Here is a 115343-nt window from a genome sequence, read left to right as displayed (position 1 = left end):
AATATGCCATAAAAGCATTTCGCTATAGCGCTATAAATTACCTCTTAAAACCTATAACAGAAAGAAGTATTGTAAAAGCATTATCTGGTTGGGAAAGCCGTCGAAAAAAAACATCTACCAAACAGTGGCAGATACTCAATGATTATATGCAAGATCCTAAAAAGGATATTTCTCAAATAGCATTGCCAACAGGAGTAGGATATAAAATTGTAGAAATTCAAAATATAGTGCGGTGTCAATCGGATAGTAATTACACCAATATATTTTGTAAAGATCAACACAAGATTTTAATAAGTCGAACATTAAAAGAAATAGAGGAGCTATTATATGAAAAGGGTTTTATTAGAGTGCATCAATCTCATTTAATCAACCCTCAGTATGTAAAGGGAATATTAAAACACGACGGAGGGAGTTTAATTATGCACGATGATGTTGAAATTCCAGTATCGCGACAAAAAGCAAAACAAATTAATGAAATTTTAGAGACTATGCTCCGCTTTAAATAAAAAGTAAAATAATGGTTTACTAACGTGTTTTGAATTGAGTTTTTTTATACCCAGTTATTTAAATGACTGGGTTTTTTTATTCGTCTAATTATATAAAAAGTATTTTTTCCAAATTCTAAATCATAACCTCCAAATTCTAATTAGGGGTTGTAATACTCTAATATCATCGATAGGTTTGTTTGTGGAATTCTTTATAAAAGAATAAAAAATAATATCATGAAAAAGATTTATACAGCTATAGTGACAACTTTAATGTTGTTAGCTTTTATGGCGCCAGTGCAAGGACAACGAGGTTTTATTAAAAGAAAAATTCAACAGAAAGTTGAAAAAGACATGCGCGAGAAGCATGCAGAGCCACAAAGGGAGAAAGGTCGTAAGGCGATAGAAGATATTACTTATGAAAATGATACGCGCTATCCAGTTCCAGAAAACCCTGTACAAGCAACTTTAGTGATGAAAATGCAATCGTTTAAAAAGAACGGAAAATTAGACGACACTAATACCGCTAAAATGGTTTTTGGTGAAACTGGCGAATGTATGATAATGAATGAAGGTGATAAAAATGAAAGCCGAATGTTATTTGATTATAAAGGCGCTGCCACGTATATGGTGAATCATAAAGAAAAAACAGCGATGAAAATGCCAATGATAAATTTTCAGAAAATGGCTGAGAAAATGGCAGGAGATCAAGCTGATTTAGAAGATAGTAATGGTGAATGGAAGCGAACTGATGAGGTAAAAGAAGTAAACGGGTATAAGGCCCGAAAATACGTCTATACCAATCCAAAAGAAGATATTAAAATGGATGCTTGGGTTACCAAAGATATTAGTATTGACTTAAGTGGAAACCATCTTTTTGGCGGACAGATTAAAGATTTTTCAAAAGCTTCAACTATTAAAATAGACGAGAACTACCCACAAGGAATGATGGTTAGAAGTATTTATTATGATAAAAAAAGTGATAACCCTAGTTCAATAATGGATATTACTTCTTTTAAAAAATCATCAGACCCTAAATATTTCGACCTAAGTGGTTACACTATAAATGATATTTTGGGGAAACTTTAGGTATACAATTAGAATTATTAATAAATATCATAACTATAAACAATAAAAATTCAGAAATGAAAAAGTTTCAATTTAAATTTCAAAACCTTTTATACATACCATTAGCTTTTATTGCTTTAACAAGTTGTAGTAGCGATGACGATGTTAGTGAACCAGACCCAGTAGTAGAGCCTTTAGTGTTAGATTGTTCTACAATTACTGAAGCAATGGTGCTAGAAGATAGAGGTTCTGGAATTGATTATATATGGCCATGTGCCGTTAAAGTAAGAGCTCCGTTAACAATAGAGCCAGGTGTTACAATCGCATTTGAACAAGGAGGAGGATTAATTATCGACGATTACGACACTAGAACAGGTGCGTTAATAGCCAATGGTACAGAAGATAAACCAATAGTATTTACAGGTACAAGTCAAACTCCAGGGGCATGGAATCGAATTTATATGGATTCGGGAGATTTAAATAATATATTAAATCACACTATAATAGAATACGCTGGAGGAACTGATGGAAGCTTACCTGCTTTGACAAATGTAAACGGAAGTAAAGTCGAAGTTAAAAATACTATTATCCGTAATAATAAAGGAAATGGAGTTTTTGTTAGTACCTCTGCTAATATAGATGGGTGGGAAGCTAATACTGTAATTGGAAATCAAAGTTATCCAATGCAAATTGCAGCAAGAAAAATTAAGTTTCTAGACGGAACTGCAAGTCTTTATGCCGATAATGGAATGAATCAAATTTATGTAAATTCAGAATCTATATATAATCGTGGATTTATTGAGGATGAGGTAAATGGTCCTGTGCACACATGGTTAAATCCTGGTGTACCATTCTTTATAGAAGAGAATATTTTTGTTAGACAAGATAGAGAAAATGAAAGACCAGGCCATTTAAAGATTACCGAAGGATGTAATATTGTTTTTGCAGAAAATTATGGTATCCAAGTGTATCATGGTAATACTGTATTAGAAGTATTAGGATCAGCAGAAAATCCAGTAAACTTCTCTGGGCAATACGGACAAGGTAGTTGGAAAGGAATAAATATTATTCAAAGTATAAGCAACTTAAATAAAATTGAGAATGCAGTGATAGCCGATGCAGGACAATCTACTTGGGATTGGTTTAATCAACCAGGGGGTCTTTCTTTAGGAGGGCAAACTAGTCATACTGTAAACTTAACCTTAGACAGCGTTCATATTACTAGCAGTGGTGGATGCGGAATTGTTGAAAGAAAGATGGCTAGTAACGCTAGTTTGGTATATAATGACCTCACTTTTGCTAACAATGCTGGTGACGATATCTGTGAGGAAATATAAATTTAAAAATATATAAACGTAACGAAAGTACTAGTGATTCTGAGCCTTTATCACAATCATATAAGCAACTTTTAAAATCACATCTAAATATTTAAATTTTAAAAACCCGAAAAAATGAAAAGATTACAGCAAAAATTCAGAATCCTGTTGGCTTTACTAATTCTTAGTTTTGCCTACACAAGTTGTAGTAGTGATGATGATAATACATCAGATGACCTTGGTCCTATAGAAGAAAGCTTATTTAAAAATAATGCTGAAGGATGGAAAATAGTTGGTGACGCTCAGGGAGGTTATGTAGAGCCTACATATTCGCCAGATGGTGGCGTGATAGGAGGATACATTTATGCAGATGATGATGTAGCAGGTGGAGTTTGGTATTTTGCAGCACCTAGCGCCTATCAGGGAAATAAATCAGAATATTATGGAGCAACTTTAAGTTTTAATTTATTCCAAGACTCAAATATGTCTAATCAATTCGAAAATGCAGACGTTATATTTAGAAATGGTGATAAGCAAATAACATATAACCATAATCCTTCCAATTATCCAGGCTCTGATTGGACTTCATACTCTATGAAGATTAGTAAAAATCAAGGTTGGGTTAAAGGAGACTATGACAGTGGAGTTACTGCTACCGAAGCTGATATAAAAGAAGTATTGTCAAATGTTACTGCATTCTGGATTCGCGGAGAATTTGAATCTGGACCTGATTCTGGAGGATTAGATAAAGTGGTAATTGATTAATTATTAGCTGTACAACTTATTTAAATAAATCCTTAAAACATCAATTATGAATGAAAATTTAGGTACCCAAGAAAATATAAATCCTTCTTCAAATACTATTGAAGAAGGAAAGACTATTGCAATTATAGCTTACATCACCATTTTTGGCTTGTTGATAGCTTTTCTGATGAACAATGATAAAAAGAATTCATTTGCCTCCTATCACTTACGTCAATCTCTTGGATTAGGGCTTACGAGTTTGGCATTATCAGTTATAAATATCATTCCAATTTTGGGGTGGATAGTGTCTATATTGGGAGGTGTTTTCATAATTGTACTATGGGTTATTGGACTAATGGGAGCATTGAACGGAAAAGAAAAACCAGTGCCTTTTTTAGGTAAGAATTACCAAGAATGGTTTAAAAGTCTATAATAATGTGTAAAATAAAACCTTTATTGTTTGTTTTAGGGATTTTCTGTCTTGTTTTGATAGGTTGTAAGAACAATTCAAACAATGAAAATGAGGCAAATAATAAAGCCTCTTCGAAAGTAGAGAGCAACGATGATATCTATGTTGAAATTCAACTAGAAGATGGGAAAAGCATCAAATTAAATTCTCCTAAACAAAGAGGGAATTTATCTGCTCCTAGTAGCCTTTCTGTTAATATGGATAAGGATGGGATAGTTATAATGCTGAAATTGAATAAGTATAAAACACCTTTAGAAAACAAAGTTTATGACGATCCACTTGATGCGCAAATTACGCTTACAAGTATATCACACGATGGCCCGCTAGGAAAGGAAACTTACCGCTCTTTTAATGAAAACGAGAACGGAGAAGAAGGTAAGGTGAAAGTTAACTTAATTTCGCATAGTGAAAATCATTCTGAAGGAACCTTTGAGGGTACACTTTATTCACAAAATAAAAAAGAGGCGACTATTAAGGGAAATTTTAAAACAAGAAAGAAAAAGTAGTTAGTGTTAATTGCTCAAAGTAATATTCTGAATATAGAATGATTAGTTAAACAAAAAAGCGAGAAATTTCTCGCTTTTTTGTTTTATGTAATAAGATGTTTAAGTTTTATTTTACAACTTCTGCATACAAATCAAAGTCTTCAGCAGCGGTAATTTTTACGTTAAAAAACTCTCCAGTTCTTAAATAATCATCTTCAGCATTAATTAATACTTCGTTGTCAACATCAGGACTGTCAAATTCAGTTCTTCCTACAAAGTATCCACCTTCTTTTCTGTCGATTACCACACGGAATTCCTTACCTATTTTTTGCTGATTTAATTCCCAAGATATTTGAGATTGAATTTCCATAATTTGGTTAGCGCGATCCATTTTTACATCTTCCGGAACATCGTCTTCCAGATTGTAAGCGTGAGTATTTTCTTCGTGAGAATATGTAAAACAACCTAAACGCTCAAAACGCATTTCTTTTACCCATTCTTTTAAAGTTTGGAAATCTTCTTCAGTTTCACCAGGGTAACCAACAATTAAAGTAGTTCTAATCGCCATTTCAGGAACGGCAGCTCTAAAGTCTTCCAATAATTTGGTTGTCTTCGCCTTTGTAGTTCCACGACGCATCGATTTCAAAATAGAATCTGAAATATGCTGTAGAGGAATATCTATATAATTACATATCTTAGGTTCATTGCGCATCACCTCCAACACATCCATTGGGAACCCTGTAGGGAAGGCATAATGCAAACGAATCCATTCAATTCCTTCAACTTTTGCAAGCTTTTGAAGTAGCTCTGCAAGATTTCTTTTTTTGTATAAATCTAAACCGTAATAAGTTAAATCCTGTGCTATTAAAATAAGTTCTTTAACTCCTTTCGCTGCTAGTTTTTCAGCTTCAACAACCAATTCCTCCATTGGAGTACTTCTGTGTTTTCCACGCATAATTGGAATAGCACAAAAAGAACATGGGCGGTCGCAACCTTCAGCAATTTTAAAATACGCATAGTTTTTTGGTGTAGTTGTAATTCTTTCACCAATCAATTCGTGCTTGTAGTCTGCGCCTAAAGCTTTTAATAAACCTGGAAGTTCGGTTGTACCAAAATATTCATCCACATTTGGAATTTCTTTTTGAAGGTCTGGTTTATACCTTTCAGATAAACATCCTGTAACAAAAACCTTTTCTACAATTCCTTCTTCTTTTTTCTGAACGTATTCAAGAATAGTGTTAATGCTTTCCTCCTTGGCATTATTAATAAAGCCGCAGGTATTAATTACCACAATGTTTCCTTCTTCTTCGTGTACTACTTCTTTATTACTAGCACGCAGTTGGCCCATAAGTACCTCACTGTCATATACATTTTTAGAGCAACCTAGTGTTACTACATTAATTTTATTTTTCTTTAGGGATTTCGTGCGCATTTCTGTTATTTCTTAATTTAAAAAGTGTGCAAAGATACCACGAAAAATTAGAACATTCATTACTATATATATCTAGTGCAACCCACATAGTTTTTTTAAGTAACTTTGCATTTTTAAAAACTTTTGAAATGAAAAAAATAACGTTCCTGCTAGCATTTCTTACTGCTGGCATCATGTTCGCTCAAAAAACGATGACGCCTGAGCTATTATGGCAAGTAAAAAAAGTAAGTCCAATTGGAATTTCTGACAATGGAGAAGTGCTTTTTTATAAAGTTACAACTCCTAATATGGAAGAAAATAGCTTCGATTCAAAATTCTACGCTATGAAAGTAACGGGTGGCAATTTTGCAGAAGTTACTAAAGAGGAAGTTAAAGTAGCAGATAAAAATCTATCGGCAGACGGGAAATACCTATTAATGCACAAACCAGTTCACGTTAATGACATTACTGGAAAAGATATTTATAACGACTTACCAAAAAGTGATGCTTATGTGTATACGGCATTAGATTACCGTCATTGGGATAAATTCAACGATGGAAGTTTTAATCACGTTTTTTATAAAGATGTAAAAACTGGTGCAGAAACTGATATCACACCAGGGCAGCCATATTACACACCACAAGCTCCTTTTGGAGGGGATGAAGATTATGTTTGGGACCCAAAAGGTGAAAATATCTATTATGTAAGTAAAAAGGTTGCAGGTACAGAATATGCAGTAAGTACTAATACAGATATCTACAAGTACAACCTAGCAAGTAAAAAAACTGAAAATATTACTGAAGAAAATAAAGGGTACGATACAAATCCTGCATTTTCGAAAGATGGTGCTTTAGCTTGGTTACAAATGAAGACTCCAGGTTATGAAGCCGATAAAAATGATATTATAGTGCTAAAAGATGGTGTGAAACAAAACCTAACAGCACAATGGGATGGAACTGTTGCTAACTTTATATGGGCAAACAATAATAAAGACATTTATTTTACAGCTCCTGTAAATGGAACAAGACAACTTTTTAAAGTTGATCATCCGGGAAGATCTAGAAAAATGCCTGTAGTAGAGCAGCTTTCACAAGGTCAATTTGATGTAACAGGTATAGTAGCAGAAAACAATGGTCATTTAATCGTTACACGTACCGATATGAACCACGCTACAGAGATTTTTTCTTTCGATTTAAAGAAAAAAACTTTCAAGCAACTTACACAAGTTAATACAGAGTTTTACGGAAAAATGGATTTACCATCCGTTGAAAAGAGAATGGTAACTACTAAAGATGGTAAACAAATGTTAGTATGGGTGGTTTTACCTCCAAACTTCGATAAAACAAAAAAATATCCAACCTTGCTTTATGCTCAGGGTGGACCACAGTCTCCTTTATCTCAATTTTACTCATTCCGTTGGAATTTCCAATTAATGGCATCGCAAGGTTATATTGTTGTAGCTCCTAATAGAAGAGGAATGCCAGGTCACGGTGTAGAATGGAATGAAGCAATTAGCGGCGACTGGGGTGGTGGTGCAATGCAAGATTACCTAGATGCTATTGATGCTATTGCTAAAGAGCCTTATGTAGATAATGATAGACTTGGTGCTGTTGGTGCAAGTTTTGGTGGCTATTCAGTTTTCTGGCTTGCTGGAAATCACGACGGTCGTTTCAAATCTTTTATCGCTCATGACGGTGTTTTCGACAACCGATCAATGTATGGTACCACTGAAGAGTTGTTCTTCGTAAACCACGATATGGGTGGTGCTTATTGGGAGAAAGAAAATGAAGTAGCACAGAAAACATACAATGAGTTTAACCCAATTAACTATGTTGATAAATGGGATACTCCAATTTTAATTGTACAAGGTGGTAAAGACTACCGTGTGCCTATTGAGCAAGGATTACAAGCGTTCCAAGCAGCGCAATTACAAAATATTAAAAGTAAGCTTCTTTATTTCCCAGAAGAGAACCATTGGGTGCTTCAACCACAAAATGCGTTGGTATGGCAAAGAGAGTTCTTTAGCTGGTTAAAAGAAACACTTTAATTTATGCTAAATGAAGAATCACGAATGCACGAAGGATTATAAAAACTCGTGTGTTCGTGATTTTTTTAATGAAATTAAAAGAATAGCAAATCAACAATTTTACTTTTGTTGAAAATACATTGAAAAATTACTCACAACAGTTTAACCAAATTAACAATTTACAGTATTTTTGCCTATGCAAAATAATGTCCTCATTTTAGATTTTGGATCGCAATACACTCAATTAATCGCTAGACGCGTTAGAGAGTTGAATATTTACTGCGAAATCCACCCTTACAATAAAGTTCCAGAAAGCCTAGATCCTTATAAGGCTGTAATTCTTTCTGGAAGTCCATTTTCTGTTCGTGCTGAAGATGCTCCACATCCAGACCTTTCAAAAATAAAAGGTCATAAACCACTTTTAGCGGTTTGTTATGGTGCACAGTATTTAGCACATTTTAATGGCGGAAGTGTAGAACCATCAAACTTACGTGAATACGGAAGAGCGAAGTTATCTATGATTAAAAATGACGAAGTTTTCTTTAAAGACATTCCAGAAAATACTAATGTTTGGATGAGTCATAGCGATACAATCGCGAAACTTCCTGAAAATGGAGTACGTTTAGCAAGTACTGTAGATGTTTTAAACGCTGCCTATAGAATTGAAGGCGAAGAAACCTACGCAATTCAATTTCATCCTGAAGTGTACCATTCAACGCACGGAAAGCAATTGTTAGAAAACTTTTTAGTGAATATTGCTGAAGTACCTCAAACTTGGACACCAGCCGCTTTTGTTGAAACTACTGTTGCATCTTTAAAAGAGCAAATAGGAGATGGAAAAGTTGTGTTAGGATTAAGTGGTGGAGTAGATTCTACTGTTGCTGCTATTCTTCTTAATAAAGCAATTGGCAAAAACTTATACTGTATATTCGTAAATAACGGGTTGCTTCGTAAAAACGAATTTGAAAGCGTTCTAGACCAATATAAAGATATGGGGCTAAACGTAAAAGGTGTTGATGCATCGGAGCGATTTTTGAAAGCTTTGAAAGATGTAAGCGATCCTGAAAAGAAACGTAAAGCTATTGGTAATGCCTTTATTGAAGTATTTGATGATGAGGCACATCAATTAACTGGTGTGGATTGGTTAGGTCAAGGAACTATCTACCCAGATGTTATTGAAAGTGTTTCTGTAAACGGACCTTCAGTAACCATTAAAAGTCATCACAACGTAGGTGGTTTACCAGATTTTATGAAATTGAAAATCGTAGAGCCGCTACGTATGCTTTTTAAAGATGAGGTTAGACGTGTAGGAAAAGAAATGGGAATCGACCCTGAGTTATTAGGAAGACATCCTTTCCCTGGACCAGGTTTAGCAATTCGAATATTAGGAGATATTACAGCAGAAAAAGTTCGTATATTACAAGAGGTTGATGCTATCTTTATAAATGGATTGAAAAAGTGGGACTTATACGATAAGGTATGGCAAGCTGGAGCAATTCTATTACCTGTAAATAGTGTAGGGGTAATGGGAGACGAGAGAACCTATGAGAAAGTAGTTGCCCTTAGAGCGGTAGAGTCTACCGATGGGATGACTGCAGATTGGGTAAATTTACCTTATGAATTTTTACAAGAAGTAAGTAATCATATAATAAATCGCGTTAAAGGCGTTAATAGAGTAGTCTATGATATCAGCTCTAAACCGCCTGCAACGATAGAGTGGGAATAAGATTTCTGTAATGTTTCTTTTTTGCTGAAATTGATTTAACCCCTAGATCATGTTTAATTTTAACTGAAATTGAGACTATGTTTGACAAACTTAAAAATTCGATTATCCCTATGTTGAAGTGTTTAATATACGTTTCAGTTACGTTGTTATTTATGGTTAGTTGTGGATCTGCAGCTCAACAACAATACAAGAGTCACGCTGTTAAAAAAGGTGAAACTGTATCGAGTATTGCAGATGCCTATAATATATCTGAAGAAACAATTTACAATTTGAACCCTGAATCTAGAAATGGATTAAAGGCAAATAGTATCTTGATTATTCCTTCTAATAACATTATTAGTTCGGGAACAGAAAAAAACAACTACCGCGAGCATAGAGTTAAAAGAAAAGAAACTTTATACGGCATAGCTCAAGAATACAATGTTAGTGTTGATGATATAAAGAGGTTAAATAAGGAGTTATACTCAAGAGGCTTAAGAAACGGTGAAAGAATATTAATTCCAGCGTCTTCAAAAAGTACTGAGGTAACTACCAAAGAATCTGATGATAAATTACCATCTGGCACCCAAGAGTATAAAGTTCAAGCTAAGGAAACTAAGTTTGGAATTGCGAGAAAATTCGGGATTAGTATTGCGGAATTAGATGCGCTAAATCCAGAGTTAGGCGATGGTTTAAAGAAAGGTTCAATAATTATTGTGCCTGAAGATACTGTAATGGAAGATGCTGAAATCGACGAAGATAAATTTCAGTATTACGAGGTATTACCAAAAGAAGGTTTTTATAGATTGAAAGTGAAATTTGGTCTTTCACAAGATGAAATTATTGCTTTAAATCCGTATGCAAAAGATGGATTAAAAGAAGGAATGATTCTTAAACTACCTAAAGAATCAGATTACTCTTCTTCCGATGTTTATACCGATATCAATCTTGAAGACCGAATAGACAACAAGAGAATGAAAACGGTAGCGCTTATGTTGCCATTTCGTTTACCAGGAAGTTCAGACGACTCAACTGAAGGCGATAGCGATCTAATTAAAAGAGATCCTACGCTTCGTGTATCTTTAGACTTTTATAGCGGAGCTTTAATGGCTGCTGAGTTTGCAAAGGATAAAGGCATTCCTGTTACTCTTAATGTTTACGATACAGAAAGAAGTGAAAGTAAGGTTGCATCTATTATTTCAAATGGAAACTTTAAAGATGTAGATGCCGTAATAGGTCCTTTATTACAGAAGAATGTTGAAAAAGCTTCAGATATGCTTAAGGGAGATAAAATTCCAGTATTTTCTCCTTTAAGTAATAGAGATATGGCTATGAATAAGAATCTTTTTCAAACCATACCTACCAATTCAATTCTTGAAAAAACAATGATTCAATATTTGGTGAAGCATTCATCAGGTAGAAATATTATTATAATTTCAGATTCAAAAAGAGCTAAACAGAAAGAAATGCTACTATCGGCAATTCCAACTGCAAAAACAGTAGTGCCAAGAGGTGGAGGATATGTAGGTTCTAGTGATATTTCTGCTGTAGTAAATAGCGGAATGGAAAACTGGGTTGTTCTTGAGTCGGAAAATCCTGTGCTAATTAGTAGTGCTGTAAACGTATTGGCTGGAATGTCTCCAAGTTATAAGCTTCGCTTATTTACTTTCGATAAAAACGACGCTTACGAATGGCACGAAGTATCGAGTAGACGTTTAGCAAAATTAGATTTTACATTTCCTTCTGTAAACAGAAAAATAGATGAAGACGAACGCAATTCTTTTTTAGTAAGCTATAAAAATAAATACGGTGTGTTACCGAATAGATATGCTATTAGAGGTTTTGATGTAACTTACGATGTACTGTTGCGTATGGCTTCAGAAAAAGATATTTACGATGCTGTACTACCTGAAAATCAAACAGTGTATATTGAAAATAAATTTCGATATAAAAAGTCGGATACTGAAGGGTATTGCAATGAAGCGGCTTATATTCTAAAATACAATAACGAACTTAAATTTGAAGTAGTAGAATGAGTACTTCTAAAGTAACATATTTAGGAAATCTTCGTACAGAGAACGAACACCTACAATCTAAAAATACCTATATCACAGACGCTCCAACCGATAATAACGGAAAAGGAGAAGCATTTTCACCTACAGATACTGTGGCTACAGGACTCGCTAATTGTATGATAACTGTAATGGGGATTAAGGCGAGAGATATGAATGTAAATATGGATGGAACAACAGCAATGGTAACAAAAACCATGGCTGCAAACCCTCGTCGAATTTCAAAAATTGAAATAGTCCTAAACTTTCCTGCTGGTATTGACGAAAAATCGAGAAAAATATTAGAAAATACAGGGAGAACTTGCCCTGTTATACAGAGTCTTCACCCGGATATTGAAAAAGTAATTGAGTTTAATTGGGACTAAGAAAGCAATTAGCTTTCTTTTTCAGTTGAGAGTCAATTATTTTAATTTCGACGATGTTATTGGCTTCAACTTATTATGAAACTTTTTTTTGCATTATTAATTTTCTTGCTAACACTCCCTCAGAACAATTCTGAAAAAATTACGTGGAGTGAAAGTTATAAGCTTAGTTGGAAGGATTTTCGCGGAAAACCTATACGTAGTGCAAGTTTTGTTGCAACAACCAATTCGGGAATAAGCTTTCAGTATTCATATTCAATCAAGAATAATAAGGTTAGTGTTGACTATTCGGTATCAAGTTTTTTTGAGCCGAGTAATTCTTGGTATATTCCTGAAAAAGTAAATGATCATATTCTGAAACACGAACAGCTTCATTTTGACATATCAGAATTACATGCTCGAATGCTTAAAAAGAATTTAGAAGGAAAGCAATTCTCAAAGAGGGTGCAATCCGAAATTGAAAAAATTTACAAAGAAGTTGAACAGAAAAGAAGGGCAATGCAAACGAGATTTGATGCCGAAACGGATCACTCTCGAAACGAAAAACAAGAATTATACTGGCGAAAATTTATCGCCCAACAGCTCGCCGAATATGAACATTGGAAATAGCCCAGACCCTAATCACTTAATTGAACTTGCTAACTATAAAATGCCTTTCGGAAAATATGAGGGTTATTATTTGGTGAATGTTCCTGAGTATTACTTCGTATGGTTTAAGCAAAAGGGGTTCCCAGAGGGGAAGCTTGGTAGGATGATGGCCGAAATGTACGAGCTTAAACTCAATGGGCTAGAAGGCTTAGTGAAAAAGCTTATCAAAAAGTAAAACTTTATATCTTTTGGTAAAGGATAAAGCAGCAATAATTAAAATGTATAATGAAAAAAATTTTAAGCTACATCTGGCCAGTTACAAGAAAATTTCCTTCTGAATTTAATGGTACTTTAGAAATCTCCTATGTTAATGGTAAGAAGGTTTTAGATACAAAAAACGCAAATTATTCCTACGGGTCACTTCAGAAAATATTAGAAATAGGTTTGACTAAAGTAAATCTAAAGTCGGTTGAAAACTTATTGCTTTTAGGTTTAGGCGGTGGAAGTATTATCCAGTCTCTTCGTGAAACTTTTGAATATCAAAAAAATATTATTGCTGTAGAAATCGATCCTGAAATCATAAAGTTGGCCAAGGATGAATTCGGTATTTCTCCTTCAAACACATTGCAAATTGTCCAAGCTGATGCTTTCGATTATGTGAAAACTTCTAAAGAAAAGTTTCAGCTAATCATAATAGATCTTTTTATAGACACTACTGTGCCTTCAAAATTTTTCAAAAAGGAATTTTGTGACAATGTTTCAAGATTACTTCAGAAAAATGGGTTTATAATATTTAATGCGGGCGTAAACTTGAAAAATAATTCTGATAAAATAGAAAAAATCATCTCTAATTTCGGGAGTGATTTTAAATTCGAAGCATTTTTAAAAGTAAATGGCACCAATACTTTACTGGTTGGAGAGAAATTAACCTAATCAAGAAATATATTGCTTTTCCTTTTTCAGCTACCATTAAAAGAGATCAATTTCTTTGTTCACTCATTTTTATCCTAAAATTATTCTACTCTAAAAATTTCTGGTATTAGCATTACTTCTTTCAACCTTCTATCTTTTGGATTTCTACGCTCAACTAATATTTTTCCTTTAGGAATATGTAGTATAGCACTTAATTTAAAAAGGAGGTTTGCCAAAGTAACCTCTCTTCTTTTACTAATTGCGTTAAAACTCTCGTCTTTTTCATTTTGTAAAATTTCATTTAGATCATTTAATGGAGTAAATTTATTCTGGTGAAGAAAAAGATGTTTTAACAAGCGAGTTTCATTTTCATTAAGGTTCGACAATGCTTTCTTTTTATAGTAAAACGTCTCCTCTTTTTCATTATAGGTCAATCTACTTCTATTACTTACCTTTCTTCTCCGCTTATAAACTATTGTAGAGCCTGCCAGGACAATTAGCAACACAGATAATCCTAAAAAAATGGGACGTGTTCTGTTGTCAAAAAAAGATATTTCACTTTTTTCTTTCCCCAAAAATGAATCTAGTGATTCAGATATAATACTGTAGTTATCTGTAATAGTATTTCTATAGGTATAAATTACTTTTTCAGTCTTGGGGTCGTAAATAATTTGTTCAATCCCTTTCCATTCGTTGAACCCATAAGTTTTCAAAATGTTATTGTCAATATCTATCTCGTAGATGCTTTCATAAAGTATATAGAGTTTATCATTAGCTTGAAATGATTTATACGGATTGGAACCAAAAAGTTTGGCATTATATTCTCCTGCTTTCTTCCAATTCATTGTTGGCAGATGAAGTTGCCAGACAATACCGTCATCCACTTTTACTTGTTCCTGCACCCTATTCGGATTCTGGGTGAATCCACCAAAAACATACAAATAATCACCTTGAGTATAGTGAAATGCCTTAAATCTTGGGGTCGGCAAATCGTTTCCCTTTGTTTGCACTTGTGTCCATTCGCCTATTGCTTTATTGTATTTGGTAATTATGTTTTTATGGGAAAATAGTCCATAGCCGCCAAAAAGGTAGATTTCATCATTAAATGCAAATGGAACAGCATAATGCTGATTTCTATGGGCAAAGGACTTGTCAATCCTCGCAAAGTCAAAATTGTTATAGAGATAAACTGGTCCACATCCATTTGACACCATATAAGTGTCCTCTTCAAGTACAAAACAATAGGGAATATCCATACCAAGGTTTCCCTTGTTAAGCCCACTGGTAGCAGTTTTAACTTCAAAGTTATTGCCGTGATATAAAATAGAATCATTAATAATCAAAACAGGTTCTTCCTTCTGGGCATCAAAAAAAAGGAGATGGTTTTTGCCAAAAACAAGATCAGATTGGGAAATACTGCTACAAAAAGAGGCTACAAAGAAAAATAGGGCAAGATAAAACTTCACTTTGGTTTAAATATAATTGGTTGTTATGTTGATGAAAATACTAAAAATAATTTAGTTGTCGCATTTTAGGTCTTATTGTATTTTTTTAAGTGAATTAAATACCCGAAAGTATAGTTTCGGATAATTTTTTGAGATGGGATGTGGTTGTTTTATAGTTTCGGGAAGCACAATTAGATGTTTAATATACAATTATGAAAAACCTAAATTCAATATTTATTTTAATAGTATTCGTAGGTTTTGTTGGTTGTAATAATGGAGATAAACCTGAAAATCTTAATCAATTTCCAGAGTCGAAGATTAATTCAAAGAAAAAACCTGAACTTAAGCCCAAATTTATTGTTTACCAAGGTGATGTTACTGTACCATACTACCCTGATCTCCCAGAAATGGGAGGGATTACAGAAAACCTCACATTAAGAGTCAGTACAAATTTTGATGAAGCGTCTTTAAATGGACCAATGACAAAAATTAAAGAAACCCGTAAGGATGTTTACACTTTTATTGATGGTGCTATATTAGGAATGAGTATTTATCTAAAAGAAGATTTCGCGATTGTTTATGGAATTGAAGGGGAGCAGTTTGCAACGATTTATAAAACAAAATTTGAATATTAGAAACCGGCTAATCTCGATCTTAAAAATTCAAAATGATCTCTATTCAAAAACCAAGATTTTTAAATAGAATATAATATCCGAAAGTATGGTTTCGGATGATATTTGTGGATTGGAATGGGGTTGTTTTTTAGTTTGCATCAAATAACTAATTAATTATAAATGATTTTATGGAAATATTTAAAAAAATTTGTTGGATAGCTACTATCGTTGGAGGGATGATTGGAAGCTTGATTTTTATTTATGCAATGAGCGCTTCTGAAAGTGACATGCAAATGGGGTCTCTATCTGCTTTTGCAATTGGATTTGTCGTATTGCCTTATTGCATTGCACGGGCAGTATCTGAACTGAAATAAATTTTCTGTATGAATACGACAACATTAACTGTACAGTCCTGTGGTAATGGAAAATTTAGATTAGGTGTTAACACCAATGATTCATCTACAATTTTTCAAAAACGATATAGAAAAGTAGTTCTCAAGATAGAGAAAAATCGAGTAATTGATACTGAAACTACTTGTGGACCTCCCAACGATAAAGAAGTTCTCAAAAATAAAAAGTGTAAAAAAGGATATGATCTCTACGCTAAGAAAATTGATCAGTGGATTAAATCCAATCATTTTCACTGTTATCGAGAACGACAACCAACAAAAATCGAATTTCAGATAATAAAATCAAACTCTACAATCATCCTGAAGTTTACAGGCAATACAAGAAATAATAGATGTAAATGCTATAATTAAAATTTTGAAAAATAATGAAAACAACAAAAACTTCGACTTTTATCGTTATTCTTCTTATATTATTAGGTAGTGCAAATAGCTGCCAAAATAAAAGTCCATCAATTTTTGGGGTATATGATTCATATTCAGGAGAAAGATTTTATCTATATCCTGATTCAACATTTTTAGAGTTACGTGTAAAAACTAGAACTTATCATACTGAGTCTGATGGTCCAAAAGTAATTAATGAATATACCACAAAGGATCCTTATGGCTATGGAACATTTACCATTCTCAAAGAAGAAAATCAAAATATTCTGAAGATTTCATATAAAAAACAAGGGCCTATTAATTTTGGAGGCGGGAGATTTAAACTTGTGAATGATAATAAAACTTTCTATTACACTAATTTGATGTGGGAGAAAAGAACTTTTAATAAAATTGGTGGTGAGTCTATGTTATTAGAAAAGTAATTATCCCTCCTCTATAAATAAATGTCTTATAAGCTCATAAAGCTTCAACTTTATTTATTCCTTATGCAAATATCTTACATTAAAATATATAAGTATCTAAGTTCAAGTAATAAGTGCAAAATTAATATTTAAAACTCTTGGGGCTAGCCCCAAGAGTTTTAGGACCAATTGTTATATTAATCTTGCATGAAAAAATACAAACAATTGACCATCCACCAAGGGTATCCAATTGAAGTCCTAAAGAACAAATGTTTTGCACTTATGGGTTGAACTCAGCGTATTTAAAAAAATGTATTAAATCAGAACAAAACAAACAAAAAAGACATCAGTATTATTTATTTCTTGCCTGTCGATTGTCACTTATGTCTGAGTGAGGACAAAAAAGGGTTCGACTGAGAGGCAGAGTTCAAATAGACATACTACTGATAGCCATACTACTGACTCTTTAGCTCAAGATGAATTAAGAGCTGATTCTGGCAATTATATAGGAACAGGCGAAAACAATAAGTCAATTATTTCCGATGTGACGCCAAACACTCAAAATGGAGTTAATCAAAAATGGATATGCAAAATTAACGGAGTCACAAGGATCTAGTTATCCAATTTTCTTGAGAGATGATAAATTTAACTAATCAAAAATTGATGATGTTGTTATTAAAATAAATAATATACATGGACCTGTTGAGTATAACGGTGGTTATCGGTTTACAAGGTTTAATGGTGAATTTGAAATACCTTATTTATCAAAAGACACAATCAAAGAGTTAAAGAATGGACACGTGTTCAGTAAACAACTGTTTTTAATATTATGAGACCGTATGAAATGTTTAAGTATACTCCCAAAGGATTCTCCGTACCATCAATTACCGATTTCCATACCTTGTTTTTCAACCTCGGAGGGATAGATAAAGCCCAAGAGGTTTTAACCAACTATGTTGGGTATACTCCAAATGAAGATTACCTCGAAGTAGGATTGATAGACGATCTGGTAGAGGGTAATAATAGTATAGGGTTTAATGCTAATCCTGGAGGATCCGCATATAGTTCCAGTTATCCAGAAGAAGGATTATTTAATGCATGGTGGACCAATTCTAAAATAGCAGAAGATTAATTTATAACAGTAAATATGGGGTATTCCGGAGGTGATCATGCAGGCGGCTCACTTTCGGCTGGGAACGCAATTAGAGCAATAAAAAATAAAAATAACTAAAAACAAATAACCAATAACCTTTTCCCGTTTCCACAATAAAAATGTACCTTTGCATCCCGTATAATCATTTCAGCAGAGGTATCCATGAGCACTACAAAATACATCTTCGTTACGGGCGGGGTTTCATCATCATTAGGAAAAGGAATTATCGCAGCATCGCTAGCTAAGCTATTACAAGCTAGAGGCTACCGTGTAACTATTCAAAAACTAGATCCTTACATTAACGTAGATCCAGGAACTTTAAATCCATACGAGCATGGCGAATGTTATGTTACAGATGATGGTGCTGAAACCGATTTAGATTTAGGGCATTATGAGCGTTTCTTAAACGTATCAACTTCTCAAGCAAATAATGTTACAACAGGTCGTATTTACCAAAGTGTAATCCAAAAGGAGCGTCGTGGTGAATTCCTAGGAAAAACTGTTCAGGTAATTCCACATATCACAAACGAAATTAAAGAGCGTATCCAACTTTTAGGTAAAACAGGCGATTACGATATCGTTATTACTGAAATTGGTGGAACTGTGGGAGATATTGAGTCTTTACCATACATAGAAGCTGTTCGTCAGATGAAATGGGAAATGGGGGATGATAACGCTCTAGTTATACATTTAACACTTGTTCCTTTTCTTGCTGCTGCAGGTGAATTGAAAACCAAGCCAACCCAACATTCGGTTAAAACTTTAATGGAAAGTGGTATCCGTGCAGATATTTTAGTTTGTAGAACAGAACACGAACTTTCTTTTGATTTAAGAAGAAAGCTTGCTCTTTTCTGCAATGTAAAACAAGAAGCTGTAATTCAATCTATAGATGCTTCTACAATTTATGATGTTCCAAACTTAATGTTTGAAGAAGGCTTAGATAAGGTTACTCTTAAAAAATTAAACTTAGTAGATTCAAAGGAACCAGACTTAAAGCATTGGAATGACTTTTTGAAAAGACATAAAAATCCGAAAGCTGAGGTTAGAGTTGGTTTAATTGGAAAGTACGTTGAATTACAAGATAGCTACAAATCTATTTTAGAAGCTTTTATTCACGCAGGTGCTGAAAATGAAGTTAAAGTAAATGTAGACTTTATACATTCAGAGCATATCAATGCAAAAACAATTGGAAACAAACTTTCTAAACTTGATGGAATTCTTGTTGCTCCAGGATTTGGAGAACGAGGAATTGAAGGAAAGGTTGCTGCTGTTCAATACGCACGTGAAAACAACTTACCGTTCTTGGGTATTTGTTTAGGAATGCAAATGGCGGTTATTGAGTTTGCTAGAAATGTGTTGAAGTTAAAAGATGCAAATAGTACCGAAATGAATCCGAAAGCTCAAGACCCTGTAATTAGTATTATGGAGGATCAGAAGAACCTTGAGGATATGGGAGGAACTATGCGTTTAGGTTCATGGAAATGTGATTTAAAAGAAGGTAGCTTAGCTAGTAAGATATATAGTTCGAACTCTATTGAAGAGCGTCACCGCCATAGATATGAGTTTAATAGTAAATACAGAGATGAATTAGAAGCTGCAGGTATGATTGCTACAGGTAGTAATCCAAACACCAATTTGGTAGAGATTGTAGAAATTCCAAGTCACCCTTGGTTTGTTGGAGTTCAATACCATCCTGAATATAAAAGTACGGTTGCCAATCCGCATCCGCTTTTTGTGGCTTTTGTAAAAGCAATGCACGAGCATTCAGAAAAAAATAACTAAGACAATTTGGCGTAAGGTCAATTAAAGGCGGGATTATTGTTTACCTAGCTGTCTTATAAGTTTAAATCTAAGTTAATAACTAAGATTACAACGAAACAAAACGATTAAATTAAACTAAAACTTTCGAATTCTAAATTCGGAATACATTAAAACGATTGCGGTACAAGTCCGCGACTTAGTATGGAAGAAAAGAAATTTGACGTTAACTCACTCGTAGGTTTTTTATTGATTGGTGGTATCCTTATTTGGATGCTTTATATGAATAAACCTACCGAGGAAGAATTACAAGCTGAAAAAGCAAAAACTGAAGCTGCAGCAAGTGAGGCTATTTCATCAGAAAAAGGACCACTAGACACAACATTAGCTGGAGCTATTTCAGATTCATTGAAGCTAGGTTCTGCAAGTGATTCATTAGCTTATGAGCAATTGAAAAACCAATTAGGTTCTTTTGCTTATTCTAGCACATTGCCTTCTGCAACCGATGAAAGTACAGTGTTTGAAAATGATGTTCTTTACCTAAAAGTAAGTAACAAAGGAGGATATATTTCTGAAGCTAGATTAAAGAATTTTACAAAATTTGATTCTGTTCCAATCTATCTTATTAAAGATGGCAACGCTTCATTAAACCTTCAGTTTACAGCTGAAAATAGAAATTTAAACACAGCAGATTTATACTTCGAGCCTACGTTAAGTAAAAACGGTGAAGATAAAGTGCTTTCTATGAAGCTAAAAACTTCACAAAATGGATTCTTGGAATATCGCTATACCTTGAAGCCTGGTGAGTATATGCTTGACTTCAGTATTAATAGTCAAGGTTTAGATGGTGTATTAAATACATCTCAGCCTATGTATTTAGACTGGAGATTAAAAGGATATCGTCACGCAAAAAGTATTTCGTATGAAAACAGATATTCTCGTTTAACCTACGAATACGACGGCGAAAAGCACTCAAAATTATCTCCATCTGGTGATGACGACGAATTAGAAAAAGATGTTACCTGGATGAATTTCCGTCAGCATTTCTTTAGTTCGATGCTACTTACGGATACTCCATTTAAAGAGGTAAAACTTACATCTGTAGATTTAGTAAAAGATGAAGAAATAGATACTGTATATACAAAACAGTACGGAGCTAAAATGCTTATAGAACCTAAAGGTGGAAAGTTGGCCCATACTATGAATATGTATTACGGTCCTTCAGATTATAAAATCTTTAAAGAATACGGCCGTAACTTAGATGAGGCTATGCCGCTAGGTTGGGGAATATTCGGGTTTATTAATAAGTATGTTATTATTCCATTGTTCGGGTTGTTATCAGACTTCTTACCTGCAGGGATCGCAATTATTGTACTTACAATTTTAATTAAATTATTGCTTTCTCCTGTTCAGTACAAGCAATATCTTGCTCAGGCTAAAATGAAGGTTTTAAAACCTGAAATGGATGCAATTAAAGAAAAGTATAAGGACAATAAGCTTAAAATTCAACAGGAAACTATGAAGTTGCAAACTTCCGCAGGTGCCAGTCCGCTGAAGGGTTGTTTACCAGCTTTATTGCAAATTCCTGTGTTCTATGCTTTATTTACCTTTTTCCCATCGGCATTCGATTTAAGACAGAAGAGTTTCTTATGGGCAGAAGACCTTTCAAGCTATGATACAATTTTAGAGTTGCCATTTCATATCCCATTTTATGGTGATCACGTGAGTTTATTCCCAATTTTAGCTTCTATTGCTATCTTCATTTATATGATGATGACAACAGGACAGACAATGCAGCAACAGCAGCAACCGGGAATGCCTAATATGAAATTCATAATGTATCTATCACCATTGTTTATGTTGATTTTCTTCAACAACTACGCAAGTGGTTTATCGCTGTACTATTTTGTTTCAAACCTTATTACTATCGGGATTATGCTTGTAATCAAAAACTTCATTATTGATGAAGAAAAGATTCACGCTAAAATTCAGGTGAAAAAAGCGCAACCAAAAAAGCAAAATAAATTTCAGCGTAAAATGGCTGAAATGATGGAGCAGGCTGAGGAACAAAAGCGAGCTGGAAAACGATAATATTTTCTAAACTTAATAAAGAAGGGTTTCTTTATAGGCTGATATTTCAGCATATTTAGAAACCCTTCTTCAATTCACAAATAATAGTAAAATAGAATTAAAGCTTCTTCGTTATCTTTATTGAAATATTACAAACACTATGAAAATACTTAATGTCTTACTTTTCTTAGGAATTTTTATCTCGTCTATAGCAGGTTTTTCTCAGAATGATATAAACCAAATGGATGCAGATGGTAAACGTCACGGAATTTGGAAAAAGATATATCCTGGAACGGAACAATTGCGATATGAAGGTAAGTTTGAACACGGAAAAGAAGTTGGAGAATTCAAATTTTATTGTGAAGACTGTAAAAATCAGCCTACGATAATTAAAACATTTAACAAGAGTGATAATATTGCTGATGTCAAGTATTTCACTAAAAAAGGAAAACTTGTAAGTGAAGGTAAAATGCAAGGTAAACAGCGAATAGGTGAATGGGTTTACTATCACGAAAAATCTAAGGTAGTTATGTCTCGAGAAAACTATCTTAACGATGAACTTCACGGAAAAGTTATTACCTATTATCCAAATGGAAAAATAACCCAGGAAACCGATTACAAGCACGGGAAAAAGGACGGAGAAGACAATTATTACTCAGTTGAGGGGGTGCTTCTTAAAAAACTTCCACATTCTAATGACCAAATTCACGGACAGGTTTTTTACTACGATGCTTATGGAAATGTTGTAATTGAAGGCCACTACAAACACGGTAAAAAGCATGGACTTTGGAAATATTACAAAGACGGACAAGTTGCTTTAGAGGAAACTTTTCCAAAGAAAAATAGAGAGTAAATTAAAGTTAACCTTGTTTTTATTAAGTTGTTACAAACAAACCCATCTCATTCATTTACCTTTAATTAATTAGTTATCAATTATTGATGCTTACTGCTAATTTAATTTTAGCTATTAATAGGGTTAAGCCTTGTCTTTGCTCTAAATTCAATAGCATTATTTCAAATTGTTTCTTTAGCTTTATCATTTATTTTAAACACTTTCAGAATGAATCGTTTTCTCACTATTTTATTTTTAATTTTTCCTGTTTTTATTTTCGCGCAGTTAAAATCACCTGCCGAATTTTTGGGTTATGAAATAGGTACTCATTTTTCAAGACACGCCGATGTAGTTGCATATTTTGAACACGTTGCTGAAAACAGTGCGCTTGTTCAATATTCCGATTATGGAATTACAAACGAACGTAGAAGATTGACCTATGCAATTATTTCTTCTGAAGAGAATCTTAAAAACATTGAAAAGATTCGTACTGACAATTTAAAAAATGCTGGAATTATTTCAGGAAATGCAAACCCTGAGAAAGCTATTGTTTGGTTAAGCTACAATGTACACGGAAATGAAGCGAGTAGTAGTGAAGCGGCAATGAATACAATCTATAAGTTACTGACAGAACACCAAGATTATCTTCAAAATACTGTTATAATTATGGATCCTGGTGTTAATCCAGATGGGCGAGATAGATATGTGAATTGGTACAATCAAGTGCAAGCTAGGCCTTATAACACCTCACAAGACGCTACAGAGCATAAAGAGCCTTGGCCAAGTGGACGACCAAACCATTATTTGTTCGATTTAAATCGCGATTGGATGTGGGCAAGTCAGGTAGAAACGCAACAACGTTTAAAACTTTACAATCAGTGGATGCCGCATCTACACGTAGATTTTCACGAACAGTTTATAAATAACCCATATTATTTTGCGCCAGGAGCAGAGCCATATCACGAAATAATTACTCCTTGGCAACGCGATTTTCAACATCAAATAGGAAAGAATAACGCCAAGTATTTTGATGAAAATGGATGGTTATACTTCACCCGTGAGAGTTTTGACTTATTGTACCCAAGTTATGGAGATACTTACCCGATGTATATGGGAGCCATTGGGATGACTTATGAGCAAGCTGGGCACGGTATGGCTGGATTAGGTATTATGAATGATGAAGATATTGAACTTACGCTTGTAGACCGTGTTGCTCATCATACCACAACAGGATTATCAACTATTGAAGTTGCTTCAAAACAAGCGAAAACTCTGAATTCAGAATTCAGAACATTCTTTCAAAATGACAATTTAAAATTCAAGAGTTTTGTGTTAAAAGGAAATGCAGATAAAATCAGAAGTCTAACCGAAATGTTAGATCGTCACGATATTAAATACGGATTTGCAGATGGCGGTAAAGTGAAAGGTTTTAGCTATTCAACATCAAAAAATGCAACAATAGACGCTAAAGATGCTTTAGTGGTTAGTACAAATCAACCTAAAGGGAAGATGGTACAAGTGCTTTTTGAACCTACAACATCACTGTCAACCCCAATTACTTACGATATTACAGCATGGAGCTTGCCTTATGCTTTTGGGTTGGATGGCATTGCGAGTACTAGTTTGGTTGCTACTAATAGCACATTGAAGAAATCAGCAGTTTCGAATATTGCTTCTCCTAATGCCGCTGGTTATATCGCTAAGTGGAATAGCTTACAAGACGCTACATTCCTTTCTGAATTATTAAAGAATAACATTAAAGTACGTTTTTCAGAAAAAGAACTTGGCTTTAATGGAAATAGCTTTGGTCGAGGGAGTTTAATTATTACAAGAAGCGACAATAAAAAGAATTCAGAATTTGATACAAAACTTATCGAAATAGCCAATAAAATGGAGCGAGAGCTTTATGCTTCTCCAACTAGCTATGCTGATGAGTTGACAGATTTTGGATCACAGTACGTGCATTTAATTAAAAATAAAAAAGTTGCAATGCTTCAGGGTGCAGGGACCTCTTCATTAAATTATGGAGCCCTTTGGCACTTTTTTGAAACACAATTAAAATATCCTATCACTTCAATAAATACAGAAAGTGTAGGAAGGGTTAAGTGGAGTGAGTACGATGTTTTAATATTACCAGAAGGAAATTACAATTCAATTTTATACGATGACAACTTTAAAATACTTGAAGATTGGGTTAGCCAAGGCGGTAATTTAATAGCTATAGGAAATGCTGTAGCTATTTTTGAAGATAAAAAAGGTTTTGATTTAACCAAAAATGCTTCTGAAAACGAAGATGAAAACGAAGATGAAATTTCAGATAAAAACTTAATACCTTATGCTGAACGTGAGATGGAAAGTACTAAGGATATGATTACTGGAAGTATTTTTAAAGTGAAGCTAGATAACACTCACCCCTTGGCTTTTGGTTATGACGATACTTATTACAGTATGAAATTGGGTAATAAGTCTTACAAGTTTTTAGAGGATGGCTATAATGTTGGGTATATTGAAGGAGACGCTGTAAGTGTTTCAGGATTTACTGGTGAACGTGCAAAAGCTTCACTTAAAAACTCTATTGTTTTTGCTCAGGCAAAGAAGGGTAGAGGTAGTGTAGTTTATATGGTTGACGATGTTTCATTCCGTTCGTTTTGGCAGAATGGAAAACTGTTTCTAGCCAATGCAGTATTCTTTGTGAAATAAAACTCTGGATTAGTATATATAAAACTCGGTCTTTAATTTTAAAGACCGAGTTTTTTATTCTATAATATCGACTGAAATATCTTCTGTAATTATTTCTGAAAGCAACTCTAATTTTCCTTCAGTAAAGAGCTCATCTAGAGATTTCATATCTACATTTTCCCAAGGTTCGGCTTTGTAGTTTTTGTAATCAACAAAACGTATTCCATTTACAACAATAGGGTTAAAAGCTTCTCTAAAACGAATGCCACCTTTTCCAGTGTAGAATTTATAAGCGAAATAGTCAGTAGTAAAATCATCTTTATTTATCCAATACATATAAATATCTTCGTGATCATCTCCGCCGCCTTCTTGCGTGAACGTTACTTCAATTTCGTAGTATTTTTTGCCTTTAATCTCAGTCTCTCCAACTAATTTTTTATTTACGGCTTCATCATTCAAACCGTAAGGTAGTTGCACAAAATAATGTACAGAATTTACCGAATTGGAATACAGATTCGAGAGTGAGTCGGACAAGCTTACTTTTACACCATTAACTTGTCTTTCAAAACTACTATTTGTAAGCACATCAAAAGTTTCTCCTAAAGAATCGTTTATTGTTCGGGTTAATTTATAAAGACCGTTTTTTCTTTCGCTAGTGTATTTATTTTTACGAAAAGTGAATTCAATTTTGGCCTTGTCGTATTTATCTCCTCCAGCATTTTCAATTGTTTTGTCAATAATCTGTTGTGCTGTAAGTTGTTTTTCTTCTTGCTTGCAGGAAATAAAAAGGAAAAGAAATCCAATTATTGGAAGGAGTCTCATAGGTTTATGTTTTTTCCTCAAAGATACAAATGAATTATTCTAATCAATAAAATCATTTATACGTAAGTGTTGTAGTTGATAAACTTTAAAAATTAATCTACAATAGTTCTAAACGTCAGATTGATTCTTGCTGAATTTATTTTTTTAGTTGGGGGTAATCGATGTAACCAATAGGTTTGAGTTTCACCTTTCATTACTAATAAGCTACCGTGTTCTAAGTTTACAGAAATCGTTTCTTTGGTTTCTTTGTGCTTAAAAGCGAATTTACGCTCTGCACCAAAACTAACAGAGGCAATGGCTCCATTCTTTTTTAAATCTTTTTCATCATCACTATGCCAAGCCATTCCTTCTGCACCAGTGTGGTATAAGTTAAGTAAGCAGCTGTTATAAGTTTCAACACTTTTCTTTTCAATATACCTTTTAAGCTCAAGTAATTCTGGTGTCCATGGAAGAGCTTTCTTTGTTGTTTTTGAATAGGTGTATTTAAATTCCTTATCACCGTACCAAGCTACTTTTCGTTTTGTAATAATTTTTTTTCCAAAGATGAATGCTTCATCATTTTTCCAAGAAATAGAATTTAGAAGAATTTCGAAATAACGATTTGCCACTTCTTCAGAAAATATTTTTCCGAAATAATTAACCTCGCCATCTCTTGGAAGTAAGTTCTTTTCTGGATCTGCTTTTAGGGAAAATAAATTTAATTGTTGCAAGTGAAATCTTTTCTAAGGAATGATAAAAGTAACAACTACAAACGAATCGAGTTTATTTAAAACATACTATTTAGTTATTAAAAAAAATGTATGAAAGTATTTAAATTGAATTCATTACTTTTATTAGTCAATTGATTATCAAATCAAAACCTAAACAATTATGAATATTATGCTTTTTATTTTCGGAGTTATAGTAGTGATTGCGATTTTGCTTGTTATTGTTTTTAATCGCTTTGTAAAGAACAAAAACTTAGTGAAAGATGCTTGGAGTAATATTGATGTTGCTTTAAAACGTCGATACGATTTAATTCCAAACCTTATTGAAACTGTAAAAGGATATGCAGCCCACGAAAAAACCACATTAGAAAGTCTGATTAATGCGCGTAATGCTGCTATGTCGGTTCCTTCCGACGATATAAATGGCCAGATAAAAGCAGAAAGTCAATTACAACAATCGTTACGCAGTATTTTCGCATTAGGTGAAGCTTATCCAGATTTAAAAGCTAATCAAAGCTTTTTGGACCTGCAGCAGAAGTTAAATGAAATTGAAGTAAATCTTGAACGCAGTAGAAGGTATTACAATGGTACGGTGCGTGAAAATAATACCTATGGCGAAAGTATGCCTGGTGTTTTATTTGCTGGAATGTTTGGGTATAAGCATTTCGATTACTTTGAAGCTGATGAAGCCGAACGCAAAAATGTAAAAGTGAGTTTCGATTAAATTTTATTAAAACATATGCAATTAAGATGCTTTTCAATTATTTCATAAAACTAAAGTTCAATTGCCAGTTCAATAAAAAACTGGTTCTACTAGTTTTTGGAATATTCTTTTTCCTAAAAGCTTCTTCTCAGGATTTTACTGTTGATTATGCAAAGGTTGATATTTATATAAGTGAAGAGGGGTATTTTGATGTTGTAGAAAATTACGACATTACTTTCACAGCTCCCAAACACTGGATATATCGTACCATACAAACTCAATACGATATTAAAACGGAAGATGGAACGGATGAAAAGCGCAAAATTGAGATTGAAAATATTGATGTTTCAAAGCATAAGTATTCAACAACGCCATTTTTTGCACGAAAAGTAAGCAATGATTTTGAAATTAAAATTGGGGATAAGGATAAAACTATAATCGGTCCGGAGCACTACGAAATTAAATACAGGGTTTACAATGCCTTTCTCTATGGAGAAGAAAACACTCATTTCTATTGGAATATTAAACCAGATAATTGGTTGGCACCCTTTAAAAAATTAGATTTTACTATTCATATTCCTGAAAGCATTGATTTGGATTTAGACAATATCTATGTGTATTCGGGTGAGCGAGGGCAATCTGCAGTTTCACCTTATTTTGAGGTTAGTTATGACGATGGAGTATTTCTAGTTAAAAGTACTAGCGACTTTAATTCTGCAACCGGAGAGAGTGTAACCGCACTTGTAAAACTACCATTAGATTCTATAAAAGAAATAAAACCCTTTTGGCCATTTTGGACTGACTATGGTTGGACTATTATTTTGGGAGCTTTAGTCTTTGTTTTTTATTTAGTTTGGAATAAATACGGGAAGGATGATAAGGTAATAGCGACTACAAGTTATTTTCCTCCAAGTGGCATAGACCCAGCTATGGCAGGGTATCTAATAAATGATAAAGGAGATACAGAAGATCTTATTGCTTTATTACCGTATTGGGGAGAACGTGGTATTATAGCCATAGAGGAGATTCCAAAAGAAAATTGGTTTGGTAAGAGTGATACTAAAATTACACGTTTAAGACCTTTACCAGAAGGTGCTTCACCCTATGAGATAGAGCTTTTTAATGGAATTTTTGGCAGTAGATATAATTCTGGTGAAAAAAGTGTTTTAATAAGTAGTTTGAAAAATTCATTTTACACAAAAATGGATAAAGCAAAAAAATTATTAAAAAAACAAGCCCAAGTATATTATGATCCTAAAGCTAATAAAGTTCAAATTGGAGCAATAGTAGGTCTATTAATTATAGATCTTATTCTACTTTTTGTCTTTTTGGTATTTTGGGGTCCAATCGCGGTAATTGCACTTGTTCCAGTTTTCGCAATTTTACTTTATATGACAGTGCATTTGGTAAAGAAAAACGCTAAAGGAACTCAAGTTTTATCTGAATTAAAAGGGTTTAAACAGTTTATAAAAATAGCAGAAGAGAATAAACTAAAAATGCTATTAAAAGATAGCCCTAACTACTTTGAATCTACGATGAGCTATGCGCTAGCTTTTGGATTACTTAGCAATTGGGTTAAGAAATTTGAAGCACTCGATATACAACCTCCTACTTGGTATTCTTCATCAACAGGAGTGATGACAATGAATAATTTCTCCAGATCATTTACCAATACTATAACGACTACCAAATCTACTATGGTTAGTTCACCATCAAGCAGTTCATCTGGAGGTGGATCTTCAGGAGGCGGTTTTGGTGGTGGTGGCGGCGGAAGTTGGTAAGATTTTTTTTATTTATGCAGAAGTAAATTAACTTTCATCTAGCATCTAGCATCTAGCATCTAGCATCTCAAATCTCACTTCTCGTACCCCCAAGGTGCTGCTGGAGTTTCAACTTCTTTAGTTAAATCGAATTTTACAGTAAATACTCTGTCGCTCCCAATTCTACGTAAATTATAGGTCATAGAAGTATCATCAAGTGTAAACCACCAAACATTTGTAGAAGCTAAAGGAAGCATATTGCTTGTATGTTGGTCTGCAGGAAAAAACTGAATATTAGGTAAACCAGTATTAGAGCTTAACCCTCCGTATTGAGTAACATCTTCTTCAGTTCCATCTTCGTGACGATGATCGTGCTTTAGAAGGATGCGATTGTCATCTTGTAAGGTTAATACCCAAGTTCTTGATCTGTTTTCACCTACAAAAAACGGAACACGGATGATATTTTCTTCACAACTTCTTACATGCATAACAAGTTTTTCTCCCATAAAACCATCACCTTCCTTGCCACCAGCTGTAATTACTCCCTCATAAGCTTTACCGCAATGTGATTTTAAATTATTCCAAAATTGCTCAGAAGAAGGAGCTTCTTGAGCAAAAAGATGTAAAGGTAATAGCAACAATAAGAAGAATATTTTTTTCATTTTATCAGATTTTAAAAGAAATGCCAAGATATCAACTTTTATGTAATTTGTAAATTAATATTGAAACAAAGTATGCCGTTAAGCTATGTCAAATGATTATTTGTGAGTTTATAAGTTATAAATCTCTTTTCTTTAGGATTGTATAAGACCAATAGACGAATAAAAACGTCCATACAATTACAATTAGGATATTTAACCAACCAACTGCATAATCCTTTGTGAAATTTTCGCCTAATTGGTTTGCAGCGGTTTGAATAACTCCTAAGCGGCTAAACGGTTCTTTTATTAGGTTTGCCATTGCATTTAAGGGAAAAAACAAAGCTACTTTGTCTGCAATTTCGGTATCTCTAAAGAACTGCCATTTCATTAAACCGTATAATAACCATTCAATTACTTGCCAAACAATTAAGAACCCAAGCGCAAAGGCAGAACGCTTAACCAATACCCCTAGGAATAAACAAAAAGAGAAAAAGGCAACGAGTTTTATAAAATACGCTGCTATATATTCCAAATCGCTAAAAATTATTCCTATTTCATTATAATCGGAAAAACTTAAACCTAGGATTAATGTTACTATAAATATGAATATGGTAGAAATGCTTGCAAACAAAAGCACGGTAAGAAACTTAGAAAGCACAAACTCCTTTTTGCTAAGGCCATCAATAAGGTTTTGCTTTAGTGTGCGATAACTATATTCATTACTCATCAAGGAAACAATAACAATGGCTAAGAATAGCTTTAGAATAGCTGCCATATAAGTATTAAAGTGCCAAATAAAAGGAAAGTTGAAAATTCCTTGATCTGCAACTCTAAAGTGAATATTTCCAAAATTGAATTCTATAGAAGCAATAAGGGCAATAAAAGTGATAAGTATAAAATAAATACTCGAAATAACTTTTACAGATCGGCTATGTTTCAGTTTAAAAAGTTCTATTTTTAATAATCGTAGCATCTGCAATTAGTTTTGTTTGGTTAGTTCAAGGAATTGTTCTTCAAGGCTTTCTTTTCGTTTTACAAGATGTGAAAGCGTAACACCTTTTTCAAAAAGCAATTTATTTACCTCAGTTGCATCCATAGGTTGGTTTAGGTAAACTATTAAATATTCTCCTTCACGTTTAACAGTTCCAAAAGCAGAATTGCCTTTTAAAGCTTGTTCCAATAGCTCCATATTATTACTTTGAAGGGTTAAAAAGCCGTGGCTTGCATTCATAGCATCCACACTACCTGAATACAGACTAACTCCTTTTCTAAGAATAACCACGTGAGTACACACTTTTTCTACTTCATCTAGCAAATGCGAAGCGAGTAATATCGTGGTGCCTAAGGAAGCAATTTTCTTAATAATCTCTCTAATTTGATGAATTCCCTGCGGGTCAAGACCGTTTGTAGGTTCGTCTAGAATTAATATTTCAGGGTCATTTAATAAGGCTGAAGCAATGGCTAATCGTTGTTTCATCCCTAGTGAAAAGGTGCTAAACTTGCTATCCTTTCTATCGGATAAACCAACTAATTCTAGCTTTTCTAAAATTTTAGCTTCAGAAACCTCTTTGATTTTACAAACCAATTTAAGGTTTTGTACTGCCGTCATATACGGGTAAAAGTTAGGTCGCTCAATAATAGCTCCTACTTTTTTTAAAGCATCATGAGTAGAAATATCTCCGTTAAACCATTGAAAGTCGCCTGATGTTTTGTTTACTACATTAAGCACAATGCCTAGTGTTGTACTTTTACCGCTTCCATTTGGACCAAGTATCCCGTAAACATTGCCTTTCTCGATGGTAAAAGATAGGTTGTTTACAGCAGTAAGTGAACCGAATTTTTTAGTAAGATTGTTTATTGTGAGAATGTTTTCCACAGAAAAGTTTTTGGTGGTTATTGTTTGTATGACGAATTACAAAGGCTTTTGTTACATTTTCAATTCTGAACATTGAATTCTATATTCAGAATTAAGTACCTTTGCACATCTTTTAAAATATAAATATAATGCAAGACGGAATCTACGCAAAAATAACAACAGAAAAAGGAGAAATCCTTATTAAACTTACACACGATAAAACTCCAGGAACAGTTGGAAATTTTGTGTCTTTAGCAGAAGGGAATTTAGAAAATTCAGCAATTCCACAAGGGAAACCTTATTACGACGGATTAAAATTCCACCGTGTAATCCCAGATTTTATGATTCAAGGAGGTGATCCAAAAGGAACAGGTTCAGGAGGTCCAGGATATAATTTTGATGACGAATTTCACCCAGACCTTCGCCACGACACTCCAGGTGTAATCTCTATGGCTAATGCTGGTCCAGCAACTAACGGAAGTCAGTTTTTTATTACTCATGTGGCAACGCCTTGGTTAGATAATAAACACACTGTATTTGGAAATGTAGTAGAAGGACAAGATGTTGTTGATAGTGTTGCTCAAGGTGATACTATGCAAAAAGTTGAGATTATTCGCGTAGGAGAAGAAGCTGAAAAGTGGAATTCAGTAGAAGCTTTTAGAAGTTTTACTGGTGAAAGAGAAGCGCGAATTGCAAAAATGAAAGAACAACAAGAAGCTGAACTTAAGAAAGTAGCTGAAGGTTTTGAAAAAACAGATAGCGGACTTCATTATAAAATCATCATTAAAGGTGATGGTAAGAAAGCTGAAAAAGGAAAGACAGTTTCTGTACATTACAAAGGAATGCTAACTGACGGAACCGAATTCGATTCTTCATACAAGAGAAGACAACCAATAGACTTTCCATTAGGAAAAGGTCACGTAATTGAAGGTTGGGATGAAGGTATTGCCTTATTACAAGTTGGTGATAAAGCTAGATTTGTAATTCCTTCTAACCTTGCTTATGGTGAGCGCGGAGCTGGTGGAGTAATTCCTCCAAATGCAAATTTAATTTTCGACGTTGAATTAATGGACGTAAAATAAGTTTACGTATTTATATTATTATCTTAAGAAATCTTCATTATTCCATTTTTGGTGTAATGAAGATTTCTTTTTTTTAGAACTATTATTTCCTTCCAACGAAATGTTCCATTGTTTTGTAAATACCGAGCACCTTACCAGCAAACCAATCGAAAGCATTAATAGAAAGTAATGCTTGTCCTAATCGAGTGAAGCGGTATATGTACCCCGGAATAGTTACCATCTTTTTATCTTTCTCAATAGCTTTTACAATAGTAAGCGCCGCTGCTTCAGGTTCGAGAATTGGAATCTTAGATTGAACCCCATCAAACATTCCTGTATTGATGTAATAAGGCATGATGGTAGTAACCTTAATGGCTTTATTTTTTTGCATCATTTCTAATCGAAGACTATCAGACCATCCAATCATTGCCCATTTGCTAGAGGCATAAACCGACATTTTTGGATTGGAAATTAGTCCTCCGGAAGACGCGATATTGCAAATATGCCCTGAATTTTGATTTAACATGCCATCAAGAAATTCCTTAGTAACATACATCGGTCCAATGGCATTAATCTCCATAGTTTTAGCAATGTCTGCATTTGTGTGTTCGTCGAAATATTTCCCCACAACAATTCCAGCGTTGTTGATTAGTACGTCAACAATTCCTATATCTTGCTTTACTTGATTAGCTGTTTCTTTAATTTCTTCAGGATTAGAAACATCTATTTTAAATCCAAAAAGATTTTTGTTATTGGGAAACTCAGCTAACGTTTGGTTGATATTTTCTTGACTAATATCCCAAATAATCACTTTTGCTTTACGCTCAAGCATTAATCGAACCATTATCTTTCCAATACCAGACGCTCCGCCTGTGATTAAAACGGTTTTATTATTTAATTGACTCATAGATTAATTTGATTGTTGGAATTTATTTCTTCCATTTGATATTACATCCAATACTTGGTTTTTGATCCTTTCGCTGCGGATTATTATTTAAGATGTTATCCATAGCTTCGCGTAGATCACGGCCATTTACAGGAATTCTATTTCCTGGTCGGCTGTTGTCTAATTGTCCGCGGTAAACCAGTTTAAGTTCATCATCAAAAAGATAAAAATCTGGCGTGCAAGCTGCATCATAAGCTTTCGCTATTTCTTGAGTTTCATCGAATAAATAAGGGAAAGGATAGCCTTCTTTCTGGGCAGTTCGCCACATTTCCGCAGGGGAATCTGCTGGATACTTAATGATGTCGTTGCTGTTGATTGCAACAAAACCAAAACCAATCACCCTGTAATCGTTGCAAATGCGAACTAATTCCTCATTTACGTGTCTTACGAAAGGGCAGTGGTTACAAATAAACATAACTACAGTACCCTTTTCACCACGAATATCTTTTAGCGCAACAAGTTTGTCTGTTATTGCATCTGTAAGTACAAAGTCTGGGGCTTTGGTGCCTAGGGGTAGCATATTTGATTCAGTGTCTGCCATATTGTTTTTAAAATAAATGTAATGTGTTCAGGTCTAAATATACAATTTTTAAGGGGTTAATTAACTAACGACAGTGGGCTAATACTTACAATCTGCGTAATAATATTATTAAAGAATTTATAATTCTTTGCCGATGTTTAATTTCTCAGTTAACTTTAAAGATTAAATTAAAATATTATGAAAAAATCATATTCATCACTATCTGTAGCTATTCAAGATTTACAAAAGGAAGGATATACTGAAGACTTTAATCTTGTAGAGGAAGGAATAGAATCTAAAAACCTTAAAAAGAAGTGGAAAGCTGGAGAGCTGGATGTTGTAAAATATTACCGATTTGAAGGTATGACCGATCCGGGAGATAATACTATTCTTTATTTAATTGAAACCAAAGGAGGGATTAAAGGCCTGCTTGTAGATGCGTATGGTGCCGACCAAAGTGTGGTTTCTTCAGAAATGATTCAGAAACTTAGAATTACCCATGACGAATAATCTTTCTTGGACCGATTTCGAAAAGGTGGAAATGAGGGTTGGAACTATCTTAGAAGCCAATGATTTTCCTGAAGCGAGAAACCCTTCATATCAGCTTATAATAGATTTTGGAGAAGAAATAGGACAAAGAAAAACTTCAGCTCAAATAACAAAACGCTATCACAAAGATGAATTGATAGGGAAACAAGTAGTGGCAGTTGTAAATTTTCCAAAGAAACAAATTGCAAATTTTATGAGTGAATGTCTGGTTTTGGGAGCTGTAGATGGCAAAAATGTCACCTTATTGCGAACAGATAAACCTGTTGAAAACGGATTGCGAATTTTATAAATTTTATGCCACGGCTAAATAACAAACCAACAAATGAAAAAGTACTTATTTCTAATATTCCTTTCAGTATTAATTATTTCATGTAAAAACAATACTCAGGCAGAGCAGATACAAAAAGAGGTTGTTGTAAAAAATTACGATAAAATAAATCAACTAAATTGGTTGATAGGAACTTGGACAAACGAGACTGATGGTGAATATTCCCAAGAAACATGGTCTAAAGAAAATGATAGTACATATACAGGGTTTAGCTTTGTTGAGGTTAATGGTAAACCTGAACAAGCACTAACAATGGCCTTAGAGGAGAAAGAAAACAACTTGCTTTTGTCCTTTCTAAAAGTTGATGAAAAAAATCCTAAACCTTACACCTTAACACTTATTTCATCAGAAGAAGGCAAATTTGTTTTCGATAATCAAAATATAGACTTTCCTGAAAAGGTAATCTATACCAACCCTGCCAAAGACTCTTTACACACTTGGATTGAAGTAGAGATAGAGGGTGAGCCAACTAAAACAGATTTTTACTTCACCAGAAAATAAATCTAATTAAGCTTCGGCATCTAAGGTATCGGTAACTACATAATAGCGCGGATCCTCAACAGAGCTTTTTATTATTGTTTCGAATTCTGGATTCCACTTTAGTAGCAACGCTTTACAATCTGGACTAAGGTGCGTTAGTTTAATTTGCTTTCCGTTATCAAGGTATTTATTAGCAATATTACGAACAGCTTCAACACCAGAATGATCTGATATTTTAGATTCTATAAAGTCTATTTCTACCGAATCTGGATCGCTTGAAACATCAAACTTACTATTAAATGCTGTAGTCGACCCGAAGAACAAAGGTCCCCAGATTTCATAAACTTTGGTTCCGTCTTCTTTAATTCTCTTTCTAGCTCTAATTCTTGTAGCACTTTTCCAAGCAAAAACTAAGGCGCTCATAACAACCCCTATAAATACTGCTATTGCAAGATCTAACCAAACTGTTACCGCTGATACTGTAATAAGCACTATAGCATCCGAAACAGGAATTTTATGCAGAATTCTGAAACTACTCCAAGCAAAAGTTCCAATTACAACCATAAACATAACTCCAACTAATGCAGCAATAGGAATTTGTTCAATAAGTGGAGCACCAAATAGCACAAAACACAGTAAAGCTATTGCGGCTGTAGCTCCGGAAAGTCTTCCGCGTCCACCAGAACTTACGTTAATGATAGATTGCCCAATCATTGCACAGCCACCCATTCCACCGAAAAGACCGTTAAGAATGTTAGCTCCACCTTGAGCTACACATTCTCGGTTTCCACTACCACGAGTTTCGGTCATTTCATCTATAAGATTCAATGTCATTAACGACTCAATTAAACCTACAGCAGCCAATATAAAAGCAGTAGAAAATATCAATCCCCAATGTCCATCTAAAGTTTCAATAAATCCAAAAATCTGAGTTTGGAACATCGGCAATGAACCTTTTAAACCAGATCCGCCACCATCTCGAATAAACGAGCCAACAGTACTCACATCAAGACCTCCGAATATTGTAATTGCTGCAACTACTATTATTGCAATAAGAGCAGCAGGAAGTTTTTTAGTGATTTTCGGTAAACCGAACATAATACCCATGGTCAACCCAACTAGCGCTAGCATTACCCAAAGGTCCAAACCGGAAATCCATTGAGGTACTGTTCCGCGAGTTTCTTTAAATAGACCTAGTTGAGAAAGAAAAATTACAATTGCTAAACCATTTACAAATCCCATCATTACAGGGTGGGGGATAAGTCGTACAAATTTCCCTAACTTAAAAACACCAGCCATTATTTGAATAGCTCCAACAAATAATAGCGTTATAAATAGCCATTGAAGTCCAAGGTTTTGAACGGGTTCGGCTAATGTAAGTCCAACCTCATTTCCTTTTTGGATTAGGTGTACCATAACAACCGCCATAGCACCGGTTGCCCCAGAAATCATACCAGGACGACCACCAAAAAGAGCTGTTACAAGTCCCATTATAAAAGCACCATAAAGTCCCACTAAAGGATCTACACCAGCTACAAATGAAAAAGCTACCGCTTCTGGAACCAATGCAAGAGCAACAGTAAGTCCTGATAGAATATCGTTTTTTGGATTCTGAGTGAAGTTTTGAAGTGTTTTTGCGAACATAATGTTTTTTATAAAGGGCGGCAAAGATAACCTTTTTGAAATAAAATTAAAGGATTGAGTGTTTCAATGCATTTTAAGTTGTAAATCTATTTAAAACATTGATTTTTAAGAAATAAAAAAACCGGCTACGAAATTATTCGTGCCGGTTTTACATTTTTGTTTTTCAACTACTAAATATCGTCGAAACTGATGTCTGTAAAAGTACTAGTATCAGTAGTAGCAGTTTGTTCAACTGTTTCTTCAACAGGATTAGACGGATTGTCTGTTTCCTTTTTGTAATCTTTTTGATGACGTTCGCTTATAACTTCTTCGCCTTTCTCATCTATAATGTAATTTATCATTTCTTCAAGAGTGTCTTTAAACTCAGTAAAGTCTTCTTTGTATAGATAAATTTTGTGTTTTTTGTAGTGGAAAGACCCATCATCGTTTGTAAATTTCTTACTCTCGGTAATAGTAAGGTAAAAATCTCCTGCTTTTGTAGACCTTACATCAAAAAAGTAGGTGCGTCTTCCTGCACGCATTACTTTTGAAAAAATTTCTTCTTGCTCCATCGTATAGTGCTCACTCATAATTTCTATTATTTTTTACTAGGTGTCGCCAAAAATCTAAAAAAAAACCAAACCAGCCAAAGTAAATTACATTTCTTTTTCTAAAAGCTGTTTTGAATACAGTTCCTTATAATAACCCTCGATGTTAACTAACTCCTCGTGGGACCCTTTTTGGATAATTTTTCCTTCATCTAAAACAATAATCTTATTTGCATTTTTAACTGAAGAAATTCTATGGCTTACAATGATAGTGGTTTTATCTTTAGAAATCTTAAATAGGTTTTGAAGAATCTCTTCTTCAGTTTCTGTATCTACAGCCGAAAGACAATCGTCAAATAATAAGATTTGTGGATCTTTAATAATTGCTCTTGCAATAGAAACTCTTTGCTTTTGTCCACCACTCAATGTAAGCCCACGTTCTCCTAAAATAGTTTCATATCCTTTTTTGAATCCAATAATGTTTTTGTGAACCGCAGCGTTTTTGGCAGCATTAACAACTTCTTCTTCAGTTGCTTCTTCCTTACCAAAACGAATGTTGTTTTTTATCGAATCGCTAAACAAAAATGCATCTTGTGGTACATACCCAATGCTGTTGCGTAAATTATCGAGGTTGAGGTTTCGGATTGAAGTTTGGTCAATCTTAAGCATTCCTTCTTCAACATCATATAATCTACCTATCAACTCTAAAATAGTTGATTTTCCAGATCCTGTATTTCCTACTATTGCAAGTGTTTCTCCAGGCTTTACTGAGAAAGATACATTTTTTAAGGCCGTAATTCCTGTGTCGGGATAAGTGAAAGTTAAATTGTTGAATTCTATATCTCCATCAATAGGTGTACTTTCAGTAACAAGGTTTTTAATGGCAGGTTCTGTTTTTAGAAACTCATTTATACGTTCTTGTGAAGCTTCAGCTCTTTGCACCATAGAAGTCACCCAGCCTACAACTGCTACAGGCCAGGTAAGCATATTTACATAAATTAAAAACTCGACTATAGTTCCAAATTCGGTAATTTGACCGTTAATATATCTACTTCCCCCAATGTAAATAACTAGAATATTACTTACGCCAATAAGTAACATCATTAAGGGAAAAAATAGGGCTTGTACCTTTGCAAGGTCTATGTTTTTTACTTTACTCCCTTCGGCTAACTCTTCAAAATTAGCATTAATGCTTTCCTCGGTTCCGTAGGCTTTAATAACGGCAATTCCACTAAAACTCTCTTGAGTAAAAGTTGTTAGTTTCGATAAATATTGTTGAACTATAGTACTGCGTTGATTGATAATCACACTTAGTTTATAAATAGCAATCGATAGAATTGGGAGTGGAGCAATAGCATACCAAGTTAGAATAGGTGCGGTGTAAAACATATAACTTATTACTACAATAAAAAGTGTAATTGTAGTAATGCTATACATTAGCGCGGGCCCAACATACATTCTTACTTTAGAAACATCTTCACTTATTCTGTTCATTAAATCGCCAGTTCGATTTTGTTTGTAAAAACCTAAAGAAAGTTTTTCGTAATGTTGAAAAATCTCGTTTTTTAAGTCGTATTCCACATATCTAGAAACCACAATAAATGTTTGTCTCATCATAAATGTGAAAAAAGCAGAAAGCAATGCAGCGCCTAGTAAAAGTAAAATATTGATTAGAAGCTCGTGTTTAACATAAGCTAAATCGGTTACTTCTCCATTTAAGTATTGTTTTACGACAGTTACAGAATCTCCCACTTTCATAGGAACGGCTAGTTTAAATACCGTTGCAACTATGGTAATAAACACTCCCAACAGAAGTCGCCACCTGTATTTTAAAAAGTATTTGTTTAGATATTTTAATTCTTTCATTAGAAATAAATTGAATGTTTTTTTAAAGTTCTTAAATTAACACCCTTTGCTTTGTGGAATTAACAAGTAAAAGTTACTTTTGCACTGCCTTTTTAAAGGATAAACAAAAATTAAAATAGTTATGAAAACTGAGGTAATCAATACAAACGAACTACATAAAATAGACCCTGTATTTGGGCAAATGTCTTTTGATGATCACGAGCAAATCGTTTTTTGCAACGACAAAGATACTGGATTGAAAGCAATAATTGGTATCCACAACACTGTTTTAGGACCAGCTTTAGGTGGTACTAGAATGTGGAACTATGCAAATGAGTGGGAAGCATTGAATGACGTATTGCGTCTTTCTCGTGGTATGACTTATAAAAGTGCAATTACAGGTTTAAATCTTGGTGGAGGTAAAGCAGTTTTAATTGGTGATGCTAAAACTCAAAAAACCCCAGAATACATGTTGAAGTTCGGTGAGTTTGTACATTCATTAAGCGGAAAATATATTACTGCAGAAGATGTAGGAATGACAACTGCTGATATGGATTTAGTACGCACAGTTACACCTCACGTAACTGGTGTTTCTGAAGCAAACGGTGGTTCAGGAAACCCTTCTCCAATTACAGCTTACGGTGTTTTTATGGGACTAAAAGCTGCCACTAACTATAAATTTGGTTCAGATAATTTAGATGGGAAAGTAGTTTACGTTCAAGGAATTGGTAACGTTGGTGAAAACCTTGTTAAGCATTTAAGTGAAGAAGGTGCTAAAGTTTATATTTCAGATATCAACCAAGAGCGCTTAGAAGAAGTTCGCGATAAATACAATGTGAACATTTACACAGGTAGCAATCTGTATGCAGAAGAAATGGATATTTATGCTCCTTGTGCATTAGGTGCTACAATTAACGATCAAACTATTAGCCAGTTCAACACAAAGATTATTGCTGGTGCGGCTAACAACCAACTTGCCGATGAGCAAAAGCACGGTAAAATGTTACGTGAAAGAGGTATAGTTTATGCTCCAGATTTCTTAATTAACGCTGGAGGGATTATAAATGTATATGCTGAACTTGAGAATTATGGCCGTAAGGAGATAATGAGCAAGACAGAAAACATTTACAATACTACTCTTGAGATCTTGAAAACAGCTGAAAGTGATAAAATTACAACACATCAAGCAGCCTTCAATATTGCACAAGCTAGAATAGACGCAAGAAAAAACGAAAAATAGTACAAACCTTTTTAGTACTACAACACCACTATTTCTTATATTTGCAGCGCACAAGATGTTCTTGTGCGTTGCTATTTTAAAAACAAGTTCTTTTAAAAAATAATATGCTTACTAGAAGACATATCCGAGTAAAAGTTTTGCAGACTGTTTATGCTTACAATCACAGTGTAAACCCGAACATCGATGTACAAGAAAAGTTTCTTCATCACAGTATTGGTCAAATGCAAGATTTGTATTTACTAATGTTAGAGTTGTTAGTTGCGGTAAAAGATCAGGCAGAAGATTTTCTCGCTAAGTCACAAAATAAATATCTTGCTACCGATTCTGAAAAAAATCCTAGTCGTACTTTTGTAGATAACAAAGTATTAGATATTATAGCCAACAATGCTGTTTTTTCTGAAATAATTGATAAGAAAAAACTTAACTATTGGGCATTAGACAACGAATATGTAAGTATTGTTTTTAAAGAACTACGCGAAAAAGATTGGTATCAAACTTATTTAGATAGAAAAGATACTACTCTTAAAGAGGATCAAGCTTTCATTGCGAAGTTCTACAAAGAAGTGATTGCTCCTAACGACAAGCTTTACGATTACTTAGAAGATAAACGTCTTACTTGGATAGACGACTTTCCGATTGTAAATACTGCCATCGTTAAAATGTTAGGAAAAATTTCAGAAAAGAATGCTTCTGATCTTTTAGTTCCTGATACATATAAAAATGATGAGGACCGCGAGTATGCGCTTCAACTTTTTAGAAAAGTAATTTTAAATGAAGAGAAGCTAAATCTTCAAATTGAAGGAAAAACTCCAAATTGGGATCAAGATCGAATTGCCGATATAGATTTGATTATCTTAAAAATGGCTATTGCTGAATTTTTATACTTCCCATCAATTCCTGTTCGTGCAACAATAAACGAATACTTAGAAGTTTCAAAAGAATACTCTACCCCAAAAAGTAGCATTTTCGTAAACGGTATCTTAGATAAATTGGTAAAAGAGTTTACCGAAAATGGGGATCTTAATAAAATGGGAAGAGGGCTTCAATAAGAGTAAAATATTGTCTATTTTTGCCCTGCTAAAAACATAAAAAATTAAAAAAATGAAAAAATCAGTTTTATTTGTAGCTATACTTTCTGTTTTTGCGTTTTCTTCTTGTAAAGATAATGCAGCAGATAAGGTAAACGAAGAAAATGTAGCAGCAGCAGAAGCACGTGATGCAGAATCTGGAAAATTTCCAGTAATGACTTTTGAAGAAGGTCAATACGACTTCGGAACTATCGAGCAAAATACACCTGTTGAGCACGTATTTAAATTTAAAAACACTGGAGATGCTCCATTAATGATAGTTAACGCTAAAAGTAGCTGTGGATGTACTGTTCCAGAATATACTAAGGAACCAGTTGCTCCAGGAGAATCTGGTGAACTTTTAGTTAAATTCAACGGTGCTGGTCAAAACCAAGTTAGCAAGACTGTAACTATTACTACAAATACTAAAGCAGGAGTAGAAACCTTAACTATTAAGGCTTTCGTTACCCCTAAAGGTGGAGCAAAACAGCTACCAACCTCATAATTTACTTACTGGAATTTAAAAATTACTATGGAACAAATACAAGGTTTTTTACCTATAATATTATTGTTTTTGGTGATGTATCTTTTCTTGATACGCCCACAAATGAAAAAAGCCAAACAAGAAAAGCAGTTCGCTGCTCAGCTTAAAAAAGGCGATAGAGTTATTACAACAGGAGGATTGCACGGTAAAATATTAGAACTGTCTGATGATGGAACTTGTGTTATTGAAAGCCTTGCTGGAAAAATGAAGTTTGAAAGATCTGCCATTTCTATGGAAAGAACAGCAAAACTAAACGCACCTGTTAAAGAAAAGAAATAGAAAATTGTTCCTTTTTGAATTAAAAACTCCCTCTCTATTTTATATAGTTGAGGGAGTTTTTTATTTTAGAGAATTCTTGTGAGGCTAAACGCTCTTCAGAATATCTAATTTGCTAGTTTTGAATATTATCTCCTAATTTATCGCTGTATTTACTATGTCCGACATTAAGAAGAATCAATTGCGAAAACACAAAAGATTGGCGACTGGGCTATTCTTTTTTATGGCGATTGTATATGGAGTGATGGTTTACCTTCAACATCAAGGTAGTGAAGCTTGGATGGGTTATGTAGAAGCGTTTTCGGAGGCTGGGATGGTTGGAGCTCTGGCTGATTGGTTTGCTGTAACGGCTATTTTTAAACATCCTCTTGGAATTCCTATACCTCACACAAATTTGATAGAGCGAAAAAAAGACGATCTAGGACAAAATTTAGGGAAGTTTGTAAAAGACAACTTCTTAAACCCCGAAAATATACGGCCGTATATAGAAAAATTAAATGTCGTAAAATGGGTCTCGGAATGGCTCAATAAGCCCGCTAGTCAAAAAATTCTTGAGAAGGAAATTATTAATCTTACTCAAAAAATCATTTCAGACCTTCAGGATAAGGATGTAGAACAATTTTTAGCAAACAAAGGGACGGAGATTTTACGTGAAATTGATTTTCAGAAAATTTCATCCTCAGGTATTAAATACTTTATTGATAAAAAGGAACATATCACCTTATTAGAAATTCTACTACCTGAAATTAAAGAGTACATCAACGAAAGCCAAGAGATGATACTTCACCGATTATCTGAAAACAGACCATTTATTGCTTTTTTAGCTGGTAGAAAAATTTCAAATGAAGTGGTTGAAGGTTTGATAAAATTTATTGATGAAATAGAATCGGATAAGGAGCATTTTGTTCGGAAAAAACTTAAGGAAAATTTACAAGGATTCTCTGAAGATATTCTTGTTTCTGAGCATTGGGAGGAGAAATTTGAGAAGTTGAAACAAGAAGTATTAACGGAGCAAAACTTAAGATCTTACACCGATGATGCGTGGCAATCTATCAAAGGGCTTCTATTGCAAAACTTAGAAAATCCTAACTCACAATTACAAGGTTATCTACAAAGTAATATTCAAAAGTTATCGCATAGCCTTTCAGACGATCTAGACATTAGCAATAGGATAAATAGTTGGGTTCGTCATTTTTTATATAGAATGACATTAAAAAATAGAGATGAAGTAGAAGCGCTTATAAGTAGTACTGTTGCTGGTTGGAAAGGGAAAGAACTCAGTGAGAAACTAGAGTTGGAAGTGGGAAAAGACCTTCAGTTTATCCGTATAAACGGTACTTTGGTAGGTGGTTTTGTAGGATTGCTAATTTATACGATTACTCATTTGTTCATTTAACACTAAAATTCGGTTGTGTATTAATAAGACGTAAGAGCGCTACGCTTAAGGACGTAAGACATAGGATGTAAGATCGCTGCTCTGAAGGACTTAAGACTTGTTTCCTCAGAACTTGATAATTCACTTAGATTGATTCAACACGCTATATTAATAATTACCCTTCGAAGGTAAACTGAACAGTAAGCTGTTCATTATTAAAAATATTGTTCAATTGGGTAATTATAAGTGAGTGATTAAATTCTGATTTGTACAATAATAAAAGCACCAAATTCCATAAGAATACCTTTGGAATTTGGTGCTTAGTTTTTTAGGAGTTTATTTTGCTTCTGTCTTAAATTTAGTAAGGTCTTCAGCTGTAATTTTCGCAATGTTTACAATTACTTCTACGGCTTTAATCATACTCTCAACAGGTACATACTCGTATCTACCGTGGAAGTTATGACCTCCAGCAAAAATATTTGGACAAGGAAGTCCCATAAAGCTTAATTGCGAGCCATCTGTTCCACCTCTAATAGGTTTTATTAAAGGTTTGATGTTTGCTTGCAGCATAGCTTCTTCAGCTATATTTACAATATGCATTACAGGCTCCACCTTTTCACGCATATTAAAATATTGGTCTTTTATTTCAACCGATACAGCTTCTGTTTCAAATTGTTCATTTAAATCATCAGCAAGTTTTTGGATCATTTCTTTTCGAGCTTCAAAATGCCCTCTGTCGTGATCGCGGATAATATATTGAAGTTGCGTTTCGTCTACACTTCCTTTTATATTGTGTAAGTGAAAGAACCCTTCACGACCTTCTGTGTGTTCTGGTGTTTCAAGTCTTGGTAAGGAATTGATAAAGTCTGTAGCAATGTACATACTGTTTACCATTTTCCCTTTTGCATACCCTGGGTGTACAATTTTTCCTTTAATTGTAACTACGGCACCGGCTGCGTTAAAGTTTTCGTATTCTAATTCACCCACTTGACTTCCGTCCATAGTATAGGCCCATTCAGCACCAAATTTTTCTACGTCGAATTTATGTGCGCCACGACCAATTTCTTCATCGGGAGTGAAACCTACACGAATTTTTCCGTGTTTTATTTCAGGGTGATTAATTAGATATTCCATAGCCGAAACAATCTCGGTAATTCCAGCTTTATCATCGGCACCCAAAAGTGTTGTTCCGTCAGTAGTGATAAGGGTCTGACCTTTGTACAACAATAAGTCTTCGAAATAATCCGGAGAAAGAACGATATCTTGTTCTTCATTCAGAACAATGTCTTTCCCATCATAATTTTCAATTATCTGAGGTTTAACGTTGGCACCTGTGAAGTCAGGGGAAGTATCAAAATGCGATACAAAACCAATTACCGGAACATCATGTGGAACATTTGATGGCAAAGTAGCCATAATGTAAGCGTTTTCGTCGATGCTTACGTCTTCCATTCCTATTTCTTTTAACTCTTCAGCTAGTTTATTTGCTAAATCCCATTGCTTTTCGGTACTCGGAGTTGTGTCGCTATTTGGGTCACTTTCGGTGTCAATAGTTACATAACTTTTAAAGCGGTCAATAATGTGTTGTTTTTCAATCATGTCTTTTTCATTTACAATACAAAATAAAGCATATTCAAAATAACAAATACATAGTTTAGTGTATTTTTGTACCACATTTTGCAATTATGTATAAAACTATCATCCGTCCCGTATTTTTCAGCTTCGATCCTGAGAAAATTCATCATTTTACATTTTCATTACTTCAATTCTGCCATAAACTTGGTTTAGGAGGTATTTTCCGAAGTATTTATAAAGTTGAAGATAAAAAACTTGAACGCGAGCTTTTTGGTTTAAAATTTCCAAATCCCGTAGGTCTTGCAGCAGGATTTGATAAAGATGCAAAGCTTTATAAAGAATTGTCAAATCTCGGTTTTGGATTTATCGAAATTGGAACCGTTACTCCAAAACCTCAAGCTGGAAATGAGAAACCTCGTTTATTCCGATTAAAGGAAGATTCAGCTGTTATTAACCGAATGGGGTTTAATAATGGGGGAGTAGCAGAAGCCGTAGAAAGGTTAAAGCAAAACCCTGCACTTGGAGATAAAAGAAGGGTTTTAATTGGTGGGAATATTGGTAAAAATAAAGTTACGCCAAATGAAGAAGCGGTTAATGATTATATCATTTGTTTCGATTCATTGTTCAACTATGTAGATTACTTTGTTGTAAATGTAAGTTCGCCAAACACACCAAACCTTCGTGCGTTACAAGAAAAGAAACCTTTAACCGACTTGTTGCAAACGCTTCAAGACAGAAATAATAAAAAAGAAAAACGTAAGCCAATTCTTTTAAAGATCGCTCCAGACTTAACAGATGAGCAGCTAACCGATATTATTGACATTGTAAATACTACAAAGATTGATGGTGTAATTGCCACAAATACTACTATTTCACGAGATGGACTTACTTCAGAGAATAAAATCGAAATGGGAGGATTAAGTGGGAAACCTCTTAATACGCGTGCCACAGAAGTAATCCGTTATCTTTCAGAAAAAAGTAATAAATCGTTTCCAATAATTGGAGTAGGTGGAATTCATTCTGCTGAAGATGCACTCGAAAAGCTGGAAGCTGGAGCTAGTTTGGTTCAGCTGTACACAGGGTTTATTTATGAAGGACCGGGTTTAATAAAACGGATAAATAAAGCAATTCTTAAAAGGACTTAAGACAATAAGACATAAGACGTAAGACTTATTATTTAGCGTTTTCATTTATCAGCAATCAATATTAAAAAGTATATTAGAGCAAATCCTAGGTCGTATATCTTATAGTACTAAGTCATTTTTTTATGATAGAAACTCTAATTTCCTTTACCATTGCAACTTTGGCACTTGCACTTTCTCCGGGGCCAGACAATATTTATGTGCTTACACAATCGTTGGTAAATGGCACTAAAAGTGGAATAGCCACAACAGCTGGTTTAATTAGTGGTTGTATTGTGCATACCACCTTATTGGCTTTTGGAGTTTCTGCGATAATAACAACTTCCGAAGAAATTTTCTACGGCATTAAAATTTTGGGAGCTTGCTACCTGCTTTATTTAGCGTATTCGGTTTTTAAAAGTGATTCAGAAATTACTTTTACCAATAACGCTCCAAAAAAAACGTATTGGCAGCTCTTTAAAACGGGGGTAATAATGAACTTGTTAAACCCTAAAGTAATGATTTTCTTTTTGGCGTTTTTCCCTGGTTTTCTTTGGGATAAAGATGGCAATACGGTTTACCAGTTTTATGTGTTAGGAATTACTTTTATGATAGTTTCTTTTTTTGTTTTCAGCTTAATAGCGCTTTTAGCAGGACGAATATCTAATTTGCTAATGAAGTGGAAACGCATAAATACTGTTTTAAAATGGTTGCAGATTGTGGTGTTTGTGGGAATAGCTGTTTTTATTTTGCTGCCATAACTATTTATTTTTAATTGTGATTAATTATGAAAAAAACTGACTATAAAGAAGGTATGGAATGGCAAAATGAAGCAGAGGCAGAATTAAATTCTTCTGAATGGTTTGGTGCTATAATTCGGTATTTTTTTCATTTGGGCAAGAAAAAATTCAACACTTTTTACAATGAGCGCGAGTTGAAGAAACCGCTTTGGTTGGTTATACATTTAAAATTGTCTTATTAATTGGATTGGTTGCCATAGTTTACTTATTTGCTTACAATTCATGAAATCTGTAGATCGAAAATTCCGCTCCGGCATTTTTGAAGTCACGTGAGCATTGTGTGGTTTCCCCGCTCCCGCATTCCCGAAGCTTCGAGAACATCGCGTGGTTTTCCACAGTCTTAAAATTCCATCTCGAAGCTAGGTACCGTTTCTTTCTGGAAAGAAAAAAATTAGAGATTTTATAGTTTTTCAGTATTTTGGTTGAGAAATTTTGCTTTTTATTGAAATGCAGTGAACCATAAAAAAGGATTGACTCCGTCGATTTTTTTTTCGTGCGGTAGCGTGGATAGGAGTCGTGCTGTAGCGGGTGAATAGGATAGTTTAATTAAAATTGTGCAAGCAACGCGATGCAATCGCGCACCAGCGGGGGAAAACGGCACTAAATATAGGTATGAGAATGGTGAGATACAGAAACAGAATGAAAAGGGAAAATGGATTAAGCATAGTGCTCAAGAAGGTAGTTACGTTAGTCAAATCGCAGGAGCGTTGGGGGATATAACCGGTGGTGATCCTAATTCTTTCGGAAGCCAATTTTTAGGTCTATTTGAGAATGATGATGTTGATGTAGAAATATTTGAAAACACTTCACAAGGGAAGCATAAAGGTCAAAACAAAGCAGAAGGTAAAAGAGTTTATACATTCTTCAATCAATCCGAAAGCATTAGAACAACTGGAGGCAGTGAAAGGTTGAGCGAAAACTTCCATATAACATTGGGGCACGAATTAGCTCACGTGTTGGCCAATAACTTATTTAGCGAAGGTGTTTTAAAATCTACTTGGGTTCCGAATGTTCAAACGGCTGATGGTTTAAGAGATGTAACAAACTCAGAGGTTTTTGCATCAATGTATGAGAATATGTTACGTTCTGAGCAAGGGTTAGAATTAAGAACCCACTATATAGGTGGCACGTCAGACAATAGGTCTCGCTTAATACTAAAATCCAAGACAAAAAATCCTTTTGGGAAAGTATATAATCCAACACAGGCCACACTCGAAATTTTCAACAGCATCGTTAGAAGGCCGAAAGCCAAATCTGTTAATTCCATAAGGCCTGTTGGTCGTCAATAACCATATCTATATGAAAACTAGAACTTTACTGTCGGCTTTAATAGTTTTAATATGCTTTGGATGCGCAACCCCAAAATTTTATCCTGAGGTCATATCTGCATATTCCTTAGCAAGGCAAGTTGATTCTGTTCCAAAACTGACATTAACCACCCACAAGATAATTTTGAGAAAACTAAAGGAGGAGCTGAAAAACGTTGACCATATAATTTATCTTTACTCGCCATATCCGGAATGGAATAGCAAAAAGTTTTCTGGTGTTGTTTATGATGTTGACAATAAAAGGTATTATTACTTTAAGAATAGCAAAGAACACCCAAGGAAATTAAGCGTAACCGAGAATTACCCATATCCAAATGATAACTATTACAAGTTCGCAATAGATAATTTTAGAAAAGGAAGAATAGATTACCTAAAGAAATTGGGGAAAGCATCAAATCTTTCTGGAATAAGAACCACAACGGTTATTTATGATATTAATCTTAAAAAAGGCACTAATAAGAGGTATACTTTTCAAGATTTTTTATTTATGAATGGTAAGCCCACAACGGATGTAGAGGAATAATTTTCTGAAAATTGTAATTTAAGCCAGCAACCGCCCACCGAGGCGGTTTTTTTATGCGTAAGCCTGTTGTGTTTTGTAATCCCTGATAACCCCGCTGGCGCGCGAACCCTTTCGCGTGCCCCCGCTACCGCACGATTGCATCGTGTGGTCGTTCCAAAGTAACTTACAGCTACAAGTTCAAAATTAAAATCCAAATTTTTATTTATTTTTGGTTTGCATGAGCCGTAACTATAAATTCCATAATCCTGAAGAACTTTACTTTGTAAGCTTTGTTGTTGTAGAATGGCTTGATGTTTTCACCCGCAATGAATACAAAGATATATTATTGCAAAGTCTTTCGTATTGCCAAAAAGAGAAAGGAATGGAGATAATAGCTTGGTGTATAATGACAAACCATGTCCACTTGATTTTTAGAAGTGTAAAGGGTCAGCATCCGTCTCTGCTATTAGGGGATTTCAAGCGCTTTACGAGTAAGGCAATAGTGAAAGCCATAGAGCAAAACCCTCGGGAGAGTAGAAAGGAATTTTTGCTGGAGCAATTTAAAAAAGCTGCTGAAAAATCGTCCAATGTGAAAGAGTATCAATTTTGGAGACACGATAATAAACCTATCGAATTATGGAGCAACAAGGTTATTTGGGAGAAGATCAACTATGTACACAATAATCCCGTTGAAGCTGGATTGGTTTATAGGGCACAAAATTATGTTTATAGCAGTGCTTCGGATTATGCAGATGAAAGAGGATTGTTGGATGACATTGTGGTGTTTCGGTACTATGGTTGAATGGGGAATTGGAAAGTTTGATTAAAATTGTGCGAGGAACGCGATGCAATCGCGCACCAGCGTGGGCACTCCCGAAGCTTCGTGAACATCGCGTGGTTTTCCACCTTCTTAAAATTCAATCTCGAAGCTAGGTCACCTCGCTACCGCACGATTGCATCGTGTGGCCTTCCCAAAGTAACTTACAGCTACAAGCTCAATATTAAAATCCAAATTTTTATTATTTTTGGTTTGCATGAGCCGAAAGTATAAACCTGCCTACCAAAACAACTTTTGATTCTGGAAACAAAATTGAGTATTTTTATGCCTGCCTGCCGTTTTAGGCAGGATGCCACAGGGATAAAACTAAAAAAGAAAGTAACATTTGGCTCAACAATTACAACAACTGAGTACATGGACGGATTTCAATACAAAAACACAGCATTAGACTTCTTTCCTACTGCCGAAGGGTATGTAAAAGTGTTAGCGTCTGGGGGTGGCACAAGTTATAATTATGTTTTTAACTATACCGACCACCTAGGAAATATTCGTGCTAAATACACTCAAGATCCCAATGATGGGATGGTAACCTTAATTGAAGAAAACCAATACTATCCCTATGGATTAATACATAATGGCTACAACCCTGACCATAGTGTTTTTGAAGTTGGAGTGGGAGGCAATGTTATTATTACTCCTGTTACTCCGCTTTTGGGAGATAGTTATACTTACAAGTTTGGTGGAAAGGAACAGCAAACTGAGTTTGATATAAATATCTATGATTTTGGCGCAAGGAACTACGACCCAGCTTTAGGCAGGTGGATGAATGTGGATCCGTTAGCAGACGACCCTGAACAGGTCGATAGATCACCCTATGCTTTCACTTGGAATAATCCTATTAATATGGTGGACCCTACTGGACTCAAGCCAGAAGATATAATCTTTACAAACAATGATGGCAATGAAATCGCGAGAATATTAACTAATGATGAAACCGATACTTATGTTTCAGTTGATACAGATGTAAATTTACCCTCGCCTATCGAAATTGACGCACGGACTGATGATGTTGCTGATGCTGTGGGGATAAATTTTGAATGGTCTGTGACTTTAGGTGGTGGAGCCCACGGTGGTACTGGATTTGTTTATTTTATGAACGGCGAAGATGAAGGGAGTCTTTTCAACTACGATTACAAAGGAGGTAATGTAGGTTTAGGAGAAGGTGTTGGTGTTAGTGTTTTCGCATCAGTATTTAATGATGACCTTCCAAATTCTCTGAAAAATGTGTCAACATTCGAAGGGAATTATAATGGATATGAGGCATCTTATGGTTTTGGCGGCTATTCATATAGTTGGTCTAATAGGAAAAATACATCCGACCAAATCTATCCAGGGGTTGGAGGTACTGATGATAATCCTTGGACTTGGAAAAACCGTTCTTTAGGCCGTGCAGCTGGAGCTTACCAAGGAAGTCCAAAATTTCAAGCAAGATACTTTGGGGGTGAATCGTATGACTTTACACGTATTAATCTAGATTAAAAATGAAAAGGTTTTTAGCTATCACATTTGTAGGTTTTCTATTTACTAGTTGCAACGGTTTTTTTAATAAATTAGATGAGCTATCATATGATAAAGGTAGAGAGCGCCTTATAGAGAATATTAAAAAGCCATTCAACGGAATTGTAATAGACACATTCTCTTATAGAAAAAACCTTAGAGCGACAGATATAGTTTTGAACTCTGGCGATACTATTTTTCCTACTAATGGCCAAGTAATGAAAGTCATTCAAATTGGGGATAGTATTTACAAAAAGAAATCTGACAATTATCTATATATATATTCTAGAAATAACAATCAGATTGAAAAGCTATGGTTTTTAAAAATCCCCCAAAAGTACCGTGATGATGAACGTTTTCCAGAGGAGTGGAGAACCAAGTGGATGGAATCTACGGTAAAAGATTAAGTTCCAACCGCCTTCGGGCGGTTGTTTATTTAGCGAAAGCTTTTTTAGTCTTAAAGTTCTGGATATAGGTGTCTATAATATTGAAAAGTACAGACTTGGTACTGTTATCCTCCGCTGGCGCGCGAATCCTTTCGCGTGCCTTGAGTTTTCTTCGTTATAACAGCTTTAATTTCAGTAAAATGATTTAGTTTTAGTGTTATTAATTAAAATTGTGCAAGCAACGCGATGCAATCGCTCACCAGCGGGGAATAACTTAGATGGGCTATGTATAGCAAAATAGAATGTCGAAGTAACGCCCCCGCTCCCGCGCGATTGTATCACCATACACCGGAGATAATTTTTACGGAAATTTAATGCATCAGGATGCAACAAGAAATTCTAGAGGGCAACTAGTTTCTGGTTATTTAATAACAAGAGATCAAGTGAATGCCGTATTATATAAATATAGAAATGGACAAATTAATAAAGGTAAGCAGGAGTAGGATAGTCTTTATCCTTCTTTTAAGTATTGTTTTTATCAGTAAATCGTGTAAATCTATCATGGGTACTACGAGCGAACCATTTGATATAAAATTTAAGTCACTTTACGAAGATGATCGATGCACTTTGACAATAAATGGGGTGAAATATTATGATAGGGAACCCATTGTAACCGAAAGAAGTTTAGGAATTGATTTAAGTAAACGAATAGTCATCAAAGAAGATGTAATCCATATGAATATCCAGTTTGATGCATTAATTGATTCCATATTAGACATTCAAAGAAAAATCGAACTTGATACAACGCTTTATCTTAAAGATGGATATAATGTAATTATTTATGCAAGTTCGGATCGTGTAAGAATCCAACAGGAGTCGGATATATATATATTGGAATGATTCAAAAATTACAATACTTTGCTGCCGCGAGATTGTATCTCGTGGTTTCATCCACTAATGCTGAATAACCAATCATCACATCCTTTCATGCTGAACTTAAATTTTTCAAAATCAGCTATTTTATACTTCATTTGCAAAACCCCGCTCCCGCGCGATTGTATCGCGTGGTTTTCCACCTTCTTAAAATTCAATCTCGAACCTACATATAGTTTCTTTTTGGAAAGCAAAAAATAGAGATTTTATAGTTTTTCAGTATTTTGGTTGAAAAATTGAGCTTTTATTGAATTTCAGGACACCACACGAGAGGATTGACTACCTCGAATTTTATTTCGTGAGGTAGCGTGGAGAAGCCACCCTATTTAATAAAAACCCGAGTTGATTCTCTCATTTATCATTTTTTCGCTTTCCTAATTTCGTTTTTACTTATTCAAAAGCTATCTTTGGACCAATGCAAGAAGTAAAAATAATAGAATGTCCGCGCGATGCTATGCAAGGCATCAAAGAATGGATTCCCACCGAGCTAAAAGTGAAGTATATACAATCACTATTGCGCTGTGGTTTCGATACTATAGATTTTGGAAGTTTTGTTTCGCCAAAGGCGATTCCGCAAATGCAGGATACAGCAGCAGTGCTTTCACAGTTAGATCTATCTGCTACAAATAGTAAATTGTTAGCAATTATCGCAAATCTACGCGGGGCAGAAGATGCTGTAAAACATCCGGAAATTCAATATTTAGGTTATCCTTTTTCGATATCTGAAAATTTTCAGATGCGCAATACCCATAAAACTATTGAAGAGTCGATAGTGTTGTTAGGTGAGATTCTAAACATTGCAGATAAAAATAACAAAGAAGTTGTTGCCTATCTGTCTATGGGCTTCGGAAATCCTTATGGCGATCCCTGGAATGTCGAGATAGTAGGAGAGTGGACAGAGAAGCTTTCTGCTATGGGTGTTAAGATTTTATCGTTAAGTGATACAGTTGGTTCTTCTACACCTGAAATTATTTCATATTTATTTAGTAACTTGATCCCTAAATATCCTCACATTGAATTTGGTGCTCATTTGCATACTACCCCAAATGCATGGCACGAAAAAATAAGCTCGGCTTTTGAGGCTGGCTGCAGAAGGTTTGATGGTGCTATTCAAGGCTTTGGCGGTTGCCCAATGGCAAAAGACGAGTTAACAGGAAATATGCCTACCGAAAAAATGCTTAGTTATTTTACTACTGAAAAGATTTCGAGTAACATAAATCCTATGTCTTTTGAAAGCGCATATAATGAAGCTACTAAAGTTTTTACTAAATATCATTAATATTTAAAGCTTAATTTAAACCGAATTATTGTAATTTGTTAAGCTAAAGCTTTTTACATTTTGATTTAATATTTATTACAGATGAAAAAAACATTACTATTTTCTTTTCTTCTTGCGATTCTTTGCTCTGGGTGTTCAATAATTAACACAATTCCAAAAGAAGATCCTATACAAGGTGCGGGTGCGGTTACCTTAAAATTTATTCAAATTAACGATGTTTACGAAATTTCTCCACTCAATGGTGGTGAGTATGGAGGGCTAGCAAGAGTAGCTTATATACGTGATTCTATTAAAAAAGATTATCCCAACACATTCATGTTTCTCGCTGGAGACTTTCTAAATCCTTCTCTTCTTGGAACTTTAAAACACGAGGGGGAAGCGATAAATGGTAAACATATGGTGGATGTGCTAAATGCTATGGAAATAGATTTGGTGACCTTTGGAAATCATGAATTCGATTTAAGTGAATCGGTATTACAAAAAAGATTAGATGAATCGAAGTTTAAATGGACATCAGCAAATGTACGGCATGCTACAGAAGAAAAAGTAAGTCCGTTTACAACAAAATTGGAGTATACTAATGCACCAATTTCCGATTATGTTACATTTCCAGCTTATGATGAACAAGGAAATCAAATTCAATTTGCTGTTTTTGGGGTTACCCTTCCTTCAAATCCGAAGGAGTTTGTTTCTTATGAAAATATTTATGAAAGTTCTAAAAGAGCGTATAATGAAGCCATAAAAAAATCGGATTTTGTGGTTGGCTTAACGCATGTATCAATCGAAGAAGATTTAGAAATAGCTAGGCTTTTAAGGAATTTACCTCTAATAATGGGAGGGCACGAACATTTTAATATGTTGTTAAAAGAAGGTAGAACTATTATAACAAAGGCTGATGCAAATGCAAAAACGGTATATGTCCACACCCTTATATACAATCTAAGAACGAAAATGCTATCTGTAGCTTCTGAATTGGTTTTTGTAGGCAGCGATGTGCCATCGGCTCCTAAAGTAGAGCGAGTGGTGAAAAAATGGGAAGAATTGTTGGATAATAAATTAAGGGAAGTTGTTGATTCTCCTTACGACGTTATTTATAAAGCCGATGAAATGCTAGACGGGACAGATGATGCAAATAGGAGTAAGCAAACCAACCTTGGAGATATAATAACGAGATCAATGGCACATGCGTATAATAATAAAGTAGCGGGTGCAATTGTTAATGGAGGATCCATACGTATCGACGATAATTTGCAAGGAAATATTACAAGCACAGACATTTTTAGAGTGCTACCCTTTGGAGGGAGTGTGCTCAAAGTTCAAATTAGAGGAAGTCTATTAACTGAAGTTTTAGAATACGGGAATAATCAAAAAGGATCAGGAGCATATTTACAAAGATATAATTTTACTCAGGACTCTAAAGGTAACTGGTTAGTTGGAGGGACTCCTATAAATCCTAAACTTCGCTATACAATTGCAATAAGTGACTTTCTTATGAAAGGGCTAGATATTCCATTTTTAACTCCAGATAATAAAGGTGTGGTGAAAGTATATACCCCTTCTGAAAAAGAAAATGCAGCAGATATTCGCAAAGCAATTGTTTCTTATTTAAAATCTAAAAAATAACTAATTCTAAATAAGCTAATTAGAAGTCTTTTTAAGTTCTTGCTTTAGGGAAAAACTTTTTTTAAAACTTATTTAAAATAGTTCTAAATAATTTTGCGAGGTTTTATTTTCTCATTTATTTTTGCGGCTGAAATTTTAATCTATTTTAATTCAGTCTAAATAACATTTGATGAAAGCAATTACTTCACTCGTATTTTTATTTTTTTCCACAATATCCTTTGCACAAACAGTTCAAGATTCTATTCCTACCAATTCGGAACAGAAAGAAAACGCTTCACAACGAATCCTTTCAGGTAATTCTGGAGGTGCTGTGACTATTGGAGGATATGGTGAAATGGTATACAATCAGCCAGAGGGCGACAACGGAACCTTAGATGTTCATCGACTAGTACTCTTATTAGGGTATAAGTTTGATGAAAAAACACAGTTTATCACGGAAATAGAAGTTGAACATGTGAAAGAAATCTATGTGGAGCAAGCTTTCGTAAATTATGCAATTAGCAATAATGTTAATTTACGTGGAGGACTTATGTTGGTTCCAATGGGGATTATCAATGAATTCCACGAGCCTACTACCTTTAATGGCACAAGCAGACCTGCAGTAGATCACGATATAGTTCCTACTACTTGGCGTGAACTTGGGGTTGGAGTAACTGGGCGTATACCTGAATATTCACTAGGATATCAGGCGTATATATTTAATGGTTTTAAATCTACAGCCTTCGATAGTGATGGCGGTGTAAAAGGATTTTTAAAAGGTAAGGATGGTCTTAGAGGTGGTCGTCAAAAAGGAATTAAGTCTACTGTAGATAGCCCAACACTATCGGCAAAAGTTGATTATTACGGTATTCCTGGATTGCGTTTCGGCTTAGCGGGATATTTTGGTAAAACGCAGGCAGATGATAAGGTTGAGGATTTAGATGGTGCAAACATCGGTATCTCTATGGTTGGATTTGATGTGCGTTACGCCTTCCGTAAGTTTACTGCACGCGGAGAGTTTGTGTATGCATCGCTTTCAGATACCGATAAATATAACGCGCTTACAGGTAAAGATTTAGGAAGTGCTCTTATGGGATATTACGTAGAAGGTGCTTACAATTTACTACCTATGACTGCTAAACAAAAATTATATGCTTTTGCTCGTTACGAGCATTATGATACTCACGCTAGCACAGAAGGTACTTTGGTGAGAAATGATGCATATAACCGTCAAGATATAACTGCAGGACTATCCTATCACATTGCAAATGGTGTAGTTGTAAAAGGAGATTATCAAATAAAAGATAATGCAGTTGATGGAGTTGACGTAAAGAATCAACTTAATTTTGGAATTGGCGTTTGGTTCTAAGACCTATATGAACTAAGTATTTATTAAATTAATTTCAACATAAGAATTTGAATTCAATACCTTTGCTCTTTACTAATTTTCTAAGGGAAAATCGGTTGAAACTCAACCAAACTAAATATAAAGAGGAAGGGTATTGTTTTCTTTAAATTAATAATATTAAACAGATGATATTAAGGTCGTTTATTTTATTTGTTATAGCGCTAACTTCGGTTGCTTTTTCAATTCCAGAGAATGTGGAACGTAAAGCAGATAAGGAGATTGCAAAATTTTACAATACAGAAAGTTTTTCGAAAGAAACAATTGCTGTTTCAAAAGAATTAAATGCTAAAACAATGTCGGAGTTTGGTAATGAAAACCTATTTAAAATTCTATCTGGAGGTAAATTTCTAGGCTATGGATATATAGGTAACGCACCAAGTAAAACGGCTACTTTTGATTATCTAGTTTTATTTGATAAAAACTTCGTTGTAACTAAAAGTAAAGTGCTTATTTATCGCGAAGAACACGGAGGGGAAATTAGCAGTAAAAGATGGTTGAAGCAGTTTATTGGGGCGTCGCCAAAAACAGAAGAACTTGTTTACAACCGTAATATTATTCCAATAAGTGGAGCTACAATTTCGGTTAAATCGTTAACTACCGAAATGAATTCTTTATTAAAAAGTATAGCAATTCTTCAAAAATCTATAAAACTCTAAATGCAACTTCACGGCCAAATTCATAATCTTCCTCGATACGTAAAACAATTTATAGCAGCTTTTGTTATTGTATTAAGCGTAGGATATATCACAGGTTTAAATTTTGTTCGTCAAACCGATTCTACAGATACAAAGGGACTTGTAGAAAACTACCTCGGTAATGAGGATGTTGAAGATGCAGCTGTGATGAAATTTAAAAAAAGTGAGCGTGAGATGCTTACCATATTACACACACATATACTATCTATTTCATTTATATTCTTAATACTAGGTGTTTTGGTTGCTATAACCTCCTTGCCTGTAAAATTGAAATCATTTTTAATGATTGAACCTTTTGTTTCTATCATTTTAACTTTTGGAGGGATATATTTTATGTGGAAAGGTATGTTGTGGATGAAATGGATTGTGATGTTATCGGGCACCTTAATGACTTTGGTTTATATAATTGCTGCGGTAGCGATTTTGATGCAATTATTTGTGTCTAAAAAATAATCTTATTTTTCCGAAATTTTGAGCGTTTCGCAATGCGAAATTTGATGTCATAAAAGATTTCAGAAATAATAAATTTTAATTATTTTAGCGTATATTTGCACGCAATTAAAACATAACTACATTCCGATTCTGTCACTTCAGTTTAGCCTCGGAAATTAAATTAATTGCAATGACTGCACACAATAACAAAATTCTTGGAGAAGGCCTTACATATGACGACGTACTTTTAGTACCCGCATATTCTGAAGTTTTACCTCGTGAGGTTTCAATAACCACCAAATTTTCTAGAAATATTACACTTAACGTTCCAATAGTTTCTGCAGCTATGGATACCGTTACTGAAAGCGCTATGGCAATTGCTATGGCTAGAGAGGGAGGGATTGGTGTTCTTCATAAAAATATGACCATTGAGCAGCAGGCTGCCGAAGTAAGAAAAGTTAAGCGTGCAGAAAGCGGAATGATTATAGATCCTGTTACGCTTCAAAAAGAAAATACTGTAGGAGATGCTCAAAAAACAATGCGTGAATACAGTATTGGTGGAATACCTATTACTGATGAAGCAGGATTACTTATCGGAATTGTAACTAATCGTGATTTACGTTTCGAAAAAGACTTGAAACGTCCGTTATTTGAAGTTATGACTTCAGAAAACTTAGTGACAGTTGCGCAAGGAACTTCACTAAAACAAGCAGAGATAATTCTTCAGAAAAATAAAATTGAAAAGCTTCCTGTTGTAGATGATTCAGGAAAACTTTTAGGGTTAATTACCTTTAGAGATATAACAAAACTTACCCAAAAACCAAGTGCTAATAAAGATCAATACGGAAGACTTCGCGTGGCAGCAGCTTTAGGTGTAACTCCTGATGCAGTTGATAGAGCAGAAGCTTTAGTAAATGCTCAAGTTGATGCTGTAATTATCGATACAGCTCACGGGCATACAAAAGGTGTAGTGGATGTTTTGAAAAAAGTAAAAGAAAAATTTCCAGATTTAGATGTTGTAGTTGGAAACATTGCAACGCCAGAAGCTGCATTGTACTTAGTTGAGGCAGGGGCAGACGCTGTAAAAGTTGGTATCGGACCAGGATCAATATGTACTACAAGAGTAGTTGCAGGAGTTGGTTTTCCACAGTTTTCAGCAGTTTTAGAGGTTGCTGCAGCTTTAAAAGGAACAGGTGTACCTGTAATTGCAGATGGTGGAATTCGTTATACAGGCGATATTCCTAAAGCATTGGCTGCCGGTGCAGATTCTGTAATGTTAGGTTCGCTATTAGCAGGAACTAAAGAATCTCCAGGGGAAACAATTATCTACGAAGGAAGAAAATACAAGTCATACCGAGGAATGGGTTCAGTGGAAGCTATGAAACAAGGTAGTAAGGACCGCTATTTCCAAGATGTAGAAGATGATATTAAAAAATTAGTGCCAGAAGGAATTGTAGGACGTGTACCATATAAAGGTGAGTTAGTTGAAAGTATGACTCAGTTTATTGGAGGTCTTCGCGCTGGTATGGGATATTGCGGTGCAAAAGATGTTGAGTTTTTAAAAGAAAATGGAAAATTCGTTAAAATAACATCTTCAGGGGTTACAGAAAGCCATCCTCATGATGTAACTATTACTAAAGAAGCTCCTAACTATAGCAGATAATATTTTCAACATATATAAATTAAAAACAAAAGACACTAGGAAACCCTAGTGTCTTTTGTTTTTAATATTATTTGGTATTACTCCAACAAGGCCAAATCTACTAGCATAAATATTTTCAATAAAAAAAAGGTGAAGTTATTGACCTCACCTTTTTAAAATTTATATGATAAAGAATTTAGTTTCCTTCTGCTTCTTCAGCAGATACAGAAATGCCAAGTTCTAATAAAATTGGAACTGTAAGGTCGTAAGCCGGGTCTAAATATACTATGTCTTGCGTTGCTCTAGTTACTTGAGTATAGCCTTGTTGTTTAGCTACTTTTTCTAGCGCTTGACCTATCTTAGCGTATAATGGTTTTAGAGCTTCTTGTCGTCTTATTTCCATAAGTTTTGCTCCATTTTGCTGAAACTTTTGAATATCGCTATCCAAAGTCATTAAAGCAGTTTGTTTTTCTTTCTTCCTTTCAGCTGAAAATGTAGCTTCATCTTTTTTATACTCTTCAAGAAGCGCTTTGTATTCGTCTATTTTTTTGTTTAAATCTACGTCTAAAGACTTTCCGTAAGTTTCCATTTCAGTTTGTACAGAAGTAAGTTCTGGCATTTTTGAAAGTATATACTCTATGTCTACAGCACCTACTTTTCCTTGTGCAAAAGTGGAAAGACTAATAAAGAAAACGGCAATTTTTAAAAATTTCATCTCGTTTGTAATTAATTATTTAGAGGGCAATATTACTATAAAATTTACAAATAACCCTAAATGATGGGGTTAGAGTACGCTAAATTTATCTTAATTTAATGTAGCAGGATTAACTTTTATGCTTTATCGTAATACTGTCCACGGGTAGGTTTTAGTGTTTCTCTCAAAGAATTCATTAAATCTTTATCAACAACCATATATGCGGTGTGATGCATTTTTGAAAGTTCCTCTTGACCTATTATTGGATTGTTGATGTTTTCCATCTGTGCAAATTCAGATAGATGTATTGTGTGGTGTTTTGCTGTATGTTCTGCGTTAGGGCCGCGAAAATCCCATATAAGTTTTACTCTTTCACTCATTCGTTTGTTTTTTATAGATCTCAAATACTTTTTATGAAATTTAAAATCTAAATTTTAAGACCCATGCAAGTTAAGCGTTTTTTGTGTTTATTTTATTATTGAAGACACTATATTGCCGATAAATTCGTTTGCTTTTGGGTGTGAGTTCACGTAGCTTTTTGCTATTTTCGCACATTTGTAAGCCAAAATATTTGTATAGGCATAACTTCATTTAAAACAATAATTCAATAATAATGAGAAAATTTCTTACCGTATGTCTTTTAGCTTTTTTAAGCGCGACGACTGTTTTTGCACAAAGTAAAAAAGATGAACTTCTAACGATAGATGGTTCTCCTGTTTATGTAAAAGAATTTAATCGTGTTTATAAGAAAAACTTAGACCTTGTTCAAGACGAATCTCAAAAAGATGTCGACGGCTACTTGGAGTTATTTATAGATTATAAATTAAAAGTCGCTGAAGCCCGTGCACAAGGTTTAGATCAAGATCAATCATACGTAAGAGAGCTTTCTCAATATCGCGATCAACTTTCAAGACAGTATTTAGCAAAAGATCAAATTACTGATGAATTGTCTAAGGAAGCCTACGAAAGAGGTAAAGAAGAGATTAATGCTTCTCACATTTTAATTCTTGTTGATTTTGATGCAATGCCACAAGATACATTGGCTGCTTATAACAAATTAAAGAAGATTCGCGAGCGCGCTTTAAAAGGTGAAGATTTCACCGAATTAGCCAAAAAACATTCTGAAGAGCCTAATGCTTCAGTAAGTGGTGGAGATTTGGGTTACTTCTCGGTTTTCCAAATGGTTTATCCTTTCGAAACAGAAGCTTACAATACTAAAACAGGAGAGATTTCAAATATAGTTAGAACTCAGTTTGGGTATCACCTTATAAAAGTAAACGATAGAAGAGAAAGAGCTCCCAAAATTGAAGTAAGTCATATAATGATTTCCGACAAAAGAAAAGAACGCAATTTTGATCCTCAAGAGCGTATTCAGGAAATTTATAAACTTCTAGAGCAAGGTGAGTCTTTTGAGAGTTTAGCAAAACAATACTCAGACGATAGAGGTTCTGGAAATAAAGGTGGCGAATTAAAGCCATTCACTAGAGGCGATCTTAAAGCACCTGAATTTGAAGCAGCTGCATACAAACTTAAAACTCCAGGTGAATTAAGTAAGCCTGTAAAGTCTGAGTTTGGATGGCATATCATCAAATTGAGAAATATTATTCCAGAAGAAAGCTACGAAAGCCAAAAAGAAACGCTTGATAAAAAAGTAGAGGGTGGAGATAGATCTAAAGTAGTATATCACGCAGTAAATAAGAAAATTAAAGATAAATATGGTTTTAAAGAAGGTGTAGATTATTTGCCGTTTTTTGATAATTATGTTTCAAACGATGTCTTCAACAGAAGATGGGAAGGTGAAGAGATAAAACCAGAAGACGATAAGGTGTTGTTTACAATTGGGGATAAAGATTTAAAGTATTCAGATTTTGCTACTTATATATCTTTTCGTCAAAAATCTACTAGAGCTTTTAAAGATAAAACTCTTTTATTAAACAGTTTATACGAAGAATTTGTGAACGTAAGTTTAACAGATTACTTTAAAGACAAATTAGAAGATGAAAATGAAGCGTATGCAGCTGTTTTAGATGAATACCGAAATGGTCTTTTGATTTTTGATGTAATGAACAAAAATATTTGGCAAAAAGCTAAAACTGATACCGTTGGTCAGAAGGAGTTTTATGATAAAACAAAAAGCAATTACACTTGGAAACAACGCTTAGATGCTGAAATCTATTCGGCAACTTCTAAGAAGGTTGCTCAAGAAATTCAAGCTATGTTGAAAAACAACAAGTCTATTGATGAAATAAAATCTGAAATAAATAAAAATGAAGAAGTAAAGGTATTAGCTTCAACTGGTACTTTTGAAATTGACTCTGATGATTTACCTAAAAATATAACCGCTGAAAAGGGTGTGTCGGATATTTACGAGAGTAACGATTCGTATATAGTTGTAAATGTGAAAGATATTTTAGCTCCTAGTATAAAGCCTTTAGATGAAGTAAAAGGTAGAGTTTTAAGTGATTATCAAAATCATTTAGAGCAGGAGTGGAATAAAACTTTACGTGCTAAATATAATGTTCAAGTAAATAAAAAAGCCTTAAAGCGTATTAAAAAAGAGCTTAAGTGATAAGAACAATTCTTTTTTCTCTCATACTATCATCCGTTTTCACGGGCTGCAATTACTTTGAAAAACCAACAGAGGAAAAGGTTGTAGCTAGAGTTAACGACAACTATCTATATTTAAGTGAAGTTGAAAGTTTAGTTCCAGAAAACTCTTCAAAAGAAGATAGTATTTTAATTGTCAATAATTACATCAATCGTTGGGCAACTCAGCAGTTGCTTATCGAACAAGCTAAAATTAATTTATCACCGGATAAGCTTCAGCAATTTGATAAATTGGTTGAGGAATATAAAAACGATTTGTTAACCGAAAGCTATAAAGGAGCTGTTGTTGGTAAACAAATGGATAGTGTGATAACTGAAGAGGATTATAGAATTTATTACTCTACAAACATCGATAATTTTAGACTAAAAGATTTATTGGTAAAATTAAGATACATACACTTACCTCCCGAATACGATGGAGTACAAGAGGTGAAACAGAAATTATCACGCTACGATAAAAAAGATAAAAAGTCACTGACTACCGAAAATTACAGATTTGTTTCAAGTAATTTTAATGACTCGGTTTGGATTAAAAAACAAATGCTACTCAATGTTTTACCTGTTTTAAAAGGAATTAATGAGCAAGTGTTAAAAAAATCAAATTTTGTACAATTACAAGATTCTTTGGGGGTATATTTGGTGAAAATTGAAGATGTACTCAATCCCAATGATACACCACCACTATCATACATTAAACCTACTTTAAAGCAGATTATTCTCAACAAAAGAAAGCTTGAACTTATAAAAAAGTTTGAAGCCGATATTACTAAAGACGCTATAGAAACAAAAAACTTTGAAATTTACACCAATGAATAAATTCTTATTACTATTTCTTTTATACACACCAATGATTTACGGCCAAACAGTATTGGAGCCGGATAGCAGCGGAGTTGTAAAAAGTAACGATTCGCTTGTAGTGAGTCAAGTTCTTAAAAAAGATTCAATAGTACCGTTTAAACGATTTAAAGCTGAAGGCGTTAGCGCAGTAGTAGGCGAGCACATTATTTTGGATAGCGATATTGATAAAGCCTATGTTGAAATGAAGTCGCAAGGTATGTCTGTTGAAGATGTTAGCCGTTGCCAGTTAATGGGGAAGCTAATGGAAGACAAACTTTATGCTCATCAAGCTAAACAAGACAGTATTATGGTTGCTGATGCCGAAATTAACGGAATGATAGACCAGCAATTGCAGTATATGGTTTCGGAGCTAGGGAGTGAAGAAAAAGTTGCTGCTTATTACCGTAAAGACAATATTGCAGATTTAAGAAGAGAGCTTTTTGAAGCAAATAAGAATATAAAATTAGCTAGCCTAATGCAGCAAAAGGTAATTGAAAAAGTAGAGGTTACCCCTGAAGAGGTGCGTACATTCTTCTTTTCAATTCCAGAAGATGAGCGTCCAGTATTTAGTGCTGAAATTGAAATTGCTCAAATAGTAGTTGAGCCTGAAATTACGCAACAAGCAAAAGATGAAGTTATAGCTAAGTTATACGCTATGCGTGCCGATATTATCGATAACGACGCAAGTTTTTCTACTAAGGCTGTACTTTACTCTAAAGATCCAGGTTCTGCTTCAAAAGGAGGTCTATATGAAGGAGTTAAAAGAGATTCACCTTGGGCTAAAGAATTTAAAGATCAGGCTTTTTCATTGTTAGAAGGAGAAGTAAGTGAGCCATTTGAAACCGAATTTGGATATCATATTCTTTATGTTGAAAAAATTCGTGGTCAAGAAGTAGATGTACGTCATATCTTATTATTCCCAGAAGTTTCACAAAAATCTATTGATGAAGCTCATAAAAGAATGGATGAAATTAGAGCTGAAATTGAAGCCGGAGAAATCACTTTTGCTCAAGCAGCTCAAAAATATTCAGACGATAAAGAAACACGCAATAACGGAGGACGATTAGTAAACCCAGTTACTTTCGATACTAAATTCGACTTAACAAAAATGGACCCTACTCTTAGTGCTAAGGTGTACAACCTTGAAGAAGGTGAAGTGTCTAAAGTTTTTACAGATCGTGACCGTACAGGTAAGAGTAGTTTGAAAATTCTTACAGTTACCAAGCGTTTTGAAGAACACGCTGCAGACTATTCGAAAGACTACGAGCGTATAAAAGAATTGGCATTACGCGAAAAGCAAATCAAGGTAATAAGCAAATGGCAGAACGAAAAGATTAAAAGTACCTATATTAGCATCAACGAAGATTACCAAGATTGTGACTTCGCAGGTGATTGGGTAAAATAATTTATGATTTTTTAATATGTCAGACGTAGCAGCCGTAAAACAACTGGTTTCAAAATACAATGCCCTTAGGCAGGAAATTAAAAAAGTAATAGTAGGTCAAGATGAAGTGGTAGAGCAAGTATTGCTTTCCATATTTTCTGGCGGTCATGCGTTGCTTATCGGTGTTCCTGGGCTTGCAAAAACCTTGTTGGTGAATACTGTTGCTGAAGCTCTTGGGTTAAACTTTAAAAGAATACAATTTACTCCAGACTTAATGCCTAGTGATATTCTAGGTTCAGAAATATTGGATAAAGACCGTGAGTTTAAGTTTATCAAAGGTCCAATATTTGCAAATATTATTCTGGCAGATGAGATTAACAGAACTCCGCCGAAAACACAAGCAGCACTTTTAGAAGCAATGCAAGAACGCGCTGTAACTGTGGCCGGACATCACTATAAATTAGATTTACCTTATTTTGTACTCGCTACACAAAACCCAATTGAACAGGAAGGAACCTATCCCTTACCTGAAGCGCAATTAGACCGTTTTATGTTTGCGATTAACTTAGAATACCCTTCATTTGCTGAGGAAGTAGAAGTTGTAAAGCAAACTACCGCTAGTGTAAATCAAAGTGTAAATGCACTGTTTACAGCTCAAGAAATTATCGATTTTCAACAGCTAATTAGAAGAATTCCTGTTGCCGATAATGTTATTGAATACGCTGTTGGACTAGTTGGAAAAACTAGACCGAATAGTCCGTCTGCACCTGAAATTGTAAAAAATTACGTCGATTGGGGAGCAGGACCTAGAGCTTCACAAAACCTAATTTTAGCAGCAAAATCGAATGCGGCTTTAAATGGGAAATACTCTCCAGACATTGAAGATGTTCAGAAAGCTGCTATCGGAATCTTAAGACACCGACTAATAAAAAATTATAAAGCAGAGGCTGAGGGCTTGAGTATTGAAGAAATTATTAGAAGTTTATTCTAATTCTTTGCTTTAATCTATTCATTAGAATTATAGGGTGAAGTCTTTCACAGTAATAATTTTAGTTGAAATAAAATTAGACACTTATTAAGTTGCTATTTTCTTTTTTAAATTCTCATTATTAGTAGCTAAAAATTAAAGAATTGATAATTTTTGACAACTAATATTAGTTTTAAGTGAATTATATTCATTAAAGAAGCAACTTCGTTAAATACTTTTTAAATATTCCAAATTTTTGTAAATTCGCAACAACAAAAAATACAACTATGGCTTTTGATATTGATATGATTAAAAAGGTGTACGCCCAGATGGCAGAACGTGTTGATAAAGCACGTGAAATCACGGGTAGACCCCTTACACTTTCTGAAAAAATTCTTTATTCACACCTTTGGGATGGCACTCCTAATACGGCTTTCCAACGTGGGAAAGATTATGTAGATTTTGCTCCAGATAGAATTGCTTGCCAGGATGCAACAGCACAAATGGCATTGTTACAATTTATGCAAGCTGGAAAAAAATCGGTTGCAGTTCCAACTACTGTTCACTGTGATCACTTAATCCAAGCAAAACAAGGTGCTGCAAAAGATTTAATGCGTGCTAACGAAACAAGTAATGAAGTTTTTGACTTCTTAGAATCTGTTTCAAATAAATATGGAATTGGTTTTTGGAGACCAGGAGCTGGAATTATTCACCAAGTAGTACTTGAAAACTACGCTTTCCCTGGAGGAATGATGATTGGTACCGATAGCCATACTGTAAACGCAGGTGGTTTAGGAATGGTTGCAATTGGAGTTGGTGGAGCCGATGCAGTTGATGTAATGGCAGGAATGCCATGGGAGTTAAAGTTCCCAAAACTTATTGGTGTTAAATTAACTGGTAAGTTAAACGGATGGACTGCCTCTAAAGACGTTATCTTAAAAGTAGCTGGTATTCTAACTGTAAAAGGTGGAACAGGTGCCATAGTTGAGTATTTTGGTCCAGGTGCAAAGAACCTTTCTTGTACTGGTAAAGGAACTATCTGTAATATGGGTGCCGAAATTGGAGCGACTACTTCAACATTTGGTTACGACGATTCTATGGAGCGTTTCCTACGTGCTACAGATAGAAATGAAATTGCTGATGAAGCAAACAAAATACGCGAGTATTTAACTGGAGATGATGAAGTTTACGAAAATCCAGAACAATACTTCGATCAAGTAATTGAAATTGACCTTTCTACATTACGCCCACACTTAAACGGTCCATTTACTCCAGATTTAGCTACTGAAGTTGGTGATTTAGGTGAAAAAGCAAGAAAAAATGATTGGCCACTTAAAGTTGATTGGGGATTAATCGGTTCTTGTACAAACTCTTCATATGAAGATTTATCCAGAGCTGCATCTATCGCACAACAAGCAATTGATAAAAAATTAAAGTCGAAAAGTGACTTCGGAATTAACCCAGGTTCAGAACAAATTCGCTATACAGCAGAGCGTGATGGCTTACTAGATGTTTTTGAAAACCTTGGGGCAACTATCTTTACTAACGCTTGTGGACCTTGTATTGGACAATGGGATAGAAGTGATAGAAAAGGTGAAGAAAAAAACACAATTGTTCACTCTTTCAACAGAAACTTCTCAAAACGTGCAGATGGTAACCCAAATACACACGCTTTTGTAGGTTCACCAGAAATGGTTGCAGCCATTGCAATTTCAGGTCGTTTAGATTTCGACCCTATGAACGATACTCTTATTAATGAAGATGGAGAAGAGGTTAAATTAGACGAGCCAGTAGGACTTGAATTACCTCCTAAAGGTTTTGCGGTTGACGATAATGGATATTTAGCGCCAACTGAAGACGGTAGCACTGTTGAAGTAAAAGTTTCAACCGATAGCGAGCGTCTTCAATTGTTAGAGCCATTCGTGCCAATTCAAGATGCTGAATTACAAGGTGTAAAACTTTTAATAAAAGCATTCGGAAAATGTACTACCGACCATATTTCTATGGCAGGACCTTGGTTACGTTACCGTGGACACTTAGATAATATTTCAAACAATACATTAATTGGTGCTGTAAACGCTTTCAATAAGAAAACAAACTTCGTTAAAAATCAGTTGACTGAGGAATACGGAGGTGTACCAGATGTACAGCGTCAATACAAGGCACAAGGAATTAAGACTATCGTTGTGGGTGACCATAACTACGGTGAAGGTTCTTCTCGTGAGCACGCAGCAATGCAGCCTAGATTCTTGGGTGTTGCAGCTGTTTTAGTAAAATCTTTTGCTAGAATTCACGAAACAAACTTGAAAAAACAAGGTATGCTTGGATTGACATTTGCTAATGAAGCAGATTACGATCTAATTCAAGAAGATGATACTTTCAACTTTGTGGATATTGCAGACTTTGCTCCTAATAAACCATTGACAATTGAAGTTGTTCATAATGATGGAAGTAAAGATGTTATTATGGCTAACCATACTTATAACGATGCTCAAATTAAGTGGTACCGTGAAGGTTCAGCTTTAAATTTGATTAAAAAGCAAAACGCTTAAAAATCACTGTTTTCAATATACAAACCTAACAGGTTTCATTACCTGTTAGGTTTTTTTATACCTTAGAGTTATGATAGGTTTTTTAAAAAAACACTGGAGCAATATTCTATTCGTTGGATTACTTGTTTTAATTATTATCCCGCAAACGAGAATGCCAATACAAGTTTTTGTCCAACGGTTAATATCATTTTCTCCATCTGAAAAAGCCGAGTCTAAACGAGAAACGTTAACCGATTACAATTGGAGTTTACAGCCGCTCAATTCTGAAGCAATCAATTTCTCACAATCAGAAGGAAAGGTTACAATAGTAAATCTTTGGGCTACTTGGTGTCCACCGTGTGTTGCAGAAATGCCTTCTTTTCAAAAACTATACAACAGTTATGGAGACAAAGTAGATTTCTATTTCGTTACTTCAGAAACTCCAGAAAAGATTGAGAAATTTATGGATAAAAACGGTTATAATTTGCCGATATATATACAAAAATATAAAGCACCAACACAGTTAGAATCCAATGTGCTTCCTACTACTTATGTAATGTCTAAAACAGGTGAAATAGTTATAGATGAAACGGGTGTAGCCGATTGGAATAGCAAGAAAATGAGAGCCCTTTTAGATAAACTTCTGTCGGAATAGATATTAAGGTTAAGTTCACTATTTTTTAATTTCTTCCGTATTTGAAGGGTATTTCTCTTTAAATTTTTCCATTAATACAAATATTGTAAGCAACATGGTAAGTGCGTAAACACTATCTTCAATAGGAACAGTTCCTATTCGAATTCCTAGGTTTTCAGCATCATTATACCAAACTACTTGTTCGTTAATCCAACTTCCAGTTAAGAAACCATTCACTATAAAAAATGGAATTAAAAGCACCAAAAACACAGGGAAGAATATATTTAAAGCACTTCGCTTATAGTTGAAGACTAATCCTAGTAAAACAACAGCATAAGCGAAATTAATTGCTGTGTACCAACGATCGAAGTTGTAGAGAAGAATTACAATAAAAATGGTTTGCAGAGTGTAATAAACTAATTTTGTAAGCTTATTTGAAAACGCAAACTTAGGCCACAAATTTTTAAAAGCATATATGGTGAATAGACAAGCGTAAGGAATACAGATAAAAAACAGCCATTCTTCAATTGGGAGATTTATTAATCTATATCCTGAAAGGTAAGTATCATTAAAGCCCCAAAAACCATTTTGAGTGAAAATGATATCCCAAGAAACAAAAAAAGCCATCATAATGAATGTGGCGGGAAAAAAGTATTTCCACAATTTGTAGAACTTCAATTTTGGGTGAAAACTGAAAATAAATGGAATGCTTAATGAAGCTAAATCCAATAGAAAATAAAGGTGCCACATAATTTATTTCTTGAAGTATTTTAATGGTGGAAGTAACATACCGAAACACTCTCCATCTTCTTTTCCTAGGTGTTTATGGTGCATTTTATGCGCTCTCCTAATGCCTCTAGCATACCAATTATTTGCATTTCTAAATAACTTAAAGCGTTGGTGGATAAAGATATCGTGAACAAAGAAGTAAGCGAGGCCATAAGCAAAAATTCCTAATCCAATTGGTAGTCCAGCCCAGAAGCCATAATAACTCCACCCGATAAAACTGCTTATACTTATTAACGCATAGAATAGAAAAAAATAATCATTGCGTTCCCACCAACTGCCGTGATCTTTTTTGTGGTGATCTTTGTGTAACTTCCATAAAAACCCGTGCATAACATATTTATGAGTGAACCACGCCATAAATTCCATTATGCAGAAAGTAGCAATGAAAATTATTATCCAAAGAACTGTATCCATTTTTTCTATTTATCGTTTTATGTTTTAGGAATCTTGTTTAGAAATAATGTTACCTCACCAAATTTAATTGATATTTCACATAGCTCCTCATTAAAAGCCCAATCTTTTCAGTATTTGGGATTCGAATCCGAGTATTTTTAATTTCTAAAGCTGGAGTTTTTTGAAGTTTTTTCAATAGCCTTTTATAATATCTATACGCAATAAAAACTCCGAGTTTCGCTTCATTTGGAAGGTGTAATATTCCCTGATATCCTTTGTCGAAATTATCAGTTATTTCACTAATTATATCTTGTTTTGAAATTTCATCTAACGAATCCAAATTGGCATTTGGAAAATAAGTTCGTTGTAGATTATCGTGGTCTTCTTTTATATCTCTAAGGAAATTTACCTTCTGAAAAGCCGAACCTAAATTCATAGCTGCTTCTTTTAGAGCTTCGTACTTATCAGTGTTACCTTTTACAAACACTTTTAAGCACATTAGCCCAACAACATCGGCAGAGCCATAGATATAGTTGTTAAATTCTTCTGGAGTGGTGTAAACCTGTTTAGTCAAGTCCAAGCGCATACTTGCCATAAAGGTATCTATCAACTCTCTTTCAATGTTGTATTTGTAAACTGTATGTTGAAATGAATTTAATATTGGATTTAGACTAATACGATCTTCCAAAGCTTCATTTAAAGCAGTTTCAAAACGATTAAAAAGTAATTCTTTGTTGTAATCGTGAAACGAATCTACAATCTCATCGGCGAAGCGAACAAAACCGTAGATATTGTAAATATCTTGACGAATGGATGGTGCTAACATTCGCGTAGCTAACGAAAAAGATGTGCTGTAAGTTTCAGTAACCTTTTTGCTGCAAGATTTAGATACTATGTCGAAAAGCTCTTTCACTTTTTTATTGATTTTTCAATTAATCCTGCTGCCAATTTTCCTGAAATTAAAGCTGGTGGTACTCCGGGACCTGGAACAGTAAGTTGTCCTGTGAAAAATAAATTATTCACTTTACTGCTCTTTAAATTTGGTCTTAAAAATGCAGTTTGCAAAAGCGTATTTGCTAGTCCGTACGCATTTCCTTTATAACTATTATAATCTGAAATAAAGTCGTTTACACAAAATGACTCTTTAAATATAACTGATTTTGTGATAGATTGATTCGTAACACTTTCAAATCTTCTTACTATTTTTTCAAAATATACTTCCCTTATCTCCAGATTGTCTTCCAAACCAGGTGCAAGTGGTATAAGAAAAATCCCTAATTCCTTTCCTTTAGGCGCAACATTCTCATCTGTTTTTGATGGGAAACTAGCGTAAAATAAGGGTTCTTTAGGCCATTTGGGGTTGTCGTAAATTTCTTCAGCATGCTTTTTAAAATCTACATCAAAAAACAAAGTGTGATGATCTACATTTTGAATCTCTTTATCAAATCCTACATAGAAAAGTAGGGCAGAAGGAGCAAAGGTTTTTCTTTCCCAATAACTCTCAGAATATTGACGGTATTTAGTGGGTAGCAAGCTTTCTGTATGGTGATAATCTGCACCGCTTAATATAAAATCGGCATTTACTTGATTTCCATTTATTATAATTGATGTCGCTTTTCCATCTTCAATAGTTATCTTTTCAACGTTTTGATTTGTTTTAATTGTAACACCTAGCTCTTCTGTAAGTTGCTGAATTCCTTTTACTACAGAATACATCCCTCCCTTTGGGTGAAATGTACCTAAACCAAAATCGGCATAATTCATAAAGCTGTAAAAAGATGGTGTATTTGATGGCTTAGCACCTAGAAATAAAACAGGAAATTCCAATATAGAAATTAGTTTTGGATTGGTAAACTCTTTCCTAACGTCTTTACTGATTGTGCTAAAAAACTGTCCAATTTTTTTTATGGTGGCAGTAGTTACGAGTTCTAAAGGTGAAACTCCAGGTCTATAAACCAAATCTTTTATGGCTATATTATAATTGTCTTGTGCTTGTGCAATAAACTTTTTTAGCTTCGCTGAGCTACCTGCTTCTTCATTTTCAAATGCAACACAAATTTTCTCTAAAGTGTCTTCAATGCTTATATAATCGTTTTTTTCAAAAAAAACTCGATAGGCAGGATTTAGTTTTTCTAATTGGTAATATTCAGCAGGAGACTTTCCGAAATCGGAGAAAAATCTTTCAAACACATCTGGCATCCAGTACCAAGTAGGGCCCATATCGAATTTAAACCCATTCTTGTTTAACTGCCTAGCGCGGCCCCCAATGCTTGAATTTTTTTCATATATAGTAACACTATATCCCGCTTTTGCTAAATAGCAAGAAGCAGCGAGAGAAGAAAACCCGGAACCAATAATTATTATTGTTTTATTCATTTTGTTTAACGAATATACAGATTATATAAACAAGATTAGACCTCTATATAGTTAATTAAATGCTTTCCTATCTAATAGAAATATTCATTTTTAAAACATTCTCAGTAATAGGAGATTAGTGAGTAATTTGTAAAAGAAAAATTATTTACAAAGTGGTTTCTACTTGCTGAATAAACATTTTCAGATTATTATAAATTCGAATATTGCTATTCGTATTTAATAATTCATCAACTTTTCTGCCTAGTATCCAAAGTTCACAAGGCTTAATATTGCAGACTTTTTCTTGGAATTCGCTTATATAATCGTGAAGTTTATTCGTCTCTGGGTGTACTGTAAAGTGGGTCACGAAAACAATTTCAGATTTTGTTTTCAGCACGTGATTTAAGCTATCCATTGGGACATTTGCGCCTAAATAAATAGTGTGATAACCAGCCGATAAAAGTTCATAATTAGCATATAATAACCCTATATCGTGAATTTCCTTTAGCGGTAAATACAATACAAAGATTTTGTTTTCTTTTCTTGTTGAAGAGTCTTTTACAAGATTGTATTGTTGAATAATTAAATGGCGTATTTTTTCTGATATAAAATGTTCGTGAGAAGGGTCAATAGTTCCGGAATGCCAAAGAATTCCTGTTTCGTTTAGAAGTGGAACAAACACTTCTAAAAAGACTTCCCGAAAAGATTTTTGCTCTATTAGTTTTTTAAAAGTAGCATCAAAAAGCTCACTGTCGAACTCGAACATAGCTGTCTTTAAAAGGGTACAAGCATATTCGGTGTTTAGTTCGTGAATGTTTTCTTTAACTAACTGCTGAAGCTCGATTTTGCTTAAACTTGCTAGGGTTGAAATTTTATAACCTTCATTGTATAAATAAACGATGTTGAGAAGCTTTTTTAGGCTTTCGAGATCGTATTTTCTTATGTTAGTGTCGGTGCGCTTAGGCTCAAGAAGATTATATCGTTTTTCCCAAATTCTAATAGTATGGGCTTTAACGTTTGAAAGATTTTCAAGGTCTTTTATGCCGAATTGAGTTTTAACCACAGAATTTAAATAATTAATATTTCAAGGGTTAAATTACTAAAAAGAAGGATGGTTCGTTTAGATAATTGAATTTATCTTTAAACAATTCGATAGGTGTATTGATTAAAAACACTCTAAAATTTGTACCCGGAATGGGACTTGAACCCACACGTCCATAAGACACATGGCCCTCAACCATGCCTGTCTACCAATTCCAGCACCCGGGTGGATGTTGCTATAAGCTGTTAGCTTACTCGAACAGAGCGCAAATATAATATTTTATAAAATTAAAGCTAAAGCGTTCAAAGTTTATTTGAATATTATTTCTTGTTTTAATTTCAATAAGAGGCTTAATATGATTTTGGTCATTATTAGAGTCGTTAATTAAGGTTATATTTGATATAATAAGTAACAAATCTGTGATATTATGACTATAAACATCCAATTCATAAAAATGCCAACTAGTGAGGCAATGTCTGAATATGTTAAGCAAAGGCTTAATAAACTAGGAGATAAATACGAATGGCTTATTCGTGCAGATGTAAGTTTTAAAATGGAAAATAACGTCTATGGAAAAGGTAATATTTGCGAAATTGAATTAAGCCTACCTGGACCTAAGATTTTTGCAACTTCAACCGAAACAACTTTTGAAGCAGCAGCTAAAGAAACAATCTCAGATTTAGAAAGACAACTTAAAAAACGTAAAGCAAAATTTTCAACCCACTAAAAACATAAAGATGAAAAAAATATTAGTCCCTGTAGATTTCTCGAAATATTCAGATTACGCCATGGAAGTGGCTGCTGGAATTGCTAAAAAACAAAACGCTGAAATTATTGCCTTGCATATGATGGGGCTTAGTGATGCGGTAGTAACAAGAAACGAATCGAGAGAGGTTTTTGAAGCAATGTACTATATGAGGCTTGCCGAAACAAAGTTTGCAGAACTTTTGGATAAAGATTACTTAGAAGGTGTTAAGGTAACCGATACAGTTCATAATTATACAATCTTCAGTGAAATAAATGATGTTGCTAAAGAAATGAACATAGATCTTATAGTAATGGGATCTCACGGAAGTTCTGGTTTAAAAGAAGTCTTTGTAGGTAGTAATACCGAGAAAGTGGTTCGTACTTCAGAAATTCCGGTTTTAGTGATAAAACATAGACACGAAAAATTTAATCCTCAATTGGGGATTTTCGCCTGTGATTTTTTAGAAAATTCAGTTGGACCCTATAAACGTGCAAAAGAGGTTTTTGAAACTTTCGGAATAGATATGCAAATGCTGTATGTAAACCTAGCTGGAGATTTTCGCAGTACAAGAGAAATTGAAAAAAGAATTTTAGACTTTTTCAAATCTGCTGGAGAATCAAACCCTTTAGAAAGCTTGAACAGTGTGGCTCACTACAACGAATATTCAGTAGAAGCAGGAATTTTTGGTTACAGCCAAATAGTTAATGCAGATATTATCTCTTTACCAACACAGGGTAGACAAGGCTTAGCACACTTTTTCTCAGGAAGTATAGGGGAAGATGTAGTAAACCACTCAGATTTGCCAGTTATGACATTTAGAGTTTAGTTAATTGCTATCGACATCAATTAACTTTAAAAAGCAGAAATTCACCAATTGAATTTCTGCTTTTTTATTCTTTATTAAACGGTGTTTATCGCTATTTCTATCATTTTAGAAAAACTACCTTCTCGTTCTTCAGAAGTTGTAGTTTCACCAGTAACTACGGAGTCTGAAATAGTTAATATAGACAATGCTTTTACATTGTATTTTGCCGCAATGGTATAAAGCCCTGCAGTTTCCATTTCAACGCAAAGTACTCCATATTCAGCCCATTTCTTATAATCTTCAACATTATCTTCGTAGAACTGATCGGTTGTAAGAATGTTTCCAGCTTTTATAGAAATGTTATTTTCTTTAGCATAAAGTACAGCTTTCATAAACAAATCGAAATCGGCAGTAGGAGCGAAATCGGAGTTTGAAAACCGTGATTTATTGATGCCAGAATTAGATGAAGCTGCCATTGCAATTACTATATCGCGAACATTAATATCTTTTTTATAGCTACCTGCCGAACCTACTCTAATTAAGTTTTTAACGCCATAATCGTTTATAAGTTCGTGACAATATATTAAAGCTGAAGGAACTCCCATTCCTGTACCTTGAACCGAAATGCGCTTTCCTTTGTAAGTGCCAGTATAACCATACATTCCGCGTACTTCGTTATAGCACTTAGCATCTTTTAAATACGTTTCAGCTATCCATTTCGCTCGTAAAGGGTCGCCAGGGAGAAGAACAGATTCTGCAATTTCGCCTACTTTGGCTTCAATATGTGTGCTCATTTGTATTTGTATTGCTAGGTGTAACAATTTGAATTCCTGAAGAAGTCCCTATTCTACTCACGCCTAGATCGATGTATTTTTTTGCTGTTTTTGCGTCTCTAATGCCCCCGGAAGCTTTTATTTTTAATGTGTCACCTACAGTTTCAACCATTAATTTCACGGCATTCTCGGTCGCTCCGCCAGTGCCAAACCCTGTTGATGTTTTTACAAAATCTACTCCAGCTGCTTTTGAAATTTTACAAGCGGTAATTATCTCGCTATTGGTTAAATAACAAGTCTCAAGAATTACTTTTAATACTTTATCTCCAATTGCCTTTTTTATATCTGAAATTTCTTTTTCAACAGCATCGAACATTTCAGACTTTAAAAAACCTAGGTTAAGCACCATGTCAATTTCATCGGCACCTTCTTTTACACATTGTTCTGCTTCAAATAATTTTGAATTGGCAGAATTCGCTCCCAAAGGAAAACCAACTACAGCAGCAATTTTTACATCGCTATTCTCTAGTTCGTTTTTAACCAATGAAATGTAGCAGCTATTCACACAAACAGCGTAAAAGTTATACTCCTTAGCTTCATTACAAAGCTTGATTATATCATCTTTTGTAGCTGTGGCTTTAAGAAGGGTATGGTCTATATATTGATTTAATTCCATCAGTTTTTATGCTGATTGATAACAGAAATTAAATCATCTTTTTGCAAAACACCACTCTGACGCCATTTTTGCTCTCCATTACGAAATAAAATCATGGTAGGAACACCTCTCACTTGAAATTGTGCTGCAAGCGGTTGGTTTTTGTCAACGTCTATCTTTACGATTTTTACAGAATCACCAAGTTCATCTTTCACTTGTTTTAAAATAGGGGCTAACATTTTACAAGGCCCACACCAGTCAGCGTAAAAATCAACAAGAACAGGTGTTTCGGAGTTAATTATATCTTTAAAATTACTTTTCATAGAATTTTTATAGGATTAAATCTGCCAAATATTATTAGTATTTGGTTGCGAGTTAATACGATTTATATTTAAACGATAATTTAATATTTGAAGGCTAAATTATCAAGTTTTGTTCGCTAAATTTTCAAAAACTATACCGCTAATTTATAACATTAGAAGGTTCTTTTTATGCTTTCTAAGCACTGGCTTCAACATTTCTAAAGGTATTTTAATAGAATACGTTCCAGTGTATGAAGGGCAGATAATGCAGTCGTCAAAATAGTATTCTACTACCATATCGTTTATTACAAAGTTGTTTTTAGCATTGAAAAAATCGTCGTCAGAGACTGTCCAACAATCGTAATACATTTCACCCGATTGGATTTTTTTATTTAAAAATTCGTTTAAAATCTCTTGAACTTCTTCTTCTGTTCCGTCGTTAAAAAAATCTTCGAATTTTAAGAAAACTCCGCGCTCCAAATCAAAGTTTAAAGTCTCAAAAGTATAAGCAGCATGGGCTGCACCCGTGTAGTGATTTTCTTTGTAGAAAAGCACACTTATTATTCTATCGTTAAGATTATAGATTTTGTAATCAACACTTCGCAGTTCATTTTGCCTTGGAATTCCTAAAGAATCACACAAGCGCTTTTCGTCTAAAATTTGCTTTTCTATTTCTTTAATGTCTAAATAATTCTTCTTGATATACTCATTGAAGTTCTCAAACTGTGGTTTGATTTTTTCATTTAAATAAGGGTATTTAAAATCTAATGTAAACCATTCATCTTTTTTTAAAAATGACTTAGAAACTAGTAATGTTTCCAATTCTTCTTTTTGATCCTTTTTCTCAAGTAGTTCTTTTCTTTTAATATCTAGGGTTTGCTCCATCAATTTCAAGTCCTTATCAGAAACACTGAAAGAATCAACACTTTCTTCAATTAGTTGTTCGTCTTCACTTTCAATTTTTACTTTATTAGAGTCGTTCTTACAGGCAAGAAGTGTAAGAAAGACAAGGATTGGAAGAAGGTTTTTCATTTTAGTTTTGGTTTGATTTATAAAAATAACGAAAGATTTTTAGTGTAGAGAAGAAAGTAGGTTTAATTAAGAGTTATTCTTCAAGTAGTAATTTTAATTTGGCCAGCATTACAAGTTCGCTTTTGTTTTTTCCTGAAAAAGAACTGGCAATAGCATCAGCAGTTTTCCAAATTAGTTTTTTTCGATCTTCAGTAAAGAGTTTTGAATTTTCTTTTTTATAGTCGGCAAAACTGTCGAAACAGTCGTTTGCATCAAGCTGTTCATAATCGAACCAATCAAATACTATTTCAATTTGATGTGCAGCGTCTACTTGTAATGAATCTTTATCGTTATCAATGTTTTTCCATTTCTTTAGAACCATTTTTTTAAGAATATCATATTCTTCTTTGCGCACAACTTTATCAGCAGCTGCAATTGCGTAAAATAGTTCTCCCATTTTCTGGTAAAAAAGCAATTGAGGTTTATCCATAATACCCATAATTCTGTGGTTATAAAGTGTGTAAATCTAGTTTTAATTCATTTTAATTTTAATGATATAAATCAGTTAAGGGAAACTGATAAAATTCCTTACTTTTGTAAGGAATGAAGGTATTTGACGAAAAAAAAGGTAATATTTTTAAAATTCTTTCTGAAGCTATTTCAGAAGGGATTATTATTGTTAACGACAAACATGAAATTGTAACCTCTAATGATGCAGGTGATAAAATGTTTGGTTACGAACAAGGTGAACTAATTGGTAAAAATCTTAGCGTTTTAATTCCTCGGGAATATAAGAGTAATCACCATGTTCAAGTTAACGAGTTTATGGAAAATAGCGACCCGAGACAAATGGGTCATGGTCGTGATTTATATGGTAAAAGAAAAGATGGCAGTACCTTTCCTGTTGAAGCTGGACTAAATCCATTTGAAGTTTATGGCAGTAAATATGTAATGGCTTTGGTTACAGATATTTCTGTTAGAAAACAACAGGAGTTGCAAATTAGAGAGCTCAATAATGAATTAGAACTGAAAATTGAAAAGCGAACGCAGGCTTTAAAAGAAAGTATTATTGAACTTGAAAAAGAAGTAGTAAAAAGAAAAGATGCCGAAGATAAAATTAAAGAGTCTTTAAGAAAAGAGCGAGAGTTAGGAGAGCTTAAAACAAAGTTCCTATCCTTAGTTTCACACGAATTTAAAACCCCATTAAGTGGAATCCTTACGTCTGCAACCTTGGTAGGGAAATACAAAGAGACTAGCCAACAAGACAAAAGAGAGAAACACTTAAAAACCATTCAAAATAAAGTAAAGTACCTAAATAATATCCTCAACGACTTTTTATCTATTGAACGCCTAGAATCTGGGAGGGAAACTTATAAATACAGTACTTTTCCATTAAGTAAAGTTGTTAATGAAGTGATCTATAATGCTAATATGCTTTTAAAGGAGGGTCAGCAAATTAACTACCCAAAAAACATAGACGGCATACAGGTTTATTTTGATGAAAAAATTTTAGAATTATCACTAACCAACCTTATTAATAACGCTATAAAATATTCCCCAGAAAATACAAGTATTGATGTAATTGTAATGCCTCAGGAAGACTCTTTGAGTATAAAAATTATCGATCAAGGGATTGGTATTCCTGCAAAAGAGCAGAAATTTATTTTCAATAGATATTTTAGAGCTGAAAATGCTTTGTTGAATCAAGGTACTGGCATTGGTTTAAATATTGTTAAAAGCCATCTAAACAATATTGGTGGTACTATAATCTTCGAAAGTGAAGAAAATAAAGGAAGTGTATTTACCATTACCTTCCCAAGTAAAATTCCAAAAAGTTAATATGAAGAAAATACTTCTAATTGAAGACGATACAGCACTAAGAGAAAATACAGCTGAGCTTTTAGAGCTATCAGATTATAATGTAATTACTGCTGCTAATGGCAGATTAGGTATTGAACAAGCTTTTAAGGAAATTCCCGATATTGTAGTATGTGATATTATGATGCCTGAAATTGATGGTTACGGCGTATTAGAGGCATTAGCTTCAAATGAAAAAACAACACATATACCTTTTATATTTCTTACTGCTAAAACCGAGCACAAAGAAATAAGAAAAGGAATGGATATGGGAGCAGATGATTACCTTACTAAACCATTTGATGAAGGGGATTTAATTAGTGCTATAGAAAGTAGATTGGCGAAATCTGCCATCTTATCTATGCGTACAAATGGCGCTAGCATAAATTTAGATGTAGTTGAAGATGAGGACACCCCAAGGAATTTAAATCAGCTTAAAAATTATTTCTGCGATGAAGGTACCATTGCCAATTATAAAAAAGGTGATACTATTTATCGTGCTGGTGATCATTCAAATAACATTTTCTTACTGTTGAAGGGAGTTGTAAAAACTCATACAATGGACGATAATGTAAAAGAACTCATTACTGGATTATATAAAGCCGACGATTTTTTAGGGTTTACATCGTTTGAAGATAATTTACCTTATGCCGAGTCTGCTACAGCTGTAGAAGATGTAGAACTGGTTAGCTTGTCCAAGACTTATCTAAAAGACATTTTAATAAAAAGTAAAGATGTTACTTTAGAACTAATGAATCTTCTTAGTGATAATTTAACTGACATAAAGCAGCAATTAGTAAGGATGGCCTATAGTTCGGTTAGGAAGAAAACTGCATCTACTATTATTCAGTTTGCTGAAATTATGAATAAAAATACTTCAGCACCTTTGCGAATTTCGCGTAACGATTTAGCTGCAACTGCAGGAATAGCAACAGAAAGTTTAATTAGAACGCTATCCGAATTCAAGAAAAATGGAATTATTGAAATTGAAGGCCGTGATATTCACATTGTAGACCTAGAAAGGTTGAAGTTTATAGAATAACACAGTTTCCTCCTTCAAAACTGATTTTTATCATTTCTAATATCAAAGCTTACGGATAACTTTGTCTGTGAGACTTTGGTAAAATGAAAAATATTTTAATTCCTACAGATTTTTCTAAAAATTCGCATAATGCAATTCGTTATGCGCTAAATTACTTTGCTGATATTCCAGTCAATTTTTATTTGCTTCATGTTTCATCAAATGAAATACAAGAACCAAATGAAGAGGGTGAAGGTTTCACAGAATCTATCGCTGAAGTAACTACACTTCAAACCGCTTCATCTAAACTTAAATCGTTAATTAAAACCTGTAAGGCCTCTAAATTAAACTCTAAGCATAAATTTTTTGCTATTGAAGACGACTTGAATTTAGTTGAAGCCATTCGCAAGCAGGTAATTGAGAAAGAAATAGATTATATTTTAATGGGAACTAGAGGAATGTCTGTTTCTAGTTCAAAAAGGCTAGGAAGTAATACCTGTGAAGTAATTACAAAGGTAAAATGTTCAATAATGGTTATTCCTGGTAATGCTAGATTTAAAAAGATAAGCAACATTGCCTTTATAACTGATTATAATAATATATTTAGAAGTAAGATATTTACGACACTTTCCGATAATTTGGAATTACATAATTCGGCACTTCGGGTGCTTAATATAAGAACACATAATCTAGGACTTAATAGCGAGCAAACCGACAATAAAGGTTTTTTACACTATTCTTTTAGAGAAAAGAAACACAGTTTTCATTTTGTAGAAAATAAAGAACTAGAAACAGGGCTTAAAAATTTTATAGAAACTTGGGACATAAGTATGGTTTCCATTGTAGCTAAAAACTTAAATTTTATAGAGCGTTTGTTATTAAGGCCCGTGGCTAAATTAGTGAGTTATGAGCCAAATGTCCCGTTTTTAGTAATACACGAATAGTAGATATTTATGAGCATTCAAAATTAAAACAAAAGCTAGATAGGTTTTTAAAACAGAAGTTTTAAAGTTTGTCTTCTTCTTTTTTTATAGGATGATCTTCATAAAAATCTTCAAATTTTTTATCTGTATTGTAATAATCAGACAAAACGCTATAGACCGAAAATATCAATAATACTTCACCTATAATAGTGAGGAAAAAAATATAATCGAATGAGAATCCTAATGCTGCAAATATTGCAACTGTCGCCAATACTAAAGTAGTTAATACCAGATATGAAATAACAGAGAGTTTCATAACATTTTTAATTTAAAGTTACGAAAATCAAAACCTAATGTCTCATAATGAAACCTTAAATATCAGGTGTTTAGCTGATACTTATCATGTTTATTTCGGTAAGAAAAGCTTATATTTACTTATAAACCTCTAAATACTTTCTAATGCACAAAATTTTAATTCCTGTCGATTTTTCTAATAATTCCATGAATGCTGCTAAATATGCTGCCGAGCTTTTTAAGCACGGTCATTCTGAAATTTACCTTATTCACGCCTTTGCAGATAGAGTATATAATGAAAAATTGAATTTGCCAGATGCCGATTTTGACAGTTTAAAGGCAAAGACACTTAGTGATGTAGAAGAGAAATTAGCTAAAATGAAAAAGGATCTTTTCGCTTACTCACCAAATCCAAAACATAAAATTATTACAGTTGCTGAATTTGGTTTATTGGTGGATACGGTAAATGAATGGGTAGAAAGTAAAAATGCTGATATTGTGGTAATGGGAACACAAGGCGAAACCGACGATAAAAATATAACTTTTGGAAGTAATACTCTTCAAGTTATTAAATACGTTAAATGTCCTGTTTTAGCTATTCCAGAAATCTATACCGATGTTCATCCAAAAAACATCTTATTTCCATCAGATTTTATGATTCCTTTTAAAAGAAGAGAATTAAAGCTGTTAGGATCAATAGCTAAATGCTTTGCTTCCAAAATCAACTTCCTTTATGTATCTAAATTTAACAAATTGTCTTTAAGACAGCATGATAACAAAGCTTTTATGGAAGCTTGTTTAAGTGAAAATCAGATAGATTTTGTTCAAAAGGATAAAAAGAATGTAACTAAAGCAGTTAATAAGTTTATTATAGAAAACCCTATCGATATGCTAGTTATGGTTAATACACGTCATTCTTATCTAGAAAATATCCTTTATAAGTCAACTATAGAAAAGATAGGTTTAAAAATTGATATTCCATTTTTAGTACTTCAAAACTTACCACGTTAGTAAAAATATTTAAGCAATCATTTATCTAATTATTCTTTGTTATCTATGGAATTTTGAATAATTTAAACTACCAAAACCACATAGGCTCCAAGGATTAATTTTAGATAAATTGAAGCTTAAACCACTAATTTTTTAGTCCATGAAAAAAATAATTGTCCCTTCAGATTTTTCTGAAAATGCATATGCTGCATTACACTATGCTTCAAAACTTTACGGTGATGAATCAATACATATAGTAGTTTTACATTCCTATAGTTCGCAGAATAGAAAAAATAACAATCTAGCAGGACTGAGTGTTAAATCAGAAAACGGCAAAATAAATCCTGAAGAAGAAAGTAAAAAGTTGCTTCAAAAAATTGAACTAAATACCCCGAAGCAAAATCATAATTATGAATTTATTTTAACCCCAGAATCCTTGACGAGTACCATCAATAAAATGGTTAAAGAAGAAGAAATAAGCCTTGTTGTGATGGGAGATAAAGGGCGTACCAGTGCAGAAGATGTATTGGTGGGGAGTACAACAATAAAAGTTTTAAAATCTCTAGAAAACTGTCCTTTACTTATTGTTCCAAATCACGTAAAGTTTGTAGTTCCTTTAAAGATTGGTTTCGCTAGCGATTACAACGAGTTTTTTAGTTTTTCAAAATTTAAACCAATCACAAGACTTGTTAGACAGTTCAATTCGGAAATTCACATTATTAATGTAGGATCGGAAAAAGAGCTTGACAAAACACAAAAAGAAAACTACGACAAGTTTATAGTAGACTTAACTGAATACGATGTAGATTTTCACTTTGTACCGAAAAAGGGAAATATTTCTAATACCTTACATTCTGTTATAGAAAAAGAGGATATTGACCTATTTACAATCATACATCATAAACACAATTTTATAAAACAACTTTTCCGTGAGCCAGTGGTAAGCAGGATTGGAAAACACGATTATGTTCCACTTCTAGTAATTCCATCGAAGAGTAAATAAAAAATTGTAAATTAAGAATTTAACTAAACAGATATTATGAAGAAAAGAATATTAATACCCACAGATTTTTCACGCAATGCATTTAATGCTATTAAATATGCAATGGAGCTATATAAACGCGAATATTGTGAATTTTTTATTCTAAACACATACTATCTATCAGGATACTCTAAAGACAATTTATTGAGTCCTCAGCCAACAGATAAAGACCTAAGTATTGTAAAAGAACGTTCTGAAAAGAATATTGAAAGATTAAAAGTTCAAATGAGTTTTTATGAAGAAAACGAGAATCACAGTTTTAAATACTTTAGTGAATTTGGACCTTTTTTCGAGGTAATGAAAAATGTTGTGGCCAGAGAAGACATAGAACTTGTTATAATGGGAACTCAAGGTGAAACAGATAATAAAACTGTTATCTTAGGAAGTAATGCTGTAAATGTGATGGAAAAAATTAGAAGCTGTCCAGTGTTAGCTATTCCATCTACAGTTTTATTTAAGGAGCCAAACGAAATAGTTTTTCCAACCAGTTTTAGAACGCATTACAAGGAAAAGGAACTGTCTACATTGGTAGAGATTTCGCGATTATTGAATGCGCCAATTCGCATTTTACACGTACAAAAAGGGAGGGCGTTATCAAAACCACAAATAGACAATAAGTTGCTATTAGAGAAAATATTAGAGCCAGCTTCATTTACACACCATAGGTTGTATAATGTAGATTTGAAAGATGGCGTTAGTTGTTTTGTTCAAAGTCGAGAAAGCGAAATGATTGCTATTGTAAATAAAAAACACAACTTTTTTGGCAGTATATTTTCAAACCCTATGGTGAAAGAACTTGGTAAGCATACTAATGTTCCACTATTAGCAATGCACGATTTAAGAACATAGAATTTTAGAGTGGGGTTCAAAACACAAATAAACTTTTAGCTATGCATAAAAATATATTAATTCCTACAGATTATTCGCGAAATGCATTTAATGCTATTGTGTATGCTTTTGAGCTTTTTAAAAACATAGATTGTACATTCTATATTTTTCACTCTTATTATTTACAGCATTCCGCGCGTGGAAATTTCTTATTTCCAGAACCAGAACCATCTGAGTATGATGCTGCAGCAAGACATTCAGCAGAGAAAATGATTTTCCTAAAAAATAAGGTAAATCTGTTAGCTGATAATCCTAGACATACGATATACTACGATCACAAATTTGGATCTTTTATCGATTTGATAGAAGAACAAGTGAAGATAAATGACATCGATCTAATAGTAATGGGAACCCGTGGTGTAACTAATGATGGAGAAGTTGCCTACGGAAGAAACTCGGTAAATATTATGGAAAATATCAGGGATTGTGCCGTTCTCGCAATTCCTTCTAATATATCGTACAGAGATATTAACGAAATTGTATTTCCAACCAATTTTAAAAATCTATATATCGAAAGTGAGATGAAAACCTTTGTAAAAATTGCAAAGCAAGGTAAATCTCCAATTCGAATTTTACATATTGGGAAAGAAGCCAATCTTACTGAAAGACAAAAGAATAACCGAACTCAACTAGAAAGCCATTTTAAAGATTTAGAATTTACGTATCACTGGCTTGATAGAGTAGGGATTAAAGAAGGACTGCTTTCGTTTGTTGATGAACGTAAAAGTGGGATGATAGCTTTTGTAAATAGAAAACATTGGTTTTTTGGTAGTGCCTTTACAAATCCTTTGGTTAAAAGCCTTGGTGTACATTCTAAAGTGCCAATATTGGCGCTACACGATTCCAGAACCTAATTAAATTACAGAAATAATGGTTGTTGAAGTTATTAAGCATTCTGGAGAACGGACCGGTTTTTCAATTGATAAATTGAAATCTTCACTTCGAAAAAGTGGTGCGGAAGAGGCATTGGTTAATGAAATTTCAAACAACGTTCGCGATGAGTTATATCAGGGCATTTCAACAAAAGAAATATATAATCGGGCCTTTGCTCTTCTTAAAAAAGAGAAGAAAGGGTATGCTTCAAAATACAAACTAAAAAAAGCAATTTACGAGTTAGGACCAACGGGATTTCCTTTTGAAAAGTTTATAGCTGCCTTGTTGTTTTATAGTGGCTATAAAGTAAAAACTGGGCAGTTTTTACATGGTAAATGCGTCCTTCACGAGGTTGATGTTGTTGCACGTAAAAACGACCAATTTATTGTTGTAGAATGTAAGTTTCACAGTGATGAAGGTCGGAATTGTAATGTGAAAATTCCACTGTATATCCATTCCCGATATCGAGATATTTTAAATAATTATAACGATAAAAATGAAGCAGAAAAGCCAACAGAAGGATGGGTGGTTACTAATACTCGTTTTACAGAAGATGCTTTACAATACGGGAAATGTGCAGGGCTTTATCTGTTAAGTTGGGATTACCCTAAAGACAACGGTGTTAAAGACCGAATAGATCGATTGGGGCTTTACCCAATTACTACTTCAACCTTACTGAGTCAGCGAGAAAAGCAGTTTTTGCTCAGTCGTGATATAGTGCTTTGCAAACAATTAATAAACGATGATTTTTACTTAGACCATCTGGGTATTTCTGAAAACAGACAAGCTCGAATTTTAGAAGAGATAAAAATCTTGTGTAAACACAACTAATTATGCAAAAGATAAAAGTTCATTTTTTAGGTGCAACTGGAACGGTAACAGGTTCTAAGTTCTATATTGAAACTCCAGAGCAAAATATTTTAATTGACTGTGGAATGTTTCAAGGTGTAAAGGAGATGCGGGAGAAAAACTGGGAAGATTTACCTATAGATGTTTCTGCAATAGACGTTGTATTATTAACGCATGGGCATTTAGACCATACAGGATATTTACCAAGATTGGTGAAAAATGGATATAGAGGTAAGATTATTGGAACTGCACCAACTTTAGCAATCGCAAAAATTATATTGTTAGACAGTGCCAAAATTCACGAGGAAGAAGCTGAAAGGGCAAATGAAGAAGGATATTCTAAACATACACCTGCCGAGCCATTTTACACTTTACAAGAAGCTGAGGTTACCTTAGGCTTTTTCCAATCGGAAGAAAGGGACCAATGGATTCAACTTTCAGAAAATATTAAATATAGATTTAAATATAACGGGCATATAATTGGAGCTACTTTTATTGAATTAGATATTTTCGGTAAAACTTTTGTCTTCTCTGGAGATATTGGTCGCGAACACGATTTATTGCTCTCTCCACCCGAAAAACCAGAATGGGCCGACTATCTATTTATTGAAAGCACCTATGGAAATAAACTTCATCCGCAAGAAAGTGTTTCAGATAAATTGGTAGAACTCATCACTAAAACTATTCACAATAGGGGAAATCTTATTATTCCATCATTTGCAGTAGAACGACTACAGACTTTAATGTTTTTGCTTTGGAAGTTGTACAATGAAAACCGAATTCCAAACATTCCAATATTTATTGATAGCCCAATGGGAAATAATGTGCTATCGGTATTTCAGAATTTTTCAGACTGGCACAAAATACCAATGAAAGATTTTAATGCAATGAGTAAAAGGATGAATATAATTACATCCTATAAAGAAACTTGGGAAACAATTGATAACCCGCAACCCAAGGTAGTTATTGCAGGAAGTGGAATGGTTACTGGAGGTAGAGTATTAACGTATCTTAAACAAATGATCGATAAAACAAATACTTCCGTATTGTTAGTTGGTTACCAAGCTGAAGGTACTCGTGGGCGACAGATGTTAGAAGGAGCTCACGAATTAAAATTCTTTGGAAAATATCACCCAGTGAAGGCAGAGATACACCATATTGAAAGTCTTTCCGCCCACGCAGATCAACAAGGTCTTCTAAATTGGACGAGTGAAATTAAAAACATACCAGAGGAAACATTTTTAATTCACGGAGAGCCCACAGCACAAGATGTTCTTCGACTAAAACTTCAAGATACTTATGGTTGGAAGGTTTCAATTCCTAAGCTATTTGATGTTAAGGAAATTTCAATATAGTTTTAGCTTAATGTAAGCTTACATTTTCTTCAATTTTGCAAGCATAATTTTGATTTTTAAGTTGTTATTCATTTCATAACAGTAATATCTATAATTGTAAAACGACCAAAACATCTCCCATTTTTTTCAACTTTCTTTAGAAATGACTTGGTATACTGACAATTGTCATTATATATAAGTGCAATGAAATTTACCTTTACATAGAATTAAAAAGGTAAATTATGAAAACTTTAAAATTATTTAAATTACTGTTTACAAGCCTCTTTATTTTGGCTTTAACTACTCAAACTTCTGTAGCGCAAACGTACAATCTTGACAATTCTACTTCTACGTTAAAGATTGATGGTACTTCAAATCTTCACGATTGGCAGATTATAGCAGAAAATCAACAAGGAAAGCTATTAGCAGACTTTGAGGATGGGAAGTTGACTAGACTCCAACAATTAGATTTTATTGTAATAGCAGAAAGTTTAAAAAGTGGGAAATCTGGAATGGACAAGAACACTTATAAAGCTTTAAATACTGGGAAATACAAGCAAATTACCTTTAAACTTAGTAAGGTAAATAATATCAACTGCTCGGGTGATGTCTGCAAAGTATCAGTTAATGGGAATCTAACTATTTCAGGGAGTACCAAACCAATTAATATAAGTTTTGATATGAAAATTGAGGAGTCTAAAATCTCCTTAATAGGAAGCAAAACTATAAAAATGACAGATTTTGGAGTAGACCCTCCAACAGCAATGTTTGGAACCATTACTACAGGTGACGCCATAGATATAAAATTTCATTCAATTTTTAAAAAGTAGTAATACTTTACTTAATAAACCTAAAACCAATAATATGAAAAGAACACTTAATTTTTTCAGTACAATCTTGATAATGCTATTTGGATTTCAAGCCATTGCGCAGGAAAAGGAATCTCGTGATTTTGATAATTTCAGATATAGAGATCAACGAGGAATTGAACAGTTTGAAGCCAAAAAAGATACGGCGACTAACTTTGACGGTTTAAAAGTGCGCATCGGTGGCGCCTTTGCTATTCAATTTCAAGCCTTAGATCACGAAAGTACAGGAACACCTATGGATAAAGACGGCAATCCTATTTCTTTAATTGAAATTGGAGATAATTTTAACTTGCCAACAGCAAACTTAGATTTTGATGTACAGCTATACGACGGGGTTTCTATGCACTTAAGAACCTATTTATCTTCGCGTCACCATCCAGAACCTTATGTTAAGGGAGGATATATTCAAATAGATAAATTAGACTTTGTAAAAGAAGGTTTTTTAGAAGACTTGATGCAGAACCTAAGAGTAAAAATTGGTCATATGGAAAATAACTATGGTGATGCTCACTTCAGAAGAACCGATAACGCCTTAGCAATTTACAACCCATTTGTTGGTAACCTTATAATGGATGCTTTTACTACAGAAGTAGGAGCAGAGGTTTATTACTTTAAAAAGGGCTTTATTGGTATGTTAGGAGTAACAAACGGAAAATTGAACCAAAGCGTAGATAACCCTGGAAAAACAGATCCGTCTATTGTTGCTAAATTAGGGTATGACGATTATATAAATGATGATTTAAGACTTAGACTTACAGGTTCTGTATACCATACCAATAAAAGTGCAAACGCATATTTGTATAGTGCAGATAGAGCGGGCTCAAGATACTATCTTGTTATGGAGGAAGAAGGCGCTACCACTAAAGGAAACTTTACATCGGGTAGATTTAATCCAGGACTGCGAAATGAGCTAACAGCTTTCATGATTAACCCTTTCGTAAAATATCAAGGTCTTGAATTCTTTGGAACTTATGAAAGAGCAAAAGGAAAAGCTGATGCCGAACTAGACACAAGAACTTTTAATCAATACGCCGCTGAAATTATATACCGTTTTGGAAATAATGAAAACCTATACGTTGGTGGTCGTTACAATTTAGTTGAAGGTGAATTAGTTGGTGGAACTGATGTAGATATCACTAGATTTAACCTTGCCGCTGGTTGGTTTATGACTAAAAATATTATGGCCAAATTAGAATATGTAAACCAAAAGTACGACGGTTTCTTAGCTTCCGATATAAGAAATGGAGGAAAATTTGACGGAGTTATGCTTGAAGCAGTAATTAGCTTCTAAATACAAATTTCAAAATAACTAGGGTGGGGGAAATAAAATTCCTCCACCTTTTATATATTTGAACATCTATGAATCGCTATCTACCAATTCTTTTTTCATTAATATTCGGTTTATATGGCTGGTCACAGCCCGAAATTTTATCTAAAAAGGTTCAACTTCTTGCTAGTAGCGAACTCTCAATAAAGGGAGATACTAATATAAGTGCATTTGGATGTGATTTTAACATTGACTTTTTAGAGGAATTTACAGATGTAAATTACCAAAGAAACAAGAATAGAATTACATTTACCAATGCAGTTCTTTTTTTACAAAATAGGGGTTTTGATTGTGGCAGTAGAGGAATAAATAAGGACTTCCACGAAATGCTTAATACAAAGGATTACCCAAATATTACTTTGGAATTAACAGATGTCATTTTAAACGAAAGTAAAAACGCGACAGCAATAGTTTTAATTACTATTTCAGGAATTCAAAGAGGATATTCGCTTCCTATCCAAATTTATTCTTCCCCAAGTAATCGATTTGTGGGGTCACTAAAATTGAATATTAACGATTTTAAACTAGAACCCCCTACAAAATTGTTCGGATTAATTGAAATTAAAGACGAAATTGATATAAATTTTGATCTTGTTGCAGAATTATAAAATTATATAAAACTCATTCATTTCCTTCCCGTAATAAAACTTACGCATTTCAGAGTTTCTAAGGCCCAAATCTAACTTTTTAATCTTTAATTTTGTTTTAGCCTTGAAAAAGCTGATCACTAATTTTAAAATAGTTGAATTATTAGTTAGGTTGTAGCCTTTTTCGGCTGTTATTTTAAAGATAAACTATGAAAGAATTCTGGCACAAGCACAATTTAAGAGTTCACTATAAGCAAACAGACCAAATGGGAGTGGTGCATCACGCCAATTACGTTACTTGGTTTGAAATTGGTCGTACAGAAATGATGCGTTCCAACGGACTTCCTTACAGCAAAATGGAAAGTATGGGCTTAATGCTGCCTGTTTTAGATGTTCAAGTTAAATATCATAAACCCGCACTTTACGATGAGGCTATCGGGATATTTACAAAGATTAAAAGTCAATCGGCTGTAAGATTAGAATTCTATTATGAAGCAAGACGACTAGGAAAAGCAGGTACTCCTTTGTCTCTAGATGAAAATATAGAGGGAGAACCTGAAGGAGAACTTCTGGCATCTGGAACATCGCTGCATATGTGGTTGGATAAAAGCTGGAAACCAGTTAGACTAAATAGTAGAGCGCCTGAAGTTTATGAGCTAATTCAAAATATATCGATAGATTCTAATCGATAATGTTCATTAGAAAATATAATAGAAAAAGCTGTGTAACCTTTCTTTATTAAAGATTACACAGCTTTTTTATTTCACTTAGAACCCTTTTCTGTCGTATTGGGGAGAGTCCTATTTTTTCAAGTAAATAAGAAGACTCGTATAATTCTTTAGTTAGAATAACATTTTTTTCGATAAGAAGATGCTTTTCCTTCTTTGTCAAAGTTGTTAGCGTTGTAATAGGGTAGAGGGTATATTTATCTATATTGTGTTTAATTCCATTGTTTTCAGGATAATCCCAACTCATTAAATGCAGTCCAACACATTCGGAATAATCAATCGCGTCTTTCGAAAAACGTGTGTTAGTAACTAACCATCCTTGTTTTAAATGAGATTTTTTCTCAGGATCATTGTTCCATCGCCTTTGAATATCTAAAAATCGAGAGTTAATATATAGCGGCACTTTTACATTACTTACAGCCCTAGGATCTGCATGGAATTTACATTCTACAGTGTAAGCATTACCATCTTTTTCAGCTAGAACATCAACTTCGTGTGTTATACATTCACCTTGTAAAGTAATTCCAACCTGTGTTGTATAACCATGGTGCTTAAGAACGGCGCCAATTAAACTTTCAAAAGGGAATCCTGTGGGACCTAAATCTAAAATAGCCCGTTTTAGACTGTATTTAGAAGCTGAAACGCGGTTGAGTTTTTTTAATATAGAATACGCTGTTTTGTAAATTTCTTTAGACTTCATTCCGTCGTAAAGCGTGGGCATAATCTTATCAACTACCTGATCTATTTCGCTTTCAGAAGCCTTACTTCTTCTAAGTGAATTTTTTAATTTTTCAACTTTAAACTCTTCAATGTCACCGTTGAATTTTTCTATTTTAATATCCATTTTCCCCATAGTATTATATTACTCTAAATATCTGTAAAAAATCCTTCAAACAAACGTTATTTAGCAATGTAGAACTTCTATTCATACAATTCAATATGAAACTGTCTGTTTATAACATAAACAAAATTCGATAATTATAATGTCTATTTAGCGATTTTAGTGAATATCATTTGAGTTTATAGAATATTAAATAAGCTTTATAGGTTAAATGTTTTAATTAGCAAGATGTTAATTCCCGCTAAGTAATTCCATTAAGTGTTTAAGCTAATGAAGACTTTGAATTATTTTAAAATATGCTTATTGCCCTATTCAAAATAGTTGAAATATCCATCTAGATTTTCCTTAATACTTTTTTTGATTTTTGCACCTTCGTCTACAGTTGTAACCTTTCCTAACGCTTCGATTTTCTCGATAAGTGGATGTAAGAAAACGTGTAAATTATCGTGAGATGGTCCTTCCATAGTACACTCCTTAACAACGAAGTTTTTTACTTCATTTAAGTTTGAAGCTAAAGCGTGGTAACCCTCAGTGGTTTTAGTTTCAGTAGACTTAAGCATGTCTAACATTTTATTTACTCCTTCAGTAGTTTCAATATTTGCTTCCCATTTATCGCCGTTGTCTAGTTTTATTTCATCTACCCAGGCATTGTTTAAAGAATGCATTTCGGCAGCTACTTCTTCGTGGTTAGCGTGCGAATTGGAAGTATCGTGCTCGTGCATTTCTTCAATACTAGTAGTTACATCTTTTGTTTTAGTTTCGTTACAGCTCACTAATAAAGCTGAAATGATTGCTAATGATAAAATTGTATTTTTCATAATATTTATATTTTTTGATTTTTCTTGTTTAACTGTTTGAAAATTTAACTTTTAACAAATCACGGGATTTTTATATCAAAAAGTTATGATTATAATCATATTCAGGTTTATTGAAACCACATATTTTTATTCCAACTATTTTATTTTCAATTAATTTAAAAAAGAGAAGCGTATATTTACATAAGGCTAGTCTAGATATTGCCTTTCTAATTTTAATCCGATGAAAAACATATTATTCCTTTTGGTATTGGTAATTCTGTTTGCTAGTTGCTCGAGTAGTCGCTTGGTAGACGAATACCTTAATGAGGAAAGCCCGAATTTCCAAGCTCAAAAGGTATTGGTCGTGGGTTTAACCCCGGATGGAGGTTTGCAGCGCCAATTTGAATACAGTCTAGTAAAAGCTTTAAAAGATGAAAATATAATAGCCGTTAAAAGTGTGGATTATTTTGAAAGTAATGTGAACGACATTGATCAATCTGAAGAGAATTTAGAAAATCTGAAAAATCAATTATTAAACGAAAGTTTTGATGCAGTACTCTTTTCAAAAATAGTAGGGCAGGAGAATAAGGTTACCATGGCGCAATCCTATAGAAATCTTACAAGATCTTTTCAGTCATTTAATGATTACTACAATGAAAATAGAGTAGTTTATGAAAATGACCAAATTGAAGATTATCCAGTTTTTAATACAGAAACATCCTTGTTTTGCCTTTGCCCAAGTAGGAACAACGATTTAATATGGAGAGGAAAAATAGACATAGTAAATCCTCCTACTGCAGCTACTTCAATTCGAGATTATGTAAATACTTTGATGCAAGCACTTAAGAAGAACAACCTGCTAAATTTAAGGTAAATTTCTTAAAATCAATTTCTAAATATCAACAGAGGAACCCTAGAGCTGTAGCTGATTTTGGAAGTTTCTGAGCCAAATATAAAACGGTCTAAAAAACTTTTTCTCTCTACAAACATAGCGTGAAGTTGAACAGGAATTAGTTGTGTAAAGGCATCAATCGCAACAGCAGAAGGAATATTCTTAATACAAAAACGCTCTATATTTATACCTTTAAAAAGATCGATATAATTACCTTTTGGTGAATTAACTTCTACATTGTTTTCTTCGATTTCCAATATTTTTAGGGTTGAATCGTGTTTACGAACTATATCTAAAATTACTGCTAAAGCATCAGTTTTAAGTTCATACTGATAATTTACAGACAGTAAAACGGATTCAATTTTATTATAGACATATCCTTCAGGAATTGCTAAAATTGGACAGTTTGCTTTTCTAATTAGTTTTAATGTATTACTGCCAAATACAACTTCTTCAGCTCCAGTTGCCCCATTTGTGCCCATGATAATAAGTTCAATATTATTTAAACTTACTGCTTGATTTACGGCATCAACTATATTGTCGAAATCAATTTTCGGGACAAAAGTGAAGTTTTCATTTTCAGATTGCGATTCACAATGGCGAATTAACTTTTCAAGTTCTTTTTTATTATCGTTTAAAATCCCATCATAAACGGAATCTCCTGCAGCGCCATATAAAACATCTGCAGTCATATATCCTGTTGGTTTTTGTGAATTGAGAATATGAAATGTAACAGTTTCTCCTTCAAAAAGCTTCAATGAATATTCGATTGCATTTTTTGAATTTTTAGAAAAGTCTGTAGGTAAGAGTATATTTTTCATTGGGTGGTCTTTCTCTAAAAGTACAGGTATTGATTGTTTTATTTACTGATTTATATCATAAAACTGAACTTTTACTATTGGTTCTATTACTTATAATATAGTCGGTATTTTGATTTTTATGAATAAATGACAAAAAGGTCATAAATATGATAAATGTCATTTTACAAGCTTCCTTTATAAAATACATTTGTTCTATAATTTAATTCTAACAACTATGAAAAACATAATTAAATCAATGGCTGCACTAGCAATTTTACTACTAGTAAGTTGCGGTGGAAAAGAAGAGAAAAAGAAGGAAGGAATTCAAATTGGTCAAAAGCCAGCTCCAACTGAGACTCCAAAAGAAACACCAGCTTCAACTGTTAAGCCTTCTGAAACAATAGACCTTACTAATAAAGGAATTGGTCCTATTAAAAACGTAGATCTTTCTGCTGAGGTTGACGATGCAATGGCTGCCAAAGGTTTAGATCTATTTAAATCAAAATGTATGGCTTGTCATAAAGTTGACAAAAAGTTTATTGGTCCAGCTCCAACAGGAATTCTTGAAAGACGTACTCCAGAGTGGGTAATGAATATGATACTTGATCCAGAAGGAATGGTTCAAAAAGACCCTTTAGCAAAAGCTTTATTGCAGGAGTTTAACGGTTCGCCAATGGCAAATCAAAACTTAACTGAAGAAGAGGCAAGACAAGTATTAGAATATTTTAGAACACTATAGTATTAGTTAACTAACCAGATTTCCCTTGCAGAGCTGTAAGTTCTGCAGGGGTTCTTAAAAGGTAAAGTTGTAATTCTATACAATCCTAATACTAAGCAGATACGTCTGAACGACACGTAATGGAGCACTTAGTAGATAAGGTATTCTTACTGGCAAATTAGTTTTAAAACAATGTAATTTAAATAATAGACCAATGAAAAAATCAATTAATATTTTTATCTCCGCGATTATGGTAGCCGGTTTGGTTAGCTGTAATGATGGCGGAACAAAAAAGAGCAAAAGTGGAGGCCAGGGAGGTTTGGCAACCAATGCTGCTGAAAGAGTGTATGTGGCTCCCGGAGAGCATGACGAATTCTACGGATTTATGTCTGGAGGATTTAGTGGTCAACTTGGTGTGTACGGTCTACCATCAGGGCGTTTGTTAAAAGTACTTCCAGTATTCTCTCAAAACCCAGAAAATGGTTGGGGGTATACCGAAGAAACTAAACCGATGTTAAATACATCTTTTGGGTTTGTACCTTGGGATGACTCTCACCACCCTGATATTTCTCAAACTGAAGGAGTACTAGATGGACGTTGGATATTTATTAATGGAAACAACACTCCACGTATCGCTCGTATAGGTTTAGAAAGTTTTAAAACTGAAGAAATTATTGAAATCCCAAATAGTGCGGGTAACCACAGTTCTTCATTTATTACTGAAAACACTGAGTATGTAGTTGCAGGAACACGTTTCTCTGTGCCAGTTCCTCAGAAAGATATGTCTATTAATGAATACAAGGGTAATTTTAAAGGTGCCTTAACTTTTATTAAAGTCGATCAAGAAACAGGAAGAATGAATATTAAATTCCAGCTAATGATGCCTGGATTTAACTACGATCTTTCTCACCCAGGACGTGATAAGAGTCATGGTTGGTTCTTCTTTACTACATATAATACTGAAGAAGCTCACTCTTTATTGGAAGTAAACGCTTCACAAAACGATAAAGACTTTATTGCGGCTGTAAACTGGAAAAAAATTGAAGAATACGTAAATAATGGTGGTGGTAAAAAGGTACCCGCAAGATATGCACACAACATCTTAGATGAGCATACGCATACTGCAACTTCTACTATGATTGATGAGGTTCTTACTGTAGATCCATTAGAAGTGCCAGGAGCAGTTTACTTCCTGCCAACTCCAAAATCTCCTCACGGATGTGACGTAGATCCTACTGGAGAATACATTATCGGTAACGGAAAACTTTCTGCAGATTTAACTGTTCACAGTTTTACTAAAATGCTTGACGCAATCGAAAACAAGAAATTTGATGGAGAAGCTTATGGTATTCCAATTTTAAACTTTGAGGATATTCTTGCTGGAGTTGTAAAACAACCAGGATTAGGACCATTACACACTGAATTTGATGGAAAAGGAAATGCTTATACTACCTTCTTTATTTCTTCTGAAGTTGTAAAATGGAAAGTGGGAACTTGGGAAGTATTAGACCGTCAACCAGTATTCTATTCTGTAGGTCACGGGATGATTCCTGGAGGAAACTCACGTAAGCCATTTGGAAAATACTTTGTAGCCTTAAACAAAATTACAAAAGACAGATATTTACCAACTGGGCCAGAGCTTACTCAGTCTGCTCAATTATTTGATATCACTGGAGATAAAATGGAATTACTGTTAGACTTCCCAACTATTGGTGAGCCTCACTATGCAGCTGCTATTCCTGCAGAGATGGTAGCTCCGAAGTCTAGAAAGATATTCAAATTAGCAGAAAACAAACACAAATATGCAGTACTAGACAACAGCGATGTTAGAGTGGAGCGCGATGGAAAAGAAGTTCATATTTATATGAATATGATTAGAAGTCACTTTAACCCTGATAACATTGAAGGTGTAAAGGTGGGTGACAAAGTATATTTCCATATTACAAACCACGAACAAGATTTTGATGTACCTCACGGTTTCGCAGTAATTGGTGCAAATAATGCCGAAATGCTAATTATGCCGGGAGCAACCGAAACTTTAGTTTGGGAACCAAAACAAGTAGGTGTATGGCCATTCTATTGTACCGACTTCTGTTCTGCACTTCACCAAGAAATGCAAGGATATGTAAGAGTTAGCCCAGCTGATTCGGATATTGAATTGTCTTGGACTTTAGGTGAAGATTAAATGATGTTTTTAGTAGTGAAAATACATATTAGTGATTAGTAGTATTTTCAGTGAAGACGGGGGTTGTTGATTTCCCCCGTCTTTTTTAAAGATGTTAGATTTTAAAATTTTATTCTTCTCACATCTCACATCTCACATCTCACATCTAATATCTCAAATCTCTATAAAAATGAAAAAAGCAGGAATAATAATGATAATTGGCTCCTTGCTATTATTGGGTCTATTTAAATTCCCATTGTGGAATATTATGCTTGGTGCACCTCAATACCCAGATCCGTTAGGAATGGATATTTACATTCAAGGAATTCAAGGGGTTGAAGAATTTGATATTCAAAATATTGACGGACTTAACCACTATATTGGGATGAAGCCAATCCCTAAAGTAGAAGAAATGTGGGAGTTTGATGTGTTTCCAAAAGTTGTCGGACTTATGATAGCCCTTGGAGTAATCATCGGTATTCTTGGCTTCCTAGGAAAACTAAGTTATAAATGGTTCTTGGGCTGGTTTATTGTTATGTCTATTCTCGGTTTATTAGGAATGTACGATTTTAACCTGTGGCTAATAGACTACGGAACTGATCTCGACCCAAAAGCTATCATGAAATTGGAAAATCTAGACGGTACTCCTATGACATATAAACCACCACTTATTGGTTATCAAAAAATGTTGAATTTCGATGTTGATTCTTGGCCAGGAGTAGGGGCCTATATGATCTTTATTGGGATGTTACTAACTGTAGTAGCCTTCTTTGTAGGAAAAAAAGAATATAATAAATAAAGCTTCCCCTTTTTAACTCGCGTTCAAAGTGAGAAAAATGATAAAGAGGAATACAGGTCGGGTTCCCGATTTTATAGGGGACGGAAGTGGTAAACTTATAAACTTATATAATCATGAAAATCATACAATTATTTTTAATTTCATTGCTATTCGTAGCTTGTAATGTTAGCCCGCAGCCCATTTATTATGGATCAGATGCTTGTCATTACTGCGATATGACTATTGTAGATAGACAGCACGCTTCACAAATGGTTACGGCTAAAGGTAAAGTTTATAAATATGATGCTATTGAGTGTATGGTTCATTCCTTACAAGATGAATTTAAGGACACAGAAATGGCGCATAAAATAGTAGCTAACCTAAATAATCCAGGTGAATTGATTGATGCTTCAAACGCTTCATATTTGGTGAGTGAAAACTTGCAAAGTCCTATGGGGGCTAACCTATCTGCATTTGCAAATACCGAAGAGGCTCAAAAAGCAAAAGAAAAGTTTACTGGTAAAATATATAATTGGGATGATATTCAAAAACACTTAAAGTTGAAATAGAAAACGACTTCAGCAGTTTTTATCAGCTTTACGGCGCTATGAAGCCTTGCTGAAGTTGTTTTTTTAATTCCTAAATCGATTGAGTTACAGGCTTAGTATTGATAAATTCTAATTAAATTTTGAAAAACAAATTCTACATATTATTCCTTTTTATTTCCTTGTTTTCCCTTACAAACCTATGGTCGCAAACAATTACTGTATGCGCTACCTGCCCAGTGAAATCTATAAAAGAGGCTGTTAAACAAGCATCGGAAGGGGATACGATTTTGGTAAAAAAAGGTGTTTATAAAGAAGCTAATATTAAAATTGATAAAGGTATTACGCTTATTGGTGAAGATCTTCCTACTATAGATGGAGAAGAAAAAGGAGAGATAATTACCATTGGTACAGACAACGTAACCATAGACGGATTTAAAATTATAAACGTAGGCGTAAGCTACACCACAGATTATGCTGCGGTACGAGTTGTAAATAGCACGGGTTTCCTTATTCAGAATTTGGAACTCGAAAAGCTTTTCTTCGGAATTTACCTTCAAAAATCTAACGACGGTAAAGTTTTAAATAACAAGGTTAGGGGAGAAGCTGTGACTGAGTTTAACTCTGGAAATGCAGTTCATTTATGGTATTGCAAAAATGTTGAGGTTATTGGTAATGATGTGCAAAATGTTCGCGATGGGATTTATCTAGAATTCTCAGATAATATAACCATAAAGGATAATTTTAGTAAGAACAACGTTCGATACGGACTTCACTTTATGTTCAGTAACAACAACTATGTAATCAATAATACTTTTGAAACTAATGGTGCAGGAATAGCATTGATGTTTTCAAAATTTATGCAAGTTGAAAATAATATTATTCAGAAAAACTGGGGAACAGCGGCTTATGGTTTATTGTTAAAAGAAGTAAACGACGCCAACATAAAAAACAATTTATTCTTCGAAAACACTGTTGGAATTACGGTAGAAGGAAGTAATCGTTTAGAATATTCTAACAACGATTTTACGAGTAATGGGTATGCTTTAAAAGTGAAAGGTGCCTGCTATCAAAACCATGTAATAAACAATAACTTTCTGTATAATTCATTCGATATATCCTATAACGGACGTATTAATGACAATAAGTTCGACAATAATTTTTGGAGTAATTATACTGGTTACGACCTCAATAAAAACGGTATAGGAGATGTTCCTTATCGACCTGTAAAACTGTTTTCATATATAGTAAACCGAACTCCAGAAACGATAATTTTAATGCGAAGCCTATTTATAGACATAATAGACTTTTCAGAAAAAGTATCTCCAGTATTTACTCCAGACGATTTATTGGATGAAAATCCAAAAATGAAACGTATAGATCATGATAGAAATTAAGGATTTACATAAAAAATTTGGCAAAAACGAAGTGCTAAAAGGCATTGACCTTTCTATAGGTGAAGGTGGAATATTTTCCATTCTCGGTCCGAATGGTTCAGGGAAAACTACACTTATAAAAGCTATTCTTGGGATGGTAATACCAGATTCAGGTGAAATTCTCTTTAATGGAGAATCTTTAAAAAACAATTTTAAATATCGCGATAAGATTGACTATTTACCACAAATAGCCAATTTCCCTGGAAACTTGAAGGTATGTGAGCTTATAGAGATGATTAAAGACCTAAGGGCTACTAAGGCAACACATGACGAAGCTTTAATAGATTTGTTTAAACTGCAACCTTTCTTGAATAAACGGCTTGTAAACCTCTCTGGAGGAACAAAACAAAAAGTAAACTTAGTGCTTACTTTTATGTTCGACAGTCCGTTAATTATTCTGGATGAGCCTACAAGTGGTCTAGATCCTATTTCTCATTTAAGATTGAAGAATTTAATTTTTGCCGAAAAGGAGAAGGGAAAAACAATTCTTGTAACCTCTCATATTTTAAGTTTCGTGGAAGAAATTGCCGATGAAATTGTCTTCCTATTAGAAGGCAAAATTTACTTTAAAGGTAGTATCACAGAACTTAAAACTAAGACCGAACAACCAGATTTTGAACACGCAATAGCCTCTATTTTATCCGCAAGTTATGCTTAAGATATTAAAATATAGTTTTTACGATTTAATGCGCAGCCGTTGGAGCTACGTATACTTTCTGTTTTATTTACTGCTTGGTATTGTTCTATTGTTTTTAAACAACGATTTATCAAAAGCAGTGATAACATTAATGAACGTTATCATCATCCTTGTTCCTTTAATAGGAACCATTTTTGGCGTGATGTATTATTACAATTCTCGCGAATTTACTGAGCTTCTTTTAGCACAACCTATTAAGCGAAGTTCCATTTTTTTAGGGCAGTACTTTGGTGTTGCCACCTCTTTAGCAATGAGTTTAATTATCGGACTAGGACTTCCATTTGCCTTTTATGGAATCTTTAATAGCAGTGCAATCTGGGATTTCTCATTACTATTAATCACTGGTGGATTTCTTACCTTTATTTTTACCGCTTTAGCCTTTGTTATAGCACTTTCTAACGAAAATAAAATCAAAGGTTTTGGGTATGCTATCTTACTTTGGCTTTTTATGGCAGTAATCTACGACGGATTATTTTTAATGTCGCTGTTGTATTTTGAAGACTACCCTTTAGATAAATTCTCATTATTTGCCACTATGCTAAACCCAGTGGATTTATCGAGAGTTTTAATACTACTGAAACTCGACATTTCTGCTTTATTAGGATATACTGGAGCCGTATTTCAACAATTCTTCGGAACTAGTTTTGGTGTGATTTTATCCTTTGTAATGCTAGTGTTTTGGGTTGTAATTCCAACTTTCTTTATCTGGAGAATAGCTAAACGGAAGGATTTTTAAAAGTTGTATACTACTGCATTTACCAACACTTTTAAGTGAAATAGATTGTGAATTTGAATGACTTTCAAGACTGTTGTACTTGTTGTTTAAAACCATTAGATTTGAGAGTGGAGGAGGAGTTTCATTATTAACTTATTGCAAATTGAATCGAATTCTCTTTCTTAAATTTTAGTTAAAATCAAAAAAATAGTATATTGTCGTAAATAACATTCCTCAATACTATTGAAGCACTTACTATCCCCTTTTTTCTGTCTAGTATTATTAGCTTTTTACCTAGCTCCAGCAGGGATAAATCAGCGTGTTCAAAATCCTGAAGCAACCTACACAAAACAGGTTCAACATTATATCGATACCGCTTGGGATTATACCTTAGAGGAAAACGATAGCGCCCTAATTTTTGCCGAAAAAGGCTTAGAGCTTTCCAAGCAGCACAACTATACTTTAGGTATTGCGATGGCGCTTGAAAGCAAAGGACTTTATCACGAAATAGTAACCGGAAATTACGACCTTGCTAGCAAACATTACTTTGAAGGTATTGGTATTTGTGAAGAGAACAACCTTGCTTACGCTTCATCGCTTTATCACTCCTTGGGCGTTATGTTTCATACGTCCGATAATTATGAAAAAGCTCTCGAATATTATACAATAGCCTACAAAGGAGCTTTGAAAGACGACGATGCTATCCTTCAAAAAAAATGTTTAATAAACATTGGCTCTATTCATTCATCACTTCAGAACTACGAAAAGGCAGAGACGTCGATGCTCAAAAGTTTAGCGATTGAGGCAAGACACGATTTAGATTATAATGTTTACGCCAACCTCGGGAACTTATACTTACGACAAGAAAAGTATCACGAGGCAATTCCTTATTTGGAAAAGTCGGTTACAATTCATCCCGACAATTTAGATTCAGAAAAGAATCTTATGTACTTAATCGAAGCCAAAGCGGCGCTGCGAGACTCTACGGGTATGCAGTCTAAAATTAATCGCGCAATTACCGAAGCCGAAAACATCACTGCTTTAAGAGAAAAGAGTAATCTATACCAGGCCTTATCAGCTTATTTTTATGAGTTTGAAGACTATAAAACGGCGATGGATTACCACAAGAAATACCACAGTATTTATGAAGAGATTAAAAGTAAACAGCGTGACCAAACCGTTTACGATTTAGAGACAAATTATCAAACTGTAAAAAAGGAACGCCAGCTTGAGGCTAAAAAAGCCAGTGAAAAACTACTTATAATCATATTAGTTTCTCTTGGAATTGTAGTGCTAATGCTTACATACTTTTACAATAAAAACAGAAAGAAAAATAGGATACTTGCTAAGCAAAAAACACTCTTAGAAAATACGGTTGAGGAAAAGAATATGCTTTTAAGAGAAATCCATCATCGCGTGAAAAACAATTTGCAAGTAATTTCTTCGCTATTGAGTTTGCAGCAACGTCAGATAACTGACGATAGCGCTTCGCAAGCTATACAAGAAGGTCGTGACAGGGTAAAAGCAATGGCGTTAATCCATCAGAATCTGTATCAAGACACCGAATTAATAGGTGTGGAAACAAGCGATTATGTAAACAAACTAGCAAATAGCCTGATTAAAAACTATAAAGTAGAAGACAAAGCGATTGATCTTCGCTTAGATATCGACCCGAAAAAACTCGATATCGATACCGTTATTCCACTTGGCCTTGTAGTTAATGAACTTATTAGTAATGCTTTAAAATATGCTTTTTCAGAGAAAGCGTCTGGACAAGTTGATATCAAATTGAAGTCTTCAGGTAACATGCTCAGCTTGTCTGTCGCGGACAATGGAAAAGGTCTACCAAAGAATTTTTCTATAGACGAAACTACTACCTTAGGATTCCGATTAATAAAAGCTTTTAGCGAAAAATTAAAAGCCGATTTAACGGTAGACTCCTCAGAAAAAGGTACCACAGTATCACTGGTTTTTCCCAATGTAAAAAACACTAAAAATGAGTAAAACCCAAGTGCTTATAGTAGAGGATAATCCGCTTATTGCTGAAGATATTCGCGATGCGCTAACCAGTGTTGACTTTACAGTTGTTGGGGTGGCACACAATAAGAACGATGCGATTCAGCTTTTGGAAAAGACGAATCCAGATATCGCCTTGCTCGATATTAATCTCGGAGGGAATCTGGATGGGATTTGTATAGCCGAGACCATAAACACTTCCTTTCAAATTCCTTTCTTATTCTTGACTTCGTATTCAAATAAGGAAATTTTAGACAAGGTAAAACACACGCTACCTATGGGATATATCGTAAAGCCTTTTGACGAAGCCGATCTGTTTACCACCATAGAAATTGCAATTTCAAATTTTTATCGAATCAATAAAACGCATATACTTCACATTGATTTAATCAATAATGAGGCTCCTAATCCGCTCACGCAAAAAGAGTTCGAAATTTTAAAGGATATATACTTCGGAAGCACCAATAGTCAAATCTCCGAAAGTCATCATATCAGTGTTAATACGGTTAAAACGCATATTAAAAATATCTACGAAAAACTAGATATCCATTCTCGCACCGAAGCCATTGTAAAAATAAGAACCCTCCTACAAAAGTAAAATATCACACTTTCGGGTGAGAGCCACGGTAATTTCTTCTGTTACATTTGACATAGGATATTTATTTAGATGAATCCTAACGTTTTATATGTTATTTACGTTAGTATTATGAAAAAGAAGTCGCGGTGGGGGAGCGGCTTCTTTTTGTTTTATTACTGTTGAAAATTCTACTTTTTAAGATTTATAGCTATTTCGATTTCTCACTTTACACACTTTATTAAAAACTGTTTTTAAATTTTTTCCGAATCATTTCTCCCAATATATTTTTCCTTTCTCAAATTTTCCGTCATTCCATATCAAATCCATCCGGTTGCCAATCACATATCTTTTATAAATTTCCTCTCTTTCTTCATTACCCCATTTAGCAACTATATTTTTACCTTTTCTTGGTAATTCAAATAACAATGTCGCCACAATTTCTTCATTATTAAAAGCTTCAATCTTCGATTTACTATTTTCTCCAAAAAAGTCGTTGTAAACTTCAGGTATAATGTTTCGAGCTTCAATAGGTTTAAATTCGATTCCATTAAACTCATAAAAGTCTAATTGCCCATTAAAACAAACAGGGCCACACTCTTCTAAATAAATAGCAATTAGTTTGTTTCCATTTTGCATATTCCAATAACACATTTGTATATGCCCAGGAAAGGAACCTACAAGTTTTATGTACCCATTTTTTAAGTCAACAGCGCTAAAGGCATATTCTATTTTATTATCCATTAAATCAGATATTGCATCATCTTCGGAGGTATTGTCTTTAGAGTACTTTACGATATCTTTTCTTTCTTGTTTGGTCAAGTGTAATAAGGATGAATCTGGGACTCTTTCAAAGAATTCCAAAATATTTTGTGAAATCCCAATAGTATTAAAGCTTAAAAAAAATAATAATAAGTATAGATGCTTCATAATATGTTTGATTATTCAGGTTTGAGCTATGTTTAAAATAATTGATAGAATCTGATTTGGTAATTAGGTGTGCTTCTGTTATTCAATGTTTAAGCAACCAACTTTAAAAACTAATCGATGGAATGGGGAAGTAAATCAAATATAAATATTTTGATAGAAATTTTATGAGTTCGGAAACCCTGTCAGTACATCAAACAACATTTTGGATTGTTTGACTCAAATGCCAAAGGTTTAATTTTTTCAAAATTTATAAATGATTTTTCTAAGGAATTATATGAAAAACGCTTTTAAATTCATTTTAATTCATAAAATCACACTTTTGGGTGAGGATAAATTCGTGATTGATTAAGAGATTTGAATAAAAACTAACTAATTATGAATTTCAAGCTATTACCAATCGTATTTTTCACTTTTTTCGCAGTGAATTTCGCATTTGCACAACCTTCAGATGCTGAAATAAAACAAAGAGTTCGAGACATTTATTCAAACAGTGATATCGTATCCATTAAATTAGGAAATGCAAGACTTGAAACCAAATGGGTGCGCGATAGATATATAACCTATTGGGATAAGAGCTATGTCTTAACCTTAAAAACCGAGTACCCTGGCGTAACCGTAATACATTTCGGAGGCGCAGAATATGTTAAATCAGGTTCAACCTATACCTTTAAAAATATGTTGACCAGTGGGTTTGACCGCTACGAAGGAATTCCAATCCCTTCAAAGGATGAGTTAAATAAAATCCTTCAAGAAAAATTTGATCCGGTTAACTTCTATTCAGGCTACTTGCTTGGATACATTGTAGATGCAGGTAAAAATATTGAAGTTGCAGAAGGTACTGATTTCAAATGGGTAGGTTTAAATAGATTGCGTTTTAACGTAAAAACAACCTATGAATTGAAGACCAGTAATATCGGGGGCATGGCTGTTAGAGAAGGAATATTTCAAGTGTATTTAGAACGTTCAGCAGATGGTAAAACATTCGATAAAGATGCTAAGTTACTGCTCGATGGAGAGTGGCTACCGGTTGCAAATGGATCTCTTTATGAAGAAAAAGATATCAAGGAATATAAAATTTCTCAGAAAGAGCAGGACGCTATGAACACGCTGAAAGAATTAGGTGCAGTACGTATGGCTGAAGAGTTTAAAAAGTCACTTGTTCCTTTAGACATGCCTGATTTTAAAAGTTCCAATCACTTGATGCAATACATTCATGAAATGTTGATAGAAGGTGATGAGGAAAAAGTAAAATCGCTACTTTATAATATGTTACCAAGATCCTATTTCGAAGAGTGGAGTGATGTGGTATTAAATGGAAGAGGGGAAGACCTTTTTGAGGAAGTACTAGGCAATCTAGAAAACTATAAGCTTGCATTTTGTAAGCACCCTCAAATCAAGGAGATTTCTGGAACTCAGGTTAGTTTTTATGACCGCAGTAAATTCCGACAGAATAAAATATCAGTGTCTTGGGAAAATGATCGTTGGTATATTTATGATTTAAGCTACTATTACAGCGAAGATGATCTTCCAAAATATCAAGCAAGTGGAGAGAGTAATTGTGGAGGGGATCTTATATATATTGAAGGTGAACCTGCATTTAAAGCTGGAGACCCCATTGAGGTTTATAGAGGTGGAAATTGGTATGCAGGAGAAGTTGTTCGTCCAGTAATGGAAAAAGGTGGCTATCATGTAATTTATGGAGCTTCTGGATTGAAGGAGTGGTTCTTTGCGAATAACGTACGTGGCAGAGAATTAAGCAAGGAAGATGTAGTAAACAAAGTTGATGTAGGAGCTAAGGGCAACAGTTTAAAATCAAAATTGAAAAATAAAAAGAAGAAGTTGAAAATTCCTGGTATCAAATTATAAACTATCATCTGTAAAATTTAAAGAGAGTAGTTTTTCCTAAACAATTATAACAATCTGTTTGAGCGCAGCCGAGAACTTTAAAATGTTAAGTTTTAAAGAGGTTTCGGCTGCCTTCATTATGGCAAGATGCCTTCAAGCGATTTTGCATACATTCCCACTACCTAAGACTCGAATTCTGGCTTTATAGATTCCTTCCCAAGCAAAATTTGCGTAGTGTTTTCGAGAGTAATGTTATAAGCTGATTTCATGAAGATATTTTTCGTAAATCTTTTCGTTCGTCATTTATTAATTGGGGGTAATGTCTAAAATATTCGGAAAAGACGGGTTCGCGCACTGACTTTTCGGTTTATAACAAGTTTTAATAGTTCAGAATTCTTTTCACATTTCCATTTTCATAATATTCAATTGAATCTCCACTTAACACTCCATTTTTATATTTAATGCGATAATCTGCGTTTTTAGTTTTATCCGTTAAATGCACTATGTTTTTATGTTATACGTTGTTCTTAATCTTCTATGTTTAAATACACCAGGCTAAAATTTTAATAGTATCATTTAACTTTTATTCGAAATTCATCTCAGACATCTTGATTTAGGTCTACCAAGAATAAAAAGATTGCGCACAGAACTGATAAATTTGCTTGAGGTAAAACTAACTTGTCATCTATATTCAAGTTTTCTGCAATAAATTTTATTAATTACTTTTCTGCTACCATCATAATTTTCAATAGTATTACTTTATACCTACATGGTTTTGAATATGTGGTATGCCGAAGACATGTGAGGAATGAACACCATACACATTGTTATGCCTTAGCCTTTTTAGAACTTCCTAATTTGCTTTTTTACTAAATCGTAGAATACATCAACACTATATTGTGATCCATGTCGGAAATATTTCAATACTCTACCCAAAGGATTAATACCTTCACCATTTGGCAATTGATAAACAACACTGAATGTAACACCATCTTTTGGAAACCCAGCCAATTCGGGAGTAGTCCATTGGCCCCCATAATTTAGTTTAATTATTTCACCAACATATGCCCCAAATGCCATAATTTCATTTTCAGCAGCTTTTTCATCATTCCCTTCTTTTCTTAATTGTTCAATTAGCACATCAATAATCCTGATGCTTTCTTCAGAGTAATCTAATTTTGTTGAGGAAGGTAAAATTTGGTTTAAATGAATTACAAGGTCATTCGCCATTTGTTTGACATCTTTGTTTATCTGTTCAATTTTTCTGTCGGAATTACTACCCCTATTAAAAATTCTATTAAACATTCTCATTATCTAGATTTTTACAAAATTCTATTGCTCGTTTACATTGCTCAACTGTGAACATACCAAAATGAGTAAGTTCGAGAGGTAGTTCCATTTTTTCAGATAACCAGTCATAAGCTAGTTTTTGACTTTGGAAAATGTTTTTTGTTTTCCATAATGGGTCAAAAGTATTATGCCCTTGATTTTTAAGTTTTCTTAGTTCAGTATCCGCTAATCTACCAAGTGAAGTAATATTGTCACTATATGTTCCAACATAATGATTAGAATTTAATAAACACATATAGTATTTCTTATCTAAGAACTTAGGACGTGGATCATCATTTGTTCTATGCGGATACACTTCATCGCCGGATACCAGTTTTGTTTCACATTTGCAGTAAGGACAAAATTGTCCTTTTATAATTTTTTCAGCTTCTTCTTTCATTATCACAAAATTCTATTTTGCTATCAACTTATCGTTAGTTTCTTTAATTCATTTCTCTATGATGAGGCATATCGGTTTGTATAAGAACAGTAAGGGGTTAAAATGTACTTGCTTTTCGATATCGCACTTAGCCAAATTTACAATTTTACCGTTATTTTTCTTTTAACCGTCAAATTTTAAATTTGGCGGGTTTTGTTAAAATACAATAACATTGGATTTAGCACTTAGCCCTTATTATTTTTTACATTATTAGTTGTAGTTTTTCAGTTGCACTATTCCTTAAATAGGTCATCAAACATTTTTTTAGGATTAGCCAGAAATGCTTTAGTTACTTGATAATGTTCCGTATCCTCATATTTTATTCTTGAAATTTCCTTATCATTAAATTCATATATAACAGCATCAGGATATGCTAATAAAATTGGCGAATGAGTTGCTATGATAAATTGAGAAGAATCAGATATTAAATGCTTCATTCTTCTTAACATTGCTAGTTGTCGAGTTGGAGAAAGAGCTGCTTCGGGCTCATCAAGTAAATAAATCCCTTTTCCTCCAAACCTATGAATCATTAGAGATAAAAATGACTCGCCATGAGACTGTTCATGAAGAGATAATGAACCATAAGAGTCTATAATTCGAGCCCCTCCACGAGGTTCTTTATCTAAATCTTCAATATTTGTAGCAAGATTAAAATAACTTTCAGCTCTTAAAAAGTAACCATCTTTTGGTTTTTTATAGGATTTAGCAATCTGTAAATATTCATGAAGATTTGAATGAGAATTACGTGTACCAAATTGAAAATTCTTTGAACCACCTTCTGCGTTAAAACCTAAAGAAACGGCTATTGCTTCCAGCAATGTTGACTTTCCGCTACCATTTTCTCCTACAAAAAAGGTAACTTCTTTTCCTAGTTTTAGAGAGCTAAGGTTACGTATTGCTGGAATTGAAAATGGATAGCACTCCATATCTGCAATTCTATCACGTTTTAAGGTTAGGTCTATGATATATGGTAAGTCTTTCAATTTTTATTATAGGTAACGTCTCGTGTAACCGTCAGTTACGGGTTAAATTAGCGTTTATTTTCGGTTTAGCACCAACGGTAGCAATTACGCGTAGATTCGGAGGCAGTGGAATCCGCCGACACGAGTGTAACGAACTGGCAAAGAAAATTGCGGTTATAAATTGTTGGCATTAGTTTTTTATTACTCCAATTGCGGAACGGAACGGAACTTCATAGGATTTTCCAAATTCATTTTCCGTTTTTAGAATTCCTCCATAATAGTTTTTGTCCTTTACTAGTTTTATTTCGTGTTGAAATGCGCCTTTTTTAGAAATCAAAGTATCTCCGTCAAACACTTTTATTCCGTTGTCAACATAAGTACTGTCGCCAATGATAACCGAAGTTTTTCCGTTAGCGTTGTAGCCCACAAATACAATTTCCTCTTTATAAATCGAGTTCAACTTATTTGTATTTGCATAATTGGGGATTTGTCTAATAGTTAGACTGTCGAATACATATTTGTCCTTTATTCCATTAACTATACTTTCCAGCGAATCATTCCTCTGTCGTAAATTTTGGATTTCCGCCTCTAGGTTTACTGTTCTCTTATCATCTCCACAACTTAAAATAAAGAAGCACAAAAAGGTTATTGTAATTAGTTTATTCATATGATTATAAATTAATGCTAACGGTCTCGTATAACCGTTAGTTACGGGATTAAAGTTAATGATTTTCAGTTTAGCACTGACGTTAGTAATTCCGAGTGGATTCGGACGCAGTCCAATCATCCGTATTTGCGTTAAACATTGTTAGCATACGTTTTAATTTTTGTAATTCTTTCAATAAAATCATTCCATTCGGGTTGCACCAAATCGTTTTGGTTTATTTGTAAAATTTCATTTTCATTAAATCTAAACTCTACATTATTTGGATAAATATTAATTGAAGTGATTTCATTTATATTCCTGTGTTTATCTTTTCCAAATTCAACAATTCCGCTTTCATCTATCGTTAATACTCTTCTTTTCGAAACCGTATATTCCAAAAAGAGAAAAGCAAGAGCGAACAAAAGAAGTATTCCTGTGTAAATCGTTAAGTTCTTAATACAAAATAATGCTATTAAGAGTGCAAATCCGATGTTCCAAAAATTGTAATTACTCTTAGAGAGCATAACGTGATTTTTGTTTTCAGAAGTGAATATGTCAAATTTTCGAAATGTTAATATCGATGATATCAGAAATGGCAAAAAAATTACAAGCATTGCCAATTCATAATTTTCTAATTCGTAAATAATAAGATACATAACGGCCAAATAAATAACCTGAAAGATCAATTTTTTATCAAACTTAATCATTTATCAAAGTGAGTTTTAAATATATGCTAACGGTTGGTATAAACGCAGTAGGGGGGTAGAGTCTACTTTTTAGGTTTGTAGCAGACTTAATATTTAGAGAGGTACTTTTGGCTAAGAACTAACTCTGCTATTGCGTTTATACTCTTGTTGTGCATTGTTTTTCTACTTCTGCTATTATATTCTTCCATTGTGAAGTATCTTTCACCTTCAATTTGAAGTTTTCAGATGCTCCAAGTTTGGTTTTATATTTAATTGTTATTTGGTTAAACCTGTTTAAAAATCTATTCTTTCGATTAAATTTAAATTTTTGCATGGAATTATAATCAATTTCCAAATATTCTTTTTAAATCGGTGTTAAGATTTTTGTAATCTTCTGTTTTTTTAAATACCTCAAATTGGTAATTTTTGAAATTTACAAAATCTTTGTAGTTATATTCTCGCGCTTCGTTAAAAACTCCATTTTCAATTTCGAGTAACCAATAATTACTATAGGTTGATGCGTGGCTTTGATGAACATATTCAATTAGTTTTCCGTATGGTATAATCAGAATACCACTAAACCAATCGATTTTTACTTTGTCCTGTCTTGGGAAGTACATTTTGTAAATTGAAACCCAGTTTTCCTTATAATTACCTTCTTCGTCAGAAAATGAAACGGGTCTTTTCATATCCGTTAGGTATAATTCGTTTTCTATATATTCTTTAAGTTAGCAGTAAAGGCTTTATGTTACAGTGATAATCGTTGTTATATTTATATAATAATTTATGCAATGTAATAATGAAAGAGCTATAATATCTTTATTAGCGATACTCTCGAATTCATCCGTTGTATTGATAGCATACTTATAGTTTAGATTATGCAATTTAGTGTCCATAACGGCTACTAACAACTCTCTTTTTTCGATATCGGTTAATGTAAATTTATTGCTTGGGAACCCTTTCATTCTAAGTAAATAGCTTTCTTCATTATCGTTGAAAAAGGTTTTTATCAGAATTCCACTCCAACCTAGTTTAAACTCTAATATAGTTTTTTCACCATCCTTTAATTCAATCTTAGAGTTCCAAATTCCTTTTGGTTTCATCTGAAACGTATCGCCGTTGGTCAGCTTAATTTCAGCATTAGAAGCATACCATTTTTTATAGATTAACTCTCCAATTTTTTCATTGTCAGAATTCAGATAAAAAGAAAGTGAGTTTGTTGAATTTGCTATGTAGTTTGCCATACAATAGAGTTTTTATTCATTCAAATATATGAAAAAACAAAGTGGGTTCTACTTCAATTCAAATACTAGTGCTGCATTAACTCTGAATAGAATGCAGTCACCTACTAGTAGTTTAAAAATCCTTAGAAGTTTTTGAAATGTAGAATTTATCTTTCAAAGAAGGATTGGAAACACTATTTACATTTCGCCTTCCATAGCAGCAATCAATTCATCGGTGATTTCTAGGTTGTGATATACTTTTTGCACATCATCATCATCTTCAAACTGCTCTTCTAGATCCAATATCTTCTTTGCATCGTCTAAAGAGAGTTCAACAGTATTCATAGGAATCCGATCTAGGGAGGAGTTTACAACCTCGATATTCAATTGCTCTAGAGCTTGTGACATTTTACCAAAGTTGGTGAAATCGGCATATATGGTTAAAAAGCCTTCTTCCAATTCGAGGTCCTCTGCTCCGTGATCGATGAGTTCCAACTCCAACTCTTCCAAAGGCATTGGGATTGATTCTTTTTTTATAGTAAAGACGCTTTTTCGCTCAAACATGAATTCCACAGAGCCATTCACTCCTAGGCTTCCATCGTTTTTAGAGAAAATAGCTCGGATATTTGCTACTGTACGATTGGTATTGTTGGTAGTACACTCCACAAAGAATGCAATTCCGTTAGGCCCATAGCCTTCAAAGGATACTTCTTCATAATTTTCTGCATCGGCACCACTCGCTTTCTTGAGGGCGCGTTCAATGGTGTCTTTGGGCATATTGACCCCCTTAGCATTTGCAATGGCATTACGCAATGCGGGATTGGCTTCTGGGTCGGCACTCCCTCCTTCTTTTACAGAAACATAAATCTCTTTAATTGCTCGTGTAAATTCTTTCGCACGTTTTTTGTCCTGCGCTCCTTTCCGGCGCTTGATATTTGACCATTTACTATGTCCTGCCACAACTTAATTTTTTATTTTCCAACAAAGATAGATATTGTTTGTTAGAGGGAAAAGTTTGGGGTTACGGAGGAGATTGAAGTTGAAATCGAAAGTTTAATCTCTGCGTGTGTTCAGAATATTTCCTGTGGCGTCAAAAATCACTTTCCAATATCCCCGGTGCTCGATAGCTCCCCGGCTGGTGAGTGATTGCATCGCGTTCCCTTTAAAAAGTAAAAAGCGGGATAGGAACCTAGCTTTTTATAGATTTATTGATAAAGTGGTTTTTATTGTTCAAAAAAGGCAACGCTAACATCCCTAAGTTTTAAACTTGGATATTGCAACTAAAAAATAAAGAGCCGTAATTGCGGTTATACATTGTTGTAAAACGTTTTAATTCCATTCTACATTCAGTTTTTCCAATTCCGCATTTAATTCAGCGAGTGAATTCGGGTCAATTATCTGTGTGTTGATAGTCAATTCTTTTCTTTCAGTTTTTAGGATATAGTCTCCTGCAAACTTTTTAATCCGTTTTATTTCATTCAGATTTAGTTTTTTTCCGAATGGGCTATTAATTTTTATAATTCCATTTTCAATGGTCAGATATTTATTTTGTCGTTGATAAAAGTAACCAATCAAATACATTGCAGAAATAACAATCCAACCATAATCTGTCCAGTTTGGCTCATCTTTTGTTAGAATTCCGATAAAAAACCAAACGAGCCAAACCAATCCGAAAATCAGATTGATATTCATATGTCTTTTTTTATATCCTATTCTCATTTTTTGTCAAATGTTTTACAACGGTTTTGTGTAAGGAACGTTGCGATTTTGTATGCGAGGATTTTCCGCAGGAAAATCAGAAGCTAGCAAAAGAGCAACGACCAAACGATTGAACTAAAATAAGCAATGTTTTTTACACGGTGTTACCTGTTGTTGTTTTTCGTTTT

The 115343-nt window shown here is 33.9% G+C and carries 118 protein-coding genes and 1 tRNA gene (1 of these 119 running past the window's edge); 79 read left to right on the top strand and 40 right to left on the bottom strand.

The features are described 5' to 3' along the window. The 6 genes from G3A46_RS12655 to G3A46_RS12630 form a co-directional block, all read left to right on the top strand. Window positions 1–506, top strand: the 3' portion of a protein-coding gene (locus G3A46_RS12655; protein ID WP_139856052.1) for a LytTR family DNA-binding domain-containing protein. It extends 253 nt beyond the left edge of the window; only the last 506 of its 759 coding nucleotides appear in the window; its start codon lies beyond the left edge, outside the window; it ends in the stop codon at window positions 504–506. Between the two features lie 216 nt (window positions 507–722). Next, window positions 723–1574: a hypothetical protein gene (locus G3A46_RS12650; protein WP_165150321.1), complete on the top strand. Its 852-nt coding sequence runs from the start codon at window positions 723–725 to the stop codon at window positions 1572–1574. Between the two features lie 56 nt (window positions 1575–1630). Further along, window positions 1631–2890: a hypothetical protein gene (locus G3A46_RS12645; RefSeq protein WP_165150319.1), complete on the top strand. Its 1260-nt coding sequence runs from the start codon at window positions 1631–1633 to the stop codon at window positions 2888–2890. A gap of 114 nt (window positions 2891–3004) precedes the next feature. Then, window positions 3005–3634 carry a laminin B domain-containing protein gene (locus tag G3A46_RS12640; protein ID WP_165150318.1) on the top strand — a complete coding sequence of 210 codons (630 nt, stop codon included), beginning with the start codon at window positions 3005–3007 and terminating at the stop codon, window positions 3632–3634. Window positions 3635–3680: 46 nt separating this feature from the next. Further along, entirely contained in the window at window positions 3681–4046 is a 366-nt protein-coding gene (locus G3A46_RS12635) for a hypothetical protein (RefSeq protein WP_165150317.1), read from the top strand. 2 nt (window positions 4047–4048) lie between these two features. After that, complete coding sequence (locus G3A46_RS12630) at window positions 4049–4588, top strand: hypothetical protein (RefSeq protein WP_165150316.1); 540 nt, start codon at window positions 4049–4051, stop codon at window positions 4586–4588. A gap of 106 nt (window positions 4589–4694) precedes the next feature. Here the strand turns inward: G3A46_RS12630 and rimO are convergent, their stop codons facing one another. Further along, the gene (gene rimO, locus G3A46_RS12625) at window positions 4695–5999 is read right to left on the bottom strand and encodes a 30S ribosomal protein S12 methylthiotransferase RimO (RefSeq protein WP_165150315.1); all 1305 of its coding nucleotides are present in this window, start codon (window positions 5997–5999) and stop codon (window positions 4695–4697) included. 128 nt (window positions 6000–6127) lie between these two features. Between rimO and G3A46_RS12620 the strand changes: the two genes are divergently transcribed. The 7 genes from G3A46_RS12620 to G3A46_RS12590 all read left to right on the top strand — a co-directional run bounded on the left by G3A46_RS12620 (window position 6128) and on the right by G3A46_RS12590 (window position 13665). Continuing rightward, window positions 6128–8026 (top strand): S9 family peptidase, encoded by a 1899-nt coding sequence (locus tag G3A46_RS12620; protein ID WP_165150314.1) that lies wholly within the window; start codon window positions 6128–6130, stop codon window positions 8024–8026. Between the two features lie 175 nt (window positions 8027–8201). Beyond that, complete coding sequence (gene guaA / locus G3A46_RS12615; protein ID WP_165150313.1) at window positions 8202–9731, top strand: glutamine-hydrolyzing GMP synthase; 1530 nt, start codon at window positions 8202–8204, stop codon at window positions 9729–9731. A gap of 77 nt (window positions 9732–9808) precedes the next feature. Beyond that, window positions 9809–11746, top strand: coding sequence for a LysM peptidoglycan-binding domain-containing protein (locus G3A46_RS12610; RefSeq protein WP_165150312.1), 1938 nt, complete (start codon window positions 9809–9811; stop codon window positions 11744–11746). Beyond that, window positions 11743–12147: an OsmC family protein gene (locus G3A46_RS12605; RefSeq protein WP_165150311.1), complete on the top strand. Its 405-nt coding sequence runs from the start codon at window positions 11743–11745 to the stop codon at window positions 12145–12147. The genes G3A46_RS12610 and G3A46_RS12605 overlap by 4 nt, the downstream gene beginning before the upstream one ends. 75 nt (window positions 12148–12222) lie before the next feature. Further along, complete coding sequence (locus G3A46_RS12600; RefSeq protein WP_165150310.1) at window positions 12223–12753, top strand: DUF922 domain-containing protein; 531 nt, start codon at window positions 12223–12225, stop codon at window positions 12751–12753. Next, a complete protein-coding gene (locus tag G3A46_RS12595; RefSeq protein ID WP_139856041.1) occupies window positions 12737–12967 on the top strand; it encodes a DUF3820 family protein in 231 nt (76 codons plus the stop codon). Before G3A46_RS12600 ends, G3A46_RS12595 begins: the two co-directional genes overlap by 17 nt. Before the next feature lie 50 nt (window positions 12968–13017). After that, window positions 13018–13665: a fused MFS/spermidine synthase gene (locus tag G3A46_RS12590; protein WP_165150308.1), complete on the top strand. Its 648-nt coding sequence runs from the start codon at window positions 13018–13020 to the stop codon at window positions 13663–13665. Window positions 13666–13745: 80 nt separating this feature from the next. Here G3A46_RS12590 and G3A46_RS12585 read toward each other — a convergent pair whose 3' ends face one another. Beyond that, complete coding sequence (locus tag G3A46_RS12585; RefSeq protein WP_165150306.1) at window positions 13746–15110, bottom strand: kelch repeat-containing protein; 1365 nt, start codon at window positions 15108–15110, stop codon at window positions 13746–13748. Between the two features lie 191 nt (window positions 15111–15301). Between G3A46_RS12585 and G3A46_RS12580 the strand changes: the two genes are divergently transcribed. The 9 genes from G3A46_RS12580 (at window position 15302) to G3A46_RS12540 (ending at window position 25408) form a co-directional block, all read left to right on the top strand. Then, a complete protein-coding gene (locus G3A46_RS12580) occupies window positions 15302–15724 on the top strand; it encodes a hypothetical protein (RefSeq protein ID WP_165150304.1) in 423 nt (140 codons plus the stop codon). Between the two features lie 167 nt (window positions 15725–15891). Next, window positions 15892–16077, top strand: a complete 186-nt coding sequence (locus G3A46_RS12575; protein ID WP_165150302.1) for a hypothetical protein — start codon at window positions 15892–15894, stop codon at window positions 16075–16077. Between the two features lie 9 nt (window positions 16078–16086). Continuing rightward, window positions 16087–16464: a hypothetical protein gene (locus G3A46_RS12570; RefSeq protein WP_165150300.1), complete on the top strand. Its 378-nt coding sequence runs from the start codon at window positions 16087–16089 to the stop codon at window positions 16462–16464. Between the two features lie 14 nt (window positions 16465–16478). Beyond that, window positions 16479–16916 (top strand): hypothetical protein, encoded by a 438-nt coding sequence (locus G3A46_RS12565; protein ID WP_165150298.1) that lies wholly within the window; start codon window positions 16479–16481, stop codon window positions 16914–16916. An 823-nt stretch (window positions 16917–17739) separates the two neighbouring features. Beyond that, window positions 17740–18027, top strand: coding sequence for an FISUMP domain-containing protein (locus tag G3A46_RS12560; protein WP_165150296.1), 288 nt, complete (start codon window positions 17740–17742; stop codon window positions 18025–18027). 183 nt (window positions 18028–18210) lie between these two features. Further along, complete coding sequence (locus G3A46_RS12555; RefSeq protein WP_165150294.1) at window positions 18211–19830, top strand: CTP synthase; 1620 nt, start codon at window positions 18211–18213, stop codon at window positions 19828–19830. A 180-nt stretch (window positions 19831–20010) separates the two neighbouring features. Further along, the gene (yidC, locus tag G3A46_RS12550) at window positions 20011–21897 is read left to right on the top strand and encodes a membrane protein insertase YidC (RefSeq protein WP_165150292.1); all 1887 of its coding nucleotides are present in this window, start codon (window positions 20011–20013) and stop codon (window positions 21895–21897) included. A 139-nt stretch (window positions 21898–22036) separates the two neighbouring features. Next, a complete protein-coding gene (locus G3A46_RS12545; RefSeq protein WP_165150290.1) occupies window positions 22037–22729 on the top strand; it encodes a hypothetical protein in 693 nt (230 codons plus the stop codon). 207 nt (window positions 22730–22936) lie between these two features. Then, window positions 22937–25408: a M14 metallopeptidase family protein gene (locus tag G3A46_RS12540; RefSeq protein WP_165150289.1), complete on the top strand. Its 2472-nt coding sequence runs from the start codon at window positions 22937–22939 to the stop codon at window positions 25406–25408. Between the two features lie 54 nt (window positions 25409–25462). On the opposite strand, the gene G3A46_RS12535 is transcribed toward G3A46_RS12540, so the two are convergent. Next, on the bottom strand, window positions 25463–26209 hold the full coding sequence (locus tag G3A46_RS12535) for a DUF6503 family protein (RefSeq protein WP_165150288.1): 747 nt from the start codon (window positions 26207–26209) through the stop codon (window positions 25463–25465). 92 nt (window positions 26210–26301) lie between these two features. Then, window positions 26302–26919, bottom strand: coding sequence for an alpha-ketoglutarate-dependent dioxygenase AlkB (locus tag G3A46_RS12530; protein ID WP_165150287.1), 618 nt, complete (start codon window positions 26917–26919; stop codon window positions 26302–26304). Window positions 26920–27079: 160 nt separating this feature from the next. On the opposite strand from G3A46_RS12530, the gene G3A46_RS12525 reads away from it, so the two are divergent. Then, window positions 27080–27640, top strand: a complete 561-nt coding sequence (locus tag G3A46_RS12525; protein WP_206736018.1) for a LemA family protein — start codon at window positions 27080–27082, stop codon at window positions 27638–27640. A 26-nt stretch (window positions 27641–27666) separates the two neighbouring features. Continuing rightward, window positions 27667–29400, top strand: coding sequence for a DUF2207 domain-containing protein (locus G3A46_RS12520; RefSeq protein ID WP_165150286.1), 1734 nt, complete (start codon window positions 27667–27669; stop codon window positions 29398–29400). Between the two features lie 74 nt (window positions 29401–29474). Here the strand turns inward: G3A46_RS12520 and G3A46_RS12515 are convergent, their stop codons facing one another. The 3 genes from G3A46_RS12515 to G3A46_RS12505 all read right to left on the bottom strand — a co-directional run bounded on the left by G3A46_RS12515 (window position 29475) and on the right by G3A46_RS12505 (window position 31896). Further along, the gene (locus G3A46_RS12515) at window positions 29475–30041 is read right to left on the bottom strand and encodes a hypothetical protein (protein WP_165150285.1); all 567 of its coding nucleotides are present in this window, start codon (window positions 30039–30041) and stop codon (window positions 29475–29477) included. 115 nt (window positions 30042–30156) lie between these two features. Next, window positions 30157–30993: an ABC transporter permease gene (locus tag G3A46_RS12510; RefSeq protein WP_165150284.1), complete on the bottom strand. Its 837-nt coding sequence runs from the start codon at window positions 30991–30993 to the stop codon at window positions 30157–30159. A gap of 6 nt (window positions 30994–30999) precedes the next feature. Beyond that, entirely contained in the window at window positions 31000–31896 is an 897-nt protein-coding gene (locus G3A46_RS12505) for an ATP-binding cassette domain-containing protein (RefSeq protein WP_139856029.1), read from the bottom strand. A gap of 128 nt (window positions 31897–32024) precedes the next feature. On the opposite strand from G3A46_RS12505, the gene G3A46_RS12500 reads away from it, so the two are divergent. Next, window positions 32025–32957, top strand: a complete 933-nt coding sequence (locus tag G3A46_RS12500; protein WP_165150283.1) for a peptidylprolyl isomerase — start codon at window positions 32025–32027, stop codon at window positions 32955–32957. A gap of 82 nt (window positions 32958–33039) precedes the next feature. On the opposite strand, the gene G3A46_RS12495 is transcribed toward G3A46_RS12500, so the two are convergent. Beyond that, complete coding sequence (locus tag G3A46_RS12495; protein WP_165150282.1) at window positions 33040–33843, bottom strand: SDR family oxidoreductase; 804 nt, start codon at window positions 33841–33843, stop codon at window positions 33040–33042. A 22-nt stretch (window positions 33844–33865) separates the two neighbouring features. After that, window positions 33866–34423, bottom strand: coding sequence for a thioredoxin family protein (locus G3A46_RS12490; protein WP_165150280.1), 558 nt, complete (start codon window positions 34421–34423; stop codon window positions 33866–33868). 177 nt (window positions 34424–34600) lie between these two features. Between G3A46_RS12490 and G3A46_RS12485 the strand changes: the two genes are divergently transcribed. From G3A46_RS12485 to G3A46_RS12475, 3 genes are read left to right on the top strand one after another with little or no spacing between them, the layout of a single operon-like run. Beyond that, on the top strand, window positions 34601–34912 hold the full coding sequence (locus G3A46_RS12485; RefSeq protein WP_139856025.1) for a phosphoribosylpyrophosphate synthetase: 312 nt from the start codon (window positions 34601–34603) through the stop codon (window positions 34910–34912). Continuing rightward, a complete protein-coding gene (locus G3A46_RS12480; protein WP_165150278.1) occupies window positions 34902–35240 on the top strand; it encodes a tRNA-binding protein in 339 nt (112 codons plus the stop codon). Before G3A46_RS12485 ends, G3A46_RS12480 begins: the two co-directional genes overlap by 11 nt. A 33-nt stretch (window positions 35241–35273) precedes the next feature. Further along, window positions 35274–35780: a DUF6265 family protein gene (locus G3A46_RS12475; protein WP_165150276.1), complete on the top strand. Its 507-nt coding sequence runs from the start codon at window positions 35274–35276 to the stop codon at window positions 35778–35780. A gap of 6 nt (window positions 35781–35786) precedes the next feature. On the opposite strand, the gene G3A46_RS12470 is transcribed toward G3A46_RS12475, so the two are convergent. The 3 genes from G3A46_RS12470 to G3A46_RS12460 form a co-directional block, all read right to left on the bottom strand. Continuing rightward, window positions 35787–37403, bottom strand: coding sequence for a SulP family inorganic anion transporter (locus G3A46_RS12470; RefSeq protein WP_139856022.1), 1617 nt, complete (start codon window positions 37401–37403; stop codon window positions 35787–35789). Between the two features lie 170 nt (window positions 37404–37573). Beyond that, window positions 37574–37972, bottom strand: coding sequence for a PUR family DNA/RNA-binding protein (locus tag G3A46_RS12465; RefSeq protein ID WP_165150274.1), 399 nt, complete (start codon window positions 37970–37972; stop codon window positions 37574–37576). Between the two features lie 66 nt (window positions 37973–38038). Then, a complete protein-coding gene (locus G3A46_RS12460; protein WP_139856020.1) occupies window positions 38039–39796 on the bottom strand; it encodes an ABC transporter ATP-binding protein in 1758 nt (585 codons plus the stop codon). 121 nt (window positions 39797–39917) lie between these two features. Between G3A46_RS12460 and G3A46_RS12455 the strand changes: the two genes are divergently transcribed. From G3A46_RS12455 to G3A46_RS12435, 5 genes are all read left to right on the top strand, one after another. Continuing rightward, window positions 39918–41015 (top strand): Glu/Leu/Phe/Val dehydrogenase, encoded by a 1098-nt coding sequence (locus tag G3A46_RS12455; RefSeq protein WP_165150272.1) that lies wholly within the window; start codon window positions 39918–39920, stop codon window positions 41013–41015. A gap of 104 nt (window positions 41016–41119) precedes the next feature. Then, window positions 41120–42064, top strand: coding sequence for a transcription antitermination factor NusB (nusB, locus tag G3A46_RS12450; RefSeq protein WP_139856018.1), 945 nt, complete (start codon window positions 41120–41122; stop codon window positions 42062–42064). A 52-nt stretch (window positions 42065–42116) separates the two neighbouring features. Continuing rightward, on the top strand, window positions 42117–42587 hold the full coding sequence (locus G3A46_RS12445; protein WP_139856017.1) for a DUF1573 domain-containing protein: 471 nt from the start codon (window positions 42117–42119) through the stop codon (window positions 42585–42587). Between the two features lie 27 nt (window positions 42588–42614). Continuing rightward, window positions 42615–42905, top strand: a complete 291-nt coding sequence (yajC, locus tag G3A46_RS12440; RefSeq protein WP_139856016.1) for a preprotein translocase subunit YajC — start codon at window positions 42615–42617, stop codon at window positions 42903–42905. Window positions 42906–43059: 154 nt separating this feature from the next. Beyond that, the gene (locus G3A46_RS12435) at window positions 43060–44298 is read left to right on the top strand and encodes a DUF445 domain-containing protein (protein ID WP_165150270.1); all 1239 of its coding nucleotides are present in this window, start codon (window positions 43060–43062) and stop codon (window positions 44296–44298) included. 315 nt (window positions 44299–44613) lie between these two features. Here G3A46_RS12435 and pepT read toward each other — a convergent pair whose 3' ends face one another. Next, on the bottom strand, window positions 44614–45876 hold the full coding sequence (gene pepT / locus G3A46_RS12430) for a peptidase T (protein WP_139856014.1): 1263 nt from the start codon (window positions 45874–45876) through the stop codon (window positions 44614–44616). Window positions 45877–45962: 86 nt separating this feature from the next. On the opposite strand from pepT, the gene G3A46_RS12425 reads away from it, so the two are divergent. The 14 genes from G3A46_RS12425 (at window position 45963) to guaB (ending at window position 60336) form a co-directional block, all read left to right on the top strand. Then, complete coding sequence (locus G3A46_RS12425) at window positions 45963–46997, top strand: quinone-dependent dihydroorotate dehydrogenase (RefSeq protein WP_165150268.1); 1035 nt, start codon at window positions 45963–45965, stop codon at window positions 46995–46997. A 122-nt stretch (window positions 46998–47119) separates the two neighbouring features. Next, window positions 47120–47734, top strand: coding sequence for a LysE family translocator (locus tag G3A46_RS12420; RefSeq protein ID WP_165150267.1), 615 nt, complete (start codon window positions 47120–47122; stop codon window positions 47732–47734). Between the two features lie 26 nt (window positions 47735–47760). Next, on the top strand, window positions 47761–47955 hold the full coding sequence (locus tag G3A46_RS12415; RefSeq protein WP_165150266.1) for a hypothetical protein: 195 nt from the start codon (window positions 47761–47763) through the stop codon (window positions 47953–47955). Window positions 47956–48327: 372 nt separating this feature from the next. Beyond that, entirely contained in the window at window positions 48328–49062 is a 735-nt protein-coding gene (locus G3A46_RS12410) for a hypothetical protein (protein WP_165150265.1), read from the top strand. 10 nt (window positions 49063–49072) lie between these two features. Continuing rightward, complete coding sequence (locus G3A46_RS12405) at window positions 49073–49624, top strand: hypothetical protein (protein ID WP_165150264.1); 552 nt, start codon at window positions 49073–49075, stop codon at window positions 49622–49624. Window positions 49625–49841: 217 nt separating this feature from the next. After that, entirely contained in the window at window positions 49842–50405 is a 564-nt protein-coding gene (locus tag G3A46_RS12400; protein ID WP_165150263.1) for a transposase, read from the top strand. A 300-nt stretch (window positions 50406–50705) separates the two neighbouring features. Then, complete coding sequence (locus G3A46_RS12395) at window positions 50706–51920, top strand: RHS repeat-associated core domain-containing protein (protein WP_165150262.1); 1215 nt, start codon at window positions 50706–50708, stop codon at window positions 51918–51920. A 2-nt stretch (window positions 51921–51922) separates the two neighbouring features. Further along, window positions 51923–52345, top strand: a complete 423-nt coding sequence (locus G3A46_RS12390) for a hypothetical protein (RefSeq protein WP_165150261.1) — start codon at window positions 51923–51925, stop codon at window positions 52343–52345. 1327 nt (window positions 52346–53672) lie between these two features. Beyond that, on the top strand, window positions 53673–54536 hold the full coding sequence (locus tag G3A46_RS12385; RefSeq protein ID WP_165150260.1) for a hydroxymethylglutaryl-CoA lyase: 864 nt from the start codon (window positions 53673–53675) through the stop codon (window positions 54534–54536). Between the two features lie 81 nt (window positions 54537–54617). After that, on the top strand, window positions 54618–56159 hold the full coding sequence (locus G3A46_RS12380) for a bifunctional metallophosphatase/5'-nucleotidase (RefSeq protein WP_165150259.1): 1542 nt from the start codon (window positions 54618–54620) through the stop codon (window positions 56157–56159). A 169-nt stretch (window positions 56160–56328) separates the two neighbouring features. Further along, a complete protein-coding gene (locus G3A46_RS12375; protein ID WP_165150257.1) occupies window positions 56329–57507 on the top strand; it encodes a hypothetical protein in 1179 nt (392 codons plus the stop codon). 164 nt (window positions 57508–57671) lie between these two features. Next, window positions 57672–58202 carry an FMN-binding protein gene (locus G3A46_RS12370; RefSeq protein ID WP_165150255.1) on the top strand — a complete coding sequence of 177 codons (531 nt, stop codon included), beginning with the start codon at window positions 57672–57674 and terminating at the stop codon, window positions 58200–58202. Beyond that, complete coding sequence (locus tag G3A46_RS12365) at window positions 58203–58694, top strand: hypothetical protein (protein ID WP_165150253.1); 492 nt, start codon at window positions 58203–58205, stop codon at window positions 58692–58694. A gap of 169 nt (window positions 58695–58863) precedes the next feature. Further along, window positions 58864–60336, top strand: coding sequence for an IMP dehydrogenase (gene guaB, locus G3A46_RS12360; protein ID WP_165150251.1), 1473 nt, complete (start codon window positions 58864–58866; stop codon window positions 60334–60336). A 175-nt stretch (window positions 60337–60511) separates the two neighbouring features. Here guaB and G3A46_RS12355 read toward each other — a convergent pair whose 3' ends face one another. Both G3A46_RS12355 and G3A46_RS12350 read right to left on the bottom strand, forming a co-directional pair. After that, the gene (locus G3A46_RS12355; RefSeq protein ID WP_165150249.1) at window positions 60512–61030 is read right to left on the bottom strand and encodes an OmpH family outer membrane protein; all 519 of its coding nucleotides are present in this window, start codon (window positions 61028–61030) and stop codon (window positions 60512–60514) included. Window positions 61031–61146: 116 nt separating this feature from the next. Then, window positions 61147–61389: a hypothetical protein gene (locus tag G3A46_RS12350; protein WP_165150247.1), complete on the bottom strand. Its 243-nt coding sequence runs from the start codon at window positions 61387–61389 to the stop codon at window positions 61147–61149. Window positions 61390–61622: 233 nt separating this feature from the next. Here G3A46_RS12350 and G3A46_RS12345 point away from each other — a divergent pair, with 233 nt between their 5' ends. From G3A46_RS12345 to G3A46_RS12320, 6 genes are all read left to right on the top strand, one after another. Further along, entirely contained in the window at window positions 61623–63578 is a 1956-nt protein-coding gene (locus tag G3A46_RS12345; RefSeq protein ID WP_165150245.1) for a peptidylprolyl isomerase, read from the top strand. Next, entirely contained in the window at window positions 63575–64432 is an 858-nt protein-coding gene (locus tag G3A46_RS12340) for a peptidyl-prolyl cis-trans isomerase (protein WP_165150243.1), read from the top strand. Before G3A46_RS12345 ends, G3A46_RS12340 begins: the two co-directional genes overlap by 4 nt. Continuing rightward, window positions 64425–65858, top strand: a complete 1434-nt coding sequence (locus tag G3A46_RS12335) for a peptidylprolyl isomerase (RefSeq protein WP_165150241.1) — start codon at window positions 64425–64427, stop codon at window positions 65856–65858. Before G3A46_RS12340 ends, G3A46_RS12335 begins: the two co-directional genes overlap by 8 nt. A 16-nt stretch (window positions 65859–65874) precedes the next feature. Then, a complete protein-coding gene (locus G3A46_RS12330) occupies window positions 65875–66828 on the top strand; it encodes a MoxR family ATPase (RefSeq protein ID WP_165150239.1) in 954 nt (317 codons plus the stop codon). Between the two features lie 263 nt (window positions 66829–67091). Beyond that, window positions 67092–69356, top strand: coding sequence for an aconitate hydratase (locus G3A46_RS12325; protein ID WP_165150237.1), 2265 nt, complete (start codon window positions 67092–67094; stop codon window positions 69354–69356). Between the two features lie 70 nt (window positions 69357–69426). Then, the gene (locus G3A46_RS12320; protein ID WP_165150235.1) at window positions 69427–69990 is read left to right on the top strand and encodes a TlpA disulfide reductase family protein; all 564 of its coding nucleotides are present in this window, start codon (window positions 69427–69429) and stop codon (window positions 69988–69990) included. A gap of 18 nt (window positions 69991–70008) precedes the next feature. On the opposite strand, the gene G3A46_RS12315 is transcribed toward G3A46_RS12320, so the two are convergent. The 6 genes from G3A46_RS12315 to G3A46_RS12290 form a co-directional block, all read right to left on the bottom strand. Further along, a complete protein-coding gene (locus G3A46_RS12315; protein WP_165150233.1) occupies window positions 70009–70719 on the bottom strand; it encodes a lycopene cyclase domain-containing protein in 711 nt (236 codons plus the stop codon). A 3-nt stretch (window positions 70720–70722) separates the two neighbouring features. Continuing rightward, window positions 70723–71172: a sterol desaturase family protein gene (locus G3A46_RS12310; RefSeq protein WP_165150231.1), complete on the bottom strand. Its 450-nt coding sequence runs from the start codon at window positions 71170–71172 to the stop codon at window positions 70723–70725. 49 nt (window positions 71173–71221) lie between these two features. Beyond that, window positions 71222–72064 carry a phytoene/squalene synthase family protein gene (locus tag G3A46_RS12305; RefSeq protein ID WP_165150229.1) on the bottom strand — a complete coding sequence of 281 codons (843 nt, stop codon included), beginning with the start codon at window positions 72062–72064 and terminating at the stop codon, window positions 71222–71224. Then, entirely contained in the window at window positions 72061–73527 is a 1467-nt protein-coding gene (crtI, locus tag G3A46_RS12300; protein ID WP_165150227.1) for a phytoene desaturase family protein, read from the bottom strand. Before crtI ends, G3A46_RS12305 begins: the two co-directional genes overlap by 4 nt. Window positions 73528–73672: 145 nt before the next feature. Then, window positions 73673–74569, bottom strand: coding sequence for a MerR family transcriptional regulator (locus tag G3A46_RS12295; RefSeq protein ID WP_165150225.1), 897 nt, complete (start codon window positions 74567–74569; stop codon window positions 73673–73675). Between the two features lie 123 nt (window positions 74570–74692). Further along, window positions 74693–74775: transfer RNA gene (locus G3A46_RS12290), tRNA-Leu, on the bottom strand. Window positions 74776–74975: 200 nt separating this feature from the next. Here G3A46_RS12290 and raiA point away from each other — a divergent pair. Both raiA and G3A46_RS12280 read left to right on the top strand, forming a co-directional pair. After that, window positions 74976–75275, top strand: a complete 300-nt coding sequence (gene raiA / locus G3A46_RS12285; RefSeq protein WP_165150223.1) for a ribosome-associated translation inhibitor RaiA — start codon at window positions 74976–74978, stop codon at window positions 75273–75275. A gap of 10 nt (window positions 75276–75285) precedes the next feature. Further along, window positions 75286–76122, top strand: coding sequence for a universal stress protein (locus G3A46_RS12280; protein ID WP_165150221.1), 837 nt, complete (start codon window positions 75286–75288; stop codon window positions 76120–76122). Window positions 76123–76196: 74 nt separating this feature from the next. On the opposite strand, the gene deoD is transcribed toward G3A46_RS12280, so the two are convergent. The 5 genes from deoD to G3A46_RS12255 all read right to left on the bottom strand — a co-directional run bounded on the left by deoD (window position 76197) and on the right by G3A46_RS12255 (window position 79332). Beyond that, complete coding sequence (gene deoD / locus G3A46_RS12275) at window positions 76197–76895, bottom strand: purine-nucleoside phosphorylase (protein WP_165150219.1); 699 nt, start codon at window positions 76893–76895, stop codon at window positions 76197–76199. Next, the gene (deoC, locus tag G3A46_RS12270) at window positions 76879–77550 is read right to left on the bottom strand and encodes a deoxyribose-phosphate aldolase (protein ID WP_165150217.1); all 672 of its coding nucleotides are present in this window, start codon (window positions 77548–77550) and stop codon (window positions 76879–76881) included. The genes deoD and deoC overlap by 17 nt, the downstream gene beginning before the upstream one ends. Continuing rightward, window positions 77550–77852: a thioredoxin gene (gene trxA, locus G3A46_RS12265; RefSeq protein WP_165150215.1), complete on the bottom strand. Its 303-nt coding sequence runs from the start codon at window positions 77850–77852 to the stop codon at window positions 77550–77552. Before trxA ends, deoC begins: the two co-directional genes overlap by 1 nt. 144 nt (window positions 77853–77996) lie before the next feature. Further along, a complete protein-coding gene (locus G3A46_RS12260; protein WP_165150213.1) occupies window positions 77997–78863 on the bottom strand; it encodes a DUF3298 and DUF4163 domain-containing protein in 867 nt (288 codons plus the stop codon). A 73-nt stretch (window positions 78864–78936) separates the two neighbouring features. Then, window positions 78937–79332 carry a hypothetical protein gene (locus G3A46_RS12255; RefSeq protein ID WP_241836896.1) on the bottom strand — a complete coding sequence of 132 codons (396 nt, stop codon included), beginning with the start codon at window positions 79330–79332 and terminating at the stop codon, window positions 78937–78939. A gap of 113 nt (window positions 79333–79445) precedes the next feature. Here G3A46_RS12255 and G3A46_RS12250 point away from each other — a divergent pair, with 113 nt between their 5' ends. The 3 genes from G3A46_RS12250 (at window position 79446) to G3A46_RS12240 (ending at window position 82664) form a co-directional block, all read left to right on the top strand. Beyond that, window positions 79446–80681 carry a HAMP domain-containing sensor histidine kinase gene (locus G3A46_RS12250; RefSeq protein WP_165150210.1) on the top strand — a complete coding sequence of 412 codons (1236 nt, stop codon included), beginning with the start codon at window positions 79446–79448 and terminating at the stop codon, window positions 80679–80681. A gap of 1 nt (window position 80682) precedes the next feature. Continuing rightward, window positions 80683–81741 (top strand): response regulator, encoded by a 1059-nt coding sequence (locus G3A46_RS12245; protein WP_165150208.1) that lies wholly within the window; start codon window positions 80683–80685, stop codon window positions 81739–81741. An 83-nt stretch (window positions 81742–81824) separates the two neighbouring features. Next, complete coding sequence (locus tag G3A46_RS12240; RefSeq protein WP_165150206.1) at window positions 81825–82664, top strand: universal stress protein; 840 nt, start codon at window positions 81825–81827, stop codon at window positions 82662–82664. Between the two features lie 61 nt (window positions 82665–82725). Here G3A46_RS12240 and G3A46_RS12235 read toward each other — a convergent pair whose 3' ends face one another. After that, a complete protein-coding gene (locus G3A46_RS12235) occupies window positions 82726–82959 on the bottom strand; it encodes a hypothetical protein (RefSeq protein ID WP_165150204.1) in 234 nt (77 codons plus the stop codon). Window positions 82960–83102: 143 nt separating this feature from the next. Here G3A46_RS12235 and G3A46_RS12230 point away from each other — a divergent pair, with 143 nt between their 5' ends. From G3A46_RS12230 to G3A46_RS12185, 10 genes are all read left to right on the top strand, one after another. Next, complete coding sequence (locus tag G3A46_RS12230) at window positions 83103–83948, top strand: universal stress protein (RefSeq protein ID WP_165150203.1); 846 nt, start codon at window positions 83103–83105, stop codon at window positions 83946–83948. A gap of 139 nt (window positions 83949–84087) precedes the next feature. Further along, a complete protein-coding gene (locus G3A46_RS12225; RefSeq protein WP_165150201.1) occupies window positions 84088–84930 on the top strand; it encodes a universal stress protein in 843 nt (280 codons plus the stop codon). Between the two features lie 36 nt (window positions 84931–84966). After that, window positions 84967–85818, top strand: a complete 852-nt coding sequence (locus tag G3A46_RS12220; protein ID WP_165150199.1) for a universal stress protein — start codon at window positions 84967–84969, stop codon at window positions 85816–85818. 41 nt (window positions 85819–85859) lie between these two features. Then, complete coding sequence (locus tag G3A46_RS12215; protein ID WP_165150197.1) at window positions 85860–86711, top strand: universal stress protein; 852 nt, start codon at window positions 85860–85862, stop codon at window positions 86709–86711. A gap of 16 nt (window positions 86712–86727) precedes the next feature. Next, window positions 86728–87561, top strand: a complete 834-nt coding sequence (locus G3A46_RS12210; RefSeq protein WP_165150195.1) for an ATP cone domain-containing protein — start codon at window positions 86728–86730, stop codon at window positions 87559–87561. Between the two features lie 2 nt (window positions 87562–87563). Further along, the gene (locus tag G3A46_RS12205) at window positions 87564–88934 is read left to right on the top strand and encodes an MBL fold metallo-hydrolase (RefSeq protein ID WP_165150193.1); all 1371 of its coding nucleotides are present in this window, start codon (window positions 87564–87566) and stop codon (window positions 88932–88934) included. A 221-nt stretch (window positions 88935–89155) separates the two neighbouring features. Next, the gene (locus G3A46_RS12200; RefSeq protein WP_165150191.1) at window positions 89156–89743 is read left to right on the top strand and encodes a YceI family protein; all 588 of its coding nucleotides are present in this window, start codon (window positions 89156–89158) and stop codon (window positions 89741–89743) included. 34 nt (window positions 89744–89777) lie between these two features. Then, window positions 89778–91073, top strand: a complete 1296-nt coding sequence (locus tag G3A46_RS12195; RefSeq protein WP_165150189.1) for a hypothetical protein — start codon at window positions 89778–89780, stop codon at window positions 91071–91073. A 68-nt stretch (window positions 91074–91141) separates the two neighbouring features. Continuing rightward, window positions 91142–91717: a YceI family protein gene (locus G3A46_RS12190; protein WP_165150187.1), complete on the top strand. Its 576-nt coding sequence runs from the start codon at window positions 91142–91144 to the stop codon at window positions 91715–91717. Window positions 91718–91905: 188 nt separating this feature from the next. Continuing rightward, on the top strand, window positions 91906–92388 hold the full coding sequence (locus G3A46_RS12185) for a thioesterase family protein (RefSeq protein ID WP_165150185.1): 483 nt from the start codon (window positions 91906–91908) through the stop codon (window positions 92386–92388). A 46-nt stretch (window positions 92389–92434) separates the two neighbouring features. On the opposite strand, the gene G3A46_RS12180 is transcribed toward G3A46_RS12185, so the two are convergent. Then, window positions 92435–93268, bottom strand: a complete 834-nt coding sequence (locus tag G3A46_RS12180) for an ATP cone domain-containing protein (RefSeq protein WP_347237694.1) — start codon at window positions 93266–93268, stop codon at window positions 92435–92437. A gap of 305 nt (window positions 93269–93573) precedes the next feature. Next, entirely contained in the window at window positions 93574–94083 is a 510-nt protein-coding gene (locus G3A46_RS12175) for a hypothetical protein (RefSeq protein WP_139856512.1), read from the bottom strand. A gap of 220 nt (window positions 94084–94303) precedes the next feature. Here G3A46_RS12175 and G3A46_RS12170 point away from each other — a divergent pair, with 220 nt between their 5' ends. Further along, a complete protein-coding gene (locus G3A46_RS12170; RefSeq protein WP_165150181.1) occupies window positions 94304–94936 on the top strand; it encodes a hypothetical protein in 633 nt (210 codons plus the stop codon). A gap of 11 nt (window positions 94937–94947) precedes the next feature. Here the strand turns inward: G3A46_RS12170 and G3A46_RS12165 are convergent, their stop codons facing one another. After that, the gene (locus G3A46_RS12165) at window positions 94948–95775 is read right to left on the bottom strand and encodes a universal stress protein (protein ID WP_165150179.1); all 828 of its coding nucleotides are present in this window, start codon (window positions 95773–95775) and stop codon (window positions 94948–94950) included. Between the two features lie 214 nt (window positions 95776–95989). Here G3A46_RS12165 and G3A46_RS12160 point away from each other — a divergent pair, with 214 nt between their 5' ends. The 9 genes from G3A46_RS12160 to G3A46_RS12120 all read left to right on the top strand — a co-directional run bounded on the left by G3A46_RS12160 (window position 95990) and on the right by G3A46_RS12120 (window position 105421). Then, complete coding sequence (locus tag G3A46_RS12160) at window positions 95990–96493, top strand: cytochrome c (RefSeq protein WP_165150177.1); 504 nt, start codon at window positions 95990–95992, stop codon at window positions 96491–96493. Between the two features lie 193 nt (window positions 96494–96686). Next, on the top strand, window positions 96687–98657 hold the full coding sequence (nosZ, locus tag G3A46_RS12155) for a Sec-dependent nitrous-oxide reductase (RefSeq protein WP_165150175.1): 1971 nt from the start codon (window positions 96687–96689) through the stop codon (window positions 98655–98657). 169 nt (window positions 98658–98826) lie between these two features. Beyond that, window positions 98827–99435 (top strand): hypothetical protein, encoded by a 609-nt coding sequence (locus G3A46_RS12150; RefSeq protein WP_139856517.1) that lies wholly within the window; start codon window positions 98827–98829, stop codon window positions 99433–99435. Window positions 99436–99548: 113 nt separating this feature from the next. Beyond that, complete coding sequence (locus tag G3A46_RS12145; protein WP_165150173.1) at window positions 99549–99983, top strand: nitrous oxide reductase accessory protein NosL; 435 nt, start codon at window positions 99549–99551, stop codon at window positions 99981–99983. A 116-nt stretch (window positions 99984–100099) separates the two neighbouring features. Continuing rightward, window positions 100100–101356, top strand: a complete 1257-nt coding sequence (locus G3A46_RS12140; protein ID WP_241836899.1) for a nitrous oxide reductase family maturation protein NosD — start codon at window positions 100100–100102, stop codon at window positions 101354–101356. Then, the gene (locus tag G3A46_RS12135; RefSeq protein WP_165150171.1) at window positions 101343–102053 is read left to right on the top strand and encodes an ABC transporter ATP-binding protein; all 711 of its coding nucleotides are present in this window, start codon (window positions 101343–101345) and stop codon (window positions 102051–102053) included. Before G3A46_RS12140 ends, G3A46_RS12135 begins: the two co-directional genes overlap by 14 nt. Further along, window positions 102046–102828, top strand: coding sequence for an ABC transporter permease (locus tag G3A46_RS12130; protein ID WP_165150169.1), 783 nt, complete (start codon window positions 102046–102048; stop codon window positions 102826–102828). Before G3A46_RS12135 ends, G3A46_RS12130 begins: the two co-directional genes overlap by 8 nt. A 222-nt stretch (window positions 102829–103050) precedes the next feature. Further along, window positions 103051–104811, top strand: coding sequence for a histidine kinase dimerization/phosphoacceptor domain -containing protein (locus G3A46_RS12125; protein ID WP_165150167.1), 1761 nt, complete (start codon window positions 103051–103053; stop codon window positions 104809–104811). Further along, the gene (locus G3A46_RS12120; protein ID WP_165150165.1) at window positions 104804–105421 is read left to right on the top strand and encodes a response regulator transcription factor; all 618 of its coding nucleotides are present in this window, start codon (window positions 104804–104806) and stop codon (window positions 105419–105421) included. The genes G3A46_RS12125 and G3A46_RS12120 overlap by 8 nt, the downstream gene beginning before the upstream one ends. Before the next feature lie 246 nt (window positions 105422–105667). Here G3A46_RS12120 and G3A46_RS12115 read toward each other — a convergent pair whose 3' ends face one another. Further along, window positions 105668–106327 (bottom strand): DUF3256 family protein, encoded by a 660-nt coding sequence (locus G3A46_RS12115; RefSeq protein ID WP_165150163.1) that lies wholly within the window; start codon window positions 106325–106327, stop codon window positions 105668–105670. Between the two features lie 375 nt (window positions 106328–106702). Between G3A46_RS12115 and G3A46_RS12110 the strand changes: the two genes are divergently transcribed. Beyond that, window positions 106703–108193: a hypothetical protein gene (locus G3A46_RS12110; RefSeq protein WP_165150161.1), complete on the top strand. Its 1491-nt coding sequence runs from the start codon at window positions 106703–106705 to the stop codon at window positions 108191–108193. Window positions 108194–109015: 822 nt separating this feature from the next. Here the strand turns inward: G3A46_RS12110 and G3A46_RS12105 are convergent. From G3A46_RS12105 to G3A46_RS12065, 9 genes are all read right to left on the bottom strand, one after another. Continuing rightward, the gene (locus G3A46_RS12105) at window positions 109016–109402 is read right to left on the bottom strand and encodes a hypothetical protein (RefSeq protein ID WP_165150159.1); all 387 of its coding nucleotides are present in this window, start codon (window positions 109400–109402) and stop codon (window positions 109016–109018) included. Between the two features lie 67 nt (window positions 109403–109469). Continuing rightward, window positions 109470–109901, bottom strand: a complete 432-nt coding sequence (locus tag G3A46_RS12100) for a zinc-finger-containing protein (RefSeq protein WP_165150157.1) — start codon at window positions 109899–109901, stop codon at window positions 109470–109472. Window positions 109902–110173: 272 nt separating this feature from the next. Next, window positions 110174–110923, bottom strand: coding sequence for an AAA family ATPase (locus G3A46_RS12095; protein ID WP_206736017.1), 750 nt, complete (start codon window positions 110921–110923; stop codon window positions 110174–110176). A gap of 169 nt (window positions 110924–111092) precedes the next feature. Continuing rightward, the gene (locus G3A46_RS12090) at window positions 111093–111569 is read right to left on the bottom strand and encodes a hypothetical protein (RefSeq protein WP_165150155.1); all 477 of its coding nucleotides are present in this window, start codon (window positions 111567–111569) and stop codon (window positions 111093–111095) included. A 131-nt stretch (window positions 111570–111700) separates the two neighbouring features. Beyond that, complete coding sequence (locus tag G3A46_RS12085; protein ID WP_165150153.1) at window positions 111701–112204, bottom strand: hypothetical protein; 504 nt, start codon at window positions 112202–112204, stop codon at window positions 111701–111703. A gap of 374 nt (window positions 112205–112578) precedes the next feature. Next, window positions 112579–112923, bottom strand: coding sequence for a hypothetical protein (locus tag G3A46_RS12080; RefSeq protein ID WP_165150151.1), 345 nt, complete (start codon window positions 112921–112923; stop codon window positions 112579–112581). Window positions 112924–112977: 54 nt separating this feature from the next. Further along, complete coding sequence (locus tag G3A46_RS12075; protein WP_165150149.1) at window positions 112978–113478, bottom strand: hypothetical protein; 501 nt, start codon at window positions 113476–113478, stop codon at window positions 112978–112980. Between the two features lie 177 nt (window positions 113479–113655). Then, the gene (locus G3A46_RS12070; protein ID WP_165150147.1) at window positions 113656–114417 is read right to left on the bottom strand and encodes a YebC/PmpR family DNA-binding transcriptional regulator; all 762 of its coding nucleotides are present in this window, start codon (window positions 114415–114417) and stop codon (window positions 113656–113658) included. Window positions 114418–114786: 369 nt separating this feature from the next. Then, window positions 114787–115149 (bottom strand): hypothetical protein, encoded by a 363-nt coding sequence (locus G3A46_RS12065; protein ID WP_241836895.1) that lies wholly within the window; start codon window positions 115147–115149, stop codon window positions 114787–114789. Window positions 115150–115343 lie beyond the last annotated feature (194 nt).

It is taken from the genome of Aequorivita sp. KMM 9714, assembly GCF_011065475.1.
Lineage (GTDB): Bacteria > Bacteroidota > Bacteroidia > Flavobacteriales > Flavobacteriaceae > Aequorivita > Aequorivita sinensis.
The sequence above is the reverse complement of the archived record's forward strand: the minus strand, read 5'-3'. Positions and strand labels throughout refer to the sequence as shown.

What these genes read in the sequence shown, in the direction of transcription:
- G3A46_RS12650 (WP_165150321.1), top strand. Translation starts at nt 723, where the DNA reads ATGAAAAAGATTTATACAGCTATAGTGACAACTTTAATGTTGTTAGCT.
- G3A46_RS12645 (WP_165150319.1), top strand. Translation starts at nt 1,631, where the DNA reads ATGAAAAAGTTTCAATTTAAATTTCAAAACCTTTTATACATACCATTA.
- G3A46_RS12640 (WP_165150318.1), top strand. Translation starts at nt 3,005, where the DNA reads ATGAAAAGATTACAGCAAAAATTCAGAATCCTGTTGGCTTTACTAATT.
- G3A46_RS12635 (WP_165150317.1), top strand. Translation starts at nt 3,681, where the DNA reads ATGAATGAAAATTTAGGTACCCAAGAAAATATAAATCCTTCTTCAAAT.
- G3A46_RS12630 (WP_165150316.1), top strand. Translation starts at nt 4,049, where the DNA reads ATGTGTAAAATAAAACCTTTATTGTTTGTTTTAGGGATTTTCTGTCTT.
- rimO (WP_165150315.1), bottom strand. Translation starts at nt 5,999, where the DNA reads ATGCGCACGAAATCCCTAAAGAAAAATAAAATTAATGTAGTAACACTA.
- G3A46_RS12620 (WP_165150314.1), top strand. Translation starts at nt 6,128, where the DNA reads ATGAAAAAAATAACGTTCCTGCTAGCATTTCTTACTGCTGGCATCATG.
- guaA (WP_165150313.1), top strand. Translation starts at nt 8,202, where the DNA reads ATGCAAAATAATGTCCTCATTTTAGATTTTGGATCGCAATACACTCAA.
- G3A46_RS12610 (WP_165150312.1), top strand. Translation starts at nt 9,809, where the DNA reads ATGTTTGACAAACTTAAAAATTCGATTATCCCTATGTTGAAGTGTTTA.
- G3A46_RS12605 (WP_165150311.1), top strand. Translation starts at nt 11,743, where the DNA reads ATGAGTACTTCTAAAGTAACATATTTAGGAAATCTTCGTACAGAGAAC.
- G3A46_RS12600 (WP_165150310.1), top strand. Translation starts at nt 12,223, where the DNA reads ATGAAACTTTTTTTTGCATTATTAATTTTCTTGCTAACACTCCCTCAG.
- G3A46_RS12595 (WP_139856041.1), top strand. Translation starts at nt 12,737, where the DNA reads ATGAACATTGGAAATAGCCCAGACCCTAATCACTTAATTGAACTTGCT.
- G3A46_RS12590 (WP_165150308.1), top strand. Translation starts at nt 13,018, where the DNA reads ATGAAAAAAATTTTAAGCTACATCTGGCCAGTTACAAGAAAATTTCCT.
- G3A46_RS12580 (WP_165150304.1), top strand. Translation starts at nt 15,302, where the DNA reads ATGAAAAACCTAAATTCAATATTTATTTTAATAGTATTCGTAGGTTTT.
- G3A46_RS12575 (WP_165150302.1), top strand. Translation starts at nt 15,892, where the DNA reads ATGGAAATATTTAAAAAAATTTGTTGGATAGCTACTATCGTTGGAGGG.
- G3A46_RS12570 (WP_165150300.1), top strand. Translation starts at nt 16,087, where the DNA reads ATGAATACGACAACATTAACTGTACAGTCCTGTGGTAATGGAAAATTT.
- G3A46_RS12565 (WP_165150298.1), top strand. Translation starts at nt 16,479, where the DNA reads ATGAAAACAACAAAAACTTCGACTTTTATCGTTATTCTTCTTATATTA.
- G3A46_RS12560 (WP_165150296.1), top strand. Translation starts at nt 17,740, where the DNA reads ATGTTTAAGTATACTCCCAAAGGATTCTCCGTACCATCAATTACCGAT.
- G3A46_RS12555 (WP_165150294.1), top strand. Translation starts at nt 18,211, where the DNA reads ATGAGCACTACAAAATACATCTTCGTTACGGGCGGGGTTTCATCATCA.
- yidC (WP_165150292.1), top strand. Translation starts at nt 20,011, where the DNA reads ATGGAAGAAAAGAAATTTGACGTTAACTCACTCGTAGGTTTTTTATTG.
- G3A46_RS12545 (WP_165150290.1), top strand. Translation starts at nt 22,037, where the DNA reads ATGAAAATACTTAATGTCTTACTTTTCTTAGGAATTTTTATCTCGTCT.
- G3A46_RS12540 (WP_165150289.1), top strand. Translation starts at nt 22,937, where the DNA reads ATGAATCGTTTTCTCACTATTTTATTTTTAATTTTTCCTGTTTTTATT.
- G3A46_RS12535 (WP_165150288.1), bottom strand. Translation starts at nt 26,209, where the DNA reads ATGAGACTCCTTCCAATAATTGGATTTCTTTTCCTTTTTATTTCCTGC.
- G3A46_RS12525 (WP_206736018.1), top strand. Translation starts at nt 27,080, where the DNA reads ATGAATATTATGCTTTTTATTTTCGGAGTTATAGTAGTGATTGCGATT.
- G3A46_RS12520 (WP_165150286.1), top strand. Translation starts at nt 27,667, where the DNA reads ATGCTTTTCAATTATTTCATAAAACTAAAGTTCAATTGCCAGTTCAAT.
- G3A46_RS12515 (WP_165150285.1), bottom strand. Translation starts at nt 30,041, where the DNA reads ATGAAAAAAATATTCTTCTTATTGTTGCTATTACCTTTACATCTTTTT.
- G3A46_RS12510 (WP_165150284.1), bottom strand. Translation starts at nt 30,993, where the DNA reads ATGCTACGATTATTAAAAATAGAACTTTTTAAACTGAAACATAGCCGA.
- G3A46_RS12500 (WP_165150283.1), top strand. Translation starts at nt 32,025, where the DNA reads ATGCAAGACGGAATCTACGCAAAAATAACAACAGAAAAAGGAGAAATC.
- G3A46_RS12495 (WP_165150282.1), bottom strand. Translation starts at nt 33,843, where the DNA reads ATGAGTCAATTAAATAATAAAACCGTTTTAATCACAGGCGGAGCGTCT.
- G3A46_RS12490 (WP_165150280.1), bottom strand. Translation starts at nt 34,423, where the DNA reads ATGGCAGACACTGAATCAAATATGCTACCCCTAGGCACCAAAGCCCCA.
- G3A46_RS12485 (WP_139856025.1), top strand. Translation starts at nt 34,601, where the DNA reads ATGAAAAAATCATATTCATCACTATCTGTAGCTATTCAAGATTTACAA.
- G3A46_RS12480 (WP_165150278.1), top strand. Translation starts at nt 34,902, where the DNA reads ATGACGAATAATCTTTCTTGGACCGATTTCGAAAAGGTGGAAATGAGG.
- G3A46_RS12475 (WP_165150276.1), top strand. Translation starts at nt 35,274, where the DNA reads ATGAAAAAGTACTTATTTCTAATATTCCTTTCAGTATTAATTATTTCA.
- G3A46_RS12470 (WP_139856022.1), bottom strand. Translation starts at nt 37,403, where the DNA reads ATGTTCGCAAAAACACTTCAAAACTTCACTCAGAATCCAAAAAACGAT.
- G3A46_RS12465 (WP_165150274.1), bottom strand. Translation starts at nt 37,972, where the DNA reads ATGAGTGAGCACTATACGATGGAGCAAGAAGAAATTTTTTCAAAAGTA.
- G3A46_RS12460 (WP_139856020.1), bottom strand. Translation starts at nt 39,796, where the DNA reads ATGAAAGAATTAAAATATCTAAACAAATACTTTTTAAAATACAGGTGG.
- G3A46_RS12455 (WP_165150272.1), top strand. Translation starts at nt 39,918, where the DNA reads ATGAAAACTGAGGTAATCAATACAAACGAACTACATAAAATAGACCCT.
- nusB (WP_139856018.1), top strand. Translation starts at nt 41,120, where the DNA reads ATGCTTACTAGAAGACATATCCGAGTAAAAGTTTTGCAGACTGTTTAT.
- G3A46_RS12445 (WP_139856017.1), top strand. Translation starts at nt 42,117, where the DNA reads ATGAAAAAATCAGTTTTATTTGTAGCTATACTTTCTGTTTTTGCGTTT.
- yajC (WP_139856016.1), top strand. Translation starts at nt 42,615, where the DNA reads ATGGAACAAATACAAGGTTTTTTACCTATAATATTATTGTTTTTGGTG.
- G3A46_RS12435 (WP_165150270.1), top strand. Translation starts at nt 43,060, where the DNA reads ATGTCCGACATTAAGAAGAATCAATTGCGAAAACACAAAAGATTGGCG.
- pepT (WP_139856014.1), bottom strand. Translation starts at nt 45,876, where the DNA reads ATGATTGAAAAACAACACATTATTGACCGCTTTAAAAGTTATGTAACT.
- G3A46_RS12425 (WP_165150268.1), top strand. Translation starts at nt 45,963, where the DNA reads ATGTATAAAACTATCATCCGTCCCGTATTTTTCAGCTTCGATCCTGAG.
- G3A46_RS12420 (WP_165150267.1), top strand. Translation starts at nt 47,120, where the DNA reads ATGATAGAAACTCTAATTTCCTTTACCATTGCAACTTTGGCACTTGCA.
- G3A46_RS12415 (WP_165150266.1), top strand. Translation starts at nt 47,761, where the DNA reads ATGAAAAAAACTGACTATAAAGAAGGTATGGAATGGCAAAATGAAGCA.
- G3A46_RS12405 (WP_165150264.1), top strand. Translation starts at nt 49,073, where the DNA reads ATGAAAACTAGAACTTTACTGTCGGCTTTAATAGTTTTAATATGCTTT.
- G3A46_RS12400 (WP_165150263.1), top strand. Translation starts at nt 49,842, where the DNA reads ATGAGCCGTAACTATAAATTCCATAATCCTGAAGAACTTTACTTTGTA.
- G3A46_RS12395 (WP_165150262.1), top strand. Translation starts at nt 50,706, where the DNA reads ATGCCTGCCTGCCGTTTTAGGCAGGATGCCACAGGGATAAAACTAAAA.
- G3A46_RS12390 (WP_165150261.1), top strand. Translation starts at nt 51,923, where the DNA reads ATGAAAAGGTTTTTAGCTATCACATTTGTAGGTTTTCTATTTACTAGT.
- G3A46_RS12385 (WP_165150260.1), top strand. Translation starts at nt 53,673, where the DNA reads ATGCAAGAAGTAAAAATAATAGAATGTCCGCGCGATGCTATGCAAGGC.
- G3A46_RS12380 (WP_165150259.1), top strand. Translation starts at nt 54,618, where the DNA reads ATGAAAAAAACATTACTATTTTCTTTTCTTCTTGCGATTCTTTGCTCT.
- G3A46_RS12375 (WP_165150257.1), top strand. Translation starts at nt 56,329, where the DNA reads ATGAAAGCAATTACTTCACTCGTATTTTTATTTTTTTCCACAATATCC.
- G3A46_RS12370 (WP_165150255.1), top strand. Translation starts at nt 57,672, where the DNA reads ATGATATTAAGGTCGTTTATTTTATTTGTTATAGCGCTAACTTCGGTT.
- G3A46_RS12365 (WP_165150253.1), top strand. Translation starts at nt 58,203, where the DNA reads ATGCAACTTCACGGCCAAATTCATAATCTTCCTCGATACGTAAAACAA.
- guaB (WP_165150251.1), top strand. Translation starts at nt 58,864, where the DNA reads ATGACTGCACACAATAACAAAATTCTTGGAGAAGGCCTTACATATGAC.
- G3A46_RS12355 (WP_165150249.1), bottom strand. Translation starts at nt 61,030, where the DNA reads ATGAAATTTTTAAAAATTGCCGTTTTCTTTATTAGTCTTTCCACTTTT.
- G3A46_RS12350 (WP_165150247.1), bottom strand. Translation starts at nt 61,389, where the DNA reads ATGAGTGAAAGAGTAAAACTTATATGGGATTTTCGCGGCCCTAACGCA.
- G3A46_RS12345 (WP_165150245.1), top strand. Translation starts at nt 61,623, where the DNA reads ATGAGAAAATTTCTTACCGTATGTCTTTTAGCTTTTTTAAGCGCGACG.
- G3A46_RS12335 (WP_165150241.1), top strand. Translation starts at nt 64,425, where the DNA reads ATGAATAAATTCTTATTACTATTTCTTTTATACACACCAATGATTTAC.
- G3A46_RS12330 (WP_165150239.1), top strand. Translation starts at nt 65,875, where the DNA reads ATGTCAGACGTAGCAGCCGTAAAACAACTGGTTTCAAAATACAATGCC.
- G3A46_RS12325 (WP_165150237.1), top strand. Translation starts at nt 67,092, where the DNA reads ATGGCTTTTGATATTGATATGATTAAAAAGGTGTACGCCCAGATGGCA.
- G3A46_RS12320 (WP_165150235.1), top strand. Translation starts at nt 69,427, where the DNA reads ATGATAGGTTTTTTAAAAAAACACTGGAGCAATATTCTATTCGTTGGA.
- G3A46_RS12315 (WP_165150233.1), bottom strand. Translation starts at nt 70,719, where the DNA reads ATGTGGCACCTTTATTTTCTATTGGATTTAGCTTCATTAAGCATTCCA.
- G3A46_RS12310 (WP_165150231.1), bottom strand. Translation starts at nt 71,172, where the DNA reads ATGGATACAGTTCTTTGGATAATAATTTTCATTGCTACTTTCTGCATA.
- crtI (WP_165150227.1), bottom strand. Translation starts at nt 73,527, where the DNA reads ATGAATAAAACAATAATAATTATTGGTTCCGGGTTTTCTTCTCTCGCT.
- raiA (WP_165150223.1), top strand. Translation starts at nt 74,976, where the DNA reads ATGACTATAAACATCCAATTCATAAAAATGCCAACTAGTGAGGCAATG.
- G3A46_RS12280 (WP_165150221.1), top strand. Translation starts at nt 75,286, where the DNA reads ATGAAAAAAATATTAGTCCCTGTAGATTTCTCGAAATATTCAGATTAC.
- deoD (WP_165150219.1), bottom strand. Translation starts at nt 76,895, where the DNA reads ATGAGCACACATATTGAAGCCAAAGTAGGCGAAATTGCAGAATCTGTT.
- deoC (WP_165150217.1), bottom strand. Translation starts at nt 77,550, where the DNA reads ATGGAATTAAATCAATATATAGACCATACCCTTCTTAAAGCCACAGCT.
- trxA (WP_165150215.1), bottom strand. Translation starts at nt 77,852, where the DNA reads ATGAAAAGTAATTTTAAAGATATAATTAACTCCGAAACACCTGTTCTT.
- G3A46_RS12260 (WP_165150213.1), bottom strand. Translation starts at nt 78,863, where the DNA reads ATGAAAAACCTTCTTCCAATCCTTGTCTTTCTTACACTTCTTGCCTGT.
- G3A46_RS12255 (WP_241836896.1), bottom strand. Translation starts at nt 79,332, where the DNA reads ATGGATAAACCTCAATTGCTTTTTTACCAGAAAATGGGAGAACTATTT.
- G3A46_RS12250 (WP_165150210.1), top strand. Translation starts at nt 79,446, where the DNA reads ATGAAGGTATTTGACGAAAAAAAAGGTAATATTTTTAAAATTCTTTCT.
- G3A46_RS12245 (WP_165150208.1), top strand. Translation starts at nt 80,683, where the DNA reads ATGAAGAAAATACTTCTAATTGAAGACGATACAGCACTAAGAGAAAAT.
- G3A46_RS12240 (WP_165150206.1), top strand. Translation starts at nt 81,825, where the DNA reads ATGAAAAATATTTTAATTCCTACAGATTTTTCTAAAAATTCGCATAAT.
- G3A46_RS12235 (WP_165150204.1), bottom strand. Translation starts at nt 82,959, where the DNA reads ATGAAACTCTCTGTTATTTCATATCTGGTATTAACTACTTTAGTATTG.
- G3A46_RS12230 (WP_165150203.1), top strand. Translation starts at nt 83,103, where the DNA reads ATGCACAAAATTTTAATTCCTGTCGATTTTTCTAATAATTCCATGAAT.
- G3A46_RS12225 (WP_165150201.1), top strand. Translation starts at nt 84,088, where the DNA reads ATGAAAAAAATAATTGTCCCTTCAGATTTTTCTGAAAATGCATATGCT.
- G3A46_RS12220 (WP_165150199.1), top strand. Translation starts at nt 84,967, where the DNA reads ATGAAGAAAAGAATATTAATACCCACAGATTTTTCACGCAATGCATTT.
- G3A46_RS12215 (WP_165150197.1), top strand. Translation starts at nt 85,860, where the DNA reads ATGCATAAAAATATATTAATTCCTACAGATTATTCGCGAAATGCATTT.
- G3A46_RS12210 (WP_165150195.1), top strand. Translation starts at nt 86,728, where the DNA reads ATGGTTGTTGAAGTTATTAAGCATTCTGGAGAACGGACCGGTTTTTCA.
- G3A46_RS12205 (WP_165150193.1), top strand. Translation starts at nt 87,564, where the DNA reads ATGCAAAAGATAAAAGTTCATTTTTTAGGTGCAACTGGAACGGTAACA.
- G3A46_RS12200 (WP_165150191.1), top strand. Translation starts at nt 89,156, where the DNA reads ATGAAAACTTTAAAATTATTTAAATTACTGTTTACAAGCCTCTTTATT.
- G3A46_RS12195 (WP_165150189.1), top strand. Translation starts at nt 89,778, where the DNA reads ATGAAAAGAACACTTAATTTTTTCAGTACAATCTTGATAATGCTATTT.
- G3A46_RS12190 (WP_165150187.1), top strand. Translation starts at nt 91,142, where the DNA reads ATGAATCGCTATCTACCAATTCTTTTTTCATTAATATTCGGTTTATAT.
- G3A46_RS12185 (WP_165150185.1), top strand. Translation starts at nt 91,906, where the DNA reads ATGAAAGAATTCTGGCACAAGCACAATTTAAGAGTTCACTATAAGCAA.
- G3A46_RS12180 (WP_347237694.1), bottom strand. Translation starts at nt 93,268, where the DNA reads ATGGATATTAAAATAGAAAAATTCAACGGTGACATTGAAGAGTTTAAA.
- G3A46_RS12175 (WP_139856512.1), bottom strand. Translation starts at nt 94,083, where the DNA reads ATGAAAAATACAATTTTATCATTAGCAATCATTTCAGCTTTATTAGTG.
- G3A46_RS12170 (WP_165150181.1), top strand. Translation starts at nt 94,304, where the DNA reads ATGAAAAACATATTATTCCTTTTGGTATTGGTAATTCTGTTTGCTAGT.
- G3A46_RS12165 (WP_165150179.1), bottom strand. Translation starts at nt 95,775, where the DNA reads ATGAAAAATATACTCTTACCTACAGACTTTTCTAAAAATTCAAAAAAT.
- G3A46_RS12160 (WP_165150177.1), top strand. Translation starts at nt 95,990, where the DNA reads ATGAAAAACATAATTAAATCAATGGCTGCACTAGCAATTTTACTACTA.
- nosZ (WP_165150175.1), top strand. Translation starts at nt 96,687, where the DNA reads ATGAAAAAATCAATTAATATTTTTATCTCCGCGATTATGGTAGCCGGT.
- G3A46_RS12150 (WP_139856517.1), top strand. Translation starts at nt 98,827, where the DNA reads ATGAAAAAAGCAGGAATAATAATGATAATTGGCTCCTTGCTATTATTG.
- G3A46_RS12145 (WP_165150173.1), top strand. Translation starts at nt 99,549, where the DNA reads ATGAAAATCATACAATTATTTTTAATTTCATTGCTATTCGTAGCTTGT.
- G3A46_RS12135 (WP_165150171.1), top strand. Translation starts at nt 101,343, where the DNA reads ATGATAGAAATTAAGGATTTACATAAAAAATTTGGCAAAAACGAAGTG.
- G3A46_RS12130 (WP_165150169.1), top strand. Translation starts at nt 102,046, where the DNA reads ATGCTTAAGATATTAAAATATAGTTTTTACGATTTAATGCGCAGCCGT.
- G3A46_RS12120 (WP_165150165.1), top strand. Translation starts at nt 104,804, where the DNA reads ATGAGTAAAACCCAAGTGCTTATAGTAGAGGATAATCCGCTTATTGCT.
- G3A46_RS12115 (WP_165150163.1), bottom strand. Translation starts at nt 106,327, where the DNA reads ATGAAGCATCTATACTTATTATTATTTTTTTTAAGCTTTAATACTATT.
- G3A46_RS12110 (WP_165150161.1), top strand. Translation starts at nt 106,703, where the DNA reads ATGAATTTCAAGCTATTACCAATCGTATTTTTCACTTTTTTCGCAGTG.
- G3A46_RS12105 (WP_165150159.1), bottom strand. Translation starts at nt 109,402, where the DNA reads ATGGCGAATGACCTTGTAATTCATTTAAACCAAATTTTACCTTCCTCA.
- G3A46_RS12100 (WP_165150157.1), bottom strand. Translation starts at nt 109,901, where the DNA reads ATGAAAGAAGAAGCTGAAAAAATTATAAAAGGACAATTTTGTCCTTAC.
- G3A46_RS12090 (WP_165150155.1), bottom strand. Translation starts at nt 111,569, where the DNA reads ATGAATAAACTAATTACAATAACCTTTTTGTGCTTCTTTATTTTAAGT.
- G3A46_RS12085 (WP_165150153.1), bottom strand. Translation starts at nt 112,204, where the DNA reads ATGTATCTTATTATTTACGAATTAGAAAATTATGAATTGGCAATGCTT.
- G3A46_RS12080 (WP_165150151.1), bottom strand. Translation starts at nt 112,923, where the DNA reads ATGAAAAGACCCGTTTCATTTTCTGACGAAGAAGGTAATTATAAGGAA.
- G3A46_RS12075 (WP_165150149.1), bottom strand. Translation starts at nt 113,478, where the DNA reads ATGGCAAACTACATAGCAAATTCAACAAACTCACTTTCTTTTTATCTG.
- G3A46_RS12065 (WP_241836895.1), bottom strand. Translation starts at nt 115,149, where the DNA reads ATGAATATCAATCTGATTTTCGGATTGGTTTGGCTCGTTTGGTTTTTT.